Source organism: Streptomyces sp. NPDC006487 (assembly GCF_042870555.1).
Classification (GTDB): Bacteria; Actinomycetota; Actinomycetes; order Streptomycetales; family Streptomycetaceae; genus Streptomyces.
In genome coordinates this window covers 1-111744 of sequence record NZ_JBIAHN010000002.1, presented here as the reverse complement: position 1 = coordinate 111744, position 111744 = coordinate 1, and the positions used below count along the sequence as shown (strand labels likewise).

The following is a 111744-nucleotide window of genomic DNA, read 5'->3' as shown; positions in this document are numbered from 1 at the left end:
TTCTCACAGCGCTCGACTTCCGACTCGATCGCCGAGCAGGACAACGTCGGCGAGGTCGTCTGCGGGGTTGCAGCGGGACGACGAACTGGCAGAGGTAGCCGTGCCCCAGATCTGGGCCGGCATCGACATCGGCAAGGGGTCAGGGAACACCACCCCCGCGGTGATCGACACGGAAGGCCGAGGACGGTCTCCGGGCAGTGGATATCAACCACGGCGGGGCCGCCTTGCTCATCGGCTCATCGGCTCCTCGGCCACAACCAGTCGATGGTCTATCTGGTCGGCCTGGCCGTTCATCAGGCGTCGGTCGCTTATGGCGGCCAGGCAAAGACGGACGGCCGCCAAGGATGCCTTCGTCGTCGCCGACCAGGCCCGCCTACGCAGGGACCTGGGCGTGCTCAGGCCAGGCGAAGAGACACCCGTGGACCTCAAGATCGGGGGGAGACGACGGCCGTCACCGAAACCCTCCTGGGTGGCCGCGGCCTGCTTCACAACCGCTGTCCTGGCCCGATGATCGTGAGCCCCACCTGCGCGGCGAGCCAGTGCGCATACGGCTCCTGCGTCTGGCGGCCGTTGAACACTGCGCTTCGGATGTGGCCGAGGACCGTGTGGTCCTCGGCCGACTGGTCGAGATGGCGGGTACGGCTGTTGAGGAGGAGCGTCACCGCGGTGTGCTCGGACTCGCCGACGAATTCCGCCGCGGGCACGTCCGGCCAGCACAGGCTTGTCCATCGGACCGCGCCGATGTTCGGGCCGATCGTTGCCGAGAAGGCGTCCTCGATGCTGCCGACCGGCTGGTCGAGAAGCGAGCACTCGACCGGCAGCCGTCCTTCGTACGCGGACGGTTCGGCCGGCAGGCCTGGCGCTTGGGCGCCGAAGACCAGCACGGGCTGCTCTTGGAAAGGCACCCCATCGAACTCCCCGTACTCCGCCTGCCCTCGGAACCACCCCCCGGGCAGATCCTCCGCCACCCGCCGCACCTCGGCGACGGAGCAGAGTTCTGCGGACACGGAGACCTCAGAGTATTCGCGGCGGCCGAACTCCGTGAGGCGGCGGACGGTGCTCAGGGCGAGCCCGAGGTCGGGGGTGCGGAACACGGGATAGGCGATGTCGTTGGACATGCTGTGCCTGTGGCACGGTGCTTCATCGCAGGGCATCGCATTACTTCGGCCTGGCCCCACAGGTGGGAACACGGCAGTCCCGATGCCTGCCTGACCGTCCGTAGTGCGGGGTCCTAGGCTGCGGACGACGTACGAACGACTCTTGTGACTGCGACCTTCCGCCTACTCCGGATAGAGAGCTGCCAAGCGGGGCAGCCTGCGCGTCATCTCGTCGCGGTCATCGAAATCGAAGTTCCAGGTGGGGTCCAGCTCCGGGAAGCGGATGGTGCGTGGACTCGTGGGGAGCTGATCACCGGTCGCCGCGATGTGCGCGTGCCAGGCGACGACCAGTACGCTCTCGGCCTCCAGATCGACGCCGCTGGCCGCGGAGGCCTGCACAGCGGGCAGGTCTGCCAGGGCATCGGGATCAGCGACCACGCGCTCGAAGACGTCACGGCCCTGTGCGATCAGCCAGCCGCGGAAGTAGTCGAAGCCGTCGTCAGAGCACCCACCGTTGGCGGTGTAAGCAGCGGCCCATAGGGGATTGGTGTAGGAGTCGACCATCAGGTCCCACAGCACCTGCTCAGCGGCGACGATCTCCTCGACCGGCCGGGAGGCCAGCAGCGAGGTCGCCTCGCGAGCGACCGCTTCGCCGTCGTCCGGGTCGGACCCCTGCTTGCGGGCTGCCTCAATGAGCTGCCAGAACTGCAGCTTGTTCATAGAGGCAGAGCCTGCCACCTGTGACTGACATCGGGCCGGTCGCGGGAGCTTGGCCCACCAGAGCAGCCACGTCGCTCCTATCAGCACGTGTGGTAGCCAAGGCCGTACCGGCTCCAGGCACCGCAGGCCTCGGTGACCACACACGGTGAGTTGTTACTTCTGGGAGGGCGCCCTCGATATTCCGGGCGACTTCGACTACACCCTTCTCGCCTGCCTCGGCGGGACCATGGTGCTGCCGAGTTCCTCGGTACCCCGGCCAGGGGGCGCTTCGCTCCACTCCGCCGCCGTGGTCCTCATCGCCCTGTGGCTAGCCCTGCCCCTCCTGCTGCCCGACAGCACCCCCGTCATCGACGTGAACCGCCTGCCCAAGCCATGAGCGGGGACCCGGCTTCCGGCCCGGAGGATGCGCGACGAGGCGGCCCTGCGGTTTGTCACACAACGGTCATCAGCAGATAAGAACCGGCCGTCTGCGGGCGGCCGTCCTCACAGCTGTACCAGCCAGCCCTTTCCAGAGAAGAGCAGTCCCCCCATGATGCGTGTTCGCCCCCAGGAAACCCCGGCCGCTTCCGCCCCGAGCCGCGGTCGCCCCGCGGTCCCGCTGTTCGCCGCCGTCGCCGGGCTGTTGCTCCTCACGGCCTGCGGCTCCGGCGGGGACACGGGTCGGGCGGACGACTCGAAGGGGTCCGCCGACGTGGCGGGTGTGCACGCCGCGGCGCCGCAGGCGGCCGTACCGCAGAAGGTGACCACCGGAGCCGTACTGGACTTCGACCTGGTCCCGGGGGCAGGGAAGACCGTGGGCACCGGTCAACCGGTGTCCTTGCAGTTCAAGAAGCCGGTCGAGGACAAGGCCGCGGTGGAGAAGGCGCTGACGGTCACCGCGTCGAACCCGACCGAGGGTTCCTGGGGCTGGGTCACCACGCCCTCGGGCCACGACCGCCTGGACTGGCGTCCCAAGGACCCCTGGAAGCCCGGTACGGACGTCACGGTCAAGGGCACGCTCACCACGGTCGACCCCGGCGGTGCGCACTTCGACCGGGACCTGGACCGCACGTTCAAGATCGGCCGTGACCAGCAGCTGACCGCCGACCTCGACACCCACCGGCTCATCGTCGAGCGCGACGGCAAGGTGGTGAAGTCCATCCCCATGTCCGGCGGGCAGCCCGTCAAGGGCCGCCAGTCCCGACTGGGCACCTACGCACTCAAGACCCGGGAACCGAAGGTTCACATGACCTCCGCGTCCGTGCGCGGGCCGGTGGACTACGACGTGGTGGTCAACTGGGGCATGCGGGTGACCGACACCGGCGGCTACCTCCACGAAGGGGTTCCCGAGGCGCAGAAGTACGTCGGCAACACCAACCACAGCGCCGGCTGCATCGGCATGACCCCGGCCGACTCGAAGTGGCTCTTCGACAACACCATCCTCGGCGACCTGATCACGATCAAGGGGCGGGAAGCCATCAAGAACGTGGACGGCCCCGGCAACGGATACGCCGACTGGAGCATCGGCTACGACGACTGGAAGAAGCTGAGCAAGGCCGCCTGACCCCACGCCCCGGCCACGCTCCGCTTCCATCCGGCACCGGCCTAGCGCTTCGCCCTCGCGGCCCCGTCCGCTTCGGCCTCAGATGCGCCGCTTGGGCTCGGTCAGTCCGGCCGGGTCGATCTCGAAGACGAACGGAGCCTCGACGCGAGTGGTCGCACCGGGCAGAGCGATCGTCTTCTCGGTGTACCGGCCGTCGGCGAGCTCGCTGACGATCAGGCGCGGGGCGGGGTCGAACTCGAGGCGCCAGTAGTGCTGAATGCCGGCCTCGGCGTAGAGCATGGGCTTGAACTTGCGGTCCATGGTCTTGTTGCGGGGGAGACGAGCCCGACGATCAGCTGGACGGCTTCGGCGTCGATGCTGACGCCGTCCTCAGCGGTGGCACCCGCGTCCGCGACGACGATGTCCGGCACGACCAGCCCGGACGGCAGGACCACGTTGATCGCCTCCAAGACCTCCACCGGGGCGTCGAGGGCGACGTGAAGGCGGTAGCTGGCCTGCTGGTGACGCAGGCCGGGACCCTGAGTTCGGTCATCGGTTGAGGCCAACGATTCGCGCGCATGGGCGCTGCAGCCACACCGTCCGGCTGCCTATGAAGCCACGGGACCGGAAACAACGGCGCGGGGACTCGTTATCACCCGCCAGCCAGGGGCAGGCTGTGCCACCAGTGACCGCATCCACCTGAGCAGAAGCGTGCTCGGCGCCGTTCGTCCGCGACCGCGAGGACCGCGACCAGCAGCCGGAACGCCTTTCGGCGTTCATCGACAGGTGTGAGGTCGATGATCTTCTGAAGCTGTTGCTTGATCTGGCCGCGGGTGACCAGCACCGCGGGCGTGTGCGTCGGGCGCAGCCCGGAGCGGCGGATGCTCTCCGATCCGTCTTCGGTAACGGCGCGGGCCTGTATGCAGTGCTCGCGCAGGAACAGGAGCACCCTGTACTGCTCCTGCGAGTCCTGCGCGTCGAACCACTCAATGCCCTGTGACATCGGGCGCAGACCCTGGGCGAGTTCGTTGAGAATGATGTCTCGCTCGATCATGACGATCGGCGCCCTTGGATCCGCGGGCCCAAGGTCTCAGCGGTCTCGGTGGCGAAGGCGCAGAGTTGCTCGATGCCCTGCCGGCAGTCGTAGGGGTCGAGGGCTGCCGCGACCCTGACTTCTAGCCACCGGTCCCACGGTCCTCCCGGGGCAATGAAGCGCGATGCGGAGTCGGAACCGAGAACCCCGTCGAGGTACAGGAGCGTCCCGAGGACGGTCGGCTGGTCGTAGTCGAGTTCGGGGCGCAACAGGTAGCGATCGAGGTAGGCGGCGAGCAGGTCGGCATCCGCTGCGGTGCCGAACTTCGCGAGGGCGACACAGTACGCCGTGCCCCCGCGTACGGGCCCCCACTGGCGAGCAAGAGCCGGCCGATGAGATCGCGGAACTCGGTCCTGTGGGCCACAGCGACCAGCCAGGCGGCAGTCTTGCACTCACGCCAACCACCCTCGAAGAGGACGCCGAGCTCCGCGGGAGTGATCTCATAGGCAGCCTGGGCGAGATCCCGTTGGAACACGGAACGCTCGACTGGGCTCAGCCGGTGGAGGCTCCCGCCCAACCGAAGGTATCGGCGATCAGGCGTAACGAACCGTCGAACCAGCTCCTGCAACTCGGGATCACTCCGGACGTCACGCATAACCGCATCCTGGCCCGGGACGGTAGGCATGCGCCACAGGTTTCCCGACCTCCTCCACGGAAGGACGTCACTGGTTCAGAGAAGTGACCAGGCCGAAAGAGATCGCACCAGACCAGATCGGACGCATCGCTGCTCCCTTCCAGCCCCCTCCCTCCAGCCTGCCACCGCCCCCGAAGGCGGGCGATGGCCATCTCGGGTACCTCCATGGGGTCCTGCGCCACGGGCGGCGCGCGCTCTGCTGATCGGCGATGCGTTGCGGGATGCCGGAAAACGGGCCCGGGGCGGTCCTGCTGTCCAGGGCCCTACAGCGGCGCGTTCAGCTCGGCTTCGCGGCGGCCGAGTTCGGCGGCCGCCGGGTGGGCGGGGGGAGCGGTCGTCGTGTCGGAGACCGCCAGGTACAGGTCGAAGGCCTCGTCGCTGCCGGGCGGCGGGGGGACGCGAATCGGTGGTTCCTGGTGGGTGCCGGTCGCGCAGGCGCCGAGCTGGAGGCGGGGGGTGAAGGCGTGGAGGGTGTTGATCCAGTCGGCTTCGGCGAGTTCGCGGCCGGGTTCTTACTCGCCGGCGTAGGTGCGGATCCAGCCGGTGTAGAGGGCGGTGAAGTGGAGCTCTGTTGGAGGCGGGCTGCAGGCTGAGGCGGCGCGGGTCAACAACCCCACGTCCGGTTCCGTAAGGATGTCTGGACCTGCCTCCTATTCTGAGCGCGTTCAGCCGGCGTGTGGGGTGGGGATGTGGATGAGCGCTTCAGCGAGGCGGTAGACGGCTCTTGTCGCCGCGTTGGCATGAGCCTGCGTTGCTTGCGCCGATGCAGGTGGAGACGCGGCCCGCGTTGATCAGTCGGTGCTAACGGGCGAGTGGAGCAGTCCGGGCGGCGCTCGGCTCATGTGGGGGCAGACCGAGGCATGACGGGCGACGAAGGGCTGCTCCTGACCTCCGAGCGCTTCCGCAAGCTGGCACCGCCCACGCAGGAGCTCGCGCCTCGCCCCACACCGGCTCCTTGTGGCGCACGGACGTTGGACACATATGGCTACCCGAGCAGACCCCGGAGGAACTGCGGGATCCGCGCCCGGCTTGGTAGACGGGGCCAGCGCACCCAGGGATCCGTTCCGCGAGGCCGGTCGGCCGCGGGAGCCGCGGCAGCGAATCAGACCCCGTCCGGACAGTGCGTCGCTGCCCGCTGCGCTTGGACGTGATGGGTGGGTGTCATCTCGTGCGGGCCTTCGGCGCGTGGCCTGTGCCGCGAGGGTGCGGTGGGGGGAAAGTGGCTGCGCGAAACTCACTGCTCTGCGTGGGCGGTCGGCTGAAATACTGGCCTGATGAGTAGAGATGCAGAGGTCATTGTCCTGGCGCGTGGGGCGGAGGCCTTGATGGAGCCGCTTACCCGGCGGGATGACGAGAGGGGGTGGTACGAGTGTTTTCGGCGTGTGGACGACAACATGTTCGGTGGGGAGAGCGGCCCGTCGGACTGGTGCTATGCGTGGGTAATCCAGTTCGGCAAGGGCGAGAGATGGACCAAGTTGCTGCCGTATCTGGAATCGCTGCCGTGGCCGGATCCGTGGTCGGTTCAGGTCTTGGTACATGACCAGGACGACAGCTGTTTCGGCTTGTGGATGATCCACGATGGCCGGTTGGTGGAGGTGTCGCTGCCTCGTACCCGGCGGGTGCCCTTCTCGACATACAAGTTCGGTGTGCTCGACCGTACCGACCGCTGAGGACCCGTCTTGCGGTTGCCGATCCATACGTCGGAGCGGTTTGCGCAGGGGCGAGTTCGTGGTGGCCGGGCTGCCCGACCGGGAGTACCCGCCCGCCCAGCCACGGCTACCCGGGCTCGTGATGAAGGTGGCGCTGGGGGTGCTGTGTGCGTACTTCCGTGGTGTCGTGTCGTTGCTTTGGTGGAGGTCGAGGCTGCCGTCGGTCGTGGGACTGCTGGAACTGCGTGAGCTCACCGCTCACCGCTCGCCGTCGTGTCGACGATCTGCGGGAGGAGGCCGACCGCCTCCAGGCGGAGCTGGCCTTGGCTGAGCGGGAGTGGAACGAGTGGGTCATCGCCGGCTCACGCGTTGGCGAGGTACTGGCCGCGGGCAACGCCGCCGTGGTCGGCCCCGCCGCCTCCGAGGGTCTGCCGGCTCCCGGTATGCAACCGGCGCGGCCCGACGTGGCCGGGCAACGCGGCGGGTCATGAGCATCGTCATCTGACCAGTAGACCATCGCCTCCGCGCTGGCGATGGAACGCTCGAAGTCGCGCGCGAGACGGCGACTTCGCATCAGGTGGCCGAATAACCGCTCGACGATCCACCGCTTGGGCAGCACGACGAAGCCGCGCATGTCGTCGCTGCGTTTGACGATGGCGAGGACCAGGGCGAGGGCCGCGGGGCAGTGCTCGACGAGGTTGCCGGTGTATCCGCCGTCGGCCCAGACCAGGGCCGGCAGGTGGTGCGCGGCCGTGACCTGGGTGAGCGGGACCTGGGCCGCGGCGCGGTCGCCCACATCCGCTCGCGGTGACCATCACCGCGAGCAGCAGGCGAAGGGTCTCGACCACGACGTGCCGCTTGCGTCTGTTGATCAGCTTGCCGCCGTCGAAGCCGCGGCTGTCAGAGCCGACGACCGCGTCCGCTTTGACCGGCTGCGAGTCGATCACGCCCGCGCCCGGCTCCGAGTCCAGACCGGTCCACTCGCGGACCAGATCGTGGTTGCGCCCCCCCGGTCCCACGGTGGGAAGGCGGCAGGCATGGCCCGCCACTTCGTGCCGTTGTCGACCAGGTAGCGGATCGCGTCCAGCATCGCGCGGTGGCAGTAAGCCTCCGGTTGCCCGCCCCGCCCCGCCCCGCCCCGCCCCGCGCTCCGCAGCCAGCCCGGCACCGGCGGCAGTGGCCGGACCACTGCCCCCTCGGCGTCCGACATGCCGGTGGGATACCGACGCTCGCGCCCCGTGGTTTCTGGCGTTCCCAAACCTGTGAGCCAGACAGTCAAACGCGAGAGTGGCTGAAGTGGACCCCGCTCCCGCGTTGCCGTAGAGGTGCGACAACAGGGCCCCCTGGAGCGCACGTTGGCTTCGACACTCTTTGGGCCACCCAAAGGCCCTGCCCTCATGCACGGCAGCCGCCGCGGTCCCCGATCGACTGACTTCTCGACGAGATCGGGACGGCGGCAGTCGCGTCGCTATCTCGTGACCGCTGGGACGGACAATTTCGCACTGCCATCCGGGTAGAGGGTCGCCTTGGTGACGCCCCGAGGCCGCCTCGGGGGTGTTTGAGCCCGGTGCCGCGACTGGCAGACCTGGAGAAGACTCGTGTCTTACCGGCTCGAGGCGCGGCCAACAGCCCCCGCTACGTCCTACTTCTCCTCGGGCTCCCAGGCGCGGAGCAGGTCGAGCAGCCCTGCGTCTCCGTCAACGTGCAAGGAGTCGGCCTGGATCCGGTCGTACAGGTAGAGGACCAGTTCACTGGCCGTGCCGTGGACGGAGGCGCCGGCTGCGTCGGAGTCTTCGCCGGTCGCGGCGGTGGGCGCGGGGATGCGGGTGGTGCGTGCGCCGTCGCCGTCGACGGTGAGGCGCCAGGAGCGGCTCTCGGCGGCGTGGAAGTCGAAGGCCGTGGGCTTGTGCGGCCAGGCACTCGGCGTTGCGCAGACGGTGAACAGGAACTCCTCCACACCGTCGAGTGCCAGCCCGACCGGCAGCGGCTGCGGGGCGCCCCCGGCGAGCTGGGCGTCGTAGGTGTGCACCGCGGTCTCCTGGACCCGGTGCCGGGCGGTGCCGTCGGCGGTCTGCGGTGACTGCGACGCGGGCCACCATGTCCAGCAACCGCTCTCCGGCCCCGCCGCCCGCAGGGCGCCCAGCAGAAGCTGCGTCGACGCGTCCAGCCAGGCCACCAAGGCCTCACGCTCCTGAGGCACTTCCAGCGCGGCGCGTGCGGCGACGGCCTCGGCCGGGGGAGCATCGGCAGGCCCCGCGGCGACGATGGCGGCCCAGAAACGGTCTCCTCCACCCAGGTGCTTCACCAGATCGAAGAGCGTCCACCCGGGGCAGGTCGGCACCTGCGCGTCGAGACCGGGCGCGGCGGCGACTTCGGCGCGGAAGGCGGTCGACCGCTCATCGATCAGTCGCAACAGGTCAGGGAACTCAAGATTCTTTTCCACGCCGGATGTCTATCACCGTGCTCCGATGATCGGACAGCGATTTTCACAGCCACCGCCGGCCGGAGGATCGTGCCTGTGGGTGCTCTGGCCCGGCCGTGCGGCCGGGCACCTCGGCGACGTGACGTCCACCCGGTGCGCGCGGTCATGCTGGCGCTCGATGTGATGGACGCGGAGGTCACGGCGGCGGGGGAGGAGCCCTTCGTTGAGGTCGCCGGCGTACGGGACGTAGCCGTCGACGGCGGCGAGGGAGCACACACCGTGCTGCGGGAGGAGCCGATGCTCTCCTCCCGCATCTTCAGCCGAAAGCACGTCACCAAGCCCGGGCTGGAGGAAGTCCAGCAGGTCATCCCGCTACATCCCCCATCTGGGCACGCACCGATTGTCGCTGGGGGGGCGCATGCTTGCGATGGACCCGCAGTGTTCGGCCTGCCAGGTGTGAGACACCTCGGCGCCGATTGCACGTCGACTGAGACCGACTTACGGAAGGCTGGCGCCATGCGGAAACTGATCTACGGCATGAACCTGTCCCTGGACGGCTACATCGCCGCGCCCGGCGACGACATCGGCTGGGGCGTGCCGAGCGACGAGCTGTTCCAGTATTGGTCCGACCAGTTGCAGGCGACCGACCTGACGCTGTACGGGCGCAAGCTGTGGCAGACGATGAGTTCCCACTGGCCGACCGGCGACCAGCAGCCGGGCGCCACACCGGCGGAGATCGAGTTCGCGCGCCGCTGGCGGGACATGTCGAAGGTGGTGTTCTCCTCGACGATCGACACGGTCGACTGGAACACCCGTCTGGTCACCGGCGACGCGGTCGCCGAGATCACCAGGCTCAAGGCCGAGGACGGCGGCCCGATGGACATCGGCGGCGCGACGCTCGCTGCGGCGGCCATGCGGGCCGGGCTGATTGACGAGTACGTGCTGGCCACCGCGCCGGTCCTGGTGGGCGGCGGTACGCCGTTCTTCGCCGCGCTGGACAACTGGGTGAACCTGAACCTGGTGGAGACGCGGACACTTCCCTGCGGTGTGATCCTGACCAGGTACGAGACGAGGCGCTGAGCGCCCGTCCTGGGAGTCCCGGACTACCGCCCGAGCCATCCCAACGAGTGACCGGCCCGGCCTCACCCCCGTGCGGGTCGCGCCCCGAACCTGATCGAGGAATTGGCTGTGGGGAGCTGTGAGGGGTCTGTGATTGGGCCCGCGGAATGGGGGCAGACGATCCGCATTCCGGCCCGGACCTGGCCGGTCGACCCCTACTGGCTGCCCCTCGCCGAGATGGAGAAGGCGAAGCTCGCCGAAATGCTGGAGGCTTGCCCCTCATGACCACCCACTTGCCCGCAGAGAGTCAGTCCCCCGGCCGCGGCGGTGGCCCGGAGAGGACCTCGGTCGTGCTGACCGCGCACCTGAAGGCGGGCCCCGGCGGGGTGATGACGGACGAGGTCGGCGTGGTCACGGGCGACGTCACTCTGACGACCGAAGCCGGGCCGCACGACACCGTCCGGGTCCGTGTGCAGTACACCGGGGCGCAGGAGTGGTACACCCTCACCGGTAGCCCCGCCTCACTCCCACCGCACGGTCTCGCCGCGTTCCACGAACGAGTCGTCGACGCGGTCAAGGCCGGGGGAGGGGCCGAAGTACCCAAGGCCGGTACCTGACCTCAGGCACCCCCGAAGGCCGGGCCGGGGCGTCGTCGTGGCCGCGCACCCGGACGGTGAAGGAGGCAGGCATGCGCGGAGCAGCCTTGGAGGAGCCTTTTGATCGTGTCAGGCCAGGCCCGCTTCGATGGCCCGCCGGACGGCGGCCGCCCGGTCCTGGATGCCGGCCTTGGCGAACAGGTTGTTGATGTGGGTCTTCACGGTGGCCTCGCTGATGAAGAGCTGCTCGGCGATTCCCCGGTTGGGCAGACCTTGGCCGATCAGCGCGAGGACCTCGCGTTCGCGGCGCGTGAGGTCCACGGGCAGGGCGGATCCCGGCACGGGGGCATGCGCGGCCGTGGTCGAGGTCGTGGTCGTGTTCCTGACGGTGGCGAGCAACCGGTCCTGTACTTCGCGGTCCAGTACGGACTGACCGGCGGCGGCCGCCCGGATGGCGCGGGTGATGTCCTTGCGTCCCGCGTTCTTCGTCAGGTACCCGCGGGCTCCCGCACCCAGTGCGCCCAGGATCGAGTCGTCGTCTGCGAACGTGGTGAGCACGACCACCGCCACCTGCGGGTACTCCTCGCACAGCCGACGGGTCGTCTCGATCCCGTCCATGACCGGCATCCTCAGGTCCATCAGTACGACGTCCACCGGCCCGGCGGCGACGGCCGCGAGCACCTCCGTCCCGTCCGCGGCGGCCGCCACGACGTCGATGTCCTCGGCCAGGCCCAGTACCGCGGCGAGCGGCTCCCGTACGGCGGCCTGGTCGTCGGCGACGACCACCCTCAACCTGTGACGCTCCTCGGTCGGTTCGCTCATCCCGGGATCACTGCCTCCACGTGCCATCCGCCCCGGTCCGGGCCTTCGGTGACCGGGCCCGCGGTGACGGTTCCCTTCAGTAGTGCGACGCGTTCGCGCATTCCGATCAGGCCCATCCCGCTGCCGGGCCCCGCGTTCGCCGGGCGTGTGCCGGGGCCGTTGTGGATCCTCAGCGTCGTCGATGCGGCGGCGAACCCCAGGTCGACACCGACGGCGCCCCCCGGCGCGTGCCGGGCGGCGTTGGTCAGCGCCTCCTGGGCGATCCGCAGGAGGTTCTGGGTCACTCGGGTGGGGAGTTCACGGGCCGTACCGGTGACGGTGAGGCCGGCATGGCGGCCTGAGGATTCGACCATCGCGGTCAAGCTCTCCACCAGCGGCAGCGAGTCCTCGCGCAGCGCGTGTACGGTCCACTGCGCCTGCTTGAGGCTCTCTTTGACCAGGGCGTGGGCTTTGGCGTTGGCTTCCCGGACCTTCTCCAGGTCACCGGTGTCGATCAACGCGTCGGTCAGTTCCAGCTGCATGTTGATCCCGGCCAGCGAGTGAGCCAGTACGTCGTGCACGTCCCGGGCGATCCGGCCGCGTTCGCTCAGCACGGCCGTCCGCGCCTCGGCACGGGCGGCGCGTTCGGCGGACTCGGACGCCGCGATCGCCGCCAGCACCGCCTGGCGCTGGCTGCGGTTGAGGATGCCGATCAGGACCGGAGCGCCGGTGGCCAGGCCGAGCAACCACGGCAGCGGCTGATGTCCCCCGAGATCGAGATAGATGACGCCGGCGCAGAGCGCGCTGCAGAGTCCGGCGAGCGCCAGGGCCCACTTGGTCTCCAGCCGGTGTCCGATGTGACCGGCCAGGAAGAACGCGAAGAGGTAACCCGTGCCGCTGCTGCTTACGCCGATCAGGGCGGCCGCGGCGATGACACCGCCGGTCAGCCAGGCGGGGGCCCATCGCCGGGTCGCCGCGTTCTCGGGCAGGCCCCGGGCCAGCAGGGCGGCGGCGCTGACCACGAAGAGGACGGAGACGGCCAGCCCCCGGCCGCTGAAGCCCATGGGCCGGATCGTCACGGCTCCGACGATGACGACCGCCAAGGTCAGTGCCCACCGGACCCTCGGGTCCTGCCCGGGAACCGGACGGGCCTCCGCCCCCGGGGACGGTGCCGTTCCCGGAGGCGGAGGGGTGTTCGTCGGGGGCATGCGCAGAACATACTGCACGGTCACACCGTACGGTCGAGCACGGGCACGGGGCGGGCCACCGTGAGGCTGCGGCTCCGGATGAAGATCGTCGCCAGCCGTGTGACCACTTCGGTGAGGGCCATCAGCACGAACGCCGCCACCCAGGCCTTGTCACTGGTGATCTGGTGCGCGGCGCTGAACCGGGCGACATCGGCGGCGCCACCGCCGTGCTCGACCCACAGCTGGAAGCCCATCCGCGCTCCCATGCCCACGACCCACAGGGCCGCCGCCACCGCACCGGCCTTGATCAGGACGTGCTCCCCGACGGTACGGACCCGGGTGTGGACGCCGCCGGCGATGCCGAGCGCGGCGCCCACGGCAACCAGGACCGTGATGAGGACCAGGTCATTGCCGGCGGTGGGGATGGTGTCCAGGTAGGAGTAGGCCACGAAGGCGACGATCCCCAGCGGGATCAGGAAGGACTTGAGGTCGAGACGGCCTTCCCGAAGCTGCCGGAAGACGATCAGCAGGAGGGCGATGTCGGTGATCCACTCGGTCGTTGTCATGCCCTCAAGCCTGCTGCGCGGCGGCTCGCGACGCCTGGACCCAGGGGTGGAGAGACGGGTGGAGATCGACGGCTCCTGGTCCGTGGATCGTTCCCCGGTCCGGCCCCAAGGGTGCCGGACGTCGCGTGGCTCCTACCCTGCCGAGACGGGTCGTGACCGGTTCGGCGTGGGGACGCTGCTCCCGGCGGGGTCGGCCGACACCACGATCACCTCGTCCTCGGAGTTCCAACAGTGGCGTTCGGCCTTGTGCGGGTTCAGCCGGAGGCCGTGGTCCGGTGACAGGGCATGCCGCTCGTGCAGCCGGTACCCGATGGCGCATTCCCCCCGTGCGCGGGCCGCGGCGACGACGGTGGCGAAACTCGCCTCGCTGCCCGGGCGTACGTAAATCCCCGAAGGACACAGTCGCACCGTGCTGCCGTCGGCGGCGAACAGCTCGCCGAACACGGGCGCGAGGTGCCGGTTCTGGGTGATCTGCGCCATGAGCAGGCCGGACAGGTTGCCGCTGACGATGACGTCGGAGCCGGGATCGACCGGCGCCAGGGGCCGGTTGCGGTCGTCCGTGAGTTCCGTGACCACGCGCAGCTTCCGGGCGGTGCTCTCTTCCAGAAGGCGCAGTCCCAGCAGCGTGACGAGCGTCCAGTCGTCGGGACGGTCGGGGCCCTCGCCCGGTTCGGGGCCGAGGACGACCAGTCCGTCGTACCGGGAGAGGTCGAGGCCCAGCAGGGCCTCGGGGTGGGACAGGGGCGCGGATCGGAAGTGCACGACGAGTGGAGGCGGAGCCGGAGCATCCCGCTGCGGATCGTGGTGCGGTCCCGGGATCGGCCGGCGCCCCGGCTCCCGGTGCCGCTCGTCACCCTGCTCCCACATGGGATCCTGCGGCGGATCCTGCCCCGGCTCGTGGTCCGGCTCGTGTCCCGGTTCCGGCACCGACGCCCGGGGTCCGGGCACGCCGAGGTCCGTGACCACATCGAGCACGGAACCGGGCCGGGCCATCCGGCGGAGCTGGTCGACCACGAGGGGTGCCCGGCGGTTCCATCCGAGCAGGAGCAGCCGCGAGGCCTTCCCGGGAGGGGGCGCGGCCGTACTGACCGCCGACGGGTCGACGAGGTGCTCGCAGTCCTCCGGCCGCCCCGAGTCCTCGTCGCGGGAGAGGACGATCAAGTGGCTGCCCGGTTCGACGAGGGTCCCGGCCGGCGGGCTCAGTACCGTACGGGCGTCCGGGGTGAGCAGCCCGATGACGCAGGAGTCCGCATAGCCCAGCAGCGCGGCACCGAAGGGGCCGCCATGGAAGGGGGTCGCATCGACGACATGGAACTCGGATCCGGCGAAGTCGAGCAGGTCCCGCAGGACGAGGGAGAGGCCGGGGCGGCCCACGCACTGGGCGATCAGCCGGGCCATGACGGTGTCGGTCCGCAGGACCGTTCCGCGCGGGCCGGCGGCCAGCCGCGCCGCTGCGTGGTACCTGTCCTCGTGCACCGAGGCCAGCACCGGCGGCCCGTCCGCGGCCGTTCCGAGGACCGCTCGCAGCGCCAGCAGGATCCGCAGAACCTCCGCGTCGGCGCCCGGTTCGTCCGAGGACAGCACCAGGACGGTGCTCGACGTCTGCGGGCTGACCAGAGCGAGCACACCGGGATCACTGGCGGGCCCGCTCCGGCAGATCACACGCGGTCGTCCCCGCCCCCGGCCCATGCGCGCGGCGAGCGCCCGTTCCATCTCGGCCTTGTCCCGGTCGGCGAGCAGCACGATGGCCCTCGGCCGGCCCGGGGCCTGAGCGGCGGCCAGCTCGCTCACTACCGTGCCCGCCTGGTCTGACCAGCCGAGCACCACGATGTGGCCCTCTTCCAGGACGGTGGACCGCCCCCGGCTCAGCTCGGCCATCCGGTCGGCCAGCCCCGTGGTGATCACCCCGACCAGCGTCGACACGCACAACAGGGCCACCAGCCCCAGCAGAGCGGCGAGCATCATGCGCAGCGGTGTTCCGGTCACGGCGCCCAGCCGCAGCGTCTCGGCGCTGGTTCGCCAGGCAGCGGTCAACCGGCCCGACAGCGAGCGCGGGGACCCGGGGTCCGTCCACACGAGCAGGGTGCTCACGGGGACGACGACGGCCAGGCAGGTGATCACCAGCCAGCCCATCAGGGTCCCGGTGCTGCGGGCCAGTGTCCGGTCGAACCGGTAGCCGGCACGGTCCCGCAACGAAGCCCGCCATCGCCCCCGAGGTCGTCCCACGTCCATCCGGCACCCCCGCTTCCGGCCCCGACCGCATCCCCCTGCGCGGTCTCCACCCCGGTGAACAGTGCGGTGTGCGGTGCCGGTGTACGCACAGTTCCGGGGCTAATCCACCCTTTCGGGCGGCGCGGGCGGCGCGGGCGGCGCGGGCGGCGCGGTCGGCGCGGGCGAACCGCAGCGCCGGACCGCAGTGCTCGGAGACCGCCCACGCGCGCTGCGCGCCCGAACCTCTGGTTCCGCGGTGAGGCTCCGGGTCACGCGGGTCGTGTCGCGTAACAGAAGAAGTGCTCCTCGGGCCCCGCGAGGGGATCCGCGGGTACGAAGGACGACGTGTGGTGGTGGAGCACCTCGAGGCCGGCCGCCGTCAGTTGCCGCAGGTGCTGCTCCGCGGACAGGCTGCTGACGGTCACCGGATGGCCCATCCACTCGATGTCCAGCCCCCGGATGTCTCCCGGGACCGTGGCCAGTACGAGGTACCCGCCCGGCGCGATCCAGGACGCCATCCGGTCGAGCGCGGCCGTGATGTCCGACTGGTCCATGACCAGGAGCGGGAAGAAGGAGCACACGGCGTCGAAGCCGACCGTATGGGGGACGTACGTGCGCACGTCGGCCTGCTCGAAACGCGCCCCCGGAACCCGGGCGCGGGCCGTCTCGACCATGGCCGCCGAAACGTCGATCCCGGTCACGGCATGCCCGGCACGGACGAGCACCTCGGCCGTGGGCCGGCCGGTTCCGCTGCCCACGTCCAGCACCTGAGCTCCGGCGGGCAGCCGCCCCACGAGCCAGTCCAGGGCCTCCGACTGCTCGGGCACGGACCCGAACAGGTCCTCGTACCGCTCACCCAGCGCGTCGAACACCTCGGCCGCGCTCTCGCGTCGGCTCATGTCCCCTCCTCGTGTAGGCAGTTGCCACGCTACCGGCCACCTCGACCCGGCGCCCAGGCTCTCCCGTTGTGGACCGCCCGGCGATCAGGCGCCGTACACCCGGAACTCGGCGACCTGGCCGGCGGGCCAGCCCGTATTGGACGTGAAGACGAGACGCAGGTGGCGGGCTGCCGTGCCTGCGGGGAGGTCCAGGGTGGTGGTGTTCCCGGTGGACGGGTCGAAGGTGCGGGCCGAGGCGCCGAGCAGTTGGCTGAAAGCGGTGCCGTCAGCGCTGCCCTGGACGGCGACGGTCTGCGTACGGGTGGCCCATGCGGTGGCCGGAGGGAGGGCGAGGACGATGCGGCGTACGCCGACGGTGTTGCCCAGGTCGACCTGGAGCCATTGGGGGAAAGCATGGTTGGCGCTCTCCCAGTACGTGTTCGCCTGGCCGTCCACGGCGTTGCCCGATCCGTAGACCTGGGTGTGGCTGCTCTCGGCGGTCGGCCGGTTCAGGGCCAGGTCGACGGTGGGGGAGCCGCCGGCGGCGGTGGTCTGGGTCACCTGCCCGGACGGCTGGGATATGGAGCCTGCCGCATCGAGGGCCTGCACGTCGAAGGTGTAGGACGTCGAGGCGTTGAGCCCGGTCACCGTGAACGTGGTGGAGCTCCCGGGGGCCGTGCCGATCGGGGTGGCGCCGGCGCCGGTGATCCGGCGGATCCGGTAACCTGTCACGCCGATGTCGTCGGTGGACGCCGTCCAGGCCAGCGTCACGGTGGTGTCGGTCACGGCGGTCGCGTGAAGGTTGCCGGGCGTCGTCGGCGCAGCCGTGTCCCCGCCGACGACCGGCGGGGTCGGGCGGACGGCGGTGAGGGGGATCTGCCCCTTCAGCATCCTGGCGCCGTCGCCCGTCAGCCGCAGGTAGTAGTCGGACGAGCAGGCGGTCCCGTCCTCGTCCAGGGCCGCGAGGCCCGATCCGGTCGGCACCCACAGCGGGGACTCGGCGGTCTTGGCGATCTGGTTGCCCTCGTTGTACTCGTCGAACATGGAGATGTACGCACTCGGGACCCCGGCCCGGCCCATGTTGTAGAACTGCCGCCACATGAAGTCGCCGTGGGCGCGCTGCCGCTCGGTCACCCCGCCGGGAAGTACGCACGGCTGGTAGTCGATGCCGTGTGCGGCGCATTCGGCGAGGTCGGGCACGGTCGCGACGTTGTAGAAGTTGTCGGCGTCCCCGGCATTGCCGATCCGGCCGACCATCCACGGCGAGAGCATGTCGAAGGCGTGATAGACCCCGGAGAAGCCGGGACGCGAGTCCCGGTCTCCCGTCCGCCACCAGGTCGGTACTCCGCCGATCACATAACAGCCCTGCTGCCTGAACCAATTGAGGACATCCAGGCAGGCGTCCGGGGTGAACGGGCGCTGGTTGTCGTTGAAGCCGAAGCCCCAGATGCACACCACGGGCCTGCCGTTCTGCCGGGCGTACGCGGGCGAGCCGGTGTGGGCGCGCATCTTGTTCACCCAGTCGGCCTTGATGTCCGTCTGCATGGACGTCCAGTCGGAAACGTCGTACATCACGTAGAACTTGACGCCCTGGGACTCGGCCGCGCTGCGCACCTTCCCCGCCATCGCATCGCGGGTCGGCCCCTCGCCGCCGGTGGGGTTGAAGCGCTGGAGTGCGGCGGTGTCGATGCCGTACTCCTTCATCCAGCGGAAGTGCACGTCGACGGTCGACTGGTCGTAGGAGGAGAACAGCGAAGCGGGCTGTCCGTTGCCCAAGTTCCCGAAAGCGGTGCGGTACGTGGTCGGATAGTCGCGGACATCGGGCCACGCCACGATGCCCCTGTTCGACGTGGACGGGGTCTGGCCCCAGTTCTGGGCCCAGTGCCACCAGCCATTGACGGGGGCGCCGTCGCCGGCGCACGCGAACCAGCCCTGGTACCCCACGGTGACCTTGCCGACGACATCGCCGGGCGCACTCGCCGCGCGTGCGCCGTCGGCGAGCGCGGTCTGGGAGGCTCCGAGGACTCCGGCAACTCCGGTGACTCCGGTAACCCCGGCGGCGGTAACGGCCTGTAGAACCGCGCGACGCGTGACACCCATCTGGATCTCCTCCGACTGTTCGTCGCATCCGCTGCCGCGGGGGTGGTTCGGCGCGAGGGGCGTCGGCAGCGCTGACGCGGGAGAGCGTATGGAGCTGTGCACAGGGATGCAATAGAAAGGAATTCATTCGCAAAAACCGAGAAGAGTCACGCAAGGCAACGGCAGTCGAGGTCGCTACCGCCAAGGCGGCACCTTCCGGGGGGCCCGGCTACGCCAACGTCTGACACCGGCGCCCCGAAGGCCCGCGGACCCGCAGTCGTGCTGTGCGTGGCGGTGCGGGAGTAGCGTTCTCGGCATGGACCTTCGCACCACAGTCGAGCGCGCTCGACGCCTCAAGCAACTGCACGCCGAGTACACGCCGCTGGTACTGCCGACCGTCTGGGACGTCTGGTCCGCGAGGACGGCAGCCGACGCCGGATTCCCCGCGCTGACGGTCGGCAGTCATCCGCTCGCCGCCTCCCGGGGAGCGGAGGACCAGGAGGGGCAGACCTTCGAGGAGGTGCTCGCCGCCGTCCGGCCCATCATCGCGGCCGTCGACGTCCCCGTCTCGGTGGACCTGGAGGCAGGGTACGGACAGGAGCCCGCGGATCTCATCGCCGGACTCATCGAGGTCGGCGGCGCCGGCCTCAACATCGAGGACACCGTCCACTCGGACGGCGGACGTCTACGCGGCACACAGGAACACGCACGCTACGTCGCCGGCCTGCGGGCGGCTGCTGACGACGCCGGGATCCCGGTCTGGGTCAACGGGCGCACCGACGTCTTCGCGCACGCGCAGGACCCCGGAGCCGTCCTCCACGAGGCGATCGAGCGACTGCGGGCGCTGGAGCACGCCGGTGCCGACAGCGTCTACCCGGTGCGCATTCAGGACGACGACGAACTGCTCGAGGCGGTGACCGGTGCCGTCGCCATTCCCGTGAACTCCACGGCCCACCCCGTCAAGCACGACCTTGAGCGCTTTCGCCGCCTGGGTGTCAGGCGGATCACCTATGGTCCGCTGCTGCAACTTGCGATGACGGATGCGATGAAGGACATGCTCGGGCCGTGGACACCCTGAACTGAACTGAGGTCCACGAGAAGACCCGGGGTTGCCCGGGGCGCCGCTCGCCCCCTCGTCAGCGGCCGGTTGCAGTCCGGTGCAGCAGCAGGACGTTGCCGAGTGACCTGGGACCCGTCGCGTCCGAGGGGCGGTTGACGATGCCCGACCCGGCGGTGACCATCACGCTCGATCCACCGCCGTCGAGGTTCAACGCCTCCCGGGCGCCCAGGGACTTCATCAGTCTCGCGGCAGCGGCCACGCCCAGGCCCTCGCTCCATCCGGCCCGGCGCCCGTCCACGACGACCAGCAGCAGCCGGCCCTGACCGTCGACGCCGATCATGGAGCGCGGGTTGCCGCGGACCACCCAGTTGTAGGTGAAGGTCTGGTCGTCCCCCTCGCGGATGATGCCGTCGGCGAGGGCATTCACCGCGATCCGCCCGTCCCGGACCAGCGTCGGGCCGATCTGGAGGATCGTGGTGTCCGGAGTGAGCGGGACGTCGTGTCCGGCGCCGTCCATGACGCGCTGGGTGATTCCCAGCCGGGCTCCGGGGCGCGCGTGTGAGACCAGCCATTCGGCGCTCGCGCCGATCGCCTGGAGGGTCGAGCCACCCGCGGGCGGCTTGGCCCCGCGCGTGCGGTGCACCGCCGTCACCCGGTCGTCGCGGTCCAGGACCACCTCGGCGCCCGCTCCGGTCGGCGGGGTGCTCCATTCGGGGGTGAAGCGGACGAGCTCGCTCTCGTCGGTGCACTTGAAGTCGTGCTGCGGGTGCTGGGTGGGCTGGTCTCCGCCGACGCCTCCGCAGTTCCAGATCTCGCCGGGGATCCGGTTGACGCCGTCGATCTCCCTCGTCGAGCCGCCCGCCCTGACCGTGATCCGCGTGGTGTACGTGTCGACGTCCAGTTGCCGCCCGCCATTCGTGATCCTGAAGCCCCCGCGGCCCTGAGTCGCCGCGCCCAGCAGCCGGCCGTCCTTGACGTACAGGCCGAGCGGCGCGCCGGCCCCGAACCACTGGGCATTCGTGCCCGCGAGCGCCCCGGCGGCGGCCGCCAGATCGGGCAGCTTCTCGGGCACGTCGATGCTCGGCCCGAAGTCACTGGCCAGGCGGCCGGTGAACCGCTTGAAGTCCACCTCCAGGACGAACACCCGCTGGAGGGCGTCGCCGTCCGTACCGTCCTGCGCCGTGTACCGCGTGTCCCCGGCGAAACCGGCCGCCCGGACCTGGGCGAGCGCCGCCGTCGCCGCGCTCTGGTCGGCGTACCGGCCGATCCGCACGGTCCACCCCAGGGTGCCGGCCGGGTGGTCGGCGAAGGCGGGGATGAGGACTCGTTCCACCCGGGGTCGGAGCCCCTTGGCCCGCAGGGCCGCGGCCAGCCGGTCGGCGCGCTCCTGGGGGCCGAGGGCCGCGGTGGCTCGGCTGTAGGGGAGGTCGGCGGTCAAGGGCTGGTTCACGTGGACGGTCCAGACGTCGTCGGCGTCCGTCCGGCCGAGGACGATCGAGGTCTGGATCACCCCGGGGGCGATCACGGTGGACTGCTTCGACTCGGGGAGGGGGAGCGTGGTGGGTTCGGGAGCGGCGCCTTGCACCGGGCGCGGGGCCGAGGCCGGCCGTTCGACCGCTCCGGTTTCCGGTGCCGAACCGAGAGCGGCGAGCGCGCAGACGGCGAGGACGGCAACGGACGACACGGCGAGGTGCGATGGCTGACGCATACGGCTCTCCCTGAAGGTGAGGTGGTGCGTCCGTCCAGTGCAGGAGCGTCATGTGGCGGGTGGCGCAACACAGCCCGGTGCGCGCGTGAACTCCCCGCGAACGAGGCAGGGGAAGGAGCGGCAGGAAGGCGTGCGGGACGCGGACGATGCCCACGACGTTGGTGGCGAACCGCGGTGATGCTCTGGGGGAGGAGCGCGTTCAGGGGCGGTACACCTTGCCCGGTTCGGGGTGGGCGGGCGAGAGGAGTTGGGAGACGGTCACGAAGGTGTACCCGCGGTCGCGGAGTTCGCTGACGATGCCGGGGACGGCGGGGATGGTCCCGGCGTAGCGCTCGTGGAGCAGGATGATCCCGTCCCGCTCGGTCTGGTCGAGGACCCGCTGCTTGATGAGTGCGCTGTCGGTGGTCGCGTAGTCCTTGGCGGTGACGCTCCACAGGATCTGGGCCAGGCCGAGTTCCTTCATCACCTTCTTCACCTCGTCATTGGTGGCGCCACCCGGGGGCCGCATGAGGGTGGGTGCACGGCCCGTCGCCTTCTCTATGTCCCTCTGGACAGGCTCGATCTCGGCGCGTATTTCGTCAGGGGTGAGTTCTGTGAGGTTCTCGTGCGACCAGGTGTGGTTCGCTATTTCGTGGCCTTCGTCGGCCATGCGGCGCACGATGTCGGGGTAGGTGTCGGTGTGACCTTTTCCCTGGAGGAAGAAGGTGGCCGGAACGCCGTCCCGTTTCAGGAAATCGAGCAGGTGGGGCGTCGGCTCGCTCGGGCCGCCGTCGAAGGTGAGGGCCACGCACTTGGCGACACCGCAGTCCACCGGGCCGGACGTGTGTCCTGAGCCGGGCTTGTCGGGGGAGCGGGCTGCCTCGGCGCGGACGGCTGCCGGTGAGACGACCCCGTTCAGCGTGGAGCAGCCGGTGAGAGTCGTCACCAGCAGCGCGGCCGCAGTCAGGACGATTCGCCGGGAGAAGCCGTCACGCACATGGTTATTGAAAGAGCGATTCATGATGTGAAACCCTGGATTGGTCATGGGAGATGGATCGGCGGACGCCTCCGCAGTGAGCAACGCCCGCACGGAGGGACACCGGGCAGCCTTGACGAACTCCCAGGGCACCTACCGGATATGCGGACACGCTGCCGGACCTGAGGGACGCAAAGAAAACTGCTATTTCAGGTATGTGTCGAAGAACGCGGTCGCGTAGCGGATCGCGGTCTGGCGTTGCTCGGTGGGCCCCAGCCGCTGGGGTGCGCCCGTCCCGTTCGTGCTCGCGCACCGGCCGCCCGGACGGGTCCGCTTCTCGACGGCGACATCGTCCGTCGCGAAGGCCGGTCCGGTGCCGGGGGTCCAGACCGTGTTGAAGAAGTTGCGGTTGCCACCGGGCACGTCGTGGCGTCCGACCTTCGGGTTCCCGACGGCCATCGCGAGGGGGACCTCGAAGTCGTACGTGAGCCGGGCCGAGCGGGCCGTGCCGTCCTGCGTGGACCCCCGGGCCGAGCCGACGACCTCGGGCTGGGCGCTGCCGCGGGCGGCCCCCAGGGCGACCGCGGCGACGGCTGTCACGGGCAGGCCGCAGCGGCGCAGGGAGCGAGGGGGCATACGCATCGACAAGGAGGTCCTTCGGGGCGCGGATCTCGGGCTGGGACGGCCGCTCGGATCCGTGGGTACCGCGGCGACCTCTCGAAGGTATGCACCGTGATCATCAGGTATGTATCAATCGATACGCATATGCGTATCAATGGCATCAGTGGGAACGAGACCGGCCCGGCAGACCGGATTCCGCCCCGGGCAGGGCCTCTACGCCCGGCCTCGCTCCGCGTGGGGCGGCTCCGCCTGCCGGGCGCGTCGACGCCGAGCACCGGCCGGGTCATCGGGGCCCGGCTGATCATGAGTCCGGGGGGCCGCGAGGCGCCCTGGGCCGGATCGCCGTGCCACGATCGTCAGCCGGCGCCGATGACGAGGTCGGCGCGGTGGCGGCCGCGTGCGACGAGGAGGGCGTTGGGCTCGTCCGAGCCAACGACCCAGGCGCGGGCCGACTCCGGGTCCTTGCCGTGGCGGACGTGCCGGTCGATGAGGCGCCGCACGCGCAGGCTCTCGTCCGGTGCCACGTACCAGGCCTGGTCCAGGAGCGACCTTACGGGTGCCCATTCCGGAGCGTCGTGCAGGAGGTAGTTCCCCTCGGTGATCACCAGGGGCACGCCCGGGTCGACGGGGATGCTCCCCGCGATCGGCTCCTCGAGGGAGCGGTCGAAGGCCGGTGCGTAGACGGTGCGTTCGCCGGGTGCCCGCAGCCTGCGGAGCAGGCACAGGTATCCGGCACTGTCGAACGTGTCCGGGGCGCCCTTGCGCTCTGCCCGCCCGAGCCTGTCCAGCTCGCCCTGCGCGAGGTGGAACCCGTCCATGGGCACCACCACGGCGCGCTCCGGCCCGAGCGCGTCCGCGATCAGCGCCGCCATGGTCGACTTCCCCGCACCGGGAGGCCCGGCGATGCCCAGGATCCGGCGGGCGCCCTGGTCGGCGAGTCCGGCCGCCCGCGCGATCAGCTCCGATGTCTGCACCCGGACATCCTGCCCGAGTACCGGTCAAAGGAGTCCGTCGGACCGGTCCCCGGCGGCCAGGTCTCCGTCGGCAAGGTACCCGCGCGGCCTGTCGGGGTGCGGCCTTGTGACTGCCCGATGCTGTCGCCGGGACCGGCTACGGCGGTCCCGATCGCCCTCCGGTCACCTGCAGTTCCCCGCCGGTGAACACGCCCTGGAATCCGTCTCCGTGGAAGCGTGGCGAAGTCTGGTGGTAGCGCAGGTTGCCCGCGCTGATGTCCTCCAGACGGTCGCAGTACTCGTCCGCTCCTGGTGTGAGGGCCCAGCGCGAGCGGAGCGCGACGTACCGGCGTTCCGTCTCCTCGATCGTCTCGACGAGTCTGTTCAGGGCTTCCTGTATGCCCAGGCCGTACAGGTGTTGCAGCACGGAGACGGCCTGAACGTGCGCCTTCTTCCCGTTCCTGTCGTCCCATTCCTTCCGGAACGAGTACAGGTCGTTGACGAGGCAGCAGTGATGTGCGGTCAGCCGGTCGAGTTGCCCCCGCTCGGCCGATTCCCACTCCTCCGCGGTAAGGCTCCGCTCCAGCAGCGCGGGAAGGGTCGCGGTGAACAGCGGAACGCCGAAGTTGATGTGCCGGTACTCCAAGTACTCGCCCCACCCCATCCGGGGCGAGCGGATCACGTGGTCTTCCTGGAACTGCGCTTGCGCCATGTACGCGATGCGCCGCAGGAAGTACCGGGCCAGCGACTCCGGGAGCGTCTCGGCGATCGCCATGGCCGCAGTCAGGTTGTACCGGGGCAGTCCGTCGCCCCAGTCGCCGGCGGCGAACACGTCATCGGCGTGCGACTGCCGGAAGAGCAGCGCGACCGTGCGTTCCCACAGCCGTTCGGCGCTGCCGGCGCCGCTCGTCTCGTACAGGGCCTCCTGCTTGTTCTCGATGACCGTGTACAGCGCGTTGAAGCGGCACCAACGGGTCAGCAGATCGGGGTCCGCGTCGGGGAAGCACAGTGCTGCCCATGTGGTGTAGTTGTCGGCTTGCACCGGCGCCGGCACCCGCGGGTCGTCGCTGAACAGCCCGAATGCCCACGCGTTCGCGTCGGCGTCCATCTCGGCGGAGTGGTGTGGGTTGATGCGCCAGCGAAAGCCGGTACGCACCGGGGGAATGGTGAACGTCTGGGTTCTCATGGCCCTCACTCTTGAGGCTCGTCTCCACCCGGAAGCTTCCCTGCGCGGCGCACTGGCAGTCGTCATGACGGACCCGGAGGCGAGCGCCTCCGGGTCCGTCTCGCCGTGTGGGGACAGGTCAGTCGGTCAGGTACGCGCGCAGGACCGTGACTTCGGACTTGTTGCCCGCGGTGTCCACCACGGTGCCGCGCAGGGAGGCGTGGCCGCCCGACGGCGGGGTCTGCATGGTGACCGCCCCGTCCTGGACCGGCAGGGTCTGCCAGGTGTAGCCGTCGTCGTAGGAGACGGACACCGTCAGGGACTTCAGTCCCTTGCCGGCGGCCGGGCCCTGGACGGTGACGGGGACGCGGAACGGGTGGCCCCCGTTGACGGTCCCGTCCAGACGTGTCGCGGGAGCGAACCGGACGACGGAGGCGGGCAGTTGGGTCGGGGTGCCGGTCGCAGTGGTGCCGGAGCGGAACCACCAGGTCGCGGTCACCTTGGACGAGGTGCGGCTGACGGTCTCGGACTGGGTGGAAGAGGCCACCAGCTTGTAGGAGGCCTCACCGGACGCGACCGCGAAGGGCTTGGCGTCGCGGAGTTCGGCTGCCTGGTTGCCGACGACGACCCCGTTGCGGTAGAGCACGGTCTTGCCCTTGGCGTGGAAGCCGGTGCCGTCGTGCCCGGCGCCGTCCGCGAGCAGCGGCAGCGTGCCCCACATCCGGTCGCCCTTGCGGTAGAGGCCGAGACCCGCCGCGGTGTCGACCCGGGGCCCGGCGGCGGCGGTGTTGAACCGTTCCCGGTAGGTGCGGCCGCCCGCGAAGGCGCGGTCGACGGCGTACGAGGTCTCCGCGACTTGATTGCCGTTCCCGTCGACGCCGAACTGGGAGGCGGACAAGGCCCACTTCACGCCGTCGACCGAGGAAAGGTGCAGCGTCACCGTGTTCGGCAGGAGCCGCGGCTGCCACATGGAGCTCGGGCCGTTGTTGCCCGGAAGCCGGCCGACCGCTCGTACGACGCCTTCCTTGTCAGGGGCCGAGGAGCCGTGGTCGACCGTCACGGTGGCCAGGTCGGAGGCCTTCAGATGCCGGGTGTAGCCGGTGGCCAGAGTGCGCACCGGGCCGCCGAGCGTGGTGTGGTACTCCTCGGTTTCGGACACCGCGTGCTTGTCCCACCGCTGGGTCAGAGTGCTTCCGGAGACCGGCTCGGGCCCCTGGCCGTGGGTGCGCAGAGGGATTCCGGAGTAGAGCCACCATCCGAAGGTGTAGCCGACACCACCGACGCGCAACTCGTAGCTGGGGGTGATGAACCCGGTGACGGGCGCGTCCGAGGGCACCGTGATGTCCACCGGCTTGGTGGTGCGGGCGTCGACCGTGACCGTGGTGTTGCGGGTGATGTCGAGGCGGGGCTGGGAGATCCAGTCGAGGCCCTTCTCGCTGTTCTCCGGGTCGGCCACGAGCTGCGAGTCGAGCATGTAGCTGCCCTTGGGAACGCGGATGGTCTGGGATTCGGAGCCCTCGTGGTTGCCGAAGCTCCTGCCGGTTGCCAACCCGCTCACGCCCTGGAGGCTGCTGAAGTAGCCGGCCGGCCGCTTGCCGTCCAAGCCGATGTGGCGGATGGTCAGCGCGTACGACTCGACCTCGCGGTCGGCGACGATCGCCGTACGGACGCTCTGCCCGGCCGCGGTCGCGACCGCGTGCCCGGTGTACCGGCCGTTGACGGAGCCGCCGAGCCGGGTGTTCAGGGTGAGGTCCACCGACGCGGTCTTCCCCGCGGGGACGGTGACGCTCGGTCGGGCGAAGGCGAGGAAACCGGCCGGGGCGGGCTTCCCGTCGGGGCCGGTGGCCGTGGCGGACAGCTTCAGGGTGACCGGAGCGGTGCCCAGGTTGCGGTAGGTGACCTTGCGGGTGACGAGGGGGTCGTCCTCGTGCGGCCACAGCGCGTTGGCGAAGGCCAGCGCGAGGGGTTCGGCGACCACGGACTGGCCGAGCGCCTGGTCGACCGAGATGCGGCCGGTGCCCTGCTGGAAGGCGTTGTAGGGGCCGGGCTTGGCGGAGCCCGTGAGGATGCCCTTGATCTGGGCACCGGTCCACTTCGGGTGCTGCTGCTTGAGCAGGGCGGCGGCGCCGGCCGCGTGCGGCGTGGCCATGGAGGTGCCCGAGAGGGTGAGGTAGCCCGCCGGGTTCTGGCCGACCTGGCGTTCGATGGCGCTGCCCACGGCGGCGGCCGCGGTGATGCCCACGCCCGGGGCCGTGACATCGGGTTTGACCGCGCCGTCGCCGGCGCGGGGGCCGGTGCCGGAGAAGTCGGCGAGGACGTCGGCCTTGTCGACGGCGCCCACGGTGAGGGCGGCGTCGGCGCTGCCGGGGGAGTCGATCGTTCCCGGCCCGGACTTCCCGTCATTTCCGGCGGCGATGGCGAAGAGGACGCCCTTGTCGGCGGAGAGCTGGTTCACGGCGGCTTCGACCGGGTCGATCTCGGGAGCGTCGGGCCCGCCGAGGCTCAGGTTGACGACCTGGGCGCCCTGCGCGACGGCCCACTCGATGCCGGCCAGGATGCCGGAGTCGCTGCCGTAGCCTTCGTCGCCCAACACCTTGCCGTTGAGCAGCTTGGCTCCCGGCGCGACGCCCTTGTACTTCCCTCCCGACTTGGCCCCCGTACCGGCGGCGATGGAAGCGACGTGGGTGCCATGGCCGTAGCGGTCCGCGGTGCTGCCGGATTCGGAGAAGTCCGCCGCGGCGACGACCCGGCCGGCGAGGTCGGGGTGGCCCGTGTCGATGCCGGTGTCGAGGATGGCGATCTTCACGCCGCTGCCGTCGTAGCCGGCGGCCCAGGCCTTGTCGGCGCCGATCTGGCGCGTGCTCTTGTCCAGGCTGGCGGCGCGGATGCCGTCGAGCCAGACGGAGGCGATGCCGGAGGGGGCCGCCAGAGTGGCGGCGCCGCCCTGCCGCCCGGTGAGCCCGTCCCAGAGCGCGGTGGCACGCGCCGGGGTGGCCGTCACGGCCTCGGCGTTGAGCAGGCCGTACGTACGATCCACGCGCAGGCCGCCCGCGGAGCGCAGGGCCGACTTGGCGGCCTGCGCGGAGCCGTCGTAGCGGATGATCAGCTTCAGCTGGTCACCGCGGGCCTTGCGGTACTCGGGGCGGGCGAGTTCGGTGAGGTCGAAGAGGCGGGGATCGAGCCGGCCGGACTCGATCAGGTGTCGGGCGTCGAGCGGGACGAGGCTGCTGCCGCCTTTGTCCCGGCGGACCGACACGGGTATCTTCTCCCGGCCCTTGGCCGGGGCGAAGCCGACCGGGCGGCCTTCGGGGTCCACGGTGACCTGGTCCCCTGTGATGAGGGTCAGTTGGGTGAACCCCTGTCCGGCGGGCTGTTGACCCGCTTGGACGTCCGAGCGGCCGGTCATGGGTGCGGCGGCAACGGGTGTGGTCAGACCTGCCGCGAGGGCGAGGGCGGCGACGGCTGCCGAGGCGGCCGCTCCCGATCTCCGAATACGAGGTGTACGCACGTCAATTCCCCCCTGAAAGGCGAGCGATCACCGACGGGAAGGCGGCACCGTGGTGTCCTCGGAGTATCGCCGGGGGCTGTTGACCGATCCATGACCGTTTCGCAACGGTTGGCGGAGGGCGGGAGTCCGCCGGGCCGGCCCGCGTAACTTCCGCGGGCCGGCGTCCTCCGTCGTCCTCGTGGGCGGATCCGGCCGCGGGGACGAAGGCCACCCGCAGCCGATGGTGACGCATGCGCGGCATCGCCCGCTGTATCGCCCGCCAGGGCATCGAGAGAGCTCCCCGCGACCGGGCCGGCACCGCTGGTCCATCCAGCACACCATCCCGGCTGATCCGGATCGCCCGCTCCGGATCGGCCGCGCGGCTTTGCGGTGCCTCCTGGCCCGCGGCAGGACCGACCCGGTCTGGGGCGTCAACCAGCGCCTCAAGGGCCGTCAGCCCCTGGCGGGTTCAGGGGCCCCGAACCACCGCTTCAGGGAAGCGGCGAGGCCCTGCGCCGCGTCCGCACGGTTGTCGGCCGCTTCTGCCGCCCAGGCCGTGCAGCCGTCGGGCCGCACGAGCAGGCCCGCGGGCGCGGTACGGGCCGGGCAGGTGGTGGAAACCACCCGGACCCGGTCTTCGTACCCCTCGGCCACCACCCTGAGCTCCGCGTCGTCCACGAGATCCAGGAGCAGGGCGCGTCCGTCGTGCATCAGGTCCGCGAGGCGGCGCCCGTCGGCGAGTGCGAGGTCGGGGGCGCTGCGACCCACCCACGGGTGGCTGCCGGGAAGGTCGTACCGCTGGCACACCCCAGAGATCTTCTTGACGAAGTAGGCGGTGCCCGCGACGGTCCCGGTCAGCTCGGTGACGACATCGAGCAAGGCCCGGGACGAGGGTTCCGGCCGCATCAGCGCGATCTGCGCCCTGGTCCATTCGAGCACCCAGGCCCCGATCGGGTGCCGTTCTGCGGTGTACGAGTCCAGGAGTCCTTCGGGTGCCTGGCCGCGCACCACGGCGGCGAGCTTCCAGCCGAGGTTCACCGCGTCCCCGATGCCGAGGTTCAGCCCCTGACCGCCGAACGGCGAGTGGACGTGCGCCGCGTCCCCCGCGAGCAGCACCCGGCCGGCCCGGTAGTCGGCCGCCTGGCGTGCGTTGTCGGTGAAGCGGGTGGCGGTGTGCACCGCGGTGACGGCGAGGTCCGCCACCCCGGTGACATGCCGCAGGCTCGTCTGCAACTCCTCGGCGGTGACGGGTGCCTCGCGGTCGGCGGGCGGGCCGTCGAACTCGACCGTGAGGACGCGGCCGGGAGTCGGCCCGTAGACGTACGTCCCGGTGCCGGTGTGGTTCCAGCCGGGCTTCAGGTCTTCGGCACCGGTCAGGGATACGACGGCCTGATGGCCGGTGATCTGCGGATCGGTTCCGGGGAAGGCGAAGCCCGCGAGCTTGCGCACCGTACTGCGGCCGCCGTCGCAACCGACGAGCCAGCCGGCGCGTACGGTCCGGTCGGGGCCGCCTCCCACCGGGGCGGTGCGGACCTCGACCCCGTCGTCCCGGGCGTCGAAGCCCGTGAGCTCCACGCCCCGGAGCACATCCACTCCAAGCTGCGTGGCGCGTTCGGCGAGGAGCAGCTCGACGTCCTGCTGGGGTACGAGGCTCACGTCACCGGCGGGCCCGGCATGAGCGAAGTCCGGGTCGGCCTTGTCCAGCAGGTTGCCGTTCAGCATGACCCCTCCGAAGTGACCGGCGAACTTGAGCGGTGTGCGCGGGGGCCGCCCGTCTGGCGCGTCGTCCGGCTGGCTACGCGTGAACGCCTGGAACCGTTCGAACGCGCGCTGCTGGACTTCGGCCATCGCGGGCAGCAGCCCGCGCCGGTAGAAGGCCTCGGCGGTGGGCGTGTTGACCGCCCCCGCCTTGATCGTCGGGTCCACGTGGATATGGCGCTCCAGGACCACCACGCGGGCCCCGCCGAGCCGGAGTTCGCAGGCCAGCATCAGTCCGACAGGGCCGCCGCCGACCACCACCACGTCCACGTCCATATCCACGTCCCTGTCCCTGTCCCTGTCCCTGTCCAGCGCGAAGTCCGAGTTCACATACTCACTATAGTCACTAAAAGTTTGTAGTTGCTATAGTCATTTCCATGAGTCAAGGAAGCAACGCGAAGGAAGCGCCGGTCTCCCTGCGCGAGTCGAAGAAGCGCGAGACCCGACAGCGCATCTCGGACGAGGCGACCATGCTGTTCGCGGCGCGGGGCTTCGACCACGTGACCGTGGCCGAGGTGGCCAAAGCCGCGCACGTCTCGACGATGACGGTCTTCAACCACTTTCCGCGCAAGGAGGACCTCTTCCTCGACCGGATCCCCGAAGCCGTCGAACTGTTTTCCGCAGCGGTGAGGGACCGCGGGCAGGGCGCGTCCCCGCTCACCGGCCTGCGCGCGCTGCTCCTCCGGCTCCTCGACGAGCGCCACCCGCTGGCGGCCGTGGGCGACACCTTCCCGCATTTCTGGCGGATCGTGCTCGACTCCCCGGCACTGCGGGCGCGGGCGCGCGAAGGCGTGGAGGAGGTGGAGAACGCGCTGGCCGACGCGATCGGCGGCCCCAACGCCCGCCTGGCGGCTGCTCTGACCGTCGCCGCGTACCGGACCGCCTATGTCACCACCGCCGGTCGGCAGCTCGACGGGGAGCATGCGGCGGACGTGGCCGAAGACCACCGCACGCTGGTGAACGCGGCGTTCGACGCCCTGGAGCGAGCCCTTCACCCCGGCCCCTGAGCTCGCACTGGGCTGACGTCTGGAGCCTGCGGTGCAGCCGGCGCCTGCAGCGCCAGTGGCTCCGTCGAGCAGGGACGTCAGCTGGAGGACGAGGACCTCGGGGTCGGCCGCGCCGGCCTCCTGCCGTTGACCATTCCCGCGGACCGGACCACGCCCTAGACTGCGACCGCTCCAAAACCTGGAGATCATCGGGAGGGCGTGCAAGATGAAACGAGCACTGATCAGCGCATTCGCGGCCGTAGCGTTAGTCGTGTCCGGGGGGAGCGTCGCCACCGCTTCCGACGGCGCTCCGCCGCGCACCACGCACGGCCCTTGCCAGTACACCCAGACCCCGGACGAGCCGCCGGCGCGCCGTGTTCCGCTGCCGCCCGACCCACGGCGCACCCCCAGTCGTGGCACGGTTGACATGGCCGTTCCGACCAGCCAGGGCCCGCTCCCGCTGCAGTTGGACCGGGCCAAGGCGCCGTGCACGGTCCAGAGTTTCCTGCACCTGGCACGGCACGGGTTCTACGACCGTACGGTGTGCCACCGCCTGACGGCGTACCCGACGCTGAAGGTCCTGCAGTGCGGAGACCCGACCGGGACCGGTGAGGGCGGGCCCGGGTACAAGTACAAGGACGAGCTGCCGGTGGACCTGCCGCCGGCACCGACCGATCCGACCGGCGCGCGCCGCCTCTACGGGCGCGGCCTGCTGGCGATGGCCAACGCCGGTCCGGACACGAACGGTTCACAGTTCTTCGTCGTTTACGGCGATTCCGCGCTGCGACCGAACTACACGGTGTTCGGCACGGTCGGCGCCGACGGCCTGACGACACTCGACGAAGTCGCCGCCGGAGGCATCGAACCGACCGCGGAGGACCCGGCACCGGTCGACGGCGCACCCGTGCTGCGGACCGAACTGCTCCGCGTCCGGCCGTCCTGGCGGCACTGACGCACCGCGGCGTGGCCACGTCCTCGATGAGCGTGCTTGGCGTCCGTGGCCACCCCAGGCGGACTACACCGGCGGATCTCGGCGTCGAACTGTGGAATCGTGCCCCGATGCCTCAGCGTCGGGGCGCTCCGGCTGCTGGCCCACTGGCAGGCAGACGCCCAGCAGGTGCAGGCCCGCAACGACTGCCGTCATGTACGACCGGCGGGAGGCCGGCCTGGTGGGCCGTCTCCAGGGTGCCGAGGCCGCGGGAGGCGTATGTGGCGTGGACGCTGGCCGCCGTCGCGCCACGCGTATTCGGATTGCGCGCGCGGGTCCAGCGAGGGCACGAGCACCAGCACGCGGCCTGCATGGAGCTCTTCCGTGCAGATTCCGGCGGGCCCGGACGCGTTGTGATCGCCGCGTTCGAACAGGAAGAACTGGCCGGTCTTGCAGCGAGGTGGCATCGGCCGCCCTGGACGTAGTCCAGTACGTTTATGACCTCAAGCCGCTGACGCAGGAAGTCGTCTCGGCTTTGAACCCCACGGTTCGGCTTGCGGACCTCGCCGACGACATCACCCGGATCGGCTATCCGGTGTAGCTGCAGGTCGTGTTCTAGAAGTTGCTGGTGTGCTGGTTGGTGTCCTGTGCGGCTGGAGACTGCACCTTTCGGCGGCCGCGTCCCGTCGCGCACCGTATCCCGCTCTACGAATCCGCAGCCGTCATCGCAGCGGCGCGTCCGCGGGGAGGCCGAAGTGCCGGCGGGCGGCGACCGCGGGATCCGCCCACTTGGTGCCCATCAGGCGGTACACCTCTTCCATGGCCTGCTTCGACCAGCGCTTCTTCCAGGCCTCCGGTTCGTGGCCCTCCGGGTATTCTTCGCTCGCACGGACCCGGGGGCCGTCCAGCTCTATGAGCCACTGGCCCACCTGACCGGACATCCCCTCCACCAGTTCCATACCCACGCGCTCAAACGTCGTGCAGTCGGCGAGCACCCCGACGCTCGACACGCCCTTCGCCGGCATCGGGGTGACCTCGATGATCCGCACGTCGCAGAAATAGCGGAGCTCCCACCCCGGATGCTCGCCGTAGCGCACCGGAAGGCCACTTCGACGGTTCAGGGTCGCGGCCAGAGATTCCTGGATCACTGGCTGCATCGTGCGCACGAACTCCGGGTCCAGGGGTTGGAGCGGCGGTGTCGGCTCCTCGCATCCAGTCGACGCCAGCGCCAGCGCCAGCACCGCCCCCCAGAGTCCCGATCTTCGTCTCATTCCCCTCCAGACGCGCCATGCCGCTGTCCGGTTGCACCTGTCCGATCCGAGTGAAGGCCGCTGACCTGTGCAGCCCCATGCGCAAGGCCAGTCACAGATAAGGAAGAGCGGCAGGCTCTTCTTGATCCTTCCAAGGGCCGCGATCAAGCCTCCTCAGGCCAGTCGTACACGGTGCATTCCACCGCCGGGTTCCGTACGCCCTTGAGCTTGACGTCCGTCGTCGGCTCGACCGCGAAGCGGTGGACGGGGTCGTTCACCAGGCGGAGGGTAGGGGTGCCTGCGCCTTCCGCCAGGTGCGAGGCGATGACGAGGGTGTAGTTCGTGCCCTCCGACCAGGCCCGTACGAACTCCGCCCGGGTCAGGGACAGCTCGCCCGGCACTGCCTGTCCGTGGGCCTTGATCTCGTAGTAGTGCCCGGCCGAATCGACCGCGTCGGCTCCCAGTCCCGAGACGCCCCGCTGTTCCTCCAGCGTGAGGCCCTGCTCCTGCAGGATCCGGCCGAGGGCCCTGAGGGTCAGTTCCTCCTTGTCGTGGTCGGCGTAGGCGCGGGGAGGAGCCTGGTTGTGGAGCGGGGCTCCGCCCGCCCTGGGACGGGGGAGCGGGATTCCGTACGGTGCTTCGCGCGGTGAACCGTACGGAGGGGGAGGGGCGATGCCGGGGTGCGGCGGTGTGCCGTCCCGGACGACGACCTTGCGGGGGAGGGCTTCGAACACGGCCCCGTCCACCAGAGTGCGGGCGGCGGCCTGTTGCTGCGGACCGGCCGTCGGAGAGGGGGTGGGAGAGGGAGTCGTACGCGCAGGCGGGAAGACAGCGGGGGAGAGGGTCCCGGCCGCCGCGGCGCGCTGCTCGGGGGGCTTGGGACCCGGCCGTGAAGCAGGGACGGGGGGAATCTGCTGTGCCCGCCGGTGGAGTTGTTCGGCCAGGCGTTGCCGTTCCTCGCGGTCCCGCTGCTCGGCGGAGACCAGTGCGGTTCCGGGATTCGACTCCACCAGGCCTTCCTCCCAGATGTCGCGCCAGGCGTGACCCACGCGGGAGCGTTGTCCCGCGAAGTGGGCGGCGATGGCCGCTCCCGCCCCCGGCTTGGTGCGCAGCGCCTCGGGGTGTGCCAGGAACAGGGTGCCGCGATCGCGGTCGATGTGTGCGTCGGCGGAGAACTCGACGGTTCCGTGGCTGCCGCCCGGCTCGAGGCGGAGCGTCAGGCCGGGGCGCAGCCGCACTTCCAGGCCCGCCAGCCAGTTCCACCCGGTGAAGGCTTCCGCGGTTTCCGGCTCGTCGCGTACGAGGAGGTCCTGCAGGGCGACCACTCCGCTGCGGAAGTCCTCGGTGAGGGTGGCATCGGCGGGCTCGCTCTCGGTGGGCAGGCCCTCCGTGGAGAGGTCCCCGGCGCCGGCGGTGCCCGGGACCTCGGCGTTCGCCACCTCCAGGGGCGTGACGTGCAGCAGCCCGAGGAGGGCGGTGAACTGGAGGACGTTTCCTCCCGGCTTCCACAGCGGAAGCCGATTTCCCAGGGACCGCTCGACCCCGGGGTCGGTCACCGCGAACACCTGCCGGCCCTTGGTCCTCCTCACCCAGCCGGCCGTGGTCCACAGCGGCAGACTGCGCAGCTTGCTCCGCAATCCCGGGTCCACGGGCCGGCCGGCACCGGACAGCAGGTCCCGCAGGCGGCGCAGGGCGTAGAGCATGACCTGTTCGCCGTCCGCATCGGGCGCGTCACCGGATGCGGCGATCTCCCTCAGAACGTCGACCAGCTCGCCCGCCCCGGGCTCGGCCATGTACAGGACCCGCCACAGCGGATCCAGGTCCTCGCCGGTCAGGGCGAAGGAGCGGAACCCACGGAGGATCGCCGGCCCGCGGAAGCACTCGCCGGACTTCTTCCAGCCCCGGTCGGTCAGCACGAGGTCCTCGCCCCGGAACTCGTGGCGGACCTTCTCCTCCACCGCCGCCTGTGACGTGTCGGCGGAGCGGTGCGTCAGACGCCGGGCCAGGGATCGGTAGACCAGCAGAGCTTCTGCCTGCAGGCCCTGCGGCACCTCGGCGGCGTCCTCGCAGCGTTTGCGGAGCTCGCGCAGCCGCTGTGCCAGACGCGGTACGTCGGGGTCACCGGAGACCCCGAGTTCGGTGAGGACGTCCTGCCTCGTAGTCAGGGCCCGTTGGATCTCGGGGTGCAGGTAGTTGGGGTCCTCCTGTCCGTAGAGGGCTTCCGTGTCCGGCGTACGCAGGGTGAGTTCGGCGGGTGGACACAGCTCGCCCCGGCTGTTCTCCAGCCAGGCGGTGTCCCGGAGCCGCCACACCCACAGGGCTGCCGTCTGCCCCTTGTCGTTCCACCGCTGATAGCCATGGGCCATACGGACCTTGGCCTGGTCCTCACTGGTCAGTGGTCCGGTGAGGGTGCGCAGGAGGGCCGCCGTGCGGCGACGGCGTTCCTTCTGTTCCTTCTCGGCGACGATGTGCGCGACCACGGCGAGGAGGTCCTCGCTGACCAGGTCGTCGAGCGTGAAGTCGGCACCCGCACGGTACATCTGCGTCCATCGACCCTTGACGAACCACATGCAGTCGCGCTTCAGCCCGAGGCGTGGGTCTCCCGAATACACCTTGGTGTACGCGTAGTGGTGCTCCGGTTTCACGGGGGTCAGGCGGGGAGTGTCCGCCGCTCCCAGCAGCCGCAGGAAGGCCGTCCTGCTCAGACCGCCGGCCTCGCCGGCGGACAGCAGCGAGCGCGCGTAGGACCGGTGCACCCATACGAGGCCGGGAGTCCGGCGGGCGGCCGTCGCGAACCGGTCTCCGTCGGTGCTCTGCAACGCCTGGGGGAGATACGCGTGGTGGGGCCGCACCCGACGGGACTGCTCGGCGCCTTCGGCGTCGTAGGAAATGCCCTCGAGGACGACGGCCCGGCCGATGCCCGGCCCGAGAGGATCGCGCACCGCCTTGGGCGTCCCGGCCAGGGCACGCTGCAGGGCGACGAGCCGCTCGGCCGACGTCGGCTCGCCGGCTTCGGAGAGGCGCCCGCCGGCTTCGCCGAAGCCGGACGCGATCCGCAGCAGGGCTGCCGTGTCGTCGCGGCTCACCAGGCAGCCACGGCTCCTCAGCCATTCGACGACCCGCTTCGCCCCGAGGCCGTCGTCCTCGTAGGCGGGATGGAGATCCAGGACGATGCCGAGGACGTCCAGCGGCCCGGCGGTCCCTGCGATCGCGAAGGCGTTCTTCTTGCCCCGAGGCTGCAGTCGGCGCCCGTCGGCGGTGACCACGCACGGGTGCAGGGAGAGCTGGAACCCGAGGCCCGAGTCGAGGGCGACCGCGCTGAGGCGGACGAGCTGTTCGGGGGTCTGCTGTTCCTCGGCGAAGAGGCCGAGCGCGTCGACGACCCGTACCTCCGGGATCAGGTCCGCTCCCGAGACCCGCCAGTCCGCGAGGACCTGCCGCCAGCGGCCGCCGCCGTCACGGGCGGCGGCGGGGAAGGAGTACGGGACCCCGCCCAGGCGCGCGACGTCCGCGTCGGCGAGCACCCCCGACAGGGCGGTTTCTTCGGCCGCGAAGTCGGCCAGCGGCGCGCTCCGCCCGGTCTGGGGGACCGTCAGGGTGAGTTCGGCGGCGAGCGACCGACGGGACCGGGCGAGCAGCTCGGCCAGGATCCGTTCCTCGATCCGGCCCTGGACCCGGTCCTCGATCCGGTCCTGGACCCGGTCGTGGTTCCGGTCCTTGATCCGTTCCGGCGGCGCGGAGCCCGTCGGCGGGGGCAGGGGGACCAGGTGCCATGCGGTGGGATCCACCCGCTCCAGGACGTCCCGGACCCCTGCCGCCCAGAGGTCGGCCACCACGGGGACCAGCTGTGCGTTGAGGCGGCTGCCGGCGAAGCCCTCGCGGCTGGCCACGGGGTCGAACTGGGCGTGGATGCGGGCGGCCACGTCCAGCGGGGCCACGGGCAGGCCCGCGTGGACACTGCCCTGCGCATGCGGGCCCCGCGCGTGCGGGCCGAGGGGGAGCGCGACCCCCACGGGCACGGTCGCTCCGAGTGCCTTGTGATGGCGAACCCAGTCGGGGCGGGGCGGTACCTCCACCGTGTACACGCGCCACAGGGCCCCGTCGGCCGTCCGGGCGTGCTGCACCTTTACCTCGTGCCCGGCGCCGTCCACCGGGAACCGCTGCGTTGCCACGTCCTCCCAGGACAGCGCCAGTACGGTGGCGCTGCCGCCCGCCTTCACCTCGATGCGTTCGATGCTGCGCAGGAAGAGGAGGGAGGCGTCGCTCCAGCTCTCGAACCAGTGCAGAAGCTCCTCGGGAGGCAGCACCCCGGGCTCCAGAGGGATGCGGAAGATGGTCCAACCGGGGCCGGCGATCTCCTCGGGCAGTTTCGGCGCCGGGACGGGCTCGAGCGTCAGGTCCACGAAGCGCACGTGGAAGGGGTGACAGTGGGCTTCCCAGGTCGTGGACAGGGCCCGGAGCGTGGACAGTCCGATGCCGAAGCGCCCGGTGCTCCTGGCGTCGGTCTTCTTGCCGCTGAGCCAGGGCTGGCTGAGCAGGAGGACGTCTCCCAGGCGCAGCCCGCCACCGTCGTGCGCGACCAGCAGCGCGTCCGGGTGGCGCAGGAACCGCAGCTGCCGGGCTCCGGCGTCGTCGGCGTTCTGCACGAACTCGGAGAGGAACTGCAGGGGGTTGGTCGACAGCGTCTCCGCGCCTTCCTGCGCGCCCTCCGCCATCTGGAGGTGTACGCCGAGACCTCCCCGCAGCCCCTCGTCGAGGAGACGAATGGCACGATCCGCTTCCTGAACGGTCGACACCTCCGCCTGCGTATGCGCGCGCGCATCCTTCAGAAGTGCGCGTACCGCGCCGATGAGAGCGTCGTCGCCCATGCTCGTGTCCCCACCCCTTGGTGCCGTCCGTACGAGAGCAAGCCTGGTGGGTCGATGAGGTTCCTGGTCACCGAGCGGGTGTGATCCGGACAACGTCCGAGGCGCCGGACGACGATGGCGGTCATGTCCCATGCTTGCCTCAAAAGGGCCTGCCCTACCAACTCCCCTTCTGTGTAATGTCACATGGCATGAGAATTCTCCACCGTGCGGCCCTCATCGCCGCCCTGCTCGGCGTCACCGCGGTCCTGCCTCCCATGGGCGCGCACGCCGCCGCCCCGCCCACCTGCGGGGCCGCGGCCGCCTCGCCCACCACCGGTGCCCGCGCCGAGCCTTCGGCCCACCCCTCCACCGCCCGTGACCCCGAGCAGGCGCGCCTCGCCGATCCGCGGACCGCCGCCTTCGCGGAGCGGGCCGCGTTCGGCGAGTTCGTGCGCCGCTTCCCGGCCGCGCTCTGCTCCGCGCGCGACGCCACCGAGGCGGGCTGGGTCCTCGACGCCTGGGGCGAGGCGCTGTGGCAGGCCGCCGTGAACCGGGCGCAGGGGCGCCGCGCCGGCGGGGACCTGGCAGCGGGAGACGACCGCCCGCTGTACTGGACCCGGCTGCGGATGACCGTCCAACTGGCGGACTGGAATCCGGGGTTCCCGGTCGACCGGCCGGCCCTGCGCTCCCGCTTCGAGGACGCCTCGCGGGGGCTGACCACCAACGACTTCCGCGGTACCCCGGGCGTACGGCGCCTGTTCGTCAGCGGATTCGACCCCTTCGGCCTGGACACCGAACTGCGCCGGGCCAACCCCTCCGGCTCCGCGGTCCTCCAGCTCAACGGACGCCGCCTCACGCTCGCCGACGGCACCCCCGTGGAGATCCGGGCCGTGGTCCTGCCCGTGCGCTACGCCGCGTTCGACGCCGGGATCGTAGAGCGTGCGTACGGCCCGCGTCTCGCTGCGGGTCCCCGCGCCGCCGACATGATCACCAGCATCAGCCAGGGCTACCCCGGGATCTTCACGCTGGAGGCGTGGGCGGGGCGCGCCCGCTCGGCCGACCCGTATCCGGACAATGCCGACGCGCTTTCGGGGGGTACGTACGCACACCCCGTCACGGCGCCGGGCCTCGGCCCGGGCGCGGAGTTCCTGCGGACCACCCTCCCCACCGACGCCATGACGGCCGTGCAGAGCCCGTACCCGGTGCTGCTGAACACCGAGGTCAGTGAGATACCTGCAGGTCAGGACAGCCCCGTGGACCGCGCGGACGGGCCGACCCCCGGCTCCCGTGCCGTTGCGGGCGGCGGCGGGGGCTACCTCTCCAACGAGGTCGCCTACCGCTCCAACCGGCTCCGGACGGAACTGAGCCCCCGGCTGCCCGGCGGCCACCTGCACACGCCCGTGCTCACAGGGCTGCCCTCCGACCCGAACCAGCTCACGGGCGCCGCGTTCGAGCAGAACGAGAGCGCGATCGCCTCGCAGGTGCTGGAGGTGCTGCGGCATTCCGCTCCCGCGGGACCCTGACCCGCCGAAGTGCACGGGCGAGCGGGTCAAGGACGGCGCGGGGCGTCAGGGGCCGCCGGGGCCGGGGCCGGGGGCGGCCCAGGCGCGGTCGCATGGCGCCCGGCTGGTCCCGGTGGCGCAACCGGTCGGCACGGGAGCCTCTTGCGATGGCGGGCGGCTGCAAACTGAGGTCGACTGGTCCAGCGCCTCACCATCGGGCAGGCGGCCGGTCGGATGCGGTCAACCTCGTCGCAAGGAGCTTGATCATGGCAGGACGGTTCGCTCTGACCGACGCCACGATCGTCACCGGTGACACGGAGGGAACCGTGCTGCCGGACAGGACCATCGTCGTGGGCGCCGATGGAGGGATCGAGCAGGTCGGGCCCACTGCGACGACGCCCGTACCCGGTGGATACCGAGCCATCGACACGGCCGGACACTTCGTCGTCCCCGGTCTGATCAACGCGCACGCCCATCTGTTCTCCGACGGCAGACCGCTTCCTGCGATCCTGCTGAACGAGTCCACGCAGGGACTGGTCTCGTTGTTCTCGCACAGTCCGGTCGGCAGGCGGTTCTTCAAAAGGCGCACGAAGACCAACGTCCTGACGCAGCTGCGTTCGGGTGTGACCACGATTCGCACGGTGGGTGACGTCGCCTACGAGGTCGTCGCGGTCGCGGATGAGATCGACCGCGGCAGGTACCTCGGGCCCCGGATGCTCGCGTCGGGGCCGTTGCTCGCGGTGACCGGAGGCCACGGTGCTCCGCAGATCGCCTTGATCGCGGACTCGCCCTGGGAGGCCCGTCGCAACACCCGTCTCAACCTGCGGCACGGCGTCAAGGCGATCAAGATCTCGGCCACCGGCGGGGTGACCGATGCCCGCACGATCGGTCAGGCCGGGCGACCGGAAATGACCGAGGAGGAGATGACGGCGATCTGCGAGGAGGCCCACAACGCCGGCGTCCTCGTCGCCGCGCATGCCCAGAGCAAGGCGGGCATCCTTGCGTCGCTGCGCGCCGGTGCCGACACGATCGAGCACGGCGCGGGAATGACTTCGGAGATCATCGGCCTGTTCCTGGACAATCCGCGCTCGCTGAACGGGACGTCGGCGCTCATTCCGACTTTGCAGGCGTGCCTTCCGTTGGTGAAGCTGGATCAGGCGGTCACCGGCATCAACGACACCGTCAAGGCGAACGCCGGGATGGTCCTGGAGGAGATGATCCAGGGCATCCAGGCTGCTCAGGAGCACGGGATCAGCATCGGGCTGGGCACCGACTCGGCACTCACCTTTGTCACCCACTACAACGCCTGGCGCGAGATGGATCTTGTGGTCCGCTACGGCGGGCTCACCCCGGCACGAGCGCTGAACGCCGCTACGAGGACCAATGCGAAGATCCTCGGCCTCGACGACGTCACGGGCTCGATCGAGCCCGGTAAGGCCGCCGATCTGGTCGTCCTCGGCTCGAACCCGCTCGACGGATTCCGGGCATTCACCGACCCGCTGATGGTCGTCGCACGAGGCACGATCATCGACCGGCCATCCGTCACCCGCTACCCCGACGTGGACGCCCACCTCGATTCCTTCTGAATTCGCCGGACTAGGACGCGGCCTCGCAGTCCCTGAGCCCGGCGACTGCGAGCGCGCGTTCCGCGGGGTACGCGCCGGAGCCGGGGAACGCGAGGACCGTCCGGAACTGCTGGCCCGCCTCGCGGACCCGGCCCGCCGCCGAGTAGGCGCGGCCCAGCCTGCTGCGGATCGCCATCTCCATACGGATCTGGTGGGGCTCGTTCAGCGGGGACAGCGACTGGAGGCGGGAGAGGGCGTCGTGGTGGTGGGCCAGGGCCGCGTCCAGGTTCCCCGCGCCCAGCTCCGCCGTACCCATCATGCTCAGCGTGATCGCGGTCAAGGGGATGTCGCCGGCCTGCTGGACGAGCTGCGCCGCCCGGCCCAGGAGCTCCTTGGCCTCGGTGAACCCACCGAGGCCGAGGTGGACTTCGGCGGCGCAGGTCAGGGCCCTGCTGATCATGGTGGGCCGCCCGTTCGCCTCGGCGTGGACGGTAGCCTCGGCGAAGCAGCGGAGCGCGTCCCGGGTCCGCCCCCGGGTGTGATGGACGGTCCCGAGCACGCAGAGGGCCATCGCCACGAGCCAGTCGTCCTCCAGCCGCCGGGCCAGTTCGACCCCCGCGGTGAGGGGGGCGATGGCCTCCTCCGGCCGGCCCGCGTTCAGCTCGGCGGTCCCGATCCCGCTCAGGGCCCGGGCCTCCTCGTGCCGGTTCCCGCCGCGGCGGCTCAGACGCAGGGCTTCGGCGAAGGTCGCGCGCGCCCGTTCGGCGTCGCCCCGGTGGATGTCGACGATCCCCAGGCAGTTGCGCAGAGCGGGCGCCATCCGCCGGTCGGTGGCCCGGTCCGCCTGGGGGAGGGCGGTCTTCAAGGCCGTGCGGCCTTCGTGGAAGCGGCCCCGGCGGATGAAGTGGTCGGTCAGCGCCTCGGCGATCCAGCAGGCGTGGTCGGCCTCGCCGAGGCCCGCCGCGTGGCCGACGACGTCGGCGAGTTCCGGGTCTGCGGCGTTCAGCCAGGCACTCGCGTCGGCCCAGTCCGCGAAGACCCCCGTCGCGGGCGGTCCGGTGGGGAAGCCGGTGGAGCCCCAATCGCTCGCGGTGCGGGCCGCGTCCACGTAGAGGCGGAGCACGGCGGTGCGCGCCGCCCTCGCTTCGGCCGGGGCGGCCTCCGCGAGCCGCCGGGCGTGGACCCGTACCAGGTCGTGCAGCCGGTAGCGGCCCGGCCGGGGCTGCTGCACCAGGCTCATGTCGACCAGGCCCTCCATGATCTGCTCGGCGTCGCGCGCCGGCCGGCCCAGCATGACCGCCGGCGTGAGGGCGTCGAACTCGCTCGTCGGTGTCAGGCCCAGCGTGCGGAACGCCCGCTGCTGCGCGGGGGCGAGCTGGTCGTACGACAGGCGGAAGGCCGCCTCCAGGCTTCGGTCCCCGGCACGGAGTTCACCGAGCCGGTGATCGTCGTCCGTCATACGGCTCACCAGATGGGCGACGGTCCAGGCGGGGCGGGTCTGCAGCCGCGTCCCGGCGATGCGCAGCGCCAGCGGCAGTCCTCCGCACAGCCTCGCCAGTTCGCGCGCGGCCGTCCGCTCCGCGGCCGTGCGCTCCTCCCCGACGAGCTGCCCGAGCAGGGCCTGGGCCTCTCCCGCCTCCAGGGGCTCCAGCGTGACGCGCCGGTCGGCGTCCAGTCCGGCCAGCCGCTGCCGACTGGCCACGATCACCATGCTGCCCGGTCCGGCGGGGAGCAATGGCCGGATCTGGGCACTGCCCACGGCGTCGTCCAGTACAAGGAGCAGCCGCAGCGATTCGGTCACTGCCCGCCAGGCGGTGGTGAGTTCGTCCAGATCGGCGGGAACCTCGCTGTCGGCCGCGCCGATCGAGCGCAGCAGTCGCCGCAGCACCCGCTGCGGCGAGAGCTTCTGGCGCCCCGGGCTGTGGGCGCGCAGGTCGACGAAGAGACAGCCGTCCGGATACCGGGAGCGCAGTTCCCGGGCCGTACGGACGACGAGGGCGGTCTTGCCGATCCCGGCGATGCCGTCGACGGTCACGACCCCCACGGAGCCGGGCGGGAGGGGGGCCGCCAGCAGCGCCCGTTCGCGCTCCCGCCCGATGAGAACACCGGTGATGCCCGGCAATTCGTTGACGGGGCGACGGGGGCGGGGCGGTAGGGGGACGGTGGCCGGACCGGCGGCGATCAGGGCGGCGGCGGTCAGGGCGGCGGTTCGGGCCGCCTCCGGGCCGAGGAGCAGCTCGTCGTCGCGGCGCAGCACCGCTTCGTACACCTGGCCCAGTGCGTCCCCGGGGCTGACCCCGAGCTCGTCGCGCAGCCGCTCGCGCATGCTCTGGTAGGCGTTCAGCGCCTCGGCCTGGCGGTCGTTGGCGTACAGGGCCCGCATGTGCAGGGCCAGGACCGCCTCGTCGTACGGCTCGGCGGCCGTCAGGGCGGCCAGACCGTCCAGGGCCTCGCCGGTCCGGCCCGACAGGACAAGGCATTCGAGCCGATCCGATTCGAGCGTGCGCCGCCGGTCCGCCAGCCGCCGCCGCTCCGCCTGTACGAGCGGCCCCGGCAGCCCCGCCAGGGGCTCTCCCCGGTACAGCGCGAGCGCACCGGTGAATCCGGCCATCGCGGTGGCCAGGTCACCGGACTCCTTCGCGCGCCGTGCGTCCCGGAGCAGTCCCGCCATCTCGGTCACGTCGACGCTGATCCGCTCCATCGCCATGCCGTACCGGCCCTGGCTGCTGCGGATCACCGAATCCTCGTACGCCGTGCCCTCCGGGTCGAGGGCTTTGCGTAGCGCGTAGACGTAGCTCGGCAGGACCCGGTGGCCGGATCCCGGCGGGGCCGAGCCCCACACCCCGTCGAGGAGGTCCTCATGGCTGATCTCGCTGCCCGCCCGCAGGACCATCGCGGCCAGGACGGCCTGTCGCCGGACGGGTCCCGGGTCCAGCGGCGTCGTTCCTCGCCAGGCCCGGACCGGACCGAGCAGCTCGATCCGGAGCCGCTGCGGAGATTCCCCGTCCACTCGCATCCTCGTCTCACACGCATCGGCGTTTCGCTCGCATCATCGAAATTTCATCGGCATTGCAGCGCCCCCGATCACGCTTGGCAAGGCTCATGGTGCGCACGTGAAAGCGAAATGGCCGGAAATCGAGGGGGCGTCATGACAGGTTCGGCCGCCGTACGCCGCACCGCGGTGCCTGCATGGGGCGGAAGCCGGGACGTGACCAGGTACCTGTGCGCGGCCGTGTACCTGCATCGCGAGTACGCGAGGTCCCTCGTCAAGGGTGTGGCCGCCGAGCCGCATCTGGGCGTGGCCGCGGCCCCGGCGTGCGACGTGCCCGTCGTGCTCAGGCACGCGTATCGTGCGAACGCCCGCAGACACGGCCGGGACATCCTGCTCGCCGTCCTGCTGCTACTCCTCCTCGTCTTCCACCTGTGGGTGGGGGTGCCGTGGATCACTCTGCTGATGCTGCTCCTCGCCTGGGTGACGGTGTTCTCGTTCGAGCTCTCCACCAAGTACGGCCGGTCGATGCAGGCTCTGCGCCCGGACAGCTTCGACCCCGCGGCCGCGCCCGAGCCGATCAGCCCGAGCGTGGCCGTGCGCCTGCGCGAGATCGGCGAGTACGCCCGGGGGAACGTCACCACCTACAGCGGCTACTCTCCGTTCGCGGGGTACGGATCCGACCGCGACTCGTGGTCCTTGGCCTTCGACGTCACCTCGCCGAGCCGACCGGGGGTCGAGCCGCGGGACTTCGACGTGGTGGACCTCTACGCCCACGTCGCCGGACGGCTCGCCAGGCTGGGCCTGCCCTGTCTGGAGATCGAGGAGCGGCTCTTCGTCGACGGCTCGGCGGTCCGGGAGGACAGGCGCTTCCTCCCCGATCCGCTCGGCCGGCCCGTGCCCGCCATCACGCCCGGCGCCTTGGACGCGCTCAAGCGCTCGCCGGAGGAGAAGGCCCGCCCCTACCTCGGGGTGCACTCCACGGGCTGGGGCGGCGAGCTGGTGACCTCCCTCTTCGTCCGCTTCGTCCGCTCGGACTCGAGTCTCGTCGTCGAGGCGTCCCCGACGGTGCTCTTCCCCCTGCTCGACGGCTACCGGGTCGTCGACACCCTCATGCCCGACCCGACCGTGTTCGAGGTGATCCGGCTGGCGGCGGGGACGCTGGTCCCCACCGTGTTCGAGCTGGCGGCCTCGCCCTGGCGCGCGACCGCGGGGTTCGCCCCTGATTTCTGGATGTACTTCCGGGTCCGCGGCCAGGACAAGCTGATCAGCCAGCTGCGGCGCTTCGACTACGGGGCCCGGCAGACGGTGCGCCGCAACGTCGCCGACAAGAGCCATCAGCGCTACTTCCAGGAGGCGGACAGCGGCATGGTCCTCAAGGCCATCGAGAAGAGGGTGCTGCACGCCATCGTCGAGTTCGCGGAGGCCCATGGAATCCATACGGACGAGCTGGTGCAACGGCAGGAACTGATCATCAATCACGGGATCATCGCGAGCCACGGAGCGAGCGTCCACGCCAGTTCCGTCGCCTCCGGGGAGAACTCCAGCATCTCGTCGAAGGTCCGCAGCAAACTACCGCGCGTGAAGTTGGACTGAGCAAGGTGAAGGGCAGGCAGAGGAATGCGGGACAACAACGGGATCAGCGCCACGGGCGGCTCGAACGTCGTCGCGTCGGGGGTGGCGAGCGGCAGGAACGCGCGAGTTGAGATCCGAAGCAGCGGTCAGACGCGGGTCGGCGACGGGCGGCAGCGATCGCCCGGGGAGATCCGGGACCTGGTCGCCGTGCTGATCGATGAACTCGGTCGCTCCGATCACCCCGACCGCGCTGATCTGATCGAGACGGCGCAGGACGCGCGTGAGGAGCTCGCCCGCGAAAACCCGCGGATGGGAAAGCTGAGGACGCTCGCCAGGGCGCTCCTGAGCGCGGTGACGGGATTCACCGCACTGGTCTCCCTCGCGGAGCCGATCGAAGAGGCGATCCGCGGTCTGTGAGCGAGGAAGTCTGAGCGAGGGAGTCCGAAGGAGATGACCATGCCACCTTCCCGGCGCGCCGGGCCCGGTTACGTCCGCGTGGGATCCACGGTGCTTCCCCGGTGGCTGCCGTGGCTGGTGGCTGCTCTCGTGGTCGTGGGCGGGGGGACCGCGGGAGTCCTCGTCGCCGTCGCTCCCGAGCCCGCGGAGGCGGCGGCCGGCGCGGCCCCGGGCGGTCTACCGCCGGGGGCGGGCGGCGGCTCCGCCACACCGTCGGATCTCGTCCCGCCCTCCACCCCGGATTCGGCCCCGCCCACTCCGTCTGCCGCCCCGTCGGTGGCGTACACCCCTCCCGTCCAGCCTTCCGTCGAGGCGAGCCCGCCCCGTCCGGACGATCCGGGCGAGGTGGTGGAGGAGTACTACCGGGACCTCGTGAACGGGGACTTCGCCGCCGCCTGGGAGCTCGGCGGCAAGAACATCGCCCACACCTCCTACGCGAAGTGGGTGGCGGGGTACGACACGACGGCGAGCATCTCGCTCGGCTCGGCGGACACGGTGGACGCCGGCCGGGTCCGCGTGCTGATCCGCGCGCTCCAGACGGACGGCACGCTGAGGGCGTACGAGGGCACGTACACCGTGTCCGGTGGTGAGATCGTCGGGGCGAAGGTCACTGAGAGGTGACCCAGCCTGGTCCGATCCGAAAGACACGGACTGGGACGTGTTTTGGAAGTTGCTGGAGTGCTGGGTGGGGCGTCCGGGGAAGTCGCGGGCGGCCATCCAGATGGTGAGGTCACGGGCGATCGGGTCAATGATGCTCTCGGTGGCGACTTGGTGTTCGCGGCGGACGACCTCGTATCCGCCTTCGTCCAGGACGGCGACGGAGGTGAACCAGACCGGGTCGTCCTCGTCGGGCTGGATGACGACGAAGGTGTTGTCCGACCGGGCAGACCGACGAGGCCGTCGCCGGCATCGCCGACCTCGGCCAGGGCGTTCCCGCCCGAGCCCTGGGAGCCCGCCGCGCCCGCCGACTGTGGGCTACGGGCCGTCAGAAGTCGTGCCCCATCGGCCGGATGCGGTTGAGGCGCTCTTGCGGACCGGCCCTACGCTGGAGGCATGGCCACCGATCCTTTGCTGCGACAAGGCCCCGACTCGACGGATCTGGTCCTGCGCGCCGGGGGCTTGCCGGCCGGGCCGGTGTGGAACGTGCTGACCTCGGCGGGGCCGGCGCTGTTCATTCCGCTCGTCCTGGGCGGGCCGACCCTGCTCGTCGCCTTCTGGATGGCGTTGGCCGGGGCGCGGGCGTCGACCGTGTTCGTGGTGGTGGGGGTGATCGCCGGGCTGGAGTACCTGCTCGGCTGGCCGGCGATGGCCTTTTCCCGGGCCCGGGACATCCTGCGGGTGGAGTTCGCGCCGGCCGGGGTGCCCGCGTCCCTGCGGTTGGTCCGGGCCGCCGGGCCGGACGACTGGCTGCCCGTCGACACCCTGCGCGAGGTGCGGCTGACGCACAAGGTGGTGGAGCCGTACCAGGGGGACCGCAAGCCGGCCGTCTCCACGCTCGCGCTGGAACTCGTCCTACGGGGCGCCCAGGAGCGGCTCGCCCCGCTCCCGTTCGGCGGCGACCCGCAGCGGCTCGCCGACGCACTGGAGGCCCTGCTCGGCCCGGGTGGGGTCGTGGTGGAGCTGCGCACCGAGCGCAGCACGCGCGAGGAGCCGCGGTCCCACTCGACCTGGTTCTCCGGAGGTTCGGCCTCGGCCAACTCGGGTGGCGGCTGACCCCGGGCTGCCCGTGGCGCTCCCCGCTCGGGCGTGTTGAGCCGCGGGGCCGGCTCGGCCGCAGCCGGGTCCTCCGGCCACGGGCGGCGGGGGTGGCGGCCGCGGAGCTCGGCCCGCACGGCGCGGTAGCCCTCGCGCCCCTCGCAGCACGGCGGCGAACCTCGGGGTTCCTACTGAAGACACTTCGGTTTCCATACCCCCACGGGCATTCACGGGTCTGGCCAAGGGGCGTGCAAAACGGGCACTGAGATGATCTTGAACGTCGATTCACTGTCAGCCGGTCCAGAGGGCGGCGAAGGCGGCCTGTGCTGCTTCGGCGGCTTCCGGGTACTCCTGGCGCTTCTCGTGTTCGGCGAGGGCCCGGTAGATGCCGGCCAGGCCGGGGTTCGGCCAGACCTTGGCCGGTAGTGCCCCCGGCACCCCCGCATACGGCCACGGCGCGCCGCGCGCGGGCCACCGAGTGACGGGGAGCCGGCCGCGCCAGACCGCCCGCCGACCGTGCTCCGCGGGGCCGTTGTGGCCTGTACCCCCTCCCTCGCGATCAGGCTCCGACCGGCTCGCCGCCGGCGCCGCGCGGACGCGCCGGCCCGTACGCCGGCCGCCCGCTCAGGGGCCGCCCCCGCGGCCGGCCGCCCCCGGATTCCACTGCTCATGACCTTCAGCGGCCACCGGCGGAAAAAGTCGTTGAAATTCATACCGAATCCCTTGTGTCGGATGCGCAAGCATGCATTTCCGGCACCCGCGACCGACTTTCGGCAGCCATTTAGAAGATGTATTTCGAAGTGCATCACTGGCTGGAAATTACCCGGAATGCAGAGGGGGTCATGAACATTTCCCTGGCCGTTTCTGGTCTGTTGACGCATGGGTGACCCGGTGCGACGGTGACGCTCGAAATGCGAATGCAGGAGGTGACAATGGGGTCGCCTCCTCGCAGCGAAAGGAATGACATGAGCGTCCGTGCACGATTTTCGTCAGCCCTGAGCCTGCGCGCCGCCACCGTCACCACCGCCGCCTGCGCGGTCGCGATGGCCACCGCGCTCCCGGCCTCGGCGGCAGACGCGGGAGCCTGGACCTACCGCGGTCCGCAGGAGTGCACCTACAGCAAGGCAGCCATAGCCACCCCGGCCACGGAGCGGACCGCCGCCTTCGGCTCCTCCACGGTCGAGTCGTGGAAGAACTCCCCGATCGGGTCGTGTCGACAGCCGGACCAGCGGCCGGCCGGGTACCTGACGGCGACCGCCTACCTCTACAAGTGGGACGACCTCACGCGAACCTGGCAGTTGTGCAGGACCTCCGGCCGCATGACGAACAGTGCGCCCGCACGCCAGGTGGAGGCGATGGTTCCGATCAGGACCGCCTCCGGCGCCATGCCGTGCGGCAACGGCTGGTACGGCACCATGGCCGGCGGCTGGCAGTACAGCCCCTCCCAGCACGCCTGGGTGGGAGGAAACGTCTGGTCCGGCCACCACTACTACGCGCCGGCCACGACACCGGACACGCCGCCCCCGGCCCTCCGCGCGGACAGCGCCGCCCCGGAGCTGATCCCCGCCCCGGCGCAGGGCTGACCCGAGCCGGCACCTGCCACGCCCGACCAAGGTCGCGGACCGTGCAGCTGCTCCACGTACCCCAGCTACACCTCTTCCCCAGCCGACCGAGAAGAGAACGACATGATCAGAATCCTGAGCGCCGGGACCGCCACGGCCGCCGCGTCCCTGCTGCTGGCCGGGACGACCGCCCCCTCGTCCGCGACTGAACCCTTCACGCCGCCGCCCCCGGGAAGGATCACCATCAGCGTGGCCACCGTGAACGGATCGGGCTGCCGCCCCGGCAGCGCCGCCGTGTCCGTGGCACCGGACAACACCGCCTTCACCATCACCTACAGCGAGTACCTCGCCCAGGCCGGCGGCAGCAGCAAGCCCGCAGACTCCCGCAAGAACTGCCAGATCGCCCTCAGGGTCAACGTCCCCCAGGGATACACCTACGCCATCGCCAGCGCCGACTACCGCGGCTTTGCATCCCTGGGCCACAGGGCCACCGGCATCCAGCAGGCCGGCTACTACTTCCAGGGCTACCCCCAGACGTACCGCATGACCCACGCCTTCAGCGGCCCCCTTACCGACAACTGGCAGGCCTCGGACCAGGTCGAAGTCGAAGCCCTCGTCTTCGCCCCCTGCGGTGCGCAGCGCAACTTCAACATCAACACCGAGCTGCGCACCGCGACCAGGAACGGCTCTGCGGACCCCGTCAGCTTCATGGCCATGGACTCGACCGACGGCAGCATCAACACGGTCTACCAGTTCGCCTGGAAGACCTGCCCGCCCCAGACGAGCTCATAACACCGAGCCCGGCACAACGCCCGGGCACACCAGGGCCGGCCGACCCCCGTCCCCCGAACACGGAAGGCGCCCCCGCCCCCGCCAGCCTGACGCATCCTCAAACGCATCGGGCAGACGAGGGTGGGGTCGTCCTCTCCCTGTCCCCAACCCTCCTGCCGTCAGCCCCTCTACGCCATCAGTACCCCGTCCACCGCGGTGGCCGGCAGGGACCGGGAGATCGATCACCAGCAATCCTGGGCAATGGGGCAATGGGGCAAAGGGCACTTGATGCCGCTGACCGGCACGGCCCCACCCGTGGCCGGCTGGGCCCGGAGGCCGTCATTCACGACGATGAGAGCCCGTCCCGAGGGGTTCCCGCCGGCGGTTGGTGTCATGTGACAGGGCGTCGTCCGGCGTTGTCGGTGGTGCCTTCTACTCTTCTTCCATGTCGGTCAACATTGATCTTGCCTTCACCGTTACCGGTGTCAGAGATGAGCCGCAGGCCTGGGAGATCGTCCGGGCTCTGGAGGAGCTGCTGCGTGAGGAGTCCCTTGTCCTCCAGGTGTCGTTGGGGGTGGCGGTCGACGACGACGGCGCGTTCTTCGTGTCCGGCGAATCCGACTTTCCTCTCGGGATCAGCCGTTTCTACCTGTGGCGCCCGCATTTCGAAGGGCTCTTCGCGGCGACTGTTGCTGAGGTGACTTCCGCTGCGAGCGGGAAGATTGAGTGGGGCTATCCCGACGAGGAGTAATGACCGGGCCGGCCGGCTGCCGCCCGGCGGGCGGACAGCGGTTGCCGTCACTCCGTCCGGGTGGCACCCGTACCTGCCTGAGCGAGTCTCCCGGAAGCCTTACCAGGAAGAGCGGTGCAATAGCCGCTGCTGGGAGCCCCCTGCCCGTCTCCATCAACGGCCCGAGCTACCGCCTCGGAACCACCTCGCCGCCATCGAACGAAAACGAGACGACGCGGCCTGAAGATCATGCAACGCCCCGCGAGCGCTCAGGTCAGAGGCATCCGGGATTGAGCGTGTTAGCTGGCCCCTGCGCGTTCTTGTTGGCCCCGGTGCACGTCGTGCCCGGCCCCGCGCCCGGGTCAGCCCGCTGGGTAGGCCTTCGCCGGGACGCGAAGAGGCCCCTCTACCCTGGCCCGATGATGGATGCGGATGCGCGTGACTTCCGGGTCGGCGACGTGTTGTCGGTCGCCTGCTCCTTCACGCCGGCCCGAGTTGAGCAGGGCGTGACCTGGGACTACGTGTCCGTGTACTGGCCCTGGTGGGAAATCGACAGCGACAGTGACTCCTTCCACTGGAACGGCGTCGTTGCCCTGGGCGTGGACGCTGGCGAGTGCGTCGCGCCTGACGTGCAGGCGGAACTGTTCCGTACCGAACCGCCGCCCCAACATCTGAAGGCAGGAGACATCTGCCGGGTTGGAGTGCCACCGACCGTGGTGCATGTGACGGCCGTCGGTCACCATGACCCGCCCCTTGAGACGGGCTGGTTGCCCCGCCCGTCTCAGACGGTGGCGGTGCTGCGCCGCGGGGTGTCCTACCGCGAGTATCCGGATGGGAGCCATCTCGATGGCTCGGGGTACACCATTCATCCCGACGACGGGATCCCCTTCGACTTTGAACTGTTGATGCGGCCGTACGCCCACCTCGACCTGGGCGACGAGGTCGCCGACGCCACTGGACGGGCATGGCGGTTCGACGGCCCCTGGGAGTGGACGCCCTTCGACGGAGAACCCGTCGGCACGGGACCCGGGTGGCCACTCGTCCTGCTCACCCGCGCAGGAGCACCATGCTCCATCGAGCACGCCGAGACAGTGGCCGCGAGCACAGCGAACGGCTCGCACCAGGAGACGGTCCGAGCCTGGATGTCACTCACGGGGGCCTCCCCGACGACCTGACCGCCGGCCTCGCCTCCGCCGTCGACTTCCTGAAGCATGGACCGCCCATATCGGCCCTCTGTGGCATGTCGGCAGGTCAACGGCGTGCGGGGATTGGCGTTCTAGTTGTCCGGCGGGGCCAACTACGGCGCTAAATCACAGAACGTGAGCATGACTGAGTACTTCAGTTGGCGGATGAGCGTGCCACTTGGAGAACTGAGCAGCGTAGATGGCGGACGACTCGGCGCAGGCCAGCGCCGCTACGGAGCGCGCGGAGGGACCCGGGCCCTCGGCCGCGGGCCGCTACCTTAGCCAGAGGCTCGGCTTGTCGAGGTCGAGCCAGGTGACGTGCTAGCTGTACCCGACGTGCTCGTTGTCGATCACGCAGTCGACCCTGGGTCTGATCCTTGAACAGGCTCGCTAGGGCGCTGTGCGTGGACGCGGCGCAGGTGCTTCACCGTCACCGCCGCCGGGAGACCCCCCAGGAGTAGGGACAGCCCCACCGGGAGCACCCCCGCCCACACCGTTGGTCCGCCGGGGGGTGGACGGCCCTGCGGGCTGGCCCGCCCCCTGTGTGCCTTCGGGCACGGGCGGGTCAAAGGCGCTGCCCTCGGGCAGGTTGCTTCGCTCCCGGGTTCCTTTGAAGGCGCTTCGCGCCGAGGCCGGCCCCTGCGGGGCAAGGAAGAAACCCGCCTTGGGCCGGCCGGGTGGCGTTGGGGCGGCCCGGCCGGTGCGGGAAACGGGGAGTTCTCCCTGCTTTCCGTGCTACCGTCTTGCTCGTCAGGAAACGGGGATGGCTCCCCGTTTGTGGTTCGGGGGGAGAGAGACCATGACCAGCACGACCTTGGTGCTCGGTGGCGGGGGAGCGGTCGGTTTCGCATGGACGGTCGGGATGCTGGCCGGGCTGGCCGAGAAGGGCCTCGACCTCTCCGGCGCCGACGTCACGATCGGAACCTCCGCCGGCTCCGTGATCGGCGCACGGCTCACCTCCGGCGTTCGCGCGGAGGAGATGTACCGCGAAGAACTCGACGGAGCCCTGGAGATCGACGTCACCGTCACGCTGCGCCAGACTGTCCGCTTCCTGCGGGCCGCACTCGGGTCGCGAGATCCGCAGCGATCCGTCCGGCGTCTCGGGCGGGCTGCGCTGGCCTCCCGTACTGTCCCCGAGTCGGACGTCCACAAGGCGGTCGCCGTACTCCTGCGTGGAATATCCGACTGGCCCGCGGAGGCGGACCTGAGGGTGACGGCAGTGGACGCGGCCGATGGAGAGCTGGTCGCCTTCGACTCCGGCTCACCCCTGACCCTCCCCGAGGCGGTGGCGGCGAGCTGCGCCGTGCCCGTGGTCTGGCCGCCCGTATCGGCGGCCGGACGCCGGTGGATGGACGGAGGCAGTCGTTCGACGGCCAACGTGCATCTCGCCCGCGGTGCCGGCCGCGTCGTCGCCATCGCTCCGATTCCCGAAGCCGTCGGCCCGCACCCGAGCGCCATCGTGCAAGGTGCGGAACTCGTCGCGGACGGGGCGCTGGTGGCGGTCCTCACCCCCGATCGTGCGGCGCGGAAGGTCTTCGGCCGCAACATGCTCGACCAGACCCGCCGGGCCGCTGCCGCCCGGTCCGGCCGTATCCAGGCAGCCTCGTGCGCGGACGCCGTCCGCGCGGTCTGGGCCGGCTGACGCATTGAACGGTGTCCGCCTCCGACGGGCGGGCCTCCCCGTGGCAGGCACCGACAGGCATCACCCAGAACCGCCAAGCACCGACACGTAAGGACAGTCACCCTCGCGGCCCCTTCCGCCGCGACTCCGAAGCGGAGTGTGATCATGAACAGCAGCACGAACGCCGTAGTGATCGGTGGCGGATACGCGGGCGTCATGGCCGCCAACCGCCTGACCCGGCGCGGCGACACACACGTCACCCTCGTCACCCCGCGCTCCTCGTTCGTCCACCGGATCCGGCTGCACCAACTGGCCGGAGGGACGGACACGGCGGTCGTCGCGTACGAGGACGTGCTGGCCGACCGCGTCGGGCTGGTCGTGGACACCGTCACTCGAATCGACGCGGCCGGCCGCACCCTCGCCCTCACGGACGGCAGGACGCTGGGCCACGACTACCTCGTCCACGCGGTCGACAGCGGCAGCGCCGTCCCGGAGGTCCCCGGAGCCGCCGAGTTCGCCCGCCCGCTCGCCACCTTGGCAGAGGCCGCCCGGCTGGCGCCGGTCCTGGAGGCCGCATCGGCTTCGGCGGTGGTGACGGTGGTCGGAGGGGGTCCCGGCGGAATCGAGACCGCCGCCGAACTGGCGGGCGAGGGCCGCGCCGTCACCCTGGTCTGCGGCGGAGCCCTCGGCCCGTACCCTCCACCCCCGCGGCCGACGCTCGGTCGCACGACGGCTCGCGAAGCTCGGGGTGACCGTGCTCGAAGGCGCCGGAACGCGGGTGACGGCCGTGACCCGCGACGCCGTGTCGCTCGCCGACGGCCGTGAGGTGCCGAGCGGGTTGACCCTATGGGCCGTCGGCTTCGCCGTCCCGGACCTGGCCCTGCGCAGCGGGCTGAGCACCGATGCCGATGGCCGTCTACTGACCGACGAGACGCTGATCAGTGCGGATGACGGCCGGACCGTCGCGGCCTGCGACTCGGCGGCCCCGTCGGGCCCGCCGCCGCGGATGAGCTGCCAGGCGGCGATGCCGATGGGGGCCCGGGCGGCCGACACCGTGCTCAGCCTGATCGCGGACGATCGGCCCGCCGTGCTCAACCAGGTCTTCGGCGCGCAGTGCCTCAGCCTGGGCCGGGGCGACGGCCTCCTCCAGTGCGCCGGCACACAGGTCACCCTGCCGACCCCTGCCTGACCGCTCGGATCCGCCGACGCGAGCCGGCGCCGCCACCCTGCCCACCAGGCCCCGCCGACTCCCCGTCTCCGCCCGCCCACCGCCCCGACCGGAGGACCGGCGTCGCTTCACACAGGGACACCCCCCCATCCCATCCATGAAGCGACGCCGTCCAAGCGAACCGACATCCCGCGAACCAGACATCCCGCCCCTCCGACCTGCTGAAAGCGAAGGTCCCCGCATGCCTGCCCCGACACCGACTCTTGACCAACTCGCGCCCGCCGGAACCGACTTCACCGCCGACCCCTACCCCGTCTACGCCGCCTTGCGGGATCAGGGCCGCGTGCACCGTGTCCACATCCCCGCCAGCGGTGACGTCTGGCTCGTTCTCGGCCGCGACGAGGTGCGCGCCGCGCTGACGGACCCCCGGCTGCGCAACGACATACGGCACTCCGCGAGGTGGGAAAGTGACGGCGGCAACGCCATCGGGCTGAACATGCTGCAGACCGACGCTCCGCAGCACACCCGCTTGCGTGCCCTCGTCGCCCGCGAGTTCACCGCCGGGCGGATCGAGGCGATGCGGCCCCGCGTGCAGCGGATCGCCGACGGCCTCCTCGACGCCTTCCCGTCTGCCGGTGCCGCCGCGGACCTGGTCGCCGGCTACGCCCTGCCGCTGCCGCTGACCGTCATCTGCGAACTGCTCGGAGTTCCTGCCGCCGACCAGCACCACTTCCACACCTGGTCGACTGAACTCGTCGCGCCGTCATCGCCCGCCGCGGCGGGCGCCGCCGCTGGCGAGATGAGCGCGTACTTCGCCGCGCTCATCGCAGCCAAGGCCGGCGATCCCGGCCCGGACCTGATGAGCGCCCTGGTCCGGGCCTCCGCCGCACCGGACGCACTCTCTCCCGAGGAACTGCTCGGCATGGCATTCCTGCTGCTCGTCGCGGGGCACGAGACCACCGTCAACCTCATCTCGGGCGGTGTCCTGAACCTGCTGCGCCACCCCGACCAACTCGCCGCGCTGCGCGCGGATCCCGGTCTTCTCGACGGCGCGGTCGAGGAGATGCTCCGCCACGACGGTCCCGTCACCGCCGCGGCCTTCCGGTTCGCCGCGGAACCTGTGGAGATCGCGGGCGTCCGCATCGCGGCCGGCGACAGCGTGATGCTCTCCCTGGCCGCAGCTTCCCGCGACCCCGAGCACTTCGCCGATCCCGACCGCTTCGACATCCGCCGTACCGTCCGGGGACACCTCGCCTTCGGCCACGGCATCCACCACTGCCTGGGCGCGCCCCTCGCCCGCCTCGAAGGGCGGATCGCCGTGGAGACCCTGCTGCGCCGCCTCCCGGACCTGGCTCTGGCCGTCGAGCCGGACTCCCTGGTACGCCGCCCGGGGACCATGCTCAGGGGCCTCGCTACCCTGCCGGTGCGCTGGTCGCGGAGGCTCCCGGGTGACGCCGTCACCCGGGGCGCTAGCATCCGTATCTGACCGACGCCCCGCCACCGGCGTGCGCGCGTGGGCACGAACACCACAAGGAGTGAGAGTGTGACCCCTGGCACCGAACGGCCCGCGCCGCTACGGCGTGACGCGCGGCGCAACCGCGAGCTGCTGCTGGCAACCGCGCGCAAGGCCTTCGCCGCCCAGGGCCTGGAAGTCCCTCTCGACGAGATCGCCCGCCGGGCCGGCGTCGGGAACGCCACCCTGTATCGGCACTTCCCCACCCGCGCCGCCCTGATCGACGCGGTCTTCCAGGACGCGCTCCAGGGAACGGTCGCGGCCGGGGAGGAAGCCCGCACCGCCCGCGACCCCTGGGAGGGGCTGGCCCGCTACCTGGAGGCGGTCTTCACGGTGCTGGCAGCGGACCGCGGCATCAACGACCTCATGACCACCCCGGTCGAGGGCGTGACTTCCCTCGACGCAGTCCACGTCCACAACCACCAGACGATCGCCCTACTGGTGGACCGCGCCCAGCGTGACGGCACGATGCGCCCCGACGTCACGGTCGAGGACGTGCTCATGAGCCTGGCCACACTGGGCCGCTCCGTCCCCTCCCTCGAAGCCGCGGGCCCGCCGCATGCTTGGCGCCGCCAACTGACCCTGTTCCTGGACGGCCTGCGCGCAGGCACGCGCCCTCCATCGGCCCTGCCCGTGCCGGGCCTCACCGCCGGGCAACTGGCAGCCGTCCTCCTCGACCTCGGCCCCCACAGCTCGACCTGACCCGTCTCGCCCCAGGCCGTTTCTTCGGGATCACCTCGCGGCCCAGATGTGGATGGCCGCGAGGTGGAGGGCTGCCCGGTAGATGGTGGCGGCCTTGTCGCATGCGGGCGGTCTGCCTCCCTGGCGCCCGAGGCGTTTGCGGTTGGCGATCCGGTCCGAGGGGTGCGGGATCACGGCTCGGATCCCGCGTCTGCGCAGGTGCTCCCGGATCGCGCGGGACGAATAGGTCTTGTCGGCCAGCACGGTCACGGGCCGAGTCCGGGGCCTGCCGAATCTGTCGGGCAGATCCATCCACGGAGTCCCGGTGCGGTACTTGAACGCGATCGTGTCGATCACCTGCCGGTGATCCCTCCACCGCCCACCCCGCCGAGGTGTCCGGTCCGGCAGCAACGGCTCGATCCGCGCCCACTGCGCGTCAGTCAACGACACACATCAACCAACGATCCGGTCCTGCCGTCGCGGGCGACGTCCACTGCGTACCCGGCGGCCTCCAGGCCGCGCTTGAGGGACGCGGCCGGCCGCCTACGCCGGAACTCCTTTGTGTGAGGGGCGGGTTGCTGGGGGATCTCCGCGAGGCCGGGACGTGGGGGCCATGGCAGGTGTGTCGGTCACGGAGCAGGGACGGGGCCGCCAGGCCGGAATCGCTCCACTCCTACGATGTGCCGCACCTTGATCGGGCGCACGATCACCGAGACTCGCTGCTCCCCGGGCATGATCCACTCGTAGCGCTCGATGCCCAGGTACTTGCGTGCCAGCCGGTCCATCCGATCGTGCGCCTCCTGGCCCTCGATGAAGCGGGCCACCACACCTCTGATTTGTACTCGGTCGAAGGGATCGGTGGCGTCCGCGTGCGAGAGATAGACGCGGGGGTCGAGGCGCAGGTTTTCCTCCTTCACCCGACCCACCGAGGTGGTGAACGTCAGCTCCCCCTCGCCCTCGAGATCCACCCACATCGGGCTGACCTGCGGTGATCCGTCGGCGAATACGGTGCCGACGTACCAGATGTTGGGGGCTTGCAGCCGGGCGCGGACAGCATCGCCGAATGTCTCAGCAGTCATCCTGCGAAGCTAGCAACCATGCACGGCGCGAAAGCTGCAACTGAAAAATTCGACCACGCCAAGGCCGCTGGTGGGGGTGTTGTGCCTAGGCCCCCGGCGGTTCCACAGGGACGCGAAGGCCTTGCCGATGACAGGGTGGAGGTGCCGTGCATGTACGAGGCCGCGAAGCTCCCCCTGGCGCAAGACGGGGCGAGGGCCGCTGGGCTCAACGCCCGCCGGACGGTGGCCTGCTACCCGTTCGTCCGCTGCTGCTCCTGCGGCGGCAGCGGAGTGACCAACAGCGGCCCGCACCGGCACCCGGGCGCAGCTGCGCGACGAGTGCGCCAAGGCCGGCCGATGCCGCCGAATTCCCGGCTCGGGGCACGAAGTACCGCCCCCGCGATGAGAGCGATTAGGACGTCCGGTGTCCGCAGGGTCGTCCCCGGGCTGACCTCATCGGTGGATGCGCGGCGGGCCCTGGGGGACCGAGCATTCGGCAGGACGAACACCAATCGGGGGAGGGACCCTTGAAGCAGACGATGACGGCGGTCGTACAGGACGGCCTCGGCGGACCGGAAGTCCTGTACCTGACGGAGACGGACCGCCCCGTCCCCGGGTTCGGCGAGGTCCTCGTCCGGGTGAGCGCGGCCGGAGTCAACCCCATCGACGGGAAGACCCGGGAGTCGGGCGCGTTCCTCGGCTGGCCCCCGTTCGTCCTGGGCTGGGACGTCTCGGGGGTGGTCGAGGAGACCGGACCGGGAGTCCGCCTGTTCGAGTCGGGGGACGAGGTGTACGGGATGCCCGCCTTTCCGGCGCAGGCCGGCGCGTACGCGGAGTACGTCGTGGCTCCGGCGCGTCACTTCGCCCCCAAGCCCGGCCGCCTGACTCACGTGGAGGCGGCCGCCCTCCCCCTGGCGGCGCTCACCGCGCGCCAGGCACTCGTGGACGCCGGAAGGGTGCGGCCGGGCGACCGGGTCGTCGTGCACGGTGCGGCCGGCGGGGTCGGGCACCTCGCCGTCCAGATTGCCAAGGCCCTCGGCGCGTACGTCATCGCGACCGCCAGGGCCGCGCAGCACCCCGTTCTGCGAGAGCTGGGGGCCGACGAGCTCCTCGACTTCACCGAGGTCGACGTCCACGCGGCCATCAAGGACGCGGATTTCGTCCTGGATCCGCTCGGCGGTCAGGACGCGTTCCGTGCCCTGGAGTCGCTCAGGGACGGCGGCACCCTCGTCTCCCTGCCGTCCCCCGAGGACGACGCGGTGATCGCCGCAGCGGCCGAGCGCCGGATCAGGGCCGGCTTCATGCTCGTGCAGCCCGACCCGGTGGGCCTGCACCACATCGCGGCCCTCGCCGACGCAGGGAAGGTGCGGCCGCTCGTGGCTGCGACCTTCCCCCTGGCGGAAGTGGCACGGGCCCACCGCTTCGCCGAGGCCGGGGGCGTCACGGGCAAGACCGTCCTCACCATCCGTTGACCCGCACGCACCTCCCGGAGCAGAAATGTTCACCGTGATCGCACGTTTCGTCCTCAAGGACGAGACCGCCGCACCGGAGTTCGACGCGCTGGCCGCCGAACTCGCCCGCAGTGTCCACCGGTCGGAGCCGGGCTCGCTGACCTACCAGTGCCATTCAGTGGCCGACGCCCCGCTCCAGCGGGTGTTCTGCGAGGTCTACCAGGACCGCGAGGCCTTCGAGGCCCACCAGGGGATGGCCCACACGCGGCGCTTCTTCGACGCCTACGAGGAGTACGTCTCGGACCTGCACGTGGACCTGCTCACCCCGCTGCCCGGGACCTGCACGTAGCAGCCGGGCCGCCGGATTCCTTGGACGTCCGGTAATGCCGGGAGCCGCCCGGCGGCTTCTCGCAGGACACCGCGAAGGTGATCGCCACAGGGACGCTCCCCCGCCGCGGGGGCCGGTCGGAGGATTCGGGCAGGCCCCTCTCCCCGGATGCTGGAAGGCATCATCCCTCCGTGGAAGGCGCCCGATCATGCGACCCAAGGCTTACCGGATTGCAGATTTCAAGATCAAGGACGAGCAGGTCTGTGACTCCTGGTGCGCGGAGTGTGACGGGCGGCCCTCCCGCAAGGTCGTGACGTACCCGATGTCCGCAGTATCCCGAGCGGACAGTACCGTCGCCTCCCTCGGCGCGGGGGCCCACACCCATTACGTGGCCAGGGGCGACCGGCTGTTGGTCGTCGTCCCCACCCCCTCCTGAGTGGCCTGAGTCCATGGGTGTGTCCGGCGACCCCGCCGGCGCGGCCCCGTTCCCTGCACCCGTCGTGGATGTGACCGCCACCGCCACCGGGAAGGGCGAAGCGGTCGAAGGGCGGGGGCGGCTTCCTCGCTGACACGGGCGGCAACGTCCTCGTGCCGGCTGCGGGTGCCGTGGTCCTGCTGGGCGCCGGTGCCGTGTACTACGCACGCCGCCGCAGTGGCGGCCGCAAGCCCCTGACACATTCCGCCTGTCCCCATCCAGAGCACTAGGCCTTTCCCCTCTCGCGGCTCCCCCTCAGCCCTGGCCGATGGACGATCCGGTGCGCGCGCGGCCCGCATAGCCTCAACGGCTCGTGGTCCGACCCCGTCACCCCGTGGGAAGCAGGCATGGAAGTTCTGGAGGTCCTCGCGCTCATCGCCGGCAGCACGGTGATCGGCGCCGCGGTACGACGCGGTCCGGTGCCCGCGCCCCTGGTGCTGGTCGTGGTCGGACTGTTCGCGACCATGGTGCCCGGCGTACCGGTCTACGTCCTCGACCCGGCCGTCGTCATCCCTCTGATGTTGCCCCCGCTGCTCTACGGCGCCGCGGCGGACAGCTCGTACCCGGACCTGATCGCCGCGATCCGGCCAGTGCTGTGGCTGGCGGTCGGGTACGTCCTCTTCGCCTCGCTGGTGGTCGGCTACGGCGTCCACTTGCTCCTGCCCGGCATACCCCTGACCTCCGCCCTCGTCCTCGGGGCCGTCCTGGCGCCGCCCGACGCGGTGGCGGCGACCGCCATCGCCCGCCGGCTGCGGCTGTCACCGCGGATCACAGCCGTCCTGGAGGGGGAGTCCCTTGCCAACGACGCCACCGCGATCACCGTCTTCAAGGTGATGCTCGCGGTCGCCGTGGGGGAGGGCACGGGATGGATGGACGGCATCGCGGAGTTCCTGGTGGCCGCGATCGGCGGGGTGGCCGTCGGGCTGCTCCTGATGCTCCCGATCCACGCGATGCGCCGCCGGCTGCGCGAACCCGTGCTGCACAACACGCTCTCCCTGCTCGTTCCGTTCACCGTCTATGCGCTCGCGGAGCGGCTGCACACCTCCGGCGTGCTGGCCGTGGTGGTGATTGCGGTCTACCTCGGACACCGGTCCTGGGAGGTGGACTTCGAAGCGCGGCTGGAGGAGGCAGCCGTCTGGCGGATGGTCGTCTTCGTTCTCGAGTCGGTGGTGTTCGCCCTGATCGGGTTGCAGCTGCCGAGCGTGCTGGAGGGACTTGACTCGTACGGTGCGGGCCGACTGGCCTGGTACGCGGCGGTGGTCTTCGCGCTGGTCGTGGCGGTCCGGCTGTTGTGGATCTTCCCCGCGGTGTTCCTCCCACGGCTCCTCAGCTCCCGGATCCGTGACCGGGACACCGACACCACCTGGCGGTCGGTCCTGACCGTGGGGTGGTCGGGGATGCGGGGGGTCGTATCGCTGGCGGTGGCCTTCTCCATCCCGGTGACGGCGGCGGGACTCCCCGGCGAGGACGGCTTCCCCGTCCGCAGCCTGGTGCTCTTCCTCACCTTCACCACCGTCGTCGCCACGCTGCTCGTCCAGGGGCTCACCCTGACCCCGCTGGTGCGGATGCTGAAGCTGCCTCGGCGGGATCCGCTGGAGGCCGCCACAGCCGCGGCGCACGCCCAGGGGGCCGCCGCGCACGCGGCCCTGGCCAGGCTCGACGAACTGCTCGACGCCTCGGAGCACGCGTTGCCGCCGGAGCTGGAGAAGCGGTTGCGGGGCGTCCCGGGACGCCGGCTCCGCGCCATCGCGCAAGACGGTCCGCAGGACGCCGACAGTGCCCGTGCCCAGGCGACGTACCGGCTGATGGTCCGCGAACTCCTGGCCGAAGAGCGGCGCGTTCTGGTGGCGTTGCGGGACGCGGGGCGGCTCGACAGCGAGACGATGCGGCTGCTCGTACGCCGGCTGGATCTGGAGGAGTCGGTCCTGTTCACCGCCGGGGAGGCGGCGGGGCGCGCTGCGAAGCCGCCCGCGCGAGCGTTCCTCGGCGTCCATGGACCGGGTTGTCGACGGAGTCCGGTCCATCCTCTGCTTCGACGCGAAGGCTGACGCGGGCCTGACCGGGCCTGGGTCATGACGAGTACGGGGCTGGTTGCCGCCGTGGTGCCGGGGCTGGTGGGCACGACCCTCTACGACCGCCGGGGGCTCCACCGGGCGAGCAGGACCAGGGACTGGCCGGGCCGGGTCCGACGGACATGGATGGACCGGGCTCGAGCGGGGTCCGAGGGACGCAGCGTCCCTCGGACCCTTTGTCTTTGAGGCTGCGTCTGTTCAGACCCTCGATGAAATCCCAGGTCAACGAGCTGAAGTGGGGGGATCAGGGACTGAAGGGACTCAGGTTCGCCACTTCCGTCCCTCCTGTGTGTGCATGCGTGCGGGCGTGAGGCATCCGGCTCAATACCCCGTGTGTTCCCGGACAGCTCATAACCGTGAATCACAGTCCCTTCGGTCCCTCGGAATCCGGCAGAAGCGCCCCCGCCCGCAGGTTTCGCAGTGACCGAAGGGGACAGGGACCGAAGTGGGGCCCTGCAACAGGAACCGTAGGAGGACCGCTGGTCCGCGGGCTCGCGGCAGCGGGCCACCGGGTGGTCGCACTGGTGCGTTCACGGGACGGCGCCGGCCGCACGCTGCCGGCCGGAGTGGTCCCGGTACGGGGTGACGTCACCGATCCCGCCTCGCTGCGGGCGGCGCTCGACGGATGCGACACGGTGTTCCACACCGCCGGGCTCGCCGAGCAGTGGCTGGCCGACCCGTCGGTGTTCCACAGGGTCAACGTGCAGGGCACCCGGAACGTGGTGGAGGCGGCTCTGCCGGCCGGCTCTCCCGCGGCGAGCTGCACTTCCTGTGCTCGCGCTCCGGTCCCGATGCCACGGCCGCACGCACCCGCCTGGGCTGGCCCCCCACTCCGCTCGCCGAGGGGCTCAGAGTCACCCTCTCCGCTCCCTGACGGCGGACGCGAGGGACCCGTAGGGACCGAACGGACTCGGACGGCGTGGCCCGCGGTGGATCGCGGGCCACCCGGTGCTTCCCCCTATCGGGTGAGGGTCGGCGCACCGCGTGATTTCTACGCTCGGGGCATCCGTCCGCTTCGTCCGTCACCGTGAGGGAGAACCTCGATGCGCCCAGTTGCCCGAGCCATGGTCCTGTCCGCCGCCCTTGCCGCACTCATGGGCACTCCACTCGCGGCCTGGGCTGCCGAGGGCCCCCCGGCCGCCGCCCCGGCCGCCGCCGCAGCGGCGGCCCCGGCAGAAGCCGGGAAACTTCCCGGCCTGGGGCCGCAGACGCGGTCCCTGATACCGGATCGGACCCGTCAGGTGCTCCTGGTGTCGGGGTCGGCGGACTCCGCCCAGTCCACCGTCTCCCTCTACCAGCGGGGACCGTCCGGCTGGCAGCGAACCGCCGGACCGTGGACCGCCCACAACGGCCTGCGCGGCTGGACCCACGCGCACGAACTGAACGACCTCCGCTCGCCCTACGGCGTCTACGGGCTGACGGACGCCGGAGGGTGGCTGCCCGACCCCGGTACGAAGCTCCCGTACCGCGGCAATGCCGACTTCAAGACGGACCGCGTCTTCGCGGGCAAGCCCATGACCGATTCCTTCGGCTACGTCATCGCGATCAACTACAACCGCGTCCAGGGAAGATCGCCGATGGACAACGCCAAGCCCCTCGGCACGGCCAAGGGCGGCGGGATCTGGCTCCACGTGGACGCGGACGCCCCGACACAGGGCTGTGTCTCGATCTCGCGCGGCGCCATGCGGCGAGTGCTGCGGACCCTGAACCCGGCCGCCCACCCCGTGATCGTGATGGGCGATCGCACGAGCCTGGCCGCCTGACCCGGCCCGTGGCGGACTCCACTGACGCGCGCCCTTCCGGTCAGCCGCGCCCGCCGGCGCGCGCTTCCTCCGGGGGCTGGGCGCCGAGGTCGTAGCCGTACATCTTCGACCAGCTGTTCGGGAAGATCTTCATCAGCGAGGACAGGAACTTGTAGCGGGCCGTGGGAATGGAGACGACCTTGCCCTTGCGCAGGTCGGCCAGTGCGACGCGGACGAGGACCTGTACGTCGACCCAGCCCCAGTCCGTCTTGTCGGGGATGCCGGCGCGGCGGTTGAAGTCCGTCGCCACGTCTCCCGGACACAGGGCCATGATCTTGACGTCGGAGCTCCGCAGCGCCTTGCTGTAAGCCATCTCCTCCGTGTGCCGCAGGACGGTCGCGGTGCTGGTGCCGTACAGGGAGTCGACCCACGCCGGGGCGATGCCGCAGATGCTGGAGACGTTGATGATGCCGCCCTTGCCGCGGGCGAGCATGGCCTGCACGGCGGTGAGGGAGAAGTGGACCTTGGCGACGGCGTTGACCTCGAGCATGTACATCTCGTGGTCGACGGGGTTCCGGGAGGCGCCGGTCGAGTAGCCCATGCCGGCGTTGTTCACCAGGAGGTCGATCGGGTGGATCCGGTCGCTGAGCCGGGCCAGGACCGGCTCGCGGCCGGCCCGGGTGGAGACGTCCGCGGCGAGGACGCCCACGCGGGTGCCGTGGGCGTCGTACAGCTGCTCGCCGAGCCGCTCCAGCTTCGCCACGTCGCGGGCGACGAGGACGAGGTCGTGGGTCGGAGCGAGCTGGCGGGCGAACTCCTCGCCGATGCCGGAGCTGGCACCGGTGATGAGGGCGACGGGCATGGCGGCTGTCCTCTCTTCGGGGCCCTCATCGGGCCGCGAGACGGCTGGCAGAGAGAGTGGCACGCCCGGGGTGTCGCGGTGGGGCTCCAAACCGGCCACAGTCGGTCCGGTTCCCGGCACGTACGGGTACGGGCGAGTACGAGCGGTCGGCGACCGCCGAGGCGGGCACCGGCGGGCGAGGTACGTTGGATGGAGCGGCCGCGCGATCTCGATCGGCAGGGGCCCGGGTTCGCGGTCAGCGTCCCGGAAGGCGCTCACGTGACTTGGCGGCAGGCTTCCACCCATGGCCAGGCAGCGTGGCGGGCTTCACTTTTGGCATTGCCGATGTGGCAGCCTGTCTCGGTGGTGACCTGAACCTCGCTCCCGTCGCCGACGTGGTCCCCGCGGGCCTGGGGGCCAGGAACGCCCCGATCGGCCTGTACGGCCGGGAGTTCGGCTCCACGGCCGCGGCCGTGACCCGCACGGCGACGCGGGCCACCAGGCCGTGTTCCCTCCCTCCGTGATCCGGAACATGCTCGCGGGCACTCGGCTTCAAGGGCGTGGTGATCTCGGACGACCTCGGGAACGCCAAGGCGGTGCAGGCCGTGCCCGCGGCGGACCGTGCCGTCGACTTCCTGTCGGCGGGCGGGGACCTCGCCCTGACCGTCGCGCCGAACCTGATCCCCGCCATGTCCGAGGCCGTTCAGGCGCGGGCGGCGCAGGACCCGGCCTTCAAGAGCCAGGTGGACCAGAGCGTGCGCAGGGTCCTGACCGCCAAGCAGCAGGCGGGCCTGCTGACTTGTGGCTGAGTCCGCCAGGGTCAGGCGCTGGGGGGTCGGGGAGTTGTGAGGCTGTGTTGGGAGCGGGGGGTCTTGAGGCCGACTTTGCGGGGTTCGACGGTGCGGGGGTCGACCGCCTCGCCGGGTGCGCCCTCCTGGTAGAGGCCGTCCGGTTGTGCGTCGCGGTCGTGGGGGAGCAGGTAGAACACCCGCCGCTTCTGTAGTCCGGTGTCGGGGTCCGCCTCGGCGCGGTCGTCCAACTCGGCGAAGCCGACCATGCGGCCGTCGCGGAAGTAGCGCGGCTTGCCCCGGCGCCGGGGTGTTTTGTCGAGGGCCTGGCGGACGTAGTCGAGCGACTCCGGGCTTTCCAGCCACACGACTTTGTCCTCGTGGAAGAGATCGCACGCGCTGAGGAGCGAACTCATGGGCAGTCGTCCCCTCTGTCCGCCGCGTACCGGCGCGCTGTACCCGGCGTCCCCGGGAGCTCGAGCCGATGAGTCTTCGGGGGCGGCGTCTCCCGTCCTTCACCCATCGTCGCGCTCCGCTCCATGCCGGATCGTCGGACCACCGGCCGACAGTAAGTTTCGGACCTCACGGCCCACTGCCGTCCGCGCGGCCGGCGCTCTGCTCCTGATCGGCCAGCAGGGCCAGGCCGGGGTAGAACTTCTGACCGTTCGAGCGGAGCATCTCGCCCGGCGAGGCGATGGCGACTTCCGCCCGGATGCGGGTGGCGAAGGCCCGTGCCGTGGCCGGGCGCAGCCCCTCGCCCTCGCTGCACCAGGTGCCGTATGCACGGTAGAGCAGGCCCTGTTCCACTTTGAGTTCCCGGTAGTCGCCGTCCGCGGTGGTGGTGCAGCACTCCGTCAGGAAGCGGCCGATGTGGTCCTCGGTGTTCGCGTAGGCCTGGGTGGCGGTGCGCACGACGTGGGGGCCGACCAGCGACGGCTTCGTGGCGAGGTAGGCCCGGGCCCCCTGGACCATCCAGTGGAGGATTCCCGGTCCCTCGTCGCGGACGAGTTCCTCCGCCAGGTTGTCGATCTTCCGTTCGGCCGGGACGATCCGTTCGAAGGGGATGAGCCGGATGCGCCGCCAGAATGCGTGGCCGCCGGTGCCCACTTCGGGGCGGTGGTTGCCGAGCAGCCACAGCTTGTGGGTGGGCTCGAAGCTGAAGAAGTCCTGTCGCATGCGGCGGGCCTTGAGGCGATCGCCGCCGGTGAGCAGCTTGACCCTTGCCTCGTCGAACTTGTCGTGTGCCTTGAGCTCGCTGCAGACGAACAGGCGCCTGCCGTGCAGTTCGGTCAGTTCGGTGGAGTGTTCGTTGAACTTGCCGCGGTCCATCAGGAAGCCCGGTGGGGCGACGTCCGCGTAGTCGCCGAGCAATTTGATGACGACGTCCATGAGCGCGGACTTGCCGTTCGCGCCGATGCCGTAGAGGAAGGGCAGCACCTGGCCGCCGACGTCGCCGGTGATGGAGTATCCCAGCAGGAGGTGCAGGAAGCCGATCATCTCCCTGCCCTTGTCGTCGTCCCCGAACGTCTCGTCCAGGAACCGGGTGAACCGCGGCGTCGGGATGGCCTCGGGCGCGACGAACGTCGCCCGTGAATGGAGATCGCGCGAAGGGTCCGGCGCGCGCAGTTCGCCGGTGCGCAGGTCGACCACACCACCGGGGGTGCACAGGGCGAACTTGTCTCCGTCCAGGACGTCCGGATCGAGGGCGAGTCCCGGGGCCGCCTTGGCCTGCGCCAGCATCGCCTTGACGCCCGAGGTCGACATGGAGCGCTTGCGGTGCTGTTGGAGCTCCCGGTCGGTGAAGAAGCCGCGGGGGTCGTGCAGGGGCAGCAGCTCGGCCATGTCGCCGCCGGCCCAGACGGCTGCCTTCTCACCGCCGGTGCGCTTCCACCAGTAGGAGTCCCACACGTACCAGCCGAGTCCCTCCACGTGCCGGAAGCGGTCCTTCTGGAGGTGGGCGAAGAGCAGGGCGTTTCCGCGGTCGGTGAGACTCGTCAGCACACCGGCCTCCAGGAGGTCCGCGGTCGCCGACGCGACCGGCGGGCGGCTGTCCCGGGGCCGCGCCACGATGCCGTGACGAGAGGCGGGAGCAGCGGCGGGACGTGCGACGGCCTGCGGGAGCCCGGCATCGAAGGCCGCCATCTGCTCCGCCGCGGCCTGTGCGTCGAAGCCACCGGTGCCGAGGCTGCTCATGGACGTCCCTTTGGGTGGATGGGACGGGTGCTGCCCGCTGCGTACGCCGACTCGATGATCGATCGGTTGCGGCGTTGCTGGCGCGGCCGGGCCTGCTCGGCGGCCTCTGTGAGGAGCGCCCTGCACCTGGCGTGCGAGAGGTGGCCCGCCGCCGCCAGGCCGGCGGCGGTGTACGCGGCCCGGTTCAGCTTCTCGGTGAAGCCCATGCCGCAGGGGCTCGCCGTACAGCCGCGTACCTCGGCCAGGAGGGAGCCGAGCAGCCGCACGGCGTGATGGGCCGGACGCGGGCCCGTCCTCGGCTGCCCGGTCGCGGGCGGGGCGGACCGCTGCGGGGCAGCGGCGGCAGACGGGGCAGCGGGGCCGTGCCCCGTGCGCAGTAGCTCCGCGGCCAGCCAGTCGGGCAGCGGGGCCGGCCTGCGGGCGCCGGGCAGCGGCCGGTAGTCGCCCCGCGAGGTGCGGGTGCCGGGCGCCACGACGTACCCGCCGTCCGCCCGAACGTCCACCTGCCAGGCGAGCGCCGCACCGGTCCCCGAACCGCAGGAGGAACGCAGTCGGGGGCCCCCGCGCGGCAGCGCGTACCAGACGTGCAGGCCACCGGAGGGCGTGGCCACCCGGAGGGTGCGGCTGTCGTCTGCGGGGTTCGGCCGGGAGCGGAGAGCGGCCAGCAGCGAGAGCGTGTCGAACCCGGAGGCCAAGCCTGTCAGGTCCACTCGCGGGTCGATGGCGATTCCCGGCAGCAGCCGGTCGCGGCCGGGCACGGACGAGGGGTGCACGTCCACGTCGAGGACCACCAGGCCGGAGCGGCCGCAGGCGACGCCCACCCCGAAGCCCGGCCTGCCGGTCCACCAGTGCTCCACGAGCGCGGTGTCGGTGGTGGCGGCGTGGAAGCCGTGGCACCAGCCCCCTTCGGACCGGCACGGGCAGGCCGCGGGCGGATGGGGCTCGGCCCGGCAGCGGGCGCAGTTGGGGGCAGGCGCCTTCCTTCCCGGGGCGAGCGGATGGACGGCCCGGCCTTCGGCGGCGAACCACCGTGCCACGTCGAGGTGTCGAGGTGTTGCGGTGCTTGAAGAGGGGCGCTGGGCGCGGGGCGGCACGTTCTGTCTTCCTCGGCTGCTGGGGACTCGGCGCGGTCGCCCTCGTGGCGGGGGAGAGGGGCTGCCCCTGCGGGCCTGCCTCTACGAGGGGTTGCAGGGACTGGAGGGACCGACCTTCACGCCGGGCGAGCCTAGCCTAGAGGTGACCTGCGGAAAGGCGCCTCGAGAGAGCGGTTCCGCTGTTCGGTCCCATGGGTCTCCCCCTGGCGTTCGGGTGGCGGCCGGCCCCGGTCGTCCTTGGTGAAATCGCAGGTCAGAACAGGCGCGTTGACGGAAAGGGGCTGAAGGGACCGACGGTGGCACGACGGGGTGCGGTCCTCGGGGGGACGCAGGGCGAAAGGTCCGGGTGGGGGAGGTCGGGCGTCCGGAGGGGGAGGCCGGTCGGAGGAGGCCGGACGCACCATGGTGCGCGGTCCGTCCCTGGTGCAGGGTGGAGGCGCCTTCGGCACGCGACTGCGGCTGCGGGACGCCCTGGTGTGCCCGGTGAACCGCCCGCAGAGGCTGGCGGTTCGCCGGGCGCGCGGCGAACGTGGCCGGTACGACAACCCGTGGAGAAGAAGGCAAGGCACACAGATGGGACCGCAGCACCAGGCCCCGGGGCCGCAGAACAGGCCGAGTGGACGGCGCGGACATGCCGCGGCGCCCTTTCGCACGTCCGCGGACACGGTGGCGCTGGTCGCCCTCGCCGTGGTCGCCCTGCTCGGTCTGCTCGGGGTCCTGACGCACCTGCGCGATCTCGATGCGCTCGCGTTCATCGGCGCGACCTGTGTCGTACTGCTGCTCGTGCGGGCGGTCTGCTCGCGGAACCAGTGTACGGAGGAGGCCGGGGGAAGGTGCTCGTCCTGCCTGGAGCGGGCACTGGGCGGTGGTGCCCTCGAACTGCACTACCAGCCCCAGGTGACCCTCTCCGGAGAGGCCGTCGGCATGGAGGCGCTCCTGCGCCGCCGCAGGCCCGGCGGGCGGCCCGAGTCCGCCGTCGCGCTCATCGAGCGCGCGGAGCACAGGGGTCTGATGCCCTGGCTGACCCGGTACGTGCTCGACACGGCGGTCGCACAGGCGGCCGCCTGGCACAAGGAGGGCCTCGCGGTTCCGGTGTCGGTCAACATCTCGCCGACCGACGCACTGGTGCCGGGCTTCTGCGCGGATGTCCGCGCCTGCCTGCGCCGGCACGGTCTGCCGGGACGGGCGCTGACGGTTGAGGTGACGGAGAGCGCGTCGGTGCCCGACGTGCCGGCCCTGGCGGCCGCCCTGGCCGAGTTGCGCGGCCAGGGGGTTCGGATCTCTCTGGACGATTTCGGAACGGGCCACTCCTCGATCACCCGCCTGCGGGAACTCCCCGTCGACGAGCTGAAGATCGACAGGTCCTTCGTGTCGCGGATGGCCGACGATCCCCGCGACGCCGCGGTGATCCGGTGCTCGGTGGGCCTGGCGCACTCCCTCGGGCTGGGCGTGGTGGCCGAGGGAGTGGAGACTCGGACCGATCTGCGGCTGCTGGAGTGCATGGGAGTGACCGTGATCCAGGGCTGGTTCGTGTCACCGGCGCTCGCGGCCACGGAAGCGACGGGCTGGCTGCGCCGGGCGGCCACGGCGGCGAGCGCGGGCTGACCGGTTCAAAGGCGGGCTCCGATGCGCCCGGGGACGGTCACCACGCGGCGGAGGGCCGGCCGCCGGTGACGGCCGGCCCTCCGCTCCGCGAGGAGCCGGGACCGGTCCCCGGATCGACCCGGGTCATAAGGACAGGTCCGCGCCCGCGGATCCGTCGGCACGGGTGTAGGGCACCGCGTTCAGCGACTCCGGCAGCCGGCTGCCGGGGAAGCTGCCGAGGACGTCGTTGGCGCTCTCACCCTTGTCCGGGGCGATGGCGGCGATGTAGACGAGGGCTTTGACCTGAGGGTTTCCGACAGCGGCGTTGGTGATGACCTCGCCGCCGTAGGAGTGTCCGGCCAGAACCACGGGGCCGGGGATGCCCTTGAGCACGTCGGCCACGTAGGCCGAGTCGGAGGCGAGCCCACGCAGCGGGTTCGCCGCGGCCGCCACCTTGTACCTCGCGTCTTCCGCCCGTTTCCACCCGGCGGTGCGAGCTCCTCCGCACCTGCCCGCCGATAGGGGGAAGGCCGGCCGCCCGGGGGCGCCGAACATGGAGGTGGTCCGGGGGGCCGGGGGCCGGGGGGCCGAAACGAGCCGAACCGATCGAGGAAGGCGAGCCCGGTGAAGAGGAACCCGAAGCCGCTGGCAGCCGCCGGAGCGCTGGTACTGGCCTGCGTCGTGGCGGCCGTCACACCCGCGCACGCCGCACCCCGCGGTCCCGGTGACTCCACCACCGGGACGGCGTCCGCAGGACCGGTCAGCGGGACGGTGGCCTGCACGGCGGGGGACGGAAGCGGCGGGCGCCTCGCCGCCGACGTCGCGGCCGTGCTGCGCCACCGCAGCAGCCGGGTGTCCCTGGAGTTCGAGGACCACCGTACGGGGACCACCTGCGAACTCGGAGCCCGGCGTACCTTCGACGCGGCCAGCACCGTCAAGCCGATCGTGCTGGGGACGCTGCTGTGGACCCGGCACGGTGAGCCGTCACCGCCGCAGAAGAAGCTGGCCGAGAAGATGATCGTCGACTCGGACAACGGCGCGACCGCCGAGCTGTGGAAAGAGCTTTCCAGCACCTCCGGGAGGGGCCCGCAAGAGCCGGTCAAGGTACGGGAGTTCCTCGCGGCCGCTCACATGGACCACACCGTGCCGAGCTCCGGCGGAACCTTCGGCCTGACCCGGGTCACCGCCCCCGACCTGCTGCGGCTGCTCCAGGTCCTGCGCGGCGGGGGCGGCGTACTGGACCCGGCCTCCCGTGCCTACGCGTTCGGGCTGATGGCCCGCGTACGGACCGACCAGCGCTGGGGGGCATCGGCCGGCGCCCCGGAAGGCGCGGTGGTGCACATCAAGAACGGGTGGCTCCAGCGGAGCGCCCAGGCCGATGACATCGACGACCGAGGCGACTGGAAGATCAACAGCATGGCCGCCGTCACGGGCCCCGGCTGCGACTACGACCTGGTCGTCCTGACCGAGAACAACCGGGCGGCCGGGGGACGCCCGGCCCGCGCGGGCTATGCGTACGGCGTCACGACCATCGAGGACGTAGCCAAGGCCGTGAACCGAGCGGAGGCGGGAGGGGACGGGAAGCCGGCCGGGAAGACCGCGCCCTCTTCCGCGCCGGAGGCCGCAGTGGCCTTCGGCATTGCGGCTCTGGCCCTGGCGGGCCACCGCTCCCTGGGCAGGAAGCGTCGGTAGGGGCGCCCGGGCACGGCTCGGCCGCCGCCGGACGCGGTCGGTGCTCCGTCCTGCACGAACAGTTGTCCCTCCCGCCCCTACTGCGTCCCCTCATGGGTGCTGGGCCGGTCACCGGATACGACCACCCGGGAACAGGGGGCCCGGACAGGCCGGAAGCGAGGCGGGCCGCCTCGGGGACCGTGCTGTGGCGCAGACCGTGCGGCGAGTTCGGCTTCATCGTCCCGGTCGGTGACGGTGAGCCCGACCTGTTCGTCCACCGCTCCGACCTGGCGGCCGGCTCCCCGGCGGGACCGCCCGTCGCGGGCGACGCCCCCGGCCGCGCGGACCCGGCCGGTCGCGCCGGCCTTCAGGACGCCGGTGGTGGGATCGATGGGCCTGCGGACGACGGACGCGGGAAGGTGTGCGAGCGGGCCGCCCGTACCGGCATTCATCTGGGCCGTGACCAGTGCGGGCGATCTGCCCGTGAGATCGAGCGAGGCCGCGCTGATGCAGGGCCGCTCCGGCAGGCCCGCATAGGTGCCGCAGCCCCTGCCCGCACCCGTGTAGGCGTAACTCCCGACACGGGGCAGGACGTAAGTGTCAGGGCCGGTCTGCCAGATGCGCGTGGTGTCGAAGACGTCGAAACCGATGCCGATGCCGATGCCGATGCCGGCGACGTAGAGTCGGTCACCGGACCAGACGACCGCGTGTGCGTGCCCTTTGGTGAGGGGCGAGTAGCTGCTGCCGTCCGCGGAGAGGCCGACGAGCTGGACGTGGCGGTAGCGGATGTCCGTGGGGTCGGTGACGTCGGCGAACGTGAGGCGCTCGGTTCCGTGGGGCCCGTACCGGCTGGTGACGACGACCTTCCGGGCACCGACCTTGCCCTGGGCGATGCCCGGGGGGCCCACCACGCCACGTTGTCGTCCTCGGGACTCCGGGAGAACCCTTCGGCTCGGAGGGAGTTGGCGGTGTGGCAGAGCGGGCGGGCGCGGGTCGGCAGCGCGCTGCCGACGAGGTCGGTGAGGCTGATGCGCCGGATCGCGGGGTAGTCGCTCTCGTAGGCGTAGGCGTAGGCGTAGGCGTAGTCGCTCTCGTAGGCGTCGGCGCGGGAAGCGTCGGAGGGGGACCACTTCAAGCCGAGGCCGGTGGTGCTCGTGCGGCTGATGACATGGGGGGGGCCGCCACGCTCGCGCTGGTGGCCATTCCCACGGAGACCGCCAGGGCCATCACCAGGGCCACGGCGTACCTGCCGACGGGGACGTGCACGGGTGGATCCCTTCGGCGGCTGTTCGGACGTCGGTCGGGCGTGAAGTGCCGCGATGACGGATACCGCCGCGGCCGCGCGCCGCGCGGGTCCGCGACCGGGCCGGTGCCGCGGGGGCCTGCCGGGCCGGGGTCACGGCCCGCTGGTCACAGGCCCAGCGAGGAATGGTCGGTGCCGAGGATGAGGGTGACCCGGGACGACGCCCCGGTGCCCTGTTGCCGCAGCACCCCGGGGTCGAGGCCGAGCGCGGTGGCCAGCGCGAGCGCGGCCGGTTTCCCGCTCGGGCCGTAGCGGATCACCGTCTCCCGCTGGGCGGGCGCGTTGCCGGGCGCGGCGGTGCGGAAACCGGCGCCGGCCAGCTTCTCGGCGGTGGCGGCGGCCTTGCCGGTCGTGCTGCTGGCGTTCAGGACGGTGACCGTGATGTCTCCGCGGGCGCGGGCGGCGGTGCCGGATCCCTGCGCGGTGCCGGAGGGGTCCTGCGGCCGGCCTTCCTCGTCCACCGGCTTGTCGTCGCGCAGCGCCGCGAAGAGCTCCTTGGCCGACGACTTCCAGACCACGTTCGCCTTGTCCGTCGGCACGTCGAGCGAGCGGGGGTAGTTGGGGACGGTGAGGAACGTCAGCCGGTCCTTGGGCATGCCCTGGAAGTCCTTGGCGAGGCCGAGCAGCGTCGACAGCCCGCCGAGCTTGCTGTCCACGGTCAGGGACTTGGACGCCGCGTCGGCGAGCCGGTACATCGCCGCCGCGTTGAGCTTCTTCTCCCCGACCGTAGTGAAGATCGCGGTGAGCAACTGCTGCTGGCGCCCGATGCGCTGGATGTCGCTGCCGTCGCCGAGCGAGTAGCGTGCCCGTGCGAACCCGAGTGCCTGTTCGCCGCCCAGCTTCTGGCAGCCGGCCGGCAGGTCCAGGGAGGCCTTTTTGTCCTTGACCGCCTTCGGCAGGCACATCTGTACCCCGCCCAGGGCGTTCACCATGTTCTTGAAGCCGGAGAAGTCGATCTCCATGAAGTGGTCGATGTGCAGACCGGTGTTGAGCTCGACGGTCTTGATGGTGCACGCTGCACCGCCGGCGACGCCGCCGTTGGAACTGCCGACTGCGAAGGCGCTGTTGATCTTCGCCGTGGTCGGGCGGGAGGTCTTGCCGCCACCGAGGTCGCAGCTGGGTACGTCGACCCAGGAGTCCCGGGGCAGGGAGACCACTGTGGCCCGCTTACGGTCCGCGGACAGGTGGAGGACCATCAGGGTGTCCGAGTTGTGCGTGGCCAGTCCCTTGCCGTAGCGGCCGTTCGTGCCGTCGCGGCTGTCCGAGCCGATCAGGGCGATGTTGAGGGCTCCGGGCGGAGACTGCGCCGGCCGGTCGTCGCCGAGCGAGGACGCGACGTCGGCGGTGGTGATGTTGCCGTCGAGCTTCCGGTAGAGGGCGTACGCGAGGGAACTGCCTCCCACCGCGAGGACCAGCGCCGCGATGATTCCCGATCTGGCCAGGGTGCGGCGCCGGTTGCGGTTGCGGTCGCGGGACCGGGCCTGCTCCCGCGAGCGCGGGCGGGCATGAGGTGGAGCGCTGCCGGACTGCCGGGTCGCGGCGCGCCGCGACCCGCTCACCGCCGGGCCGGATTCCGGTCGGCGCGCCGGGCCGCCATGAAGTGCCAGGCCTCCTGCCGCAGTCGGTAGAAGGCCCGCCGCGCGGTGCCAGGGGAGAGGGCACTCGCCGGGAGGTGCGCGAGGACCGCAGGGGTGTTGTCGACGTGGACGTCCATCATGTCGCTCTGTCTCTTCTGGGAGGCTGCGGCGCGGCGGGGCAGCGCCGTTGGGCTCTTGCCATCCTGGGACGCGGAGCCTTGCGGCTTCCCTAGCGCCCGGCTGCGGCGAGGATGTGCGCCGGCCCCGCTCAGGGACCCGGGAAGATGTCCATGCCTTGCACCCGGCCGCATTCGTCCGTGTAGAACACGCGCTGGACCCCCGCCTCCCACAGGGCGCGCTGGCAGCGCGGGCACGGCCGGGCCATCGCGGGCCGCCGCCGGGCGTCCACGCGGGCCACGTACATGGTGGCCCCCTCGGTGTGCCGGGCCCGGCGGAGCGCTGCCACCTCCGCGTGGAAGGTGCTGTTGCGGAAATCGACGAAGGGCGCGTTGCGCCTCTTGTTGGGCGCGGCTGCCAGGATGCGGTTGCCGTGCACGAGGACCGCTCCCATCGGATACCTGCAGCCCGAGCGGGCGGCCTGCCGGAGCGCGGCCTGGATCCAGCTCGTGCGGGAGTGGCGGGACGGGGGAACCTCTACGGCGAGCATGGATGTTCTCCTGCGGGCGGAGTGTCCTCGGCCCAGGGACTGGAGGGACCAGAGGCGGAACGTGTCGCAGGAATCAGCCTCGCGCCGCGGTTGCCCCGCCGGATCCCCTGATCGGGCAGGTTCGGCGGGGGAGAGGCCGCGCCGCACCCGCCGGGGAGCACCGCCGTGCAGAGCCCGCTGGCCTCGGGCCGCCCGGGCGCTGAAGGCCTCCGGGAGCAGGGGCGGCGCCGCACCCATGATCGCGTACGGATCGTCGCCGCCGGGGTGCGCCGGGGCCTCGATCAGGTCGCGGTAGCCGTGGCGGTGGTCGATGTCCATGATTCCCGGTGCGGGGAGTCGGGTGCCGACCCGCATGGTGCGCACCTTCGGGGGAGGGGGCGCGCGGACGGGCAGCTCGCCGGCGGGTGAGGCGGGCGCTTCGCAAGCCCACCTCGGGGAGGTCCGGCCCGCAATCCCGTTGGGGCACTCGCGGGGCCCGGCGCGGGTCTGCCGCCCGGCCCGGCCGTTCGGTCCGGCCGTTCGGTCCCGGCGGAAGGACTGCACGTACGCCTGCCCCGAGGGCAGGGGCCCGCCCTCTGCCGCGAGCCGTGCGGCATCGTCGCCGGGATCCCGCTGGAGGAACTCGGCAGCGCGTACGCGCTCGCCCACCGGCCGGTCTCCGGCCGGTCTCCGACCGGGCCGGACCCGCCCGGTGAGGCGCCCCCGGAGCCCCACCCGGGCCCGCCGGCAGGTCGACGCCGGACCGACCGGAGCCCCGTCTGCCGACTGCCCCGAGGGGTATCCACCGCAGCGGGGGTCGATCGGTGGATGAAACACCCATCAAGTGATCAATACGGTGAAACCTCCGCTACCGCAAAACCCCACGGGTCACCCGGCCGGGGTCTTCACGGAGGGTCCCACCGATGTCCACGACCACCATGCTTCCCGGTTCGCCGCAGGGCGATGTCGCACAGCGGTGGCCGGCCCGGTTGTGGGGCGTCCTCGCCGTGCTGTGCCTCGTACTGTTCCTGGACGGTCTGGACGGATCGATGGTGGGGATCGCACTGCCTTCCATCGGCCGGGACCTGGACATGGGGCCCGCTTCCCTGCAGTGGATCGTCAACGGCTACTTCCTGGGGTACGGCGGCCTGCTGCTGCTGGGCGGCCGGGCTGCCGATCTGCTGGGGCGCCGGCGGGTCTTCCTGATCGCCCTGGGCGTCTTCGCCGCCGCCTCGCTGCTCGGCGGTCTGGTCGACAGCGGTTCCCTGCTGATCGCGACCCGGTTCATCAAGGGCGTGGCCGCCGCCTTCACCGCTCCCACCAGCCTGTCCCTGCTGACCACGACCTTCCCGGAGGGGCCGCAGCGCAACCGCGCACTGTCGGTCTTCAGCCTCTTCGGCGCGATGGGCTACTCCCTGGGACTGGTCTTCGGCGGCCTGCTGACCGGCTTCGGGTGGCGCTATGTCTTCCTGATGCCCGCCCCGCTCGCGCTGCTGGCCATCGCCGTCGGCTGGAAGCTGATCCCCCGCGACCGTCCCGTCAAGGCCGGCGGCCACGACCCGGCCGGCGCCGTCACCCTGACCCTGGGCATGCTGCTCGTCGTGTACGCCGTGGTGAGCGCGCCGGCCAGGGGCTGGACCTCGCCCGAGACGCTCGGCACCCTGGCCCTGGCCGTGGCGCTGCTGGCCGCCTTCGTCCTGATCGAGAAGCGTGTCCGCCACCCGCTGGTGCGACTGGGCATCCTGCGGCATGCCACCACCGTCCGGGCCAATCTCAGCATCGTGGCCCAGATCGGCTCCTACATGAGCTTCCAGTTCATGCTCGCCCTGTTCCTCCAGGACGGCCGTGGCTGGTCCCCGCTGCGCATGGCCTTCGCGCTCCTGCCGGTCGGCATCGTCGTCGTGATCGGCTCGCCCGTCGCCGGAAGGCTCATCGACCGCTTCGGAACCGCGCCGCTGATCCGTGTCGCCATGGCCTCCACCGCCCTGGGGTACGTGTGGTTCCTGGCCACCGCGGGCACTTCGCCCGGGTACCTGGCCACGATGCTCCCGGCGCTGCTGCTGCTCGGTGTGGGCTTCGCCCTCGGGTACAGCGCGATCATGGCGCAGGCCACCGAAGGCATCCGGGACGAGGAACAGGGGCTTGCCTCCGGGCTGGTCCAGACCTCCTCGATGGTCGGCGCCGCCCTGGTCCTCGCCGTCCTCACCGCCCTGCTGGGTACGGCCGGTCACAGCGGAGCAACCTTCTCCCCCTACCGCCCCGGCCTCAACCTCGTCACGGGGGTCGCCGTCGCAGGCCTCCTCCTCAACCTGGTCCCCCTCCGCCGGACCAAGCCCGAAACAAGGAAGTGATCTCCATGGTCAACCCTGGTTACCAGCGAATCGTCGTCGGCGTCAGCGGCTCCACGGGGAGCATCACCGCCCTCCACCGGGCAGTGGGCGAGGCCCGTCGCTGCGGTGCGGAGGTGGTTGCCGTACTGGCCTCCGCCCCCACGGTCCATACCGCCGACTACATTCTGACGGAGCGGAGCGTCGCGGAGCACCTGCTGGATTCCGTGCTCGATTCCGCCTTCGGGACGGGCGGCCGACCGACCGGCGTGCGCTTTTCGGCCCTTGCGGCCCTGGGAGGTGCCGGACCGGTGCTCACCCGGGTCGCGGACCGGGAAGGCGACCTCCTGGTCGTCGGATCCCCGCGCCGGCGCCTGCTGCCGGGATTCTCGACGGCACGGTACTGCGCGACCCACGCGACGTGCCCCGTGCTCGTCGTCCCCGTCCCGACCCTGTCGACGCGGACGGGCCTCGCGCCGCTGCACGCCTCGGAGATCTGATCCCGGCTCCACGACGGGCTCGCGGGGCCGCGCTCAAGAAGCCAGGCGTGGCAGCACCCGATCGAAGAAGAGGCGGATGCTGCGCCAGCCTTCGTCGAGGGGCATCCCCCCGCACAGCGGGTGCAGCACGTAGGTGGACAGGCCCGCAGCGACGGCTTCGTCCGGCGTCAGGACCTGGTAGACCCCCTCGGCCCGCAGCTCGGACACGTCGCCCGCAGCCGACTCGACCGCCGAGTGGGTCTCGTCGGACTGCCATGAGGCATACGTGCGGGCCTCGTGGAGGAAGTGCGCCCCGTACCGCGCCCAGGTCTCGTCCGGGTCCGGCGAGATGTGCAGCAGAGGCGTGCGGGCCGCGGGCATCATGCAGTAGCCGTTCGTGCCGTACTCGCCGCGCATGCGGTGGTAGTACGCCTCCAGCTCCGGCAGGTGCGCGCTGGGGAAGAAGGGCAGGCCGAGCCGGGCCGCACGGCGGGCCGCCGGCTTCGACGCCCCGCCGACGATCAGCAGGGGGTGCGGCCGGGTGTGGGGGCGCGGGGTGATCCGCACCGCACGGCCCCGGTACGTGAACTCCTCGCCCGTCCAAGCGGCGAGGAGGGTGTCCAGGAGTTCGTCCTGCAGGGTGCCCCGCTGCTTGAAGTCCACGCCGAGTGCCGCGTATTCCTCGGGCCGGTACCCGACGCCCACGACGGTGACCAGGCGCCCCCTGCTGACCAGGTCGAGGACGCTGATGTCCTCGGCCAGTCTCAACGGGTCGTACAGGGGGCCGAGAACGGCCGAAATCGTCACCGTGGTGCGGCGGGTCGCGCCGAGCACCGCGCCCGCGAAGGGCAGCGGAGCAGGCATCCAGTTGTTCGCGGCGCCGTGGTGCTCCTCGGTCTGGATCGTGTCGACACCGTGCTGGTCCGCGTATGCGGCCATCTCCAGAGCCGTGCCGTAGCGGTCCGCGAGCGAGCCCGCCGCGGGCTCCGGATCGACGAGGTTGAAGCGTATGACGGTCATGGCCATGGCGATCCGGCTCCCCCTGCGTCCGCGGGCGGTGGCAGTTGCGGGGAGGGACAGTAGCCGACTGCGCTTCGGATGTGAACGGTGGCGCCCGCCCTTGCAGGGGGCCGGTGTGAGGGCGGGCGCTGGAGCGGGAGGAGTCAGGACGCCCGTTCCGCCCGCTGCTTGAGGGCGCTGGTCTCACCGGCCAGGCCCTGCTGGAGGGCCGCTCCCATGAGCAGGTTCGTGGAAGAGCTGAAGATCCCGTCCAGCAGCAGTTCGTTGGTGACGAGCACCGTGCCGTCGGGCCGCTGTTCCAGGGTCCGGCAGCGCTGCCCGTACACGAAGTACGCGTTCCACCCCGCGTCCCGCCAACAGAGGCGGTGTTGCGGTTCCACCACGAGGACGGTGTGCTGGGCGGCCATCACGTGGTTGCCGAGGACGACCGTGACGTCGACTCTGCTGCCCGGCTCGAGTCGGCCCTCGGCCTGGCGGACCCAGGGGTTCCACTCTCCGTAGCGCGGCAGGTCGGCCAGGATGTCCCAGATCCTGGCCGGGCTCGCGGCGATGGCGGCCTGCTCGCGGTGCACGACCGAGTGCTTGCCCGGCACCCGCGGGGTCAGGTCGTCGCCCGGACCGGCCGCAGCCGCAGGGCCTGCGGTGGCGAGGGTCAGTAAGGACAGGGAGGTGATGAGGGTTGCGGCTCGGCGCACGGGGGTTCCCCTTCCATGGGTGGAGGGGCGGCAACCTAATGCCGCACCGGCCGGTCCCGCCAGGGCGTCGGGCCGTCCGCCGGACCGGCCGCGGCCGATTCCTTTCGCTCTCGCACCCGCTCCTGCTTCCCGCGGGGACCGATCGGCGGAGCCGGCCGCGGGCTGTTTGGCGCCTGCGGGCCGTGCGGCCCGTCAGGCCGTCGGCGGGAGTGCCTCGTCCGGACCGCCGGGCTCCGCACGGGGCTGTCCGTTGAGCTGGTGGCGCAGGACGGACGAGCGCTCGTAGACGCGTCGGCGCACCTCCTGGATCTGTCCCACCGGGCGGTGCTCCTCGGGGGTGCGCCAGGGGGTGAAGGACAGGGCGTCCGCGCGGTCGAGGTTGTCCGGGGCGGAGAGGTTCTGGGCGGGCACGACGATCCGGGCCACCGTCACGAAGGGGGAGAGGCGCTCGGGCCACGGGACCGAGGTGTTCTCCACGGGCATGGTCGAGAGGTCGGTACAGAGCTGCACCTGGAGGTCGAACACGTGCTCCGCCGACAGGGCGTCCTCGAAGAGCGCCTCGCGGACGGGATGCGCGGATGAAAGCGGGTCCACCGGGAGGGAGGGAGCGGCCGGGTTCTCGGCGGCCGGGACCACCCGGACCTTGGCGACGTGGTCGCCGTGGCGCAGGGCCCCCATGGACCAGAACTCCGTGTGCATCAGGTGCGGTACGGGGCGACCGGCCTGGGAGAGCACCGCGAAGAGTTCGTCCCACAGCCAGTGCTCGGGCGGCAGCGTCCCGTCCCGGGTGAGGAAGGCGTGCAGCCAGGGCGCGCGGCGCGAGCGGTCCGCCAGAGCATCGGGCAGTTCGCTGAACAGCCGGGCGAGGACGACGTAGTCGCGGGCGGTGTTCGCGAAGAACACGGGGTTGTTGATGAGGTTGTAGTCCATCGTCCCCGCGGCCGGTTCGTCCGTGAGGGCCTGTCCTGCGACCCCGAACATCTTGATCGCCATGCCGCAGGCGCTTCCCAGCCGGACGTCCGGACGCACGTGCCCCGTTCCGTTCGAGAACCGGATCACCGCGGGATAGCGCCCCGGAGAGGCGAACACCCCTTGCGCATAGGCGGGGTCGGCCGGAGGAAGGACCCGGACCTCAGCCCGCAGCAGCCCGTAGGGCTTGGCGTGCGCGAAGCGCACGGCGTCCTTCGTCCCCTCCGCTTCGGCCGAGCCGCGCACCGTGCGCTCGACCTCGGCGACAATCGCGTCCACGTCCTCTTCGAAGCCGGGTCCGTAGTCGGTGTCCAGGTCCTCGTACCGGATGAATCGCATGGTCACATCACGCTTCCAGGGGTTGGGGCAGGCCGGGAAAGATCATGGGCAGCCTAAGGACGCCCTGTGGAACGAGAATCCACCGAACGGCCATTCGATGGCCCCCTCCGATCGGCCCCTCCCACCGTCCCCTCCGATCGGCGTCCGCCGGTACGGGACCCGATCTGACGGCCACCGCGGGGTCAGGCGGCCGATGCCTGCCGTCCGGGTGCGATGACCGCCGGGTGCCGGAGCACCGGAGAGGGCGCGCGGCGGTCCCGGAGGCGGCGGGCCGCCAGGGATCCCAGGGCGACCTTCTGTGTGGGGGCTTCCATGGCCCGGTCCAGGATCCGCTCGTTGCGGGCCTGCCGGCAGGCGTCGCAGACGGGGATCCCCTCGCGCCGGTGGATCGCGTGGCCCGCGGTCGATCCGCACGCGCCCGTCCACTCCGGCTGCGCCTCCGGGGCGTCGATCGTGTCCTCGTCCCAGCACGACGGCGGGGCGTAGCCCTTCTTCGCCGCCCGGGTCTTCGCGGTGCTGATGTGCCAGGCGCCGCGTCCCGCGCCCGCGGGGTCCGTGTGCTGGTACTCGTCGTAGAGGGCCGCGACCCGGTGCGCCGTGGCCGCGTACACGTAGTGGCGGCTGCGCACGCTGAGCATCATGGCGTTGAGGTTGCCGGGGGAGATCCCGAGCTGCTCCGCCATCCACACGCCGTCGTAGCCCAGGGCATTGAGCGCCTGGAGACGGCGGCGGGTGCCGAGCGGCGGGAGGTGGGAGCCCGCGCGCACCTCGTCCGGGGGCAGCTCCAGTTCGACCGTCCAGAGCTTGTCGATCGTGGACTGAAGCAGACAGGTGATCGGAACCTTGCGGCCGCCGACCATCCGGTGCCCCTTGATCACGTGCAGGATGGTGTCCCGGCTGACGCCGCTCTGTGCCGCCATGGCGCGGGCGGTCATCCCGCCCCGGTAGTAGAGGCGGCGCAGGTGCCGCTGGACGTCCGCGATGTCGTGGCTGCGCGAGGGCTTGCCGCTCTGGGCCAGGTACCTGCGCCGCTTGACCTCGCGTCGCGCCAGAGCGAGCTGGTCCGGTGTCATTTCGGCCCGGGGCGTGTACTGGGACAACGGGCTCACCCTTTCGTATCGTCTCGTGTCCTTCGGACGTTCGGGACTGCCGTACGAGGTGTTCGGCGGTGTCCTCACCGTAGGCAGCGGCCCGGACGGGCCGGTTCCACCGATCGGTCGTCGGGCCGGTGGAGGAGGTGCGTGCGCACCGGAGGGCTCCGCTGTCCGCGCGATGCCGGCTGTCACCTGCCGGGATCCGCCGACGAGGGGATGCGCGGGCGGGTGCGGCCGCGGAGGGTGGGGGGAGACCGGTACGGCGGGGCGGGTGGCCGGATGGGCGGGCGGCCGCAGGCGGCGGTTCCAGGGTCTGCGCCAGCGCCGGATCCGCCGCCCTCGTGGTGCGCCGCACCGGCTCACCTCTCCCTCCGCCGGCCATCACCCGACCTGGGGAGCGCCTTGTCGACCGGGCCGGATCAGGGAGCGGTGTCCGGTGCCGTGCATCGCAAGGCGGAGGAGGGGGTCGACGCGGAGCGTCGGCGAGTGACGACAACGCGGTGAGGCGCGGCACCAGACACCGCGAACCCGGCCGGATCGACAAGACACCCCTAGGAGAGCCCCCATATGCGTCGTGAACCATGCCTGCCTTCGCCCGCCGACAGGCGGGCCCCGTGGCGGCGAGCCCTGCCGGCGCTGCCGGCCCTGACCGCCGTGCTGTGCACCGCGGCCCTTGCGCTCGGGCTGGTGCTGTTCGCCCGGCCGCCCGCCGCTCCCGCCCTCGTGCGGACCCTCCCCGGCGCCCCCGTGGCCCCCGGGTGGCCCGCGACCGGCCAGGGCGCGTTCGCCGTCGCCGGCGGGCAGGTGTACGCCTCCCCGCACCAGGCCCCGGTACCGATGGCCAGCACGGCCAAGCTGATGACGGCGTACGTCTTCCTGTCCCGGTACCCCCTTCCGGCGGGTGGGGCCGGTCCCTCGTTCACCGTGTCGGCCGCCGAGGCCGGCCGTGCCGCGGCCCGCGCCGCGCGGTCGGAGTCAGTGGTGCCGCTGGAGCCCGGGCAGCGAGTGACCGAGCGGCAGGCGCTGGAGGCGCTGCTGGGCGCCTCGGCGAACAACGTCGCCGACGAGCTGGCACGTTGGTACGGTCCGGCCGTGGCCGGCTTCGTCGGCGAGATGAACGGCACGGCGCAGCGGCTCGGCATGGCAGGCACCCACTACACCGGCCCCAGCGGGCTCGAACCCTCGACCGTCAGCACGGCCGCGGACCAGGTCCGGCTGCTGCGGGCGGCCCTGCGGCTGCCGGCGTTCACCGCCCTGGCGAGCTCCTCGTACACCGACGTGCTGGGGCACCGCCACGTCAACACCAACCCGTTGCTGGGGCGGGAGGGTGTCTTCGCAGGGAAGACCGGCACCACCCGGGCCGCCGGGCGCAACCTCGTCTTCGCCGCGCGCCGGGAGATCGACGGTCGCAGCCGGCTCGTCGTGGGGGCGGTACTCGGCCAGCCGCGCCCGTCCGCGCTGACCACCGCAGCCCGGCAGGTGATGGCAGACGGTGACCGGTCCCTCGTCACCGCGCCGGTGGTCCGGGCCGGCGAGGCCCTCGCGCGGGTCCGTGACCCGCGGGGCCGCGGCGTCGCCCTGCGTGCCGAGAAGGACCTCACGGTCACCGGACCGCCCGGGGCGGAAGTCGCCCTGGGCATCGAGCCGGAGACCGCCCTGTCCGCCGGCACCCCGGCGGGAACCACGGCCGCGCGGGTCGCCGTGACCGGCATCCGGCTCCCTGGGGCGACGTCTGGAGCCGGGGACACGGGTGCGAGTGGGGACGTCGGCGGGTCCGGAGGCACGGGCACGGCCGGGGCCGGAGCGACACGTGGGGCCGGGGATGCCGGTCGGGCGTCCGGGGCGGCCGGGGGTGATGGCACCAGAGCGGAGGTGACCGGGAGCCGGGCGGGCGTCGCCCTCGTCACCGGGGCGGTGTTGCCCCGGGGGCCGGCCACGATCGAGCTCGTGCTGCGTCCGTGGGCCTGGGCGGCTGGGGTGGTGACGGGGTGAGACCGGCGGAGCCGCGCTTGCCCTTCGTACGGGTACGGCGGCACTGCCGGCGCCCGGGACCACGGATACGGGGGCCCGTCACTCGGGGACGGCAGGTTCCTCGCCCTCTCGGGGGGCGGGCCGGGAGTCGCCGGCCGGGTCGTCGTCGGAGGGCTCCGGGCCGTCGCCGTCGTCGGGGCCGTCCGGGGCGTCGTAGGGGACGGGTTGTGCGCGGGCCCACCCGCAGCCGTCGGCGCGCCCGGCGGAGACGGTCCCCGCTAGGGTCGCGGGCCTAACGCCGCAGCGGCCCTCCGTGTTGTGCGCGGCGCACGCCTCGGAGGGGTCCCTCCCGGCCGGTCCGGACCCATCGCGCTCCCCACCTGCTCCGTCCACCGGGGCGGCCACCGTCACGGTCTGCGTCGGCCCGGTGTCCGCGTTCGCGTAGGGCAGGGCGCCCGTGGACATGAGCAGCGTGGCCAGGCCCGCACCGACGAACGTGTACCTGCCTGCTGTGCGGTGCCGCCTGCGGCCCATCTGCTTCTGCTCCCCATCCCCGCGCGCCTGCCGCGAGCGGTCCTCGGAAGCAGCTTCCCGGCAGTTCGGCAGCTACCGCAGGAGCCGTCCGGGCAGCCGGTCGCGCAGGGGTCGCCCTGCGTACGGCGGACCACCCACCCGCGTGGGAGCGGCGCCGCGCGACGCTTCCGGCGGACCCCCTTCGGGCCGGTCCGCTGCGACGGCGCTCAGGAGCGAAGGCGCCGCCGCCGCTGACGGTGCGGGGTGCGGGAACCTGCCCCAACGGGCTTTTCCCGTGGTGAGCGAATTGTCAATCCACCGAAGGGGTCTTCTTTGATCGACCTAATCGCTGCCCGTATGCCTCGTTCGGATCCCGCCGCCGACGGACAGGATTGGTCCTTGCCAAACCCCAATGGAGGCCTTCTCAATGAACCGCACGACCGGGCCGCGCATCCGCGTACTCATCGCGGATGACCACCCCGTCTACCGCCATGGGGTGCACCGGGAACTGGAGGCAGACGAACAGCTCGATGTCGTCCGCGTATGCCAGGACGGCAAGGAGGCGCTGTCCGCCATCATGGAGGTCGCGCCGGACGTCGCCCTGCTCGACCACCGCATGCCCGGTCTGGACGGAGCCCAGGTCGCCCGGACCGCGGCCGAATCCGGCTCGCCCACCAGGATGCTGATCCTGTCCGCGTTCACCGAGAACGCGACGGTCTACCAGGCCCTGCGGGACGGGGCGTGGGGCTACCTCACCAAGGAGTCGGAGCCGCACGAGATCGTCCAGGCGGTGAAGGCCTGCCACGACGGCGACCCCGTACTGCCGACGCGACTCACCGCGGGGCTGATCTCCGAGATCCGCAGCCGGACCGAGATCCGTGACCCGCGACTGACCCAGCGGGAGATGGAGATCCTCAAGATGCTGGCGTCCGGGATGTCCACCCCGGAGATAGCCCGGGCGGTGTACCTGGCACCGTCCACCGTGAAGACCCACATCCAGCACGTCTGCGACAAGCTGGGGGTGTCCGGCCGTGCCGCCATCGTGGCGGAGGCCATGCGCCGCGGGATCCTCGATTAGCGGCGGCCCGGGAACCCGGGTGGCCACCGTCCTGCCAGGCCGAGGAGATCCCCGTGAGGGACACCCCAGCGAGGCAGCGCCCGAGCGGGCCCGCCGGTTGCCGGTAGAGGTCCCCCACATCCGGGATTTCCCTGTGAACCATGCCATGGACTCCGCCACCGCCCCGGGAGGCACGGAACTCGCCGCCCTTCAACGCGCCTATTCCGCAGGAGGCCTCGAGGGCGTCCTGACCTCGTACCGGGCGGACCTCATCCGCACTTCCACGTGGCTGCGGCTCGGCCTCCTCGCCGTCCTGGCACTCGCCTCGGCGCTGGAGCACGGCGGCCCGCTGCCCCTGCCCGCGGTGGCCGCCCTGGCGGGCTACGGACTCCTCACGCTCGCCACGGCCGCGGGACGGTACCGGCTGGGGCGGCCGCGCAAGCACACCAGCTTCGCCGGCGCCATGCTGTGGGGGGACGTCGTCGTGGTGGCCGTCCTCGCACTCGTCTCGGACGGAGCGCCCGCACTCGCCCTCGCGCTGTTCCTGGTGCCGATGTTCGCGGCCTTCCAGCTCCCGGTGCGGCGCACCGCCGTGATCGCCGTCGCGAGCCTGGTGACGTACCTGCTGCTGCTGGCCGGGGATCCGCGCCTAAGGGTGCGCACGGTCGACGAGAACGCACTGGCGGTCCTCGCCTTCCTCGTCCTGACCTGTCTGGCCTGTCTGGTGGTCGCCCGTCAGCACCAGGAGCGGGCGGGGTGGATCCGCCAGCTCATTTGGGAGCGGGGGCTCCTCCTGGCGGAGGTGATGTGTGTCGAGGAGCGCGAACGGGCGACCCTGGCGGAACTGTTGCACGACGGCCCGCTGCAGTCCGTGCTGGCCGTACGGCTCGAGCTGGGCACGGCCCGGAGGCTCGAGGGCCCGGAGGCCGTCGCCACCGCGCGCGTCAGACTCCTCGACATCTCCCGGCAGTTGCGCGACCTCACCGCCGAACTGCATCCGCTCATGCTGGAGGCCAAGGGGATCGGGCACATCCTGAGCCTCCTGACCAACACCACCGCCGAGCGGGCCGGACTCGAAGGCACGTGCGAGGTCACCGTGCGCCACGACACCGAGCAGCCCGACCTGCGAGAGGGTCTCGTCTTCACCGCCGCCCGGGAGCTCCTCAACAACGTCGTCCTGCACGCGAAGGCCACCCGGTTCCACGTCTCGCTCATGGACGACACGGGGGTGTGGAGGCTGGAGGTGCGCGACGACGGTCGCGGCATCGCCCCGGACGAGCCGCGCAGCAAGCTGCTCAACGGCCACATCGGGCTCGCCTCGCTGCGCATCCGGATCGAGGCGGTCCGGGGAACCATGGCGATCCTCTCCGGCTCGGAGGGCACGACGGTGGTCATCACCCTCCCGGCGCTCGGCCAGGACTTCGGGTTCCCCGGTCAGGTGCCGCCGTCGTCGGACCCCGTACGGGGCCGGTGGCTCCGTCGGTTCCGCAGCCGCCTGGCGTGAGTGCCGGGACGGGCCTTTCCACTCCGTCCGGCCTTCGGCACAGCACACCGCAGGGGCCCGCGTCGGAGCAGCCGCGCCGCGCGGGAACGGCAGGACCGAGCGCCGGCGGAGTGCCCGGCGCCGCCTCGCACGCCGTACGCCCCGGCGCATCGCCGCCGCGCTGTGCGTCGGCATCGCCCAGAGCCTGCTGCTCGAGACGTTCGTCCTCCGGGCCTTCGTGATCCCCCCGGCCTCGATGGAGCCGACGCCGGGGGGCGGTGAACGGGCTCTGGCCGCCACGCTCACCCACTGGTCCGGGAGCGCCCACGCCCAGCGCCGCCCCCCCAGGAAAGCGGGGACCCAGCCGGCGCCGACACCCCTGTTCCACGTCAGCGTGCCCGCCGGCCGCCTGTCCGTGCTCGGCCACAACCGGGGCAACTCCGCCGGCTCCCGGGCCGGGCGCACCTCGACAACGGCTGCCAGGGATCGGTACCGGAGGGCGCCGTGACCGGAGGGGCCTTCGTGGTGGCCCGGCCACCGGGCACCGGCGCACGGTGGAGGTCTGCCCCGCCGCTCGGTGCGGGGCAGCTCCGCCGCCCGGCCCGCCGATCGGTGGAGGACCGCCGTCCGGCACAGGACCAGCATGGAAGGCATCCCCGTCCGGCTTCGGGCCACACCTGGCCGGCCGGGCACCCAATGCCGCGACGTGCTTCGTCCGGCCTCCGCGCCGGAGCACGCCGAAAGCCCGTGTCGTCTCGGCCCGTCCGATTGGTTGGATCTCATTGAACGCCAGGATCCTCTCCCCCTTGCCGGGTGCCGGCACGCTGGTTTCCCCGCCGCCCCTCTTCCCGCCGCTCCCTCTAGCCTCGCCGAGCCCTGCCGTCGGGCGGTCGGTGTCGCTTTCGCTCGGGGTGGAGGAGGAGTATCTGCTCGTGGATGCCCGGACGTGGCAGTTGGTCCCGGCCGCTCCGGAGATCCTCGCGGACGTGGTGCACTCGGGCCACGCCTTCCACGGTGAGGGCACCTTGTACCAGGTGGAGACGGCGACGCCGGTGCACCACACCCTGGACGGGCTGCGCGAGAGCTTGACGGGTGCCCGCCGTGTTCTGGCGGCCGCTGCCCGGGCTCGCGGGTACCGTTTGGTTGCGGCGGCCTCGCCGGTGCTCGCGCCGCCGGTGCCGCTGGCTCTGAACCTCGACAAGGAGCGCCGGCGTGTCCGTCGGGCCCTGTTCGGGGCGCTCACGGACAGTCTCGTCAGCTGTGGCCGGCACGTGCATGTGGGCACGGTCGACAAGGAGTTCGCGGTCCGGGCGACGAGCCGTATGCGCCCGTGGATCCCGACGTTCGTCGCTCTCGCGGCGGCCTCCCCGGTCTGGAACGGCCGGGATACCGGCCATGCGAGCTGGCGCACGGTGACGTGGTCCTCGTGGCCCTCGGCCGGGCTGCCGCCGCATTTCGCCTCGGTGGCCGCGTACGAGGGTGCCGTCCAGGGTCTGCTCGACTCCGGTGCGGCTCTGGACACGGGGATGGTCTACTGGGATCTGCGGCCGAGCGTGAGCTGGCCCACTGTCGAGCTCCGGGCACCGGACATGTCTTCGCGGCTCGACGATGCCCTGTTGCAGGCGGCCCTGGCCCGCGCACTGGCGGCCCATGTGCTCGCCGAGGACCCCGGCCTGCTCATGAGCCCTGTGGTTTCGGGTCGGGCGCTGAGGCTGGCGCGCTGGCGTGCCGCCCGTGGAGGGTTCGAAGGCGAGGGGATCGACCCCTTCACGGGTGCCGAGGTGCCCGCGGCCACGCTGGTGTGGCGGCTCGTGGATCTGCTGGGACCCGAGCTGGAGGCGGCCGGGGACTACGGTCATGTGACCCGCACGCTGATGGGCATGGTCCGCGAAGGATCGCCGGCGGCCCGCCAGCGGGCCGTCTTCGCACGCCGCCAGTCCGGCGCCGACCTGCTGCGCCACCTCGCGGACGAGACCGAGGCCTGCTGACGCACCCGCGAAGGCCCCCACGGCCCACGGGACGCACGGGCGTTGCCACGCCTCCACCCAGTCCGGGGCCCGCAGCTGTCCTGTCGACTCCTGCCGACCGTGCCGGTGTGGATCGGAGCCCTTCGGGTCGGAGGCACCGCTCCGGTCCCGGAGCGGTGCCTCCCTGCCCGGTGCCGTACTCGGCACCGGGTCGCCCGTGGATGGCCGACGCCGTCGGGGCATCGGAGCGTCAGCCATGCACCCTCGTCCCGGGCCCCGGACGAAGGCGGCCGACCGTACGGGGAACGGCCGGTATCCGCACGGTAGCGCGCACCGGCCGAGCAGCGGAGCGGCCGAGCGGACGGTGAAAGGACGGATGCCGAGGGGCCCATGGGCGTAGGGCCGGGGCCGGGCGGGTGAGCTCGACCGGAGGGGGCAGGAGGAGCCGTAGCCGTGCTGCGCGAACCACGGCAGCAGCATCCTTCAAGGACGGTCGGCCCGATGGTGCCGCCGCCACACGGTGGGGGTCAGGCCGGCCACCTGTCACCGGGCTGTCCGGCGCGGTGTTCCGTCGCGGACGCGGGCGAGACGGTCAGCAACCCGCCCCGCGGTGCGAGGGGTGCGGGTGAGTAGGGCGGTGCGCATGGGTCGCCGCCCTTCGTTTCCGACCCGCTGCGCGCGCGTGGGACGTACGAGGCGCACGGGACGGGCGGGCCTCGCCCCCACTGTCCGTCGCACCGGCTTACGTGCCTTCCCCCGATCGGCCCACAGGGGGCGGGGGACACAGGTGACGAACCATCAAGAACTGTGCATGGCGCAGCCGTTGATGCCTGGCGGACGGGAACGGCCGGTGCCCCCGGCAGGACTCGAACCTGCGGCCAAGCGCTTAGAAGGCGCCCGCTCTGTCCACTGAGCTACGGGGGCGGGACGGGTCCGGCGAGCGGCCTTCCCTGCCTCCGCCAGGCTAGTGCCGTGGCCGGAAGATCCGACCCGGAGGGGACGCGGCGGTGCCCGCTCCGGGGTCGGCGCCCGGTCGCACCGGATACGCCCGTGCGGTGGGGCGTGCGGCGCTACCCGTGGCGGTCGGTCCCCACGCGGACCTGTCGTCGGTCTCCCCGCGCCTGTGGAAGCCGGCGGATGCGGTCGCGCGGGCCGGCTCTCGCCGACGGCGCGCGTGCAGGGCGGGCCGCCGTGTGGCCCGGGAGGCCGGGACGCCGTCGGTGACTCGCCGGCTGCCCCGGGCCGGTTCCGACCTCGCACTCGACGCCGTGCTCGCGTAGACAGGGTGCTCCAGTACGTATGGGACCGGGCGCGAGTGGTGCTCGCCACGGCCTCGGCCGCCACGTGCGCCCCGTCCTCGTGGCGCAGCGGCCCCGCCGGCGCCGAAGCGGACGGACACGCGCGTGGTGCGCCGGGTCCGGCAATGGCCGGCCACCTGCCCGGCGCGCGCGGCCGGGCGGTGCGGGTCCGCCGCAACGCCCTGGAGGGCGCGCTCATGGCGGGCCGCCCGTGTGCGGTGCCCGGGGAACGGTCGGGGCCCGCTCCGGCCGCACGGGAGGAGGGCCGGTTCCGCCGGCCGGACCCTCCGGTCGGGGGATCGGGCCGCGCCACCACGCGGCGATGCTGGACACACCACTCCACCGCCGTGCCCGTACGCGGGCCGAGGAAGGCAGGTTCCGGTGAGCAAGTCAGAGGAAGGCAGGCACACCCCGGAGACGCCCGCGGCACCCGCGGCGCCTGCCCCGGAGGCCCGGACCGCCCCGGCCGCGTCGGGCGCACCGGCGGCGCCGAACGCCCCGGACCACCCCGAAACCCCGACCACTCCGCCTGCCCAGGTGGCACGGGGGGCGGTTCCGGTAGCACCGGCCATCCTGGCCCTCCTGGCTGCACCGGCTGCACCGGCTGCACCGGCTGCACCGGCCGAACCCGACAACCCGTCTGCCCCGGGTGCACCGGTGGCGCCGGGCGCACCGATCGACCCGGCCACAGTGCGTGCTCCCGCCTCCCCGCCAGCCCCAGCGGCTTCGGCCGCCCCGGCGGAGCTGCCCGGCCCGGCCGGGGCGACGCAGCGGGCCGGGGCCGCGCGGGAGTTCACGGTCCGGCAGCTCGTGGCCGCCGGGGTGGGGGTCGCCCTGGTCGCCGGCGCCGTGGGCGGTCTGATCGGAGCCTGGGGCTCGGGCATGCAGGCGACCCTGTCCCTGCGGCCCGCCTTCCTGGCCGGGTCACACGCGGCCGGCCCGGTACCCGGCGTCGCGGCGGAAGCGCTGCGCAGCACCGTCACCATCCAGGCCGAGCGCCCCGGGGTCCGGGCGGTGGGCACCGGGTTCTTCTTCGACTCCGCCGGCCACATCCTCACCAACGCCCACGTCGTCGACCCGGAGGGCGGGCCGGCCAAGCTCACCGTGACCTTCGCCGACGGGAGCACCGTCCCGGCCTCGCCCGTCGGCGTGGCCAAGGGCTACGACATCGCCGTGATCAAGCTCGACGGACGCCACCGCACCCCGCCGCCGCTGGCCCTCGGCGACTCCGACCGGGTGGAGATCGGCGAGCCCGTGGTCGCCGCCGGCGCGCCCTTCGACCTCGAGGGGACGATCACCTCCGGCATCCTCAGCTCCGTGGACCGACCGGTGACCACGCAGAACGGGACCGCGGTCGCGTACCTCAGCGCCCTCCAGACCGACGCCCCGATCAACCCGGGCAACTCCGGCGGCCCGCTGCTGGACGACTCGGGCAGAGTCATCGGCGTGAACTCGGCCATCAGCGCCGCGGCCACGCCCCAGGGCGGCACCGCCGCCAGCGTGGGCCTGGGATTCGCGATCCCCGTCAACCAGGCGAAGTGGGTCGCGGAGAACCTCCTGAAGCACGGCACGGTCCCGTACGCCCAGCTGGGCCTCGTCGCGGACGGCGGCTACGGCGGCACGGGCGTCCAGATCATGAAGAAGCCGCCCAAGGACGGCACCCCGGTGCTCGTCGCGGACGGCCCGGCCGCTCGGGCCGGGCTGCGGCCCGGAGACGTGATCACGGCTCTCGACGGACGGGTCGTCGCCAACCCCCCCGCGCTGATGAGCGCCGTCTGGGCGCACCGCCCCGACCAGAAGGTCGAGGTGACCTTCCTCCGCGACGGACGGTCCCGCACCGTCACGCTGGTACTGGGGCAGCGCACCACCGAAGAGTCTGCTCGTCGGAGCAGCTGATGCTCGATGCCGGGTACGTGAGGAACGCGCGAAGCCCCATGGGTGAGAGCGAGTCGGGAATTGCGGCGGGTGCCCTGTCGATTGCCCCATCTAATGCCCGGAGAGGGTAGGAGGTGACGGGACGTGCGGTGTGTGATGGAGACAGCATTATCGGCTGGCGGATTGTGGTGGTTCACCATTCTCTGTTCCGATTCATCAATGAGCAATACGGAGAAGTCATGGCAGTAGGTACGGTCAAGTGGTTCAACGGCGAAAAGGGTTTCGGGTTCATTTCCCCGGAAGTTCGGAGCGCCGATGTTTTCGTCCACTACAGTGCCATCGTTGGCAATGGTTTTAGGTCGCTCAACGAGGCGGACCGGGTTTCTTTCGATGTGGAGAAGGGTCCGAAGGGTCTGCAGGCAGTGAACGTGGTCGTCATCTCGCAGCCCGCGATCTCCCGCCTCTGAAGCGAAGTTGAAGAAAGTCGATCGGTAGGTCGATCGAAAGGAACTCGATATGCTGCCGAGAATTGCACTCTGACTTTCTTTCCGGCCTGCTTGACGGGACGGTGGGTCCGGTTGACTGGCGGGGGAGCCCCTGGTGGATGGTTTTCCGATAAGAAATCCGTCTCCATCAGGGGCTTCGTGCGCTTGGGGGGGCTGGACCTCACCGCCGACACGCCATCAGCTCGACCACCAGCGGGCGGTCCACAACGAGCCACCGATCAGCGTTCCTCGGGCGTGTGGTCGGCCGTCGCCTGCAACAGCACGGCCCGTTCCTGCGTACCGATCCGCTCACTTGACTCGGGACGACGCGTCGTCCGCCGCACCGGCCGGTCCGGCAGGCGGCCCGGAGGTGCGCGATCGGGCGCCCCGGCCGACATTGGGCCTACCCAACCGGTCCACCGTCAGCGGAAAGTGCCGATGTCCGCTCCCCTGTCCGTACGCCTGCCCCCCGACGGCTACGTCGTCTCGTGCGAGACCCTGGCCGGGATCGAGGGCCACGGCCCCACGTTGCTCGTGCAGGGGAAGACGGCCCTGGGGAGGCCGTGTCCCTGAGCCGGGGCCCTCGGGGCGGTCCGGCTGACGGTCTGCGGACGGGCGCGGATGACCGGCTAGACCCGCGCGGCGTGCGCGGAGGTCTGCAGGACCCAGGAGCCGTGTTCCAGGGCTGAGAACGCCGATTCCATGGCGTTGAGACGTTCGGACACCGCGGCCATCACGTCCGTGACGTCGGGGGACAGCCGGGCCCGCTCTTCGGCGGGCAGGCTGTTCCACAGGGCGCGGCACTTGGCCATGTTCGGCCGGAAGAGCTCCAGGCCGTACTCGGAGACCGCCCGGTGGGCGTGGTCGACGTCCGAGGTCGGGAACCCGTACGCACCCTCCCGGATCCGGAGCGCCAGGTCCCATGCGGGGCGCAGCCTGCCCCGGTCGCCCGTGAGGTCGGTGGTGATGCGGGTGATGGCCGATGAGGGTTCGCCGTAGACGATGTCCAGGAGGAGGAACTTCACCCGCCAGACTTCTTGGTGGCCCACTGTTTGTTCGGGCGTGCTGAACGTGTCCGCGATCGCGCCCTGCTCGGCCTTGGTGCGCAGGACGATCCGCTCCAGGCGGAGGTTGTCCGCGGTGAACGCGTGGACGAGCTCCCCGAACCGCAGGACCGCCTCCGAGAATGCCCACCGGGGCTCAGCTGCGGACACGGCCGCAGTCCTTGCTCGTGCTGACGACGGGGACTCGGCACGGCGGGACGCAGCAGCCGTCGGGGAGCAGCTCGCCGGTGTCGTCGAAACGCGTCACCCCGTTGCAGAGCCGTGCCCAGCCCTGTTCCGGGCGGTGGTGCACGGTCACGGCGGCGTCCCGGTCGGGGGAGGTGGCTGACGGGCAGGTCGGTTCATGTGTGCACATCGTGCTTCCTTCTGGAGTAGCGGCACTGGTACCCGGGGGCCGTGGCGGTGCGGATACAGCGCTGCGCCCGCTCCCGGGATCGCATTCTGCTGCCGGAACCGGGGCCGACCCACCGCGTACGGTCAAGCCTTCGGGCAGCACCCGGGCGGCCGTACCGCGGCCCGGCCGGAGCACCGCTGACCGGGCGCGGGCGGTCAGCGCGGCCGCGTCTGCGGAGGCACTCGGCGCGATCGCACACCGCGAGCCGGGCGCGGGAGGAGACCGTCCGGCGTCGGCCGGGGCACCGGGGCCCCGTGGCGTGCGGCCAGCGCCCGCAGCTCGGCGGCCGTCTGCGTATCGCCCATCTCCGCCATGCACCGAGCGATGCTCAACAGCGCGCGGCGGGTTCCGGCACAGTCCTTCTCGTCGACGCTGTGGTCGAGCCAGAGGAGGGAGAACTCCGCCCGGTCCGCAGCGTCGAGGGCATCCCTTTCATCCATGACCAGGACTGTAAGGGCGCCACCGGCACGGCCGACCGGGCCGATCAGCCGCCATTGGGGAGGAGGCGCGGACCCTCCGACCGGGGGAGGCGCCGTATCCACCGGTGCCCGGGATCCGGGGCGCTTCGGCCGGTGCGCCGTCCTCCGCCCGCCGGGCCGATCCGAGGGGGCGGCGGCACCGGCCGCGGGCGGACAGTGGTGGGCATGAACTCCAGCATCAGACGTACGGTCGTCCTGCGCGTCCTGCTCTGCGCGGGAATGGTGGCCCTCGTCTGGACCGGCGCCGTGCACGGCGCGGAACCGGACGCCGCGCACGCCGGGGCCTCCCGGCGAGCCCTGGGCACGCTCGTGAAGCTCGCAGGCGAGCGGATGATGACCGCCGACACGGTCGCCGCGGCGAAATGGGGCACGTCCCAGCCGATCGACGATGCGGCTCGGGAACAGGTGGTACTCGAAGATGCCCTCGCGCGGGGTGCGGAACTGGGCATCCCGCCGGCCACCGTCAGCCGGATCTTCGAGGACCAGATCGCGGCGAACAAGACCGTCCAGCGGGCGCTCTACTCCGCATGGCAGGCCGCGCCCGAGAAGCGGCCGACCCATCGGCCCGACCTGAGCACTCAGGTGCGCCCGGTACTCGACCGCATCGACGGACGGTTGCTGACCGCCATCCGCGATGCGCAGCCCCTGCTGACCCGCCCCGGCTGCGGAGCGGCTCTGGACCGGGCGAAGGCGGCAGCGGCCGCCGAGATGGGGCTGGACGCCGTCCACCGGGAAGGACTGGACCGGGCCCTGGTCCGCATCTGCGCGGCCCCCTCGTCCTGACCCGCCCCGCTGAAGCTCTGGCGGATCCGTGGTGAGCGGCCAAGGCCACGCCCGCCCGGGCGGCCGTCAGCCGGTGAAGGTCAGGTGCTCCGCGGTGGTGTTCAGGCGTACCGCCCGGTCGGAAACCGGGATCGTGCACCCCTCCGTCGAACTGCAGCTCGCGCAGCCGATCAGTACCGTGGCCTCGCCCGGACCGGTCGCGCGGATCGGCAGGCGGGTCGTCACCGGGCCGTCGGGGTACACGGGTACGGCGGTGCTCACGCCCGGCACCCCGATTTCCTCGACGGGCGCTTCGGAGGTGAGCCGGCCCGCCGCGGCCACCTTGCCGGTGGGCCGTACCTGCGTGGGCCGGCCGGCCCCCTCGACCCCCTCCGCGGGCAGCGTGGCGCTGTAGAGGTGGAAGCCGGCCTCGTCGGGGGTGAAGGTGGCAACCAGGGTGCCGCCGGAGGAGTTCCAGTCTTCCTCTCACCGGGCTGCGGACGTGCCCGCGAGCCGAAGTTGCAGGGTGTGGACCATGTCGGTCCAGATGCCGGTGGCCAGGAGCAGACCCACCAGGACGAGCATGGCGCCGCCGGCTCGCATGACGGTGCGGTGGTGGTTCTTGGCCAGGCGGAATGCGCCCGGCGCGCGTCGGAACGCCAGGGCCGCGACCATGAACGGGGCGCCGAGCCCGGCGCAGTGGCAGACCATCAGCAGCGCCCTCCGCCCGGTGCTCGCCTCGTTCCAAGGCAGTGCCTGCAAGCGGGTGACCGGTCCGGAGATGGCCATCGCGATCCGGCCCTGGCGGTCGATGGCCAGGGTGGAGGGGATCGCCCGGGGGTTGAGCAGCGTCGGCGGGTAGGCCGTCAGCAGGGCCCCGTCGGGGTCGTGGATGCTCGGGTAGTGCAGCAGTTCGTACGCCCTCTCGAACTGCCGGGCCGGTCTGGTCCGGCAGTCGCGGACGTTGACGCCGGGCATCCGTACGCCGTGCGGCGCGGTGGCGGCGCGCAGCGCCGGTTCGCTGCCGTCGAGGGCCTTGCCGGCGGTGTCGGGGGCCGGCTTCCGGTCGGCCGCCGGGAGCACCGCTGCCGTCTCGGCCGTACCGGCTCCGCCCGCCCCGGCCCTCGATCCCGCCGGTGCCGCGGAGTCACCGGCGCAGCCGGCGGCAGCCAGGGACAGGGGGAGCAGCGGCAGGGCGCCCGCCTCGCGGGCGCGGAGTGACCGGTGGCCCCGCGCCATCAGGCCCACTGTCGCAGGAAGGCGCCCAGACCGTCGTTGGTGAGCTTCGGGTTGCCCGTGGTGTAGGTCTGGGTCGTCACTTCCCCCTTGGAGTTGAGGACGACGAGGACCGGCATCGCGTAGGCCTTCCCCTTCTGGGCAGGGCAGTAGCCGGTGAGCATCTCGAAGCCGGCGCTGATGTCGACCTTGACGACGTGGTAGGACGCGTCGAGGACCGCGCCCACGGTGCTGCCGCCGAAGACCTTGTCCGCGGCCCTGCAGTTGCCACATCCGTTGGAACCGAAGTCGATCAGCACCTTCTTCCCGTCGGCGGCAGCCGCCGTGAGCGCCTCCTTGACCGCCGCGCTGCCGTCGGAGCCTTCGTCGTACCCGGCCGTGAAGCCGGAGTGGCCCGACCCGGAGCCGGTCTTGGGGGCAGCACCGGTGTCCGGCTTCGCGGACTTGGGGCTCGGTACGGCGGCCTTCGCGGCCGCCTTCTGCCGGGCGGGCGTCGTGGCAGCGGCAGCGGCGGGGACAGCGGCAGCCGGTGCGGCGGGCGCGGAGGGCGCGGAGGCGGAGGCCGCGGCCGACGGGGCCGGGCCCGCGGTGGACGGATCGACAGGCGCCGCCCCTGCGTTGAGGGCCTGCGGGTCGGCCGGCGCCTGGGCCGTGGAGGTGTCCGGCGCCACGGCGGCCGCGACGCTCTCCGTGCCCCCGCTGCGGGTCTGGCTGCTGATCTGGGCACTCGCGAATGCGGCACCGGCGACGGTGAGGGAGACGGCCGAGAAACGGACGAACCCCGGTATCCGGGAGGTGCGGTGGCGTCGGTGTGCGGCCATGGCGAAACAACCCCTTGTCGTGGAGGATCCCTCCGGACCGGCTGCGGCCGTCCGGAGCGGCGTCAGAATTCCGGACGTCGTGGTGCGCGCCGGTACGGAGATCAGTTCTGACCGGTCGTGAGCCTAGGGGCGATCGCACCGGCCGGACCGCTTCTGACGGTTGTCATCAGGAAGCCATAAGGAACCGCACAGGTACGCGTGGTCCGGCCGCCCGGCCGCCCGCTCGTCCGCTCGTCCCATCGGGGGAGTCCGGCCGGATTCGGGCGGACGTGCCCGGTACGGGCGATTCCAGCAGCCACCCCTGCCCGCATCCGTGGCAGGGGCGGTCCCGGACGCGGACGCGGACGCGGACGACGCAGGCCAGGCCCGGCCCGGTCTGCACCCCCTGACCGCACCCCGTCACAGACGGGACTCGAGCACGCTCGCCCGCGCGGTCGGTGTGGCCTCGCGGTGTTCTGCGAACGTCGGCCGTTGCTGCCTTCCCGCCCTGGGACGGAACCGTGTGGAGCCCCGGCCCGTTCCGCACTCGGGCGACGGCCGGCGCGGTGAGGCCGTCCGCGGTGCACGACCGTCACACGAGGTGGTGGCGCAGGAGGCGGGAAGGAGACCGCATCAGTTCCCCGGAGGCTTCTCGGGGGCTCCGCGCCGGCGCCCTTGTCCGCCCCGCGCGACCAGGCACGCCGGTACGGCCACGGCCGCGCACACGTACAGCAGCGCCGGGTAGTCCAGCGCGTGCAGGATGTGGCCGCCCGCCGCGCCGACCACGGACAGGCCCACGAACAGGGCGCTGTTGTTCCACGACAGCATCGCCGTCGCCCGGTGCGGGAACATGTCGACCAGGTGCCGCTGCTGGGCGGGGAAGAAGGCGTATGCGACCACCGCGAAGAGCCCCAGCGCACAGGCCAGTGCCCAGGTGACGGGGTACACCAGGGCCACGACGACCTCCAGTACGGCGGTCAGCGCCAGCGCGGTACGGGTGACCCGTACCGCGCCCGCCCGGTCGGCGATGCGGCCGCCGGCCTGCCCCCCGACCACGGCGCCGATTCCGTACACGACCAGCAGCCACACGACGGAGCCCGCCCTGCCGTCGGCGTGCAGTGCGACGGCCAGGAAGGTGTAGAGGCCGTACACGGAGAACGCCCACAGCCCCGTCACGGCGACGGCGGACACCGCGGTGCCGGCGCCGGTCCCGACGTCCCCGCGCGGCGCGGCGGCCGGCGCGACGACGGGCCGGGCCCGCCAGACGAAGGCGTGCGGGAAGGCCAGCAAGAAGGTGCCCGCGGCCAGGATGACGAAGGCGGACTGCCAGCCCAGGTGCCGCCCAAGCAGCGAACCGGCCGGGGCGCCCACCCACAGGGCAGTCAGCAGGCCCGATCCCACCACGGCCAGCACTTGGGCCCGGGCCTGGGGCCGGGCCCGCGTGCTGACCAGCGCGTACACCGTGGGGCCGGTGGCCGCGGCCGCGATCCCGGCCACCACACGGGTCGCCAGCAGCAGTCCGAAGTCCGGTGCCACGGCGGTCGCGGCGTTGGCCGCCGAGAACAGCACCAGGGCGGCCACCAGCACGGTCGCCCGGTCCCACCGGTCCGAGAGCCAGCCGGCGAAGGGCGAGGCCACCACGTACGCGACGGCGAAGGCCGTGATCAGCAGGCCGGTACTGGCCGGGGAGACGCCGAGCGATTCGGCGATGGCCGGGAGCAGCGGCGCCACCACGAACAGATCGGTCCCCACCATGAACTGGGTGAGCCAGGCCAGTGCGACCGGCCCGGCGGTCAGCCCGGGTGCCTCCTCCACCGCTCGCTCACCGTGTGCCGGGTGCATGTTTCCGACTTTAGATTTCTTCCGCGGCGCCTGCACTTCCCCGCCCCGCGGCCACCGCGGGGCATCGCGGGCGCCCGCTCCGCAGGCGTCGTACGGTGGCAGCACGGGTATGGGACCACCCCGGCGTGCCTGGGGACGTGGCGGAAGGACGGCGCATGCGCATCGGTGTCTCCGGCACCCACGGCACGGGCAAGACCACGCTGGTCGAGGAGCTCTGCGTGCGGCTTCCCGGCCACGAGCCCGTCGACGAGCCGTACCTGCTGCTGATGGAGGACGACTACCTGTTCGGCGATCCTCCGACGCTCGACGACTACCGGATGCAGCTGAGGACCTCCTTGGCGCTGCTGCGCACCCCCGGGGCCGACGTCGTCTTCGACCGCACGCCCGTGGACCTCCTCGCCTACCTGGCGGCGTACGGCCGCGAGGTGGAGCAGGAGGTCGCGCGGGACGTGCTGGAGGCGGCCATGTCGAGCCTGGACCTCCTCGTGCTGCTGCGGGTGACCACCGAGACCGAGCGGCTGCTGCCCGAACCGGACCTGCCGGACCTGCGCGAGGCCGTGGACGGCGCTCTGGCGGAAATCGTCCACACCGATCCGCTGGACGCCTGGCCCGGGCTGCCGGTACTCGAGCCGACGGGCCCGCTGGACCGGCGGACCGAGGCGGTCCTGGGGGCGCTGGCGGGACTCGAATGACTCCGCCGGCGGCACGAGATCTCCGGCTCGATGGCTGGGGTCACGCCGCCGTTCCCATCAGCCGGCTGATGGGAACACGGAACAGATAGACGACCAGACCGGCCAGGGTGGCGACGGCCGCCTCGATCGCAACCGCGGGCATGGCGTCCGGATTCACGTGCGCCATGCACAGCAGTCCGGTGTCGGAGTCGCCCGCGGTGACGGACAGGAACCACACGCCGAGCATCTGGCTGCAGTACATCCGGGGGGCCAGACCGCGCGGGTGTCCGAAGAGGTCCTTGCCCGGGGGTGTCGGTGCGGCCGGCGGCGGGCGGGTCATGGTGGAGGGCAACGTGACTTCTGGGGGCCGCAGTGGCGCCGTGTCCCGCTGCGATGTGCATGAACGGGCAGGTCACGGGGTGGGGCGGTGGCCTGGGGGCCGGTTCCCTCAAGTCTGTCCGGGCGGGCAGGGTGGGCCGATCCCCCGGTGGTGGGACCGGCCGGGGGAGAAGCGTGCCCACCGTTGTGTGCGGGCCGTCCGTGTCAGTGCTGGCCGGGGCAGGGCCCGGACGGCTCCGTGTTGTCGTCGGCGGGCCAGCAGCGGAGGGCGTAGTGCCGGCGGAGCTCGTCGAGGAGCAGTTCGTCGTGCTCGCCGTCGGAGTACTCGCACAAGGCCGTGCGGCCCTCTTGGGACTGGTCGAAGGAGAGGATCAGCAGCAGGTCGGGGCCGGTGCCGTCCTTCTCCTTCCGCTCCCAGACCTGGCCCGGTGCGGCGGTGACGTATACGTAGCCGTCGGCGTATGCCTGGCACGCCAGGTGCAGGGCCCGGTCGGCGGGGAGGTGGTCGTGTTCCACCAGCCGGTCGCGGTAGAGCTTGACCAGCTCGGCCGCCCGGGCCTGGCCCACGGCCAGGTCGATCCTCGTGTGCGTCGTCATCGCGGCTCGCTTCCCGGGCCGTTCGCAGGGGGTGTCACCGGAGCTCCGCCGGGAGCGTGCGGGCGGTGTCGACCGGGACGGTGCGCACCAGCTTGCCCCACACGGCCATGCGGTAGTCCGAGGTGTACTTGGGGGTGCAGGTGGTCAGGGTGATGTAGCGGCCGGGTTTGGTGTACCCCGAGCCCTCGGGGACCGGCTCGATGATGCCGGTGTTGTTGATGGACGTCTTCGGCAGGGTCTTGTCGAGTTTGTAGACGTACCAGGTGTCGCGGGTCTCGACGGCCACCACGTCGCCCGCCCGCAGCTTGTCCATGTTGTGGAACTTCGCGCCGTGGCCGTCGCGGTGCGCCGCCAGCGCGAAGTTGCCGGTCTTGTCCCAGGGCATCGCGGAGTGCGGGTACGCACCCGCCACTCCCTTGTCCAGGACGCTCTGGGCGGTCCCGGGCTCGATCAGGATCGGTGACTCGCTCATGCGCGGTGCGTACAGGAAACCGATGGAGTCCCCCGGGAGCGGCTTGCGCGGAGTGTTTCCGGCCGAGCGCTGCTGCTGCCAGTCCTTGCGCACCTCCGAGGACGTGCTCTGCGCGGCCCGGTCCGCGAAGTAGTCCGTGCCCCACAGGGAGTACGCCGTGTAGAGCCCGAGGAGCAGTCCCATGGCGCAGAGGAACACGCCGATCCGGCCGGCGGGCGAACCGCTCCGGCGGGTCCGGCTGCGGTGCGGGCCGTCCCGGCGGTCACCCCGACGGGCGTCGTGGTCGGCGTCCCGGCGGCCTCTCCGGCGGTCGTCCCGGCGGCGGCCGGAAGCGTCCTGCCGGGCCCGTCGGCGCGGGCCGAGGTCGTCCCGGTCCGGCTCCCGCCGGCGGGATGCCGTACGGCGGGCTGGGCCGGAGGCCGGGCGGCGCGCCCTGGAGGACGGCGGGTGGGGCATGTCGGTTCCTGGTGCTCGGTGGTCTTGCCCCGCCGGCGTGTGCCGGGCGGGGTAAAGGAACGATGCCCCGGCGCGGAGCCGGGCGGAGCCACCACCGGGGTAGACATCGGGGCAGTCCGGCTGCGCGCGCGGCCTTCCGGCGGCCGTGCGCACGGCGTGCGGGGGGAGGGCGCCGGGGGAAGGTGCGGGGACGCCCGGTGGTCCCCCTGTAGGCGGTCCGGAAGCAGGAGGCGGCGGTCGGCCCGGGGTTGCCAGGGTGAGCCGTGCCGGATCGAGAACCCGGCAGGTGCACGGCTGAGCGAAGGCATCCTCACCCCCCGGATGCGCACACTCCCCGGCACCACTGCCCCTGCCGGGCGCGGTCCCTCGAGGACCGCGCCCGGCAATGTGCGCACGGGGTGCCGGCCGCGCTCACCGGCCGAGTGCGGCGGTCATCATGCGGGCCGCGACCGGCGCCGCCAGACGTCCGCCGGAGATGGCGGAGCGACCGGTGGCCGAGTCCCGGACCCACACCGCCACGGCGACCCGACGGCCGCCCTTGTCCGCGTAGGCGGTGAACCAGGCGTACGGGTTCTTGCTGTTGCCGACACCGCGCTGGGCGGTTCCGGTCTTGCCGCCGACCACGGCGCCGGGCACGCGGGCGGAGGCTCCCCCTCCCATGCGGACGACCGTCTCCATCGCGCTGTGCAATTCCTGCGCGGTCCGGGGGCTGATCACCTGCTCGGGGCGGGTGCGGGGGGTCTTCTGCAAGGCCTTGCCCCCACTGTCGGTGACCTCCGAGACCAGGTACGGGGCGGCCAGCTTGCCGTCGTCGTCGATGACCGCGGAGACCATGGCCATCTGGAGCGGTGTGGCGGTGACGTCGAACTGGCCGATGCCGGTGAGCGCGAGCGAGGAGGGGGCCATGGGGGAGGTGGGGTACACGCTGGTCGCGGCCCGGACGGGGATGTCCTGCCCGGGTTCGTCGAAGCCGAACTTCTCGGCCATCGCGAGCATCTTCGGCTGGCCCAGATCGTGGGCGGCCTTCGCGAAGACGTTGTTGCAGGAGTAGCGCAGGGCGGTACGCAGGCTGGCGTCGCGACACGGGGCGGACGCCTGCTCGTTGGGCAGGGACGTGCGGGTGCCGGGCAGGGTGTACGGCACGGGGCTGCGGGTCGGAGCGTCCACCGAGGGGTAGAGCCCGTCCTCCAGCGCCGCGGCGGCGGTGACCAGCTTGAAGGCGGAGCCGGGCGCGGCGGGTTCGCGCAGCGCCAGATTGGCCATGGCCCGCCCGCGGTCGGCCGACAACTGCTTCCAGGCCTCCGAGGCTCCCGAGCCGCCGGAGATGCGCCCCGGGTCGTACGACGGCGAGCTCACCAGGGCCAGGACGGCCCCGGTGGACGGGTCGATGGCCACCGCCCCGCCCGAGGCGCCGTGCAGGGCTTCGTAGCCCGCCTTCTGCACGGCCGGGTCGATGGTGGTCAGGACGGCCCCGGGTCGGCCGGGGCTGTTGGTCAGGACGTCCAGCGGGGATTTCAGCCGGGTGTCGGTGCCGTCGAGGACACCCCGATAGAGGTTCTCCAGCATGGTGGTGCCGTAGATCTGGGAGTCGTACCCGGTCACGGGGGCGTAGAGCGGGCCGTCCGGGTAGGTGCGCCGGTAGGCGAAGGTGCCGGACCCGGTGTGGCGGGAGCCGGTCACCGGCCGCCCGCCGGCGTAGATGTCGCCCCGCGGCCGGGCGTAGCGCATGAGGGAGGCCCGCCGGTTGAGGGGGTTGTCGGCGAGTGCCCTGCCCTCGTACGCCTGGACCCAGCTGGCGCGCAGCAGCAGGGCCAGCACCATGAGGAGGAGCAGCACCGCTGTGCGTCTGGTGGCCGTGTTCACGGCATGGGCTCCCGTCCGCCCCCTGGCCGGGGGCTGCTGCTCTGTTGGCTCTGGCGGGGCCGCCCGGTCGTCGGTCCTCGGTGCCGGGCCCCTGGCCCAGGGTTCCCGGCGCGCGGTGCCACCGGTTCCGCCGGACGGGGGGGCCGTTCGGTGGAGGAGCACTCGACCGGTGGAGGGGCTGTGTCCCCGTGTTGTGTGGCTCGATGGCCGATGCCCCGGGGTGCTCGGCCCGGTTCTCATTACAGAAGCAGTAGAACGGGCATATCGGTCAATATCCGGCATACAGTCAGATCGGGATGGACCATGAACGCGACCCCGTACACCTCACCGGCCGCCCTCCGACCGGAGGGCCGGGACGAAGCGGTCCGCGAGGCTCGCCGGATGGTTTCCGACGTCCTCGACGAGTGCCGCCGCGCGGGATGCGAAGCTGCCGGGAGCCGCGCAGACGACGTCCTGCTGGTCGTCTCCGAACTGGTCACCAATGCGTGTCGGCACGGTGGCGGCGCCGACGAGGTCCGGGTCCGGTGGCAGCGGGGGGAGCTGGTCGTGGAGGTCGAGGACGCGTCGGACGTGGTCCCCAGGGAGCCCGCGGACGAGGCGAAGGGCGAGGCTGGGGGCTACGGATGCCAGCTGGTGACCGCGCTCGCCGACCACTGGGGGGTGGTGTCCCGGCGTCGCAGGGCGGCAGCGGCGGAACCGGCCCGCGGCAAGACGGTCTACGCGGGCTTCGACCTCGCCTGAGCACGTCCCGCGCGTGGGTCCCTCGCCGTACGAGTGCCGGGGCACCGGGGCATTGGGGCGGAGGGGGTCAGGCCGGGGTACCGAAGCTCTGGGTCCACCAGGGGCCGCCGCCGCTGTTGATGCCGACGCCGATCTCGGTGAAGGAACAGTTGAGGATGTTGGCCCGGTGGCCGGGGCTGTTCATCCAGGAGTCCATCACGGCCGCCGCGTCGCGCTGGCCCATCGCTATGTTCTCGCCGGTCTGGGACCAGGAGTAGCCGGCCGCCTCGACGCGGTCCTTCGGCTGTGAGCCGTCCGATCCCGTGTGGGAGAAGTTCCCCGTGGCGGCCATGCTGTCGCTGTAGGACTGGGCCGCCTTCGTCAGGACGGGGTCGGTCTTCAGGGCAGGGCACCCGGCGGCCGCGCGCTCGACGTTCACCAGACGGACGACCTCTTGGGCATCGCTGCTCCCAGAGGCCCGGGAGGCGCTCCCGGAGGCCTGGGAGGCGCTCCCGGAGGCCTGGGAGCCGGCGTCGGGCGGGGGCGCCGGAGTCTTCTTGGCCGGGGTCTTGCTCGGGGCCGGCGCGGGCTTCTTGGAGCTTCGGTTCGGCGCGGGGGCCTTGGACGCCGTAGGGGTCGCCTTGGGCGACGGCGCCCGGGAGGCGGTGCGACTGGGCGTGACGGCCGGTTTCGACGATGTGTGGGCCGACGCGGACGGAGTCCGGGGAGGGGCGCTGGAGGAGGGTACGCCGAAGGCGGTGGTGGCCGGGACGTCGGCCGGGGAGCGCAGGAGGTCCATCCCCGCCACGCAGGCCGCCGCGAGGGCCAGGCTGCCCACGCCGGTCAGGGCTGCCTTGACGCGCAACGGCGTGGGCGCGCGGTGTGCACGGCGTCGGCGGGCGGTACGGGGGCTCATGGTGGGACCTCCTTAGGTGGGGGCAGGGGTAGGGGCATGGGCAGAGGGGCGGGGCGCGGGCGGGCCGAAGCCGGGGCGAGGGAGATCGCCGAGGCCGCGGAGCGCGCCGGGCCGACCGGTTCCGCCACGACGGCAACCGTCCCGCCCACTGCCGTGGACCCGGCCGGGAACCGTGGCGGTGGACCGGAGGCGAGTCGACCTCGATCGAGGAGAGATGTCCGAAGCTCCCGCGTCCGTCACACGAGGCGGACCGCTCCGGAGGGCGGGTCGTAGGCCATGCTCCGTTCGGCCACGCCGGTCGACGGGTTCTGCGCACCGACGAACTTCCCGCCGCCGATGTAGATGGCGACGTGGTAGGCGCTGCCCTTGCCGCCCCAGTAGAGGATGTCGCCGGGCTTGAGGGCACTGAGCGGGACCGCCCGACCGAGCCTGGACTGGTCCTGGGAGACGCGCGGCAGATTGATCCCGGCCGCCTTGTACGCCGCCTGCACGAGCCCGGAGCAGTCGTATCCGGCCCTGCTCGTGCCACCGTAGACGTACGCGCCCCCCACCTGGGCCCGGGCGAACGCGACGGCTGCCGCGGCCCCCTTGACGGGCGCCGGGAGCGCGGATTTCGGCTGGCCGGCCTTGGCCTTGGCCTTGCCGGCCTGGGCCTGGGCCTTGGCGGCCTTGGCGCGGGCCGCCTCCTCCTTGGCTGCCTTCTCCCGCGCGGCCTTCTGCGCCGCTGCCTTCTCCTGCGCGGCCTTCTGCGCCGCCGCTTTCTCCTGCGCGGCCTTCTGTGCGGCCGCCTTCTGCGCCGCTGCCTTCTTCGCGGCCGCCTCCCGTGCGAACCGGTCGGCCGTCTCCGAGATGGCGTCCGAGGTCACGGCCGAGCTGGAATGCAGCAGGGATCTCAGGTCCAGCTCCATCGTGACGGTGTGGCGGTCCCGGTCGTCCTCCTTCGCGTCGGCCGCCACCGGGGCGACCGCTGCGACGGTGCCGAGCACCCCGGTGACCACACCGGTGCGCATGGCCGTGACGCCCGCCACGCCGCCCGGCTTGCGGTGCCTGCCGGACAGCGGCCTGCCGGGCGGTGAATGGGGGCGCCACGAGGTCCGGTCGGAGTCGGCCGGGCGGTCGGAACTGGTCGTGCGGTCGTGGTGGGACATGGGGAACCATCCTTATCGGTTGCCGCTCATGGGCGGTCAGCGTCTGCGTCTGGGGTCTGCGGACGGCGCGGGGGAAGGCCGCGCAACTGAACGTGATCTGTCAAGGCGTCGGCGAGGGGGGCCACGGGGGCCACGGCGGGTCGGCGGGGGGATCCCCGCCAGGGAACGAGGGATCGGACGGCGGGGTAGGCGGCGGGGGCGACCCGTCCCCGTCGCCCGGCAGCGGGTCGTCCGACGGATCCGGGACGACCGGGGGATCCGAGGGACTGGGGTCCGCCGGGGACGGGGACGCCGGGGGCGTGGCGGGCGTCGGGACCACCAGGGTGGAGCCAGGCCGGTTCCCGTCGTCGGGGGCCGGCCGTCGGGAGCCGCCGGAATCGTCGTCCGTGTCCGAGGACGTTCCGGTGCCGCTCGACGTGCGGAAGTTCTTGACCGCGGTGTCCGCGAGGGCGGCCTTGGTGTAGGAGGCCCACACGCGCGCCGGGAAGCCGCCACCGCCGCTGCTCTGGCCGCCCAGGCCGCTCAGGCTCTGGCGGGCGTGCGAGGTGGGTTCTTCGCGGAAGACGCCCACCGAGGTCGTCAGCTCGGGCGTGTACCCGATGAACCAGATCGACTTGTGCTCGTTCGTCGTGCCGGTCTTGCCCGCCGCCGGCCGCCCGGCTGCCTGAGCTGCCCGGCCACTGCCGTACGAGGCGTTCACCGTGGAGCGGAGCACGTCGGTGACGGAGTCCGCGGTCTCGGTGCTGAAGGCCCGGGCCGACTTCGCCTCGGGCAGCTCCCGCTGCTCCTCGCCGTGGCTCAGTTCCAGGACCAGCCGCGGGTCGTGGCGTACGCCCCGGTCGGCGAAGGTGGCGTACGCGCCCGCCAGGTCCAGGGCGCTGGGCGTGGCGACGCCCAGCGGCAGGGACGGGACCGCGCTGAGTTCGGGGGTGGTGTCGGGCAGGCCCGCGGCGACGGCCGCCTTGCGGACCGATCCGAGGCCGGCGTCCGCGGCGAGCTGCACGAACACGGTGTTGATCGACCTGGCCATAGCCTCGCGGACCGAGATCTGTCCGTAGCTCTTGCCGCCCTGGTTGCCCGGGGCGTACCCGCTGGGCGAGGTGTACCCGTTGTTCCCGTCGTACCGGGTCCGGGCCCCGATCCGCTGCCCGCTGGAGTTGGTCGCGTTCCCCTCCAGGGCGGCGGCGTAGGCGAAGGGCTTGAAGGTGGAGCCCGCCTGGACGTCGTGCCGGGTGGCGTCGTTGACGAACTGCTTGAGGTAGTCGGGGCCGCCGTAGAGGGCGACGACCTTGCCGGAGTCGTTCTCCACGGAGGCCGCGCCCGCCCGCACGTTGCGGTCGGCCTCACGGCTCTGCGGCTTCAGTTTGGAGCGCAACTCCTTGTCGACGGCGGTGACGAGGTCGGCCTGCTTGGCCTTGTCGAAGGTCGTCTTGATCCGCCAGCCCCCGGCGTCGAGCTCCGCCTCGGTCACCGTGCCGCCGGCGACGAGGTAGTCGCGCGCCGCCTGCATCAGATAGCCGTTCTGGCCCCCCATGCCCTCGTCCCGCTTGGGGGCGACGGGCTCGGGGAAGACGGCGGCCGCACGTTCCTCGGCGGTGATCGCGCCCGTGGCGCGCATGCCGTCCATGACGTAGTTCCAGCGGGCGACGGCGCGGTCGCGGTACTCGGGGGACTGCTTGACGTCGTACCGGCTCGGGGCATTGAGCAGCGTGGCGAGGTAGGCGCCCTGAGCGGCGGTGAGGTCCCTGGCGTCGACCCCGTAGTACGACTGGGCCGCGGACTGGATGCCGTAGGCGCCGCGGCCGTAGTAGCTGGTGTTGAGGTAGCCCTGGAGGATCTCGTCCTTGGACATGTTCTGGTTGACCTTGACCGCGATGAAGAGCTCCTTGAACTTCCGCGTCAGGGAGGTCTCCTGGGTCAGGTAGTGATTCTTCACGTACTGCTGCGTCAGACCGGAGCCGCCCTGGCGGGAGCCGCCGGTCAGGTTCTTGAGGGCGGCCCGCCCGATGCCGCTGAACGAGATGGCGGGGTCGGTGTAGAAGCTGCGGTCCTCCGCGGCGAGCGTCGCCTGCTGGGCGGCCTTGGAGATCTGCGCCAGCGTCACGCTGGTGCGCCGCGCCACGCCGGAGCGGCCGATCTCGCTGCCGTCCTGGTAAAGCCAGACGTTGCTCTCGGCGACGGCCTTCTTGTTCGGGTCCGGGACGTCCACCAGGAGGTAGCCCGCCCCGAACAGCCCCATCAGCAGGAGCAGGCCGCCCAGAGCGCCCCACAGGAGCGCTTTGGGCCGCGGCACGAAGCGGCGCCACCCGGTACGGAGCCGGGCGGGTGGTCCACCCGCCCGTCCCCGGACGGACGCAGGGTCGCCGCCGGCGGGGCCGCGCCGGTCCGCCCGGCCCCCTCCGGGGCTCGGCTCGGCTCGGCCGCCGGCGCCGAACGGCTGCCGGTCGCGGTGTTGTTCGCGGTGTGCACGCATGCCGCAGAAGCTACGGACGGCTTCCTTAACGGGGGGTTGCGGGCGGCTCGGCGCCGGGCAACGGGAGCGCCGGTGGACCCCGGCCACCGGGCGGCGCAGCATCGGTGGCCCACCCGCCACCTCCGAAGGAAGACCCGACATGATCCCCCTGACCGCCGTACCTCAGCAGGACCCCTTCGCCCACGAGGTCCCCTCCTTGGGAGCCTTCTCCGACCCCGCATCCGTCTTCGTGCCGGCGCACGCACCCGTGGCGTCCGGCGCACGGGAGTACGTTCCCGCCCCGGTGCCCGCGCCCAGCAGGGTGAACACCCCCGTGTACGACGAGATGGTGGCCGAATGGTCGGCGTTCGGCCGCTACTGGCCCGGAGCCGACGATCACGCTGTCGCAGGCCTCTTCGGCCACGGCCCGTACCCCGCCGCGCCGTTCGGTTCCTGGGAGGGCGGGCGCTGACCCGGGTGGCCGCACGGGGAGCGAACGGGCAGCCCTCGGGCCGGCCGTCCGGGCACGTCAAGCCTCCCGCAACGTCCGGACAGGCCTGCGCCAAGGCCCGTGCCGCACGGCCGTCCGCCGGTCGGTGGCCCGCCGGACCACCCGAGCGGCTGACCGGTCGGGGGAGGGGCGCGTACTCGACACCGCGATTGAGTGGTGGTGCGTACGGGCGGGCAGCGGCACGACGCACCGCAGGGGGACCTCCCGGCGGCGGCCGGAGCAGGCGCGCCCGGACACATCCGTACGGCCACAGCACCCCACGGAGATCCCCATGACCCAGCACGACGTCCGCCATGTCCACGGCGGCCCGTCCACCGCCGACGCCACCACCGTGCCGCACTCGTGCGAGCGGCCGTGCACCGCCTGCCCCGGGGCCCCGGAGCAGGCTCCGGTGTGCTTCGGCCACGACCCGGAGCGCGGCTACTTCTGGCGCTGCCGTCTGTGCATGGTCCTCCACCAGGGGTTCGCCACCGAGGAGGAGGCCCGGGCCATGCTGCGCGCTCACTGCCGGCTCCGCCGCGTTGAACACTGTGTCGGCGCCGCGGTGCGCCGCAAGCGCGCCGCCGGAGCCGAGGGCGGCCTCGACCTCACCCGGGCCGAACTGGCCGAAGCCCTGGTCCGAGACCCGTCCGCCGGCGTGCCGTCGACCTGAGGCGGCCCAGTAGGGCTTTGTTGGTTGGTGTCGTAGGGGTGCCCCGGGGGACCAGATCCCTGGCGGGAATGTCGGCGGGCAGGTTCGAGATCCAGTACGTCACCGTCTCCGCTTCACCCTCGGGCCACTGGGCGACCAGCCAGGGTGCGGTAGCGGGGAAGCGGCCTTGGGGTCCAGCCCGCTGTATGCGGGCTGGTGTGGTTCGGCCTCCTCGCCGTGGGCGGTCATCTCCGCTTTCACCTGCAGGACGTAGGCCGGTCCCGGTCTTCGAGGCCGTGGCGGAAGTCCGCGTTCGCGCCGTAACCGGTGTCGGCGACCAGTGCGGCGGGCCGCAGAGCGATGCCGTCGAGTTCGTCGAGCATGTCCAGCGCGAGCTGCCACTTGGGGCGGTGGTGCTCGGTATCGGGAATCTTGCAGGCCCGCCTGCGGGCTCCGGCTTCCGGGCCGTCTCAGCTCTCGGGCGGGAACAGGCGCCGGGACAGCGGGCAGGAGGCCGTGTCCGTGACGGCGTGGACGCTGACGCCGATCTGACAGTTGCCGACCGTGCCCAGCCTTGGTCTCCGCGGCCTCCTCGCCCCGCCCTCCCACGGCTGGGGGACGGGCCGGGGGAGGTGCCGCTCCACGGTTGGTAGGACGCCTCTCACCTGCTGTTTCTCCAGTCGACCCGCTCTTGCTGTGACCCAGGTCACAGGACTTTGGTCCTTTTACGAAGGTTCGTAGTAGACGCTCTG

The 111744-nt window shown here is 71.8% G+C and carries 101 protein-coding genes, 1 tRNA gene and 7 pseudogenes; 49 read left to right on the top strand and 60 right to left on the bottom strand.

Annotation, left to right across the window (positions count from 1 at the left end):
• Positions 1-485 precede the first annotated feature (485 nt).
• The gene (locus ACFYM0_RS03215; RefSeq protein WP_388496002.1) at positions 486-1118 is read right to left on the bottom strand and encodes a hypothetical protein; all 633 of its coding nucleotides are present in this window, start codon (positions 1116-1118) and stop codon (positions 486-488) included.
• Between the two features lie 162 nt (positions 1119-1280).
• The gene (locus tag ACFYM0_RS03210; protein WP_388496001.1) at positions 1281-1817 is read right to left on the bottom strand and encodes a DUF4240 domain-containing protein; all 537 of its coding nucleotides are present in this window, start codon (positions 1815-1817) and stop codon (positions 1281-1283) included.
• A 145-nt stretch (positions 1818-1962) separates the two neighbouring features.
• On the opposite strand from ACFYM0_RS03210, the gene ACFYM0_RS03205 reads away from it, so the two are divergent.
• Positions 1963-2193: a hypothetical protein gene (locus tag ACFYM0_RS03205; RefSeq protein ID WP_388496000.1), complete on the top strand. Its 231-nt coding sequence runs from the start codon at positions 1963-1965 to the stop codon at positions 2191-2193.
• 153 nt (positions 2194-2346) lie between these two features.
• Positions 2347-3360 (top strand): L,D-transpeptidase, encoded by a 1014-nt coding sequence (locus ACFYM0_RS03200; RefSeq protein ID WP_388495998.1) that lies wholly within the window; start codon positions 2347-2349, stop codon positions 3358-3360.
• A 78-nt stretch (positions 3361-3438) separates the two neighbouring features.
• Here the strand turns inward: ACFYM0_RS03200 and ACFYM0_RS03195 are convergent, their stop codons facing one another.
• From ACFYM0_RS03195 to ACFYM0_RS03180, 4 genes and pseudogenes are all read right to left on the bottom strand, one after another.
• Positions 3439-3660, bottom strand: a complete 222-nt coding sequence (locus ACFYM0_RS03195; RefSeq protein WP_388495997.1) for a hypothetical protein — start codon at positions 3658-3660, stop codon at positions 3439-3441.
• 331 nt (positions 3661-3991) lie between these two features.
• Positions 3992-4393, bottom strand: a complete 402-nt coding sequence (locus ACFYM0_RS03190) for a DUF5958 family protein (protein ID WP_388495996.1) — start codon at positions 4391-4393, stop codon at positions 3992-3994.
• The gene (locus tag ACFYM0_RS03185) at positions 4390-4824 is read right to left on the bottom strand and encodes a DUF6000 family protein (RefSeq protein ID WP_388495994.1); all 435 of its coding nucleotides are present in this window, start codon (positions 4822-4824) and stop codon (positions 4390-4392) included. The genes ACFYM0_RS03190 and ACFYM0_RS03185 overlap by 4 nt, the downstream gene beginning before the upstream one ends.
• A pseudogene (locus ACFYM0_RS03180) lies at positions 4791-5027 on the bottom strand (DUF6000 family protein); the annotation flags it as partial. The pseudogene ACFYM0_RS03180 and the gene ACFYM0_RS03185, both read right to left, overlap by 34 nt.
• 1313 nt (positions 5028-6340) lie before the next feature.
• Here ACFYM0_RS03180 and ACFYM0_RS03175 point away from each other — a divergent pair.
• The gene (locus tag ACFYM0_RS03175; RefSeq protein ID WP_388495993.1) at positions 6341-6736 is read left to right on the top strand and encodes a hypothetical protein; all 396 of its coding nucleotides are present in this window, start codon (positions 6341-6343) and stop codon (positions 6734-6736) included.
• A 224-nt stretch (positions 6737-6960) separates the two neighbouring features.
• Positions 6961-7206: a hypothetical protein gene (locus ACFYM0_RS03170; protein ID WP_388496754.1), complete on the top strand. Its 246-nt coding sequence runs from the start codon at positions 6961-6963 to the stop codon at positions 7204-7206.
• Between the two features lie 86 nt (positions 7207-7292).
• On the opposite strand, the pseudogene ACFYM0_RS03165 reads toward ACFYM0_RS03170, so the two are convergent.
• The 3 genes and pseudogenes from ACFYM0_RS03165 to ACFYM0_RS03155 all read right to left on the bottom strand — a co-directional run.
• Positions 7293-7511 (bottom strand): annotated as a pseudogene (locus ACFYM0_RS03165) (transposase); the annotation flags it as partial.
• Between the two features lie 147 nt (positions 7512-7658).
• Positions 7659-7925: a transposase gene (locus ACFYM0_RS03160; RefSeq protein ID WP_388495992.1), complete on the bottom strand. Its 267-nt coding sequence runs from the start codon at positions 7923-7925 to the stop codon at positions 7659-7661.
• Between the two features lie 432 nt (positions 7926-8357).
• Positions 8358-9158 (bottom strand): maleylpyruvate isomerase family mycothiol-dependent enzyme, encoded by an 801-nt coding sequence (locus tag ACFYM0_RS03155; protein ID WP_388495990.1) that lies wholly within the window; start codon positions 9156-9158, stop codon positions 8358-8360.
• A gap of 495 nt (positions 9159-9653) precedes the next feature.
• Here ACFYM0_RS03155 and ACFYM0_RS03150 point away from each other — a divergent pair, with 495 nt between their 5' ends.
• The 3 genes from ACFYM0_RS03150 (at position 9654) to ACFYM0_RS03140 (ending at position 10813) form a co-directional block, all read left to right on the top strand.
• Positions 9654-10217 (top strand): dihydrofolate reductase family protein, encoded by a 564-nt coding sequence (locus ACFYM0_RS03150; protein WP_388495989.1) that lies wholly within the window; start codon positions 9654-9656, stop codon positions 10215-10217.
• A 129-nt stretch (positions 10218-10346) separates the two neighbouring features.
• Positions 10347-10481 (top strand): hypothetical protein, encoded by a 135-nt coding sequence (locus ACFYM0_RS03145; protein ID WP_388495988.1) that lies wholly within the window; start codon positions 10347-10349, stop codon positions 10479-10481.
• A complete protein-coding gene (locus ACFYM0_RS03140; protein ID WP_388495986.1) occupies positions 10478-10813 on the top strand; it encodes a hypothetical protein in 336 nt (111 codons plus the stop codon). Before ACFYM0_RS03145 ends, ACFYM0_RS03140 begins: the two co-directional genes overlap by 4 nt.
• Positions 10814-10921: 108 nt before the next feature.
• On the opposite strand, the gene ACFYM0_RS03135 is transcribed toward ACFYM0_RS03140, so the two are convergent.
• The 6 genes from ACFYM0_RS03135 to ACFYM0_RS03110 form a co-directional block, all read right to left on the bottom strand.
• Positions 10922-11614: a response regulator gene (locus tag ACFYM0_RS03135; RefSeq protein ID WP_388495984.1), complete on the bottom strand. Its 693-nt coding sequence runs from the start codon at positions 11612-11614 to the stop codon at positions 10922-10924.
• A complete protein-coding gene (locus ACFYM0_RS03130) occupies positions 11611-12801 on the bottom strand; it encodes a sensor histidine kinase (protein ID WP_388495983.1) in 1191 nt (396 codons plus the stop codon). The genes ACFYM0_RS03135 and ACFYM0_RS03130 overlap by 4 nt, the downstream gene beginning before the upstream one ends.
• Positions 12802-12821: 20 nt before the next feature.
• Complete coding sequence (locus tag ACFYM0_RS03125) at positions 12822-13346, bottom strand: hypothetical protein (protein ID WP_388495982.1); 525 nt, start codon at positions 13344-13346, stop codon at positions 12822-12824.
• Positions 13347-13478: 132 nt separating this feature from the next.
• A complete protein-coding gene (locus tag ACFYM0_RS03120) occupies positions 13479-15578 on the bottom strand; it encodes an NAD-binding lipoprotein (protein ID WP_388495981.1) in 2100 nt (699 codons plus the stop codon).
• Positions 15579-15826: 248 nt separating this feature from the next.
• Positions 15827-16456, bottom strand: coding sequence for a class I SAM-dependent methyltransferase (locus ACFYM0_RS03115; RefSeq protein WP_388495980.1), 630 nt, complete (start codon positions 16454-16456; stop codon positions 15827-15829).
• 84 nt (positions 16457-16540) lie between these two features.
• A complete protein-coding gene (locus tag ACFYM0_RS03110) occupies positions 16541-18535 on the bottom strand; it encodes a discoidin domain-containing protein (RefSeq protein ID WP_388495979.1) in 1995 nt (664 codons plus the stop codon).
• Between the two features lie 295 nt (positions 18536-18830).
• Between ACFYM0_RS03110 and ACFYM0_RS03105 the strand changes: the two genes are divergently transcribed.
• A complete protein-coding gene (locus ACFYM0_RS03105; protein ID WP_388495977.1) occupies positions 18831-19592 on the top strand; it encodes an isocitrate lyase/phosphoenolpyruvate mutase family protein in 762 nt (253 codons plus the stop codon).
• A 58-nt stretch (positions 19593-19650) separates the two neighbouring features.
• Here ACFYM0_RS03105 and ACFYM0_RS03100 read toward each other — a convergent pair whose 3' ends face one another.
• The 7 genes from ACFYM0_RS03100 to ACFYM0_RS03070 all read right to left on the bottom strand — a co-directional run bounded on the left by ACFYM0_RS03100 (position 19651) and on the right by ACFYM0_RS03070 (position 30497).
• Positions 19651-21282, bottom strand: coding sequence for a phosphodiester glycosidase family protein (locus ACFYM0_RS03100; RefSeq protein WP_388495975.1), 1632 nt, complete (start codon positions 21280-21282; stop codon positions 19651-19653).
• A 199-nt stretch (positions 21283-21481) separates the two neighbouring features.
• Positions 21482-22282 carry a polysaccharide deacetylase family protein gene (locus ACFYM0_RS03095; protein ID WP_388495973.1) on the bottom strand — a complete coding sequence of 267 codons (801 nt, stop codon included), beginning with the start codon at positions 22280-22282 and terminating at the stop codon, positions 21482-21484.
• Between the two features lie 159 nt (positions 22283-22441).
• Positions 22442-22879 (bottom strand): hypothetical protein, encoded by a 438-nt coding sequence (locus ACFYM0_RS03090; RefSeq protein WP_388495971.1) that lies wholly within the window; start codon positions 22877-22879, stop codon positions 22442-22444.
• Positions 22880-23214: 335 nt separating this feature from the next.
• Positions 23215-23832, bottom strand: a complete 618-nt coding sequence (locus ACFYM0_RS03085; protein WP_388495969.1) for a nucleoside/nucleotide kinase family protein — start codon at positions 23830-23832, stop codon at positions 23215-23217.
• A gap of 136 nt (positions 23833-23968) precedes the next feature.
• Positions 23969-24997, bottom strand: coding sequence for a terpene synthase family protein (locus ACFYM0_RS03080; RefSeq protein ID WP_388495967.1), 1029 nt, complete (start codon positions 24995-24997; stop codon positions 23969-23971).
• Between the two features lie 118 nt (positions 24998-25115).
• The gene (locus ACFYM0_RS03075; protein ID WP_388495966.1) at positions 25116-28484 is read right to left on the bottom strand and encodes a S8 family serine peptidase; all 3369 of its coding nucleotides are present in this window, start codon (positions 28482-28484) and stop codon (positions 25116-25118) included.
• A 432-nt stretch (positions 28485-28916) separates the two neighbouring features.
• The gene (locus ACFYM0_RS03070; protein ID WP_388496724.1) at positions 28917-30497 is read right to left on the bottom strand and encodes an FAD-dependent monooxygenase; all 1581 of its coding nucleotides are present in this window, start codon (positions 30495-30497) and stop codon (positions 28917-28919) included.
• A gap of 101 nt (positions 30498-30598) precedes the next feature.
• Between ACFYM0_RS03070 and ACFYM0_RS03065 the strand changes: the two genes are divergently transcribed.
• Both ACFYM0_RS03065 and ACFYM0_RS03060 read left to right on the top strand, forming a co-directional pair.
• Positions 30599-31228: a TetR/AcrR family transcriptional regulator gene (locus ACFYM0_RS03065; RefSeq protein ID WP_388495964.1), complete on the top strand. Its 630-nt coding sequence runs from the start codon at positions 30599-30601 to the stop codon at positions 31226-31228.
• 406 nt (positions 31229-31634) lie between these two features.
• Positions 31635-32159: a peptidylprolyl isomerase gene (locus ACFYM0_RS03060; RefSeq protein ID WP_388495962.1), complete on the top strand. Its 525-nt coding sequence runs from the start codon at positions 31635-31637 to the stop codon at positions 32157-32159.
• A gap of 698 nt (positions 32160-32857) precedes the next feature.
• Here ACFYM0_RS03060 and ACFYM0_RS03055 read toward each other — a convergent pair.
• Positions 32858-33406 carry a hypothetical protein gene (locus ACFYM0_RS03055; RefSeq protein WP_388495960.1) on the bottom strand — a complete coding sequence of 183 codons (549 nt, stop codon included), beginning with the start codon at positions 33404-33406 and terminating at the stop codon, positions 32858-32860.
• A gap of 143 nt (positions 33407-33549) precedes the next feature.
• Positions 33550-38253, bottom strand: coding sequence for a sacsin N-terminal ATP-binding-like domain-containing protein (locus ACFYM0_RS03050; RefSeq protein ID WP_388495959.1), 4704 nt, complete (start codon positions 38251-38253; stop codon positions 33550-33552).
• Between the two features lie 188 nt (positions 38254-38441).
• Between ACFYM0_RS03050 and ACFYM0_RS03045 the strand changes: the two genes are divergently transcribed.
• Both ACFYM0_RS03045 and ACFYM0_RS03040 read left to right on the top strand, forming a co-directional pair.
• Positions 38442-39755, top strand: coding sequence for a pyroglutamyl peptidase (locus ACFYM0_RS03045; RefSeq protein WP_388495957.1), 1314 nt, complete (start codon positions 38442-38444; stop codon positions 39753-39755).
• A 146-nt stretch (positions 39756-39901) separates the two neighbouring features.
• A complete protein-coding gene (locus ACFYM0_RS03040; RefSeq protein WP_388495956.1) occupies positions 39902-41320 on the top strand; it encodes an amidohydrolase family protein in 1419 nt (472 codons plus the stop codon).
• A 10-nt stretch (positions 41321-41330) separates the two neighbouring features.
• On the opposite strand, the gene ACFYM0_RS03035 is transcribed toward ACFYM0_RS03040, so the two are convergent.
• Positions 41331-44309 carry a BTAD domain-containing putative transcriptional regulator gene (locus ACFYM0_RS03035; protein ID WP_388495954.1) on the bottom strand — a complete coding sequence of 993 codons (2979 nt, stop codon included), beginning with the start codon at positions 44307-44309 and terminating at the stop codon, positions 41331-41333.
• A gap of 198 nt (positions 44310-44507) precedes the next feature.
• Here ACFYM0_RS03035 and ACFYM0_RS03030 point away from each other — a divergent pair, with 198 nt between their 5' ends.
• Genes ACFYM0_RS03030 through ACFYM0_RS03020 form a run of 3 tightly spaced genes read left to right on the top strand, consistent with a single transcriptional unit; the run spans position 44508 to position 46940 of the window.
• The gene (locus ACFYM0_RS03030) at positions 44508-45884 is read left to right on the top strand and encodes a zinc ribbon domain-containing protein (protein WP_388495953.1); all 1377 of its coding nucleotides are present in this window, start codon (positions 44508-44510) and stop codon (positions 45882-45884) included.
• 24 nt (positions 45885-45908) lie between these two features.
• Complete coding sequence (locus tag ACFYM0_RS03025; protein WP_388495952.1) at positions 45909-46280, top strand: hypothetical protein; 372 nt, start codon at positions 45909-45911, stop codon at positions 46278-46280.
• Between the two features lie 39 nt (positions 46281-46319).
• Entirely contained in the window at positions 46320-46940 is a 621-nt protein-coding gene (locus ACFYM0_RS03020; protein ID WP_388495951.1) for a hypothetical protein, read from the top strand.
• Between the two features lie 45 nt (positions 46941-46985).
• On the opposite strand, the pseudogene ACFYM0_RS03015 reads toward ACFYM0_RS03020, so the two are convergent.
• Positions 46986-47198, bottom strand: a pseudogene (locus ACFYM0_RS03015) (hypothetical protein); the annotation flags it as partial.
• 174 nt (positions 47199-47372) lie between these two features.
• Here ACFYM0_RS03015 and ACFYM0_RS03010 point away from each other — a divergent pair.
• Positions 47373-48032, top strand: a complete 660-nt coding sequence (locus ACFYM0_RS03010) for a hypothetical protein (RefSeq protein ID WP_388495950.1) — start codon at positions 47373-47375, stop codon at positions 48030-48032.
• A 35-nt stretch (positions 48033-48067) separates the two neighbouring features.
• Here the strand turns inward: ACFYM0_RS03010 and ACFYM0_RS03005 are convergent.
• Both ACFYM0_RS03005 and ACFYM0_RS03000 read right to left on the bottom strand, forming a co-directional pair.
• A pseudogene (locus tag ACFYM0_RS03005) lies at positions 48068-48169 on the bottom strand (ATP-dependent helicase C-terminal domain-containing protein); the annotation flags it as partial.
• 136 nt (positions 48170-48305) lie between these two features.
• Positions 48306-48452, bottom strand: a complete 147-nt coding sequence (locus ACFYM0_RS03000) for a hypothetical protein (protein WP_388495948.1) — start codon at positions 48450-48452, stop codon at positions 48306-48308.
• A gap of 527 nt (positions 48453-48979) precedes the next feature.
• On the opposite strand from ACFYM0_RS03000, the gene ACFYM0_RS02995 reads away from it, so the two are divergent.
• The 8 genes and pseudogenes from ACFYM0_RS02995 to ACFYM0_RS02960 all read left to right on the top strand — a co-directional run bounded on the left by ACFYM0_RS02995 (position 48980) and on the right by ACFYM0_RS02960 (position 57265).
• The gene (locus ACFYM0_RS02995) at positions 48980-49597 is read left to right on the top strand and encodes a hypothetical protein (protein WP_388495947.1); all 618 of its coding nucleotides are present in this window, start codon (positions 48980-48982) and stop codon (positions 49595-49597) included.
• Between the two features lie 102 nt (positions 49598-49699).
• The gene (locus tag ACFYM0_RS02990) at positions 49700-50368 is read left to right on the top strand and encodes a DUF4360 domain-containing protein (protein ID WP_388495945.1); all 669 of its coding nucleotides are present in this window, start codon (positions 49700-49702) and stop codon (positions 50366-50368) included.
• A gap of 424 nt (positions 50369-50792) precedes the next feature.
• On the top strand, positions 50793-51098 hold the full coding sequence (locus tag ACFYM0_RS02985) for a hypothetical protein (protein WP_388495944.1): 306 nt from the start codon (positions 50793-50795) through the stop codon (positions 51096-51098).
• A 398-nt stretch (positions 51099-51496) separates the two neighbouring features.
• On the top strand, positions 51497-52252 hold the full coding sequence (locus tag ACFYM0_RS02980) for a hypothetical protein (protein ID WP_388495943.1): 756 nt from the start codon (positions 51497-51499) through the stop codon (positions 52250-52252).
• Positions 52253-53060: 808 nt separating this feature from the next.
• Complete coding sequence (locus ACFYM0_RS02975; RefSeq protein ID WP_388495941.1) at positions 53061-53903, top strand: patatin-like phospholipase family protein; 843 nt, start codon at positions 53061-53063, stop codon at positions 53901-53903.
• Positions 53904-54047: 144 nt separating this feature from the next.
• A pseudogene (locus ACFYM0_RS02970) lies at positions 54048-55038 on the top strand (NAD(P)/FAD-dependent oxidoreductase); the annotation flags it as partial.
• Between the two features lie 253 nt (positions 55039-55291).
• Positions 55292-56536: a cytochrome P450 gene (locus ACFYM0_RS02965; protein WP_388495939.1), complete on the top strand. Its 1245-nt coding sequence runs from the start codon at positions 55292-55294 to the stop codon at positions 56534-56536.
• Between the two features lie 57 nt (positions 56537-56593).
• The gene (locus tag ACFYM0_RS02960; RefSeq protein WP_388495937.1) at positions 56594-57265 is read left to right on the top strand and encodes a TetR/AcrR family transcriptional regulator; all 672 of its coding nucleotides are present in this window, start codon (positions 56594-56596) and stop codon (positions 57263-57265) included.
• 108 nt (positions 57266-57373) lie between these two features.
• On the opposite strand, the pseudogene ACFYM0_RS02955 reads toward ACFYM0_RS02960, so the two are convergent.
• Both ACFYM0_RS02955 and ACFYM0_RS02950 read right to left on the bottom strand, forming a co-directional pair.
• Positions 57374-57694: pseudogene (locus tag ACFYM0_RS02955) on the bottom strand (transposase); the annotation flags it as partial.
• A 179-nt stretch (positions 57695-57873) separates the two neighbouring features.
• Positions 57874-58323 (bottom strand): TIGR03618 family F420-dependent PPOX class oxidoreductase, encoded by a 450-nt coding sequence (locus ACFYM0_RS02950; protein ID WP_388495936.1) that lies wholly within the window; start codon positions 58321-58323, stop codon positions 57874-57876.
• Between the two features lie 506 nt (positions 58324-58829).
• Here ACFYM0_RS02950 and ACFYM0_RS02945 point away from each other — a divergent pair.
• From ACFYM0_RS02945 to ACFYM0_RS02915, 7 genes and pseudogenes are all read left to right on the top strand, one after another.
• Positions 58830-59774, top strand: coding sequence for an NADP-dependent oxidoreductase (locus tag ACFYM0_RS02945; protein ID WP_388495934.1), 945 nt, complete (start codon positions 58830-58832; stop codon positions 59772-59774).
• Positions 59775-59808: 34 nt separating this feature from the next.
• Complete coding sequence (locus tag ACFYM0_RS02940; protein ID WP_388495933.1) at positions 59809-60102, top strand: putative quinol monooxygenase; 294 nt, start codon at positions 59809-59811, stop codon at positions 60100-60102.
• A gap of 187 nt (positions 60103-60289) precedes the next feature.
• Positions 60290-60517, top strand: a complete 228-nt coding sequence (locus ACFYM0_RS02935) for a hypothetical protein (RefSeq protein ID WP_388495931.1) — start codon at positions 60290-60292, stop codon at positions 60515-60517.
• Between the two features lie 137 nt (positions 60518-60654).
• Positions 60655-60786, top strand: a pseudogene (locus ACFYM0_RS02930) (LPXTG cell wall anchor domain-containing protein); the annotation flags it as partial.
• Between the two features lie 117 nt (positions 60787-60903).
• Entirely contained in the window at positions 60904-62604 is a 1701-nt protein-coding gene (locus tag ACFYM0_RS02925) for a Na+/H+ antiporter (RefSeq protein WP_388495929.1), read from the top strand.
• Between the two features lie 380 nt (positions 62605-62984).
• Positions 62985-63659, top strand: a complete 675-nt coding sequence (locus tag ACFYM0_RS02920; protein ID WP_388495928.1) for an NAD(P)H-binding protein — start codon at positions 62985-62987, stop codon at positions 63657-63659.
• Positions 63660-63671: 12 nt separating this feature from the next.
• The gene (locus ACFYM0_RS02915) at positions 63672-64391 is read left to right on the top strand and encodes a hypothetical protein (protein WP_388495926.1); all 720 of its coding nucleotides are present in this window, start codon (positions 63672-63674) and stop codon (positions 64389-64391) included.
• Positions 64392-64431: 40 nt separating this feature from the next.
• On the opposite strand, the gene ACFYM0_RS02910 is transcribed toward ACFYM0_RS02915, so the two are convergent.
• Positions 64432-65232, bottom strand: coding sequence for an SDR family NAD(P)-dependent oxidoreductase (locus ACFYM0_RS02910; RefSeq protein WP_388495925.1), 801 nt, complete (start codon positions 65230-65232; stop codon positions 64432-64434).
• A gap of 326 nt (positions 65233-65558) precedes the next feature.
• Here ACFYM0_RS02910 and ACFYM0_RS02905 point away from each other — a divergent pair, with 326 nt between their 5' ends.
• Both ACFYM0_RS02905 and ACFYM0_RS02900 read left to right on the top strand, forming a co-directional pair.
• Complete coding sequence (locus tag ACFYM0_RS02905) at positions 65559-65735, top strand: hypothetical protein (RefSeq protein WP_388495923.1); 177 nt, start codon at positions 65559-65561, stop codon at positions 65733-65735.
• 36 nt (positions 65736-65771) lie between these two features.
• On the top strand, positions 65772-66020 hold the full coding sequence (locus tag ACFYM0_RS02900; RefSeq protein ID WP_388495921.1) for a hypothetical protein: 249 nt from the start codon (positions 65772-65774) through the stop codon (positions 66018-66020).
• 11 nt (positions 66021-66031) lie between these two features.
• On the opposite strand, the gene ACFYM0_RS02895 is transcribed toward ACFYM0_RS02900, so the two are convergent.
• The 3 genes from ACFYM0_RS02895 to ACFYM0_RS02885 form a co-directional block, all read right to left on the bottom strand.
• Positions 66032-66415, bottom strand: a complete 384-nt coding sequence (locus ACFYM0_RS02895) for a DUF6009 family protein (protein WP_388495919.1) — start codon at positions 66413-66415, stop codon at positions 66032-66034.
• Positions 66416-66581: 166 nt separating this feature from the next.
• Entirely contained in the window at positions 66582-68192 is a 1611-nt protein-coding gene (locus ACFYM0_RS02890; RefSeq protein WP_388495918.1) for a phage/plasmid primase, P4 family, read from the bottom strand.
• A complete protein-coding gene (locus ACFYM0_RS02885; protein WP_388495916.1) occupies positions 68189-69229 on the bottom strand; it encodes a bifunctional DNA primase/polymerase in 1041 nt (346 codons plus the stop codon). The genes ACFYM0_RS02890 and ACFYM0_RS02885 overlap by 4 nt, the downstream gene beginning before the upstream one ends.
• 630 nt (positions 69230-69859) lie before the next feature.
• Here ACFYM0_RS02885 and ACFYM0_RS02880 point away from each other — a divergent pair.
• On the top strand, positions 69860-70891 hold the full coding sequence (locus ACFYM0_RS02880; protein WP_388495915.1) for an EAL domain-containing protein: 1032 nt from the start codon (positions 69860-69862) through the stop codon (positions 70889-70891).
• A 123-nt stretch (positions 70892-71014) separates the two neighbouring features.
• On the opposite strand, the gene ACFYM0_RS02875 is transcribed toward ACFYM0_RS02880, so the two are convergent.
• Positions 71015-71323 (bottom strand): alpha/beta fold hydrolase, encoded by a 309-nt coding sequence (locus tag ACFYM0_RS02875; protein ID WP_388495913.1) that lies wholly within the window; start codon positions 71321-71323, stop codon positions 71015-71017.
• A gap of 171 nt (positions 71324-71494) precedes the next feature.
• Between ACFYM0_RS02875 and ACFYM0_RS02870 the strand changes: the two genes are divergently transcribed.
• Complete coding sequence (locus tag ACFYM0_RS02870) at positions 71495-72562, top strand: serine hydrolase (RefSeq protein ID WP_388495912.1); 1068 nt, start codon at positions 71495-71497, stop codon at positions 72560-72562.
• Positions 72563-72639: 77 nt separating this feature from the next.
• Here the strand turns inward: ACFYM0_RS02870 and ACFYM0_RS02865 are convergent, their stop codons facing one another.
• The 4 genes from ACFYM0_RS02865 to ACFYM0_RS02850 form a co-directional block, all read right to left on the bottom strand.
• Positions 72640-73452: a hypothetical protein gene (locus ACFYM0_RS02865; protein ID WP_388495910.1), complete on the bottom strand. Its 813-nt coding sequence runs from the start codon at positions 73450-73452 to the stop codon at positions 72640-72642.
• Between the two features lie 499 nt (positions 73453-73951).
• A complete protein-coding gene (locus tag ACFYM0_RS02860; RefSeq protein WP_388495909.1) occupies positions 73952-75403 on the bottom strand; it encodes an LCP family protein in 1452 nt (483 codons plus the stop codon).
• Positions 75400-75561, bottom strand: coding sequence for a hypothetical protein (locus tag ACFYM0_RS02855; protein WP_388495908.1), 162 nt, complete (start codon positions 75559-75561; stop codon positions 75400-75402). Before ACFYM0_RS02855 ends, ACFYM0_RS02860 begins: the two co-directional genes overlap by 4 nt.
• A 128-nt stretch (positions 75562-75689) precedes the next feature.
• The gene (locus ACFYM0_RS02850; RefSeq protein WP_388495906.1) at positions 75690-76442 is read right to left on the bottom strand and encodes a deaminase; all 753 of its coding nucleotides are present in this window, start codon (positions 76440-76442) and stop codon (positions 75690-75692) included.
• A gap of 548 nt (positions 76443-76990) precedes the next feature.
• Between ACFYM0_RS02850 and ACFYM0_RS02845 the strand changes: the two genes are divergently transcribed.
• Together ACFYM0_RS02845 and ACFYM0_RS02840 are read left to right on the top strand one after the other, a co-directional pair.
• On the top strand, positions 76991-78418 hold the full coding sequence (locus ACFYM0_RS02845) for an MFS transporter (protein WP_388495905.1): 1428 nt from the start codon (positions 76991-76993) through the stop codon (positions 78416-78418).
• A 5-nt stretch (positions 78419-78423) separates the two neighbouring features.
• Positions 78424-78894 carry a universal stress protein gene (locus ACFYM0_RS02840; protein ID WP_388495903.1) on the top strand — a complete coding sequence of 157 codons (471 nt, stop codon included), beginning with the start codon at positions 78424-78426 and terminating at the stop codon, positions 78892-78894.
• 33 nt (positions 78895-78927) lie between these two features.
• On the opposite strand, the gene ACFYM0_RS02835 is transcribed toward ACFYM0_RS02840, so the two are convergent.
• The 4 genes from ACFYM0_RS02835 to ACFYM0_RS02820 form a co-directional block, all read right to left on the bottom strand.
• A complete protein-coding gene (locus ACFYM0_RS02835) occupies positions 78928-79899 on the bottom strand; it encodes an LLM class flavin-dependent oxidoreductase (RefSeq protein ID WP_388495902.1) in 972 nt (323 codons plus the stop codon).
• 137 nt (positions 79900-80036) lie between these two features.
• A complete protein-coding gene (locus ACFYM0_RS02830; RefSeq protein ID WP_388495901.1) occupies positions 80037-80588 on the bottom strand; it encodes an SRPBCC family protein in 552 nt (183 codons plus the stop codon).
• 192 nt (positions 80589-80780) lie between these two features.
• Positions 80781-81896 carry a catalase family protein gene (locus ACFYM0_RS02825; RefSeq protein ID WP_388496721.1) on the bottom strand — a complete coding sequence of 372 codons (1116 nt, stop codon included), beginning with the start codon at positions 81894-81896 and terminating at the stop codon, positions 80781-80783.
• A 182-nt stretch (positions 81897-82078) separates the two neighbouring features.
• A complete protein-coding gene (locus tag ACFYM0_RS02820; protein WP_388495899.1) occupies positions 82079-82996 on the bottom strand; it encodes a hypothetical protein in 918 nt (305 codons plus the stop codon).
• A 561-nt stretch (positions 82997-83557) separates the two neighbouring features.
• On the opposite strand from ACFYM0_RS02820, the gene ACFYM0_RS02815 reads away from it, so the two are divergent.
• The gene (locus tag ACFYM0_RS02815) at positions 83558-84982 is read left to right on the top strand and encodes a D-alanyl-D-alanine carboxypeptidase family protein (RefSeq protein WP_388495897.1); all 1425 of its coding nucleotides are present in this window, start codon (positions 83558-83560) and stop codon (positions 84980-84982) included.
• 78 nt (positions 84983-85060) lie between these two features.
• Here the strand turns inward: ACFYM0_RS02815 and ACFYM0_RS02810 are convergent, their stop codons facing one another.
• Positions 85061-85495, bottom strand: a complete 435-nt coding sequence (locus tag ACFYM0_RS02810; protein WP_388495895.1) for a hypothetical protein — start codon at positions 85493-85495, stop codon at positions 85061-85063.
• Positions 85496-85901: 406 nt separating this feature from the next.
• On the opposite strand from ACFYM0_RS02810, the gene ACFYM0_RS02805 reads away from it, so the two are divergent.
• From ACFYM0_RS02805 to ACFYM0_RS02795, 3 genes are all read left to right on the top strand, one after another.
• A complete protein-coding gene (locus ACFYM0_RS02805) occupies positions 85902-86552 on the top strand; it encodes a response regulator (RefSeq protein WP_388495894.1) in 651 nt (216 codons plus the stop codon).
• 133 nt (positions 86553-86685) lie between these two features.
• Complete coding sequence (locus tag ACFYM0_RS02800; protein ID WP_388495892.1) at positions 86686-88035, top strand: sensor histidine kinase; 1350 nt, start codon at positions 86686-86688, stop codon at positions 88033-88035.
• A gap of 257 nt (positions 88036-88292) precedes the next feature.
• The gene (locus tag ACFYM0_RS02795; protein WP_388495891.1) at positions 88293-90002 is read left to right on the top strand and encodes a YbdK family carboxylate-amine ligase; all 1710 of its coding nucleotides are present in this window, start codon (positions 88293-88295) and stop codon (positions 90000-90002) included.
• An 830-nt stretch (positions 90003-90832) separates the two neighbouring features.
• Here the strand turns inward: ACFYM0_RS02795 and ACFYM0_RS02790 are convergent.
• A tRNA-Arg gene (locus ACFYM0_RS02790) sits at positions 90833-90905 on the bottom strand.
• Positions 90906-91969: 1064 nt separating this feature from the next.
• On the opposite strand from ACFYM0_RS02790, the gene ACFYM0_RS02785 reads away from it, so the two are divergent.
• The 3 genes from ACFYM0_RS02785 (at position 91970) to ACFYM0_RS02775 (ending at position 94212) form a co-directional block, all read left to right on the top strand.
• Positions 91970-93175: a S1C family serine protease gene (locus ACFYM0_RS02785; RefSeq protein ID WP_388495889.1), complete on the top strand. Its 1206-nt coding sequence runs from the start codon at positions 91970-91972 to the stop codon at positions 93173-93175.
• Between the two features lie 218 nt (positions 93176-93393).
• On the top strand, positions 93394-93621 hold the full coding sequence (locus ACFYM0_RS02780; protein ID WP_388496718.1) for a cold-shock protein: 228 nt from the start codon (positions 93394-93396) through the stop codon (positions 93619-93621).
• Between the two features lie 456 nt (positions 93622-94077).
• Complete coding sequence (locus ACFYM0_RS02775; RefSeq protein WP_388495887.1) at positions 94078-94212, top strand: hypothetical protein; 135 nt, start codon at positions 94078-94080, stop codon at positions 94210-94212.
• A 56-nt stretch (positions 94213-94268) separates the two neighbouring features.
• Here the strand turns inward: ACFYM0_RS02775 and ACFYM0_RS02770 are convergent, their stop codons facing one another.
• From ACFYM0_RS02770 to ACFYM0_RS02760, 3 genes are all read right to left on the bottom strand, one after another.
• The gene (locus ACFYM0_RS02770; protein ID WP_388495885.1) at positions 94269-94853 is read right to left on the bottom strand and encodes a hypothetical protein; all 585 of its coding nucleotides are present in this window, start codon (positions 94851-94853) and stop codon (positions 94269-94271) included.
• The gene (locus tag ACFYM0_RS02765; RefSeq protein ID WP_388495884.1) at positions 94840-95058 is read right to left on the bottom strand and encodes a DUF5999 family protein; all 219 of its coding nucleotides are present in this window, start codon (positions 95056-95058) and stop codon (positions 94840-94842) included. Before ACFYM0_RS02765 ends, ACFYM0_RS02770 begins: the two co-directional genes overlap by 14 nt.
• Positions 95059-95252: 194 nt before the next feature.
• On the bottom strand, positions 95253-95537 hold the full coding sequence (locus tag ACFYM0_RS02760) for a hypothetical protein (protein WP_388495883.1): 285 nt from the start codon (positions 95535-95537) through the stop codon (positions 95253-95255).
• A gap of 204 nt (positions 95538-95741) precedes the next feature.
• Between ACFYM0_RS02760 and ACFYM0_RS02755 the strand changes: the two genes are divergently transcribed.
• Positions 95742-96359: a chorismate mutase gene (locus ACFYM0_RS02755; protein ID WP_388495881.1), complete on the top strand. Its 618-nt coding sequence runs from the start codon at positions 95742-95744 to the stop codon at positions 96357-96359.
• A gap of 66 nt (positions 96360-96425) precedes the next feature.
• Here ACFYM0_RS02755 and ACFYM0_RS02750 read toward each other — a convergent pair whose 3' ends face one another.
• The 4 genes from ACFYM0_RS02750 to ACFYM0_RS02735 form a co-directional block, all read right to left on the bottom strand.
• Positions 96426-96620, bottom strand: coding sequence for a hypothetical protein (locus ACFYM0_RS02750; RefSeq protein ID WP_388495880.1), 195 nt, complete (start codon positions 96618-96620; stop codon positions 96426-96428).
• Positions 96621-96824: 204 nt separating this feature from the next.
• Positions 96825-97577 carry a cytochrome c biogenesis protein CcdA gene (locus ACFYM0_RS02745; protein WP_388495879.1) on the bottom strand — a complete coding sequence of 251 codons (753 nt, stop codon included), beginning with the start codon at positions 97575-97577 and terminating at the stop codon, positions 96825-96827.
• Positions 97577-98395: a thioredoxin family protein gene (locus ACFYM0_RS02740; protein WP_388495877.1), complete on the bottom strand. Its 819-nt coding sequence runs from the start codon at positions 98393-98395 to the stop codon at positions 97577-97579. The genes ACFYM0_RS02745 and ACFYM0_RS02740 overlap by 1 nt, the downstream gene beginning before the upstream one ends.
• Before the next feature lie 612 nt (positions 98396-99007).
• Positions 99008-100216 (bottom strand): MFS transporter, encoded by a 1209-nt coding sequence (locus ACFYM0_RS02735; protein WP_388495875.1) that lies wholly within the window; start codon positions 100214-100216, stop codon positions 99008-99010.
• 155 nt (positions 100217-100371) lie between these two features.
• Between ACFYM0_RS02735 and ACFYM0_RS02730 the strand changes: the two genes are divergently transcribed.
• Positions 100372-100908 carry an AAA family ATPase gene (locus ACFYM0_RS02730; protein ID WP_388495873.1) on the top strand — a complete coding sequence of 179 codons (537 nt, stop codon included), beginning with the start codon at positions 100372-100374 and terminating at the stop codon, positions 100906-100908.
• 40 nt (positions 100909-100948) lie between these two features.
• Here ACFYM0_RS02730 and ACFYM0_RS02725 read toward each other — a convergent pair whose 3' ends face one another.
• The 4 genes from ACFYM0_RS02725 to ACFYM0_RS02710 all read right to left on the bottom strand — a co-directional run bounded on the left by ACFYM0_RS02725 (position 100949) and on the right by ACFYM0_RS02710 (position 104614).
• Positions 100949-101227 (bottom strand): hypothetical protein, encoded by a 279-nt coding sequence (locus ACFYM0_RS02725; protein ID WP_388495872.1) that lies wholly within the window; start codon positions 101225-101227, stop codon positions 100949-100951.
• Positions 101228-101430: 203 nt separating this feature from the next.
• On the bottom strand, positions 101431-101823 hold the full coding sequence (locus ACFYM0_RS02720; RefSeq protein ID WP_388495870.1) for a hypothetical protein: 393 nt from the start codon (positions 101821-101823) through the stop codon (positions 101431-101433).
• Between the two features lie 34 nt (positions 101824-101857).
• Positions 101858-102478 carry a class E sortase gene (locus ACFYM0_RS02715; protein WP_388495869.1) on the bottom strand — a complete coding sequence of 207 codons (621 nt, stop codon included), beginning with the start codon at positions 102476-102478 and terminating at the stop codon, positions 101858-101860.
• Positions 102479-103162: 684 nt separating this feature from the next.
• Positions 103163-104614, bottom strand: a complete 1452-nt coding sequence (locus tag ACFYM0_RS02710) for a penicillin-binding transpeptidase domain-containing protein (protein WP_388495868.1) — start codon at positions 104612-104614, stop codon at positions 103163-103165.
• Positions 104615-104917: 303 nt separating this feature from the next.
• On the opposite strand from ACFYM0_RS02710, the gene ACFYM0_RS02705 reads away from it, so the two are divergent.
• Positions 104918-105355 (top strand): ATP-binding protein, encoded by a 438-nt coding sequence (locus ACFYM0_RS02705; protein WP_388495867.1) that lies wholly within the window; start codon positions 104918-104920, stop codon positions 105353-105355.
• A gap of 67 nt (positions 105356-105422) precedes the next feature.
• On the opposite strand, the gene ACFYM0_RS02700 is transcribed toward ACFYM0_RS02705, so the two are convergent.
• The 3 genes from ACFYM0_RS02700 to ACFYM0_RS02690 all read right to left on the bottom strand — a co-directional run bounded on the left by ACFYM0_RS02700 (position 105423) and on the right by ACFYM0_RS02690 (position 109691).
• Positions 105423-106250 carry a CAP domain-containing protein gene (locus ACFYM0_RS02700; protein ID WP_388495865.1) on the bottom strand — a complete coding sequence of 276 codons (828 nt, stop codon included), beginning with the start codon at positions 106248-106250 and terminating at the stop codon, positions 105423-105425.
• Positions 106251-106486: 236 nt separating this feature from the next.
• The gene (locus ACFYM0_RS02695) at positions 106487-107398 is read right to left on the bottom strand and encodes a C40 family peptidase (RefSeq protein WP_388495864.1); all 912 of its coding nucleotides are present in this window, start codon (positions 107396-107398) and stop codon (positions 106487-106489) included.
• A 100-nt stretch (positions 107399-107498) separates the two neighbouring features.
• Positions 107499-109691 (bottom strand): transglycosylase domain-containing protein, encoded by a 2193-nt coding sequence (locus ACFYM0_RS02690; RefSeq protein ID WP_388495862.1) that lies wholly within the window; start codon positions 109689-109691, stop codon positions 107499-107501.
• Positions 109692-110010: 319 nt separating this feature from the next.
• Here ACFYM0_RS02690 and ACFYM0_RS02685 point away from each other — a divergent pair, with 319 nt between their 5' ends.
• On the top strand, positions 110011-110322 hold the full coding sequence (locus tag ACFYM0_RS02685) for a hypothetical protein (RefSeq protein WP_388495860.1): 312 nt from the start codon (positions 110011-110013) through the stop codon (positions 110320-110322).
• 310 nt (positions 110323-110632) lie between these two features.
• Positions 110633-111013, top strand: a complete 381-nt coding sequence (locus ACFYM0_RS02680) for a hypothetical protein (RefSeq protein WP_388495858.1) — start codon at positions 110633-110635, stop codon at positions 111011-111013.
• A 236-nt stretch (positions 111014-111249) separates the two neighbouring features.
• Here the strand turns inward: ACFYM0_RS02680 and ACFYM0_RS02675 are convergent, their stop codons facing one another.
• Complete coding sequence (locus tag ACFYM0_RS02675; RefSeq protein WP_388496715.1) at positions 111250-111423, bottom strand: transposase; 174 nt, start codon at positions 111421-111423, stop codon at positions 111250-111252.
• Between the last annotated feature and the right edge of the window lie 321 nt (positions 111424-111744).

Bases quoted from the DNA above. Each gene is read 5' to 3' on its own strand.
- ACFYM0_RS03215 (WP_388496002.1), bottom strand. From the start codon at position 1,118: ATGTCCAACGACATCGCCTATCCCGTGTTCCGCACCCCCGACCTCGGG.
- ACFYM0_RS03210 (WP_388496001.1), bottom strand. From the start codon at position 1,817: ATGAACAAGCTGCAGTTCTGGCAGCTCATTGAGGCAGCCCGCAAGCAG.
- ACFYM0_RS03200 (WP_388495998.1), top strand. From the start codon at position 2,347: ATGATGCGTGTTCGCCCCCAGGAAACCCCGGCCGCTTCCGCCCCGAGC.
- ACFYM0_RS03195 (WP_388495997.1), bottom strand. From the start codon at position 3,660: ATGGACCGCAAGTTCAAGCCCATGCTCTACGCCGAGGCCGGCATTCAG.
- ACFYM0_RS03190 (WP_388495996.1), bottom strand. From the start codon at position 4,393: ATGATCGAGCGAGACATCATTCTCAACGAACTCGCCCAGGGTCTGCGC.
- ACFYM0_RS03175 (WP_388495993.1), top strand. From the start codon at position 6,341: ATGAGTAGAGATGCAGAGGTCATTGTCCTGGCGCGTGGGGCGGAGGCC.
- ACFYM0_RS03160 (WP_388495992.1), bottom strand. From the start codon at position 7,925: ATGTCGGACGCCGAGGGGGCAGTGGTCCGGCCACTGCCGCCGGTGCCG.
- ACFYM0_RS03150 (WP_388495989.1), top strand. From the start codon at position 9,654: ATGCGGAAACTGATCTACGGCATGAACCTGTCCCTGGACGGCTACATC.
- ACFYM0_RS03140 (WP_388495986.1), top strand. From the start codon at position 10,478: ATGACCACCCACTTGCCCGCAGAGAGTCAGTCCCCCGGCCGCGGCGGT.
- ACFYM0_RS03135 (WP_388495984.1), bottom strand. From the start codon at position 11,614: ATGAGCGAACCGACCGAGGAGCGTCACAGGTTGAGGGTGGTCGTCGCC.
- ACFYM0_RS03130 (WP_388495983.1), bottom strand. From the start codon at position 12,801: ATGCCCCCGACGAACACCCCTCCGCCTCCGGGAACGGCACCGTCCCCG.
- ACFYM0_RS03125 (WP_388495982.1), bottom strand. From the start codon at position 13,346: ATGACAACGACCGAGTGGATCACCGACATCGCCCTCCTGCTGATCGTC.
- ACFYM0_RS03120 (WP_388495981.1), bottom strand. From the start codon at position 15,578: ATGGACGTGGGACGACCTCGGGGGCGATGGCGGGCTTCGTTGCGGGAC.
- ACFYM0_RS03115 (WP_388495980.1), bottom strand. From the start codon at position 16,456: ATGAGCCGACGCGAGAGCGCGGCCGAGGTGTTCGACGCGCTGGGTGAG.
- ACFYM0_RS03110 (WP_388495979.1), bottom strand. From the start codon at position 18,535: ATGGGTGTCACGCGTCGCGCGGTTCTACAGGCCGTTACCGCCGCCGGG.
- ACFYM0_RS03105 (WP_388495977.1), top strand. From the start codon at position 18,831: ATGGACCTTCGCACCACAGTCGAGCGCGCTCGACGCCTCAAGCAACTG.
- ACFYM0_RS03100 (WP_388495975.1), bottom strand. From the start codon at position 21,282: ATGCGTCAGCCATCGCACCTCGCCGTGTCGTCCGTTGCCGTCCTCGCC.
- ACFYM0_RS03095 (WP_388495973.1), bottom strand. From the start codon at position 22,282: ATGAATCGCTCTTTCAATAACCATGTGCGTGACGGCTTCTCCCGGCGA.
- ACFYM0_RS03090 (WP_388495971.1), bottom strand. From the start codon at position 22,879: ATGCGTATGCCCCCTCGCTCCCTGCGCCGCTGCGGCCTGCCCGTGACA.
- ACFYM0_RS03080 (WP_388495967.1), bottom strand. From the start codon at position 24,997: ATGAGAACCCAGACGTTCACCATTCCCCCGGTGCGTACCGGCTTTCGC.
- ACFYM0_RS03070 (WP_388496724.1), bottom strand. From the start codon at position 30,497: ATGGACGTGGACGTGGTGGTGGTCGGCGGCGGCCCTGTCGGACTGATG.
- ACFYM0_RS03065 (WP_388495964.1), top strand. From the start codon at position 30,599: ATGAGTCAAGGAAGCAACGCGAAGGAAGCGCCGGTCTCCCTGCGCGAG.
- ACFYM0_RS03060 (WP_388495962.1), top strand. From the start codon at position 31,635: ATGGCCGTTCCGACCAGCCAGGGCCCGCTCCCGCTGCAGTTGGACCGG.
- ACFYM0_RS03055 (WP_388495960.1), bottom strand. From the start codon at position 33,406: ATGAGACGAAGATCGGGACTCTGGGGGGCGGTGCTGGCGCTGGCGCTG.
- ACFYM0_RS03050 (WP_388495959.1), bottom strand. From the start codon at position 38,253: ATGGGCGACGACGCTCTCATCGGCGCGGTACGCGCACTTCTGAAGGAT.
- ACFYM0_RS03045 (WP_388495957.1), top strand. From the start codon at position 38,442: ATGAGAATTCTCCACCGTGCGGCCCTCATCGCCGCCCTGCTCGGCGTC.
- ACFYM0_RS03040 (WP_388495956.1), top strand. From the start codon at position 39,902: ATGGCGGGCGGCTGCAAACTGAGGTCGACTGGTCCAGCGCCTCACCAT.
- ACFYM0_RS03025 (WP_388495952.1), top strand. From the start codon at position 45,909: ATGCGGGACAACAACGGGATCAGCGCCACGGGCGGCTCGAACGTCGTC.
- ACFYM0_RS03020 (WP_388495951.1), top strand. From the start codon at position 46,320: ATGCCACCTTCCCGGCGCGCCGGGCCCGGTTACGTCCGCGTGGGATCC.
- ACFYM0_RS03010 (WP_388495950.1), top strand. From the start codon at position 47,373: ATGGCCACCGATCCTTTGCTGCGACAAGGCCCCGACTCGACGGATCTG.
- ACFYM0_RS02995 (WP_388495947.1), top strand. From the start codon at position 48,980: ATGAGCGTCCGTGCACGATTTTCGTCAGCCCTGAGCCTGCGCGCCGCC.
- ACFYM0_RS02990 (WP_388495945.1), top strand. From the start codon at position 49,700: ATGATCAGAATCCTGAGCGCCGGGACCGCCACGGCCGCCGCGTCCCTG.
- ACFYM0_RS02985 (WP_388495944.1), top strand. From the start codon at position 50,793: ATGTCGGTCAACATTGATCTTGCCTTCACCGTTACCGGTGTCAGAGAT.
- ACFYM0_RS02980 (WP_388495943.1), top strand. From the start codon at position 51,497: ATGATGGATGCGGATGCGCGTGACTTCCGGGTCGGCGACGTGTTGTCG.
- ACFYM0_RS02975 (WP_388495941.1), top strand. From the start codon at position 53,061: ATGACCAGCACGACCTTGGTGCTCGGTGGCGGGGGAGCGGTCGGTTTC.
- ACFYM0_RS02965 (WP_388495939.1), top strand. From the start codon at position 55,292: ATGCCTGCCCCGACACCGACTCTTGACCAACTCGCGCCCGCCGGAACC.
- ACFYM0_RS02950 (WP_388495936.1), bottom strand. From the start codon at position 58,323: ATGACTGCTGAGACATTCGGCGATGCTGTCCGCGCCCGGCTGCAAGCC.
- ACFYM0_RS02935 (WP_388495931.1), top strand. From the start codon at position 60,290: ATGCGACCCAAGGCTTACCGGATTGCAGATTTCAAGATCAAGGACGAG.
- ACFYM0_RS02925 (WP_388495929.1), top strand. From the start codon at position 60,904: ATGGAAGTTCTGGAGGTCCTCGCGCTCATCGCCGGCAGCACGGTGATC.
- ACFYM0_RS02915 (WP_388495926.1), top strand. From the start codon at position 63,672: ATGCGCCCAGTTGCCCGAGCCATGGTCCTGTCCGCCGCCCTTGCCGCA.
- ACFYM0_RS02910 (WP_388495925.1), bottom strand. From the start codon at position 65,232: ATGCCCGTCGCCCTCATCACCGGTGCCAGCTCCGGCATCGGCGAGGAG.
- ACFYM0_RS02895 (WP_388495919.1), bottom strand. From the start codon at position 66,415: ATGAGTTCGCTCCTCAGCGCGTGCGATCTCTTCCACGAGGACAAAGTC.
- ACFYM0_RS02890 (WP_388495918.1), bottom strand. From the start codon at position 68,192: ATGAGCAGCCTCGGCACCGGTGGCTTCGACGCACAGGCCGCGGCGGAG.
- ACFYM0_RS02880 (WP_388495915.1), top strand. From the start codon at position 69,860: ATGGGACCGCAGCACCAGGCCCCGGGGCCGCAGAACAGGCCGAGTGGA.
- ACFYM0_RS02855 (WP_388495908.1), bottom strand. From the start codon at position 75,561: ATGATGGACGTCCACGTCGACAACACCCCTGCGGTCCTCGCGCACCTC.
- ACFYM0_RS02850 (WP_388495906.1), bottom strand. From the start codon at position 76,442: ATGCGGGTCGGCACCCGACTCCCCGCACCGGGAATCATGGACATCGAC.
- ACFYM0_RS02845 (WP_388495905.1), top strand. From the start codon at position 76,991: ATGTCCACGACCACCATGCTTCCCGGTTCGCCGCAGGGCGATGTCGCA.
- ACFYM0_RS02840 (WP_388495903.1), top strand. From the start codon at position 78,424: ATGGTCAACCCTGGTTACCAGCGAATCGTCGTCGGCGTCAGCGGCTCC.
- ACFYM0_RS02835 (WP_388495902.1), bottom strand. From the start codon at position 79,899: ATGGCCATGACCGTCATACGCTTCAACCTCGTCGATCCGGAGCCCGCG.
- ACFYM0_RS02825 (WP_388496721.1), bottom strand. From the start codon at position 81,896: ATGCGATTCATCCGGTACGAGGACCTGGACACCGACTACGGACCCGGC.
- ACFYM0_RS02815 (WP_388495897.1), top strand. From the start codon at position 83,558: ATGCGTCGTGAACCATGCCTGCCTTCGCCCGCCGACAGGCGGGCCCCG.
- ACFYM0_RS02810 (WP_388495895.1), bottom strand. From the start codon at position 85,495: ATGGGCCGCAGGCGGCACCGCACAGCAGGCAGGTACACGTTCGTCGGT.
- ACFYM0_RS02805 (WP_388495894.1), top strand. From the start codon at position 85,902: ATGAACCGCACGACCGGGCCGCGCATCCGCGTACTCATCGCGGATGAC.
- ACFYM0_RS02780 (WP_388496718.1), top strand. From the start codon at position 93,394: ATGGCAGTAGGTACGGTCAAGTGGTTCAACGGCGAAAAGGGTTTCGGG.
- ACFYM0_RS02775 (WP_388495887.1), top strand. From the start codon at position 94,078: ATGTCCGCTCCCCTGTCCGTACGCCTGCCCCCCGACGGCTACGTCGTC.
- ACFYM0_RS02765 (WP_388495884.1), bottom strand. From the start codon at position 95,058: ATGTGCACACATGAACCGACCTGCCCGTCAGCCACCTCCCCCGACCGG.
- ACFYM0_RS02760 (WP_388495883.1), bottom strand. From the start codon at position 95,537: ATGGATGAAAGGGATGCCCTCGACGCTGCGGACCGGGCGGAGTTCTCC.
- ACFYM0_RS02755 (WP_388495881.1), top strand. From the start codon at position 95,742: ATGAACTCCAGCATCAGACGTACGGTCGTCCTGCGCGTCCTGCTCTGC.
- ACFYM0_RS02745 (WP_388495879.1), bottom strand. From the start codon at position 97,577: ATGGCGCGGGGCCACCGGTCACTCCGCGCCCGCGAGGCGGGCGCCCTG.
- ACFYM0_RS02740 (WP_388495877.1), bottom strand. From the start codon at position 98,395: ATGGCCGCACACCGACGCCACCGCACCTCCCGGATACCGGGGTTCGTC.
- ACFYM0_RS02735 (WP_388495875.1), bottom strand. From the start codon at position 100,216: ATGCACCCGGCACACGGTGAGCGAGCGGTGGAGGAGGCACCCGGGCTG.
- ACFYM0_RS02730 (WP_388495873.1), top strand. From the start codon at position 100,372: ATGCGCATCGGTGTCTCCGGCACCCACGGCACGGGCAAGACCACGCTG.
- ACFYM0_RS02725 (WP_388495872.1), bottom strand. From the start codon at position 101,227: ATGACCCGCCCGCCGCCGGCCGCACCGACACCCCCGGGCAAGGACCTC.
- ACFYM0_RS02720 (WP_388495870.1), bottom strand. From the start codon at position 101,823: ATGACGACGCACACGAGGATCGACCTGGCCGTGGGCCAGGCCCGGGCG.
- ACFYM0_RS02715 (WP_388495869.1), bottom strand. From the start codon at position 102,478: ATGGGACTGCTCCTCGGGCTCTACACGGCGTACTCCCTGTGGGGCACG.
- ACFYM0_RS02705 (WP_388495867.1), top strand. From the start codon at position 104,918: ATGAACGCGACCCCGTACACCTCACCGGCCGCCCTCCGACCGGAGGGC.
- ACFYM0_RS02700 (WP_388495865.1), bottom strand. From the start codon at position 106,250: ATGAGCCCCCGTACCGCCCGCCGACGCCGTGCACACCGCGCGCCCACG.
- ACFYM0_RS02695 (WP_388495864.1), bottom strand. From the start codon at position 107,398: ATGTCCCACCACGACCGCACGACCAGTTCCGACCGCCCGGCCGACTCC.
- ACFYM0_RS02685 (WP_388495860.1), top strand. From the start codon at position 110,011: ATGATCCCCCTGACCGCCGTACCTCAGCAGGACCCCTTCGCCCACGAG.
- ACFYM0_RS02680 (WP_388495858.1), top strand. From the start codon at position 110,633: ATGACCCAGCACGACGTCCGCCATGTCCACGGCGGCCCGTCCACCGCC.